Annotated in this window: 108 protein-coding genes and 1 pseudogene (1 of these 109 running past the window's edge); 61 read left to right on the top strand and 48 right to left on the bottom strand. The window is 67.7% G+C overall.

The features are described from left to right. Positions 1-43, top strand: the final stretch of a protein-coding gene (locus MAY35_RS15855; protein ID WP_238422261.1) for a hypothetical protein. The gene continues 947 nt to the left of window position 1, outside the view; the window shows 43 of its 990 coding nt (coding positions 948-990); the start codon falls outside the window, past its left edge; the stop codon is at positions 41-43. A 91-nt stretch (positions 44-134) separates the two neighbouring features. Here MAY35_RS15855 and MAY35_RS15850 read toward each other — a convergent pair whose 3' ends face one another. Then, on the bottom strand, positions 135-947 hold the full coding sequence (locus MAY35_RS15850; protein ID WP_238422260.1) for an alpha/beta fold hydrolase: 813 nt from the start codon (positions 945-947) through the stop codon (positions 135-137). Between the two features lie 107 nt (positions 948-1054). Here MAY35_RS15850 and MAY35_RS15845 point away from each other — a divergent pair, with 107 nt between their 5' ends. From MAY35_RS15845 to MAY35_RS15835, 3 genes are all read left to right on the top strand, one after another. After that, entirely contained in the window at positions 1055-1363 is a 309-nt protein-coding gene (locus MAY35_RS15845; RefSeq protein WP_238422259.1) for an antibiotic biosynthesis monooxygenase, read from the top strand. An 84-nt stretch (positions 1364-1447) separates the two neighbouring features. Next, the gene (locus tag MAY35_RS15840) at positions 1448-2083 is read left to right on the top strand and encodes an LON peptidase substrate-binding domain-containing protein (RefSeq protein ID WP_238422258.1); all 636 of its coding nucleotides are present in this window, start codon (positions 1448-1450) and stop codon (positions 2081-2083) included. 133 nt (positions 2084-2216) lie between these two features. Beyond that, complete coding sequence (locus tag MAY35_RS15835; RefSeq protein WP_238422257.1) at positions 2217-3716, top strand: aldehyde dehydrogenase; 1500 nt, start codon at positions 2217-2219, stop codon at positions 3714-3716. A gap of 61 nt (positions 3717-3777) precedes the next feature. Here the strand turns inward: MAY35_RS15835 and cydC are convergent, their stop codons facing one another. The 5 genes from cydC to MAY35_RS15810 all read right to left on the bottom strand — a co-directional run bounded on the left by cydC (position 3778) and on the right by MAY35_RS15810 (position 10932). Beyond that, positions 3778-5490, bottom strand: a complete 1713-nt coding sequence (gene cydC / locus MAY35_RS15830) for a thiol reductant ABC exporter subunit CydC (protein ID WP_238422256.1) — start codon at positions 5488-5490, stop codon at positions 3778-3780. Further along, complete coding sequence (gene cydD, locus MAY35_RS15825; RefSeq protein ID WP_238422255.1) at positions 5483-7168, bottom strand: thiol reductant ABC exporter subunit CydD; 1686 nt, start codon at positions 7166-7168, stop codon at positions 5483-5485. Before cydD ends, cydC begins: the two co-directional genes overlap by 8 nt. Next, the gene (gene cydB, locus MAY35_RS15820) at positions 7165-8247 is read right to left on the bottom strand and encodes a cytochrome d ubiquinol oxidase subunit II (protein ID WP_238422254.1); all 1083 of its coding nucleotides are present in this window, start codon (positions 8245-8247) and stop codon (positions 7165-7167) included. Before cydB ends, cydD begins: the two co-directional genes overlap by 4 nt. A gap of 12 nt (positions 8248-8259) precedes the next feature. Further along, entirely contained in the window at positions 8260-9843 is a 1584-nt protein-coding gene (locus MAY35_RS15815) for a cytochrome ubiquinol oxidase subunit I (protein ID WP_238422253.1), read from the bottom strand. A gap of 222 nt (positions 9844-10065) precedes the next feature. Continuing rightward, positions 10066-10932: an aminodeoxychorismate lyase gene (locus MAY35_RS15810; protein ID WP_238422252.1), complete on the bottom strand. Its 867-nt coding sequence runs from the start codon at positions 10930-10932 to the stop codon at positions 10066-10068. Positions 10933-11005: 73 nt separating this feature from the next. On the opposite strand from MAY35_RS15810, the gene MAY35_RS15805 reads away from it, so the two are divergent. From MAY35_RS15805 to MAY35_RS15795, 3 genes are all read left to right on the top strand, one after another. After that, positions 11006-12184 (top strand): folate-binding protein YgfZ, encoded by a 1179-nt coding sequence (locus MAY35_RS15805; RefSeq protein ID WP_238422251.1) that lies wholly within the window; start codon positions 11006-11008, stop codon positions 12182-12184. A gap of 3 nt (positions 12185-12187) precedes the next feature. After that, the gene (locus MAY35_RS15800) at positions 12188-12865 is read left to right on the top strand and encodes an MOSC domain-containing protein (RefSeq protein ID WP_238422250.1); all 678 of its coding nucleotides are present in this window, start codon (positions 12188-12190) and stop codon (positions 12863-12865) included. A gap of 94 nt (positions 12866-12959) precedes the next feature. Beyond that, the gene (locus tag MAY35_RS15795) at positions 12960-13139 is read left to right on the top strand and encodes a DUF3073 domain-containing protein (protein ID WP_004020923.1); all 180 of its coding nucleotides are present in this window, start codon (positions 12960-12962) and stop codon (positions 13137-13139) included. A gap of 374 nt (positions 13140-13513) precedes the next feature. Here MAY35_RS15795 and purM read toward each other — a convergent pair whose 3' ends face one another. The 3 genes from purM to MAY35_RS15780 form a co-directional block, all read right to left on the bottom strand. Beyond that, complete coding sequence (gene purM / locus MAY35_RS15790; protein WP_238422249.1) at positions 13514-14647, bottom strand: phosphoribosylformylglycinamidine cyclo-ligase; 1134 nt, start codon at positions 14645-14647, stop codon at positions 13514-13516. Between the two features lie 96 nt (positions 14648-14743). Continuing rightward, a complete protein-coding gene (gene purF / locus MAY35_RS15785) occupies positions 14744-16354 on the bottom strand; it encodes an amidophosphoribosyltransferase (protein ID WP_238422248.1) in 1611 nt (536 codons plus the stop codon). A 161-nt stretch (positions 16355-16515) separates the two neighbouring features. Beyond that, complete coding sequence (locus tag MAY35_RS15780; RefSeq protein WP_238422247.1) at positions 16516-16929, bottom strand: sterol carrier family protein; 414 nt, start codon at positions 16927-16929, stop codon at positions 16516-16518. A gap of 46 nt (positions 16930-16975) precedes the next feature. Between MAY35_RS15780 and MAY35_RS15775 the strand changes: the two genes are divergently transcribed. Both MAY35_RS15775 and ykgO read left to right on the top strand, forming a co-directional pair. After that, positions 16976-18484, top strand: coding sequence for a glutamate--cysteine ligase (locus MAY35_RS15775; RefSeq protein ID WP_238422246.1), 1509 nt, complete (start codon positions 16976-16978; stop codon positions 18482-18484). Positions 18485-18561: 77 nt separating this feature from the next. After that, positions 18562-18684, top strand: a complete 123-nt coding sequence (gene ykgO, locus MAY35_RS15770) for a type B 50S ribosomal protein L36 (protein WP_238422245.1) — start codon at positions 18562-18564, stop codon at positions 18682-18684. Positions 18685-18690: 6 nt separating this feature from the next. Here ykgO and MAY35_RS15765 read toward each other — a convergent pair whose 3' ends face one another. After that, positions 18691-19767 (bottom strand): diacylglycerol kinase, encoded by a 1077-nt coding sequence (locus MAY35_RS15765; protein ID WP_238422244.1) that lies wholly within the window; start codon positions 19765-19767, stop codon positions 18691-18693. A 94-nt stretch (positions 19768-19861) separates the two neighbouring features. Between MAY35_RS15765 and MAY35_RS15760 the strand changes: the two genes are divergently transcribed. Further along, entirely contained in the window at positions 19862-20797 is a 936-nt protein-coding gene (locus MAY35_RS15760) for a glycerophosphodiester phosphodiesterase family protein (protein ID WP_238422243.1), read from the top strand. Here MAY35_RS15760 and MAY35_RS15755 read toward each other — a convergent pair. The 3 genes from MAY35_RS15755 to purL all read right to left on the bottom strand — a co-directional run bounded on the left by MAY35_RS15755 (position 20786) and on the right by purL (position 24019). Further along, positions 20786-21142: a DUF2752 domain-containing protein gene (locus MAY35_RS15755; protein ID WP_245404152.1), complete on the bottom strand. Its 357-nt coding sequence runs from the start codon at positions 21140-21142 to the stop codon at positions 20786-20788. The two genes, MAY35_RS15760 and MAY35_RS15755, sit on opposite strands and share 12 nt — an antisense overlap. Before the next feature lie 88 nt (positions 21143-21230). After that, positions 21231-21590, bottom strand: coding sequence for a CD225/dispanin family protein (locus tag MAY35_RS15750; protein ID WP_238422242.1), 360 nt, complete (start codon positions 21588-21590; stop codon positions 21231-21233). 134 nt (positions 21591-21724) lie between these two features. After that, a complete protein-coding gene (gene purL, locus MAY35_RS15745; protein WP_238422241.1) occupies positions 21725-24019 on the bottom strand; it encodes a phosphoribosylformylglycinamidine synthase subunit PurL in 2295 nt (764 codons plus the stop codon). A 215-nt stretch (positions 24020-24234) separates the two neighbouring features. Between purL and eccA the strand changes: the two genes are divergently transcribed. The 4 genes from eccA (at position 24235) to MAY35_RS15725 (ending at position 27616) form a co-directional block, all read left to right on the top strand. Next, on the top strand, positions 24235-26016 hold the full coding sequence (gene eccA / locus MAY35_RS15740) for a type VII secretion AAA-ATPase EccA (RefSeq protein WP_238422290.1): 1782 nt from the start codon (positions 24235-24237) through the stop codon (positions 26014-26016). A gap of 67 nt (positions 26017-26083) precedes the next feature. After that, a complete protein-coding gene (locus MAY35_RS15735) occupies positions 26084-26470 on the top strand; it encodes a hypothetical protein (protein ID WP_238422240.1) in 387 nt (128 codons plus the stop codon). Between the two features lie 14 nt (positions 26471-26484). Then, entirely contained in the window at positions 26485-27024 is a 540-nt protein-coding gene (locus MAY35_RS15730; RefSeq protein ID WP_238422239.1) for a hypothetical protein, read from the top strand. Between the two features lie 193 nt (positions 27025-27217). Continuing rightward, positions 27218-27616 (top strand): hypothetical protein, encoded by a 399-nt coding sequence (locus MAY35_RS15725; protein ID WP_238422238.1) that lies wholly within the window; start codon positions 27218-27220, stop codon positions 27614-27616. Positions 27617-27642: 26 nt separating this feature from the next. Here MAY35_RS15725 and MAY35_RS15720 read toward each other — a convergent pair whose 3' ends face one another. From MAY35_RS15720 to cysD, 3 genes are read right to left on the bottom strand one after another with little or no spacing between them, the layout of a single operon-like run. Next, positions 27643-28422: a 3'(2'),5'-bisphosphate nucleotidase CysQ gene (locus tag MAY35_RS15720; RefSeq protein WP_238422237.1), complete on the bottom strand. Its 780-nt coding sequence runs from the start codon at positions 28420-28422 to the stop codon at positions 27643-27645. 47 nt (positions 28423-28469) lie between these two features. Further along, positions 28470-30332 (bottom strand): adenylyl-sulfate kinase, encoded by a 1863-nt coding sequence (cysC, locus tag MAY35_RS15715; protein ID WP_238422236.1) that lies wholly within the window; start codon positions 30330-30332, stop codon positions 28470-28472. Then, a complete protein-coding gene (gene cysD / locus MAY35_RS15710; protein ID WP_238422235.1) occupies positions 30332-31279 on the bottom strand; it encodes a sulfate adenylyltransferase subunit CysD in 948 nt (315 codons plus the stop codon). Before cysD ends, cysC begins: the two co-directional genes overlap by 1 nt. 52 nt (positions 31280-31331) lie before the next feature. Here cysD and MAY35_RS15705 point away from each other — a divergent pair, with 52 nt between their 5' ends. The 7 genes from MAY35_RS15705 to MAY35_RS15675 all read left to right on the top strand — a co-directional run bounded on the left by MAY35_RS15705 (position 31332) and on the right by MAY35_RS15675 (position 37757). Beyond that, positions 31332-32261: an IclR family transcriptional regulator gene (locus tag MAY35_RS15705; protein WP_238422234.1), complete on the top strand. Its 930-nt coding sequence runs from the start codon at positions 31332-31334 to the stop codon at positions 32259-32261. Positions 32262-32389: 128 nt separating this feature from the next. Further along, a complete protein-coding gene (locus MAY35_RS15700; protein WP_238422233.1) occupies positions 32390-32863 on the top strand; it encodes a hypothetical protein in 474 nt (157 codons plus the stop codon). A 94-nt stretch (positions 32864-32957) separates the two neighbouring features. Further along, positions 32958-33539, top strand: a complete 582-nt coding sequence (locus MAY35_RS15695) for a dihydrofolate reductase family protein (protein ID WP_238422232.1) — start codon at positions 32958-32960, stop codon at positions 33537-33539. Between the two features lie 58 nt (positions 33540-33597). Further along, positions 33598-34524 carry an enoyl-CoA hydratase gene (locus tag MAY35_RS15690; RefSeq protein ID WP_238422231.1) on the top strand — a complete coding sequence of 309 codons (927 nt, stop codon included), beginning with the start codon at positions 33598-33600 and terminating at the stop codon, positions 34522-34524. Position 34525: 1 nt separating this feature from the next. Then, positions 34526-35692, top strand: coding sequence for an acyl-CoA dehydrogenase family protein (locus MAY35_RS15685; RefSeq protein WP_238422230.1), 1167 nt, complete (start codon positions 34526-34528; stop codon positions 35690-35692). A 5-nt stretch (positions 35693-35697) separates the two neighbouring features. Next, a complete protein-coding gene (locus MAY35_RS15680) occupies positions 35698-36666 on the top strand; it encodes an acyl-CoA dehydrogenase family protein (RefSeq protein WP_238422229.1) in 969 nt (322 codons plus the stop codon). Beyond that, on the top strand, positions 36663-37757 hold the full coding sequence (locus MAY35_RS15675; protein ID WP_238422228.1) for an acyl-CoA dehydrogenase family protein: 1095 nt from the start codon (positions 36663-36665) through the stop codon (positions 37755-37757). The genes MAY35_RS15680 and MAY35_RS15675 overlap by 4 nt, the downstream gene beginning before the upstream one ends. A 3-nt stretch (positions 37758-37760) precedes the next feature. Here the strand turns inward: MAY35_RS15675 and MAY35_RS15670 are convergent, their stop codons facing one another. From MAY35_RS15670 to hsaA, 7 genes are all read right to left on the bottom strand, one after another. Then, the gene (locus MAY35_RS15670) at positions 37761-38090 is read right to left on the bottom strand and encodes a hypothetical protein (protein ID WP_238422227.1); all 330 of its coding nucleotides are present in this window, start codon (positions 38088-38090) and stop codon (positions 37761-37763) included. Positions 38091-38218: 128 nt separating this feature from the next. Next, the gene (locus tag MAY35_RS15665; protein WP_238422226.1) at positions 38219-39361 is read right to left on the bottom strand and encodes a sulfotransferase; all 1143 of its coding nucleotides are present in this window, start codon (positions 39359-39361) and stop codon (positions 38219-38221) included. After that, positions 39354-40154, bottom strand: coding sequence for an SDR family oxidoreductase (locus tag MAY35_RS15660; RefSeq protein WP_238422225.1), 801 nt, complete (start codon positions 40152-40154; stop codon positions 39354-39356). The genes MAY35_RS15665 and MAY35_RS15660 overlap by 8 nt, the downstream gene beginning before the upstream one ends. After that, complete coding sequence (locus MAY35_RS15655; RefSeq protein WP_238422224.1) at positions 40151-41341, bottom strand: hypothetical protein; 1191 nt, start codon at positions 41339-41341, stop codon at positions 40151-40153. The genes MAY35_RS15660 and MAY35_RS15655 overlap by 4 nt, the downstream gene beginning before the upstream one ends. Next, positions 41338-41910 carry a 3-hydroxy-9,10-secoandrosta-1,3,5(10)-triene-9,17-dione monooxygenase reductase subunit gene (hsaB, locus tag MAY35_RS15650; protein WP_238422223.1) on the bottom strand — a complete coding sequence of 191 codons (573 nt, stop codon included), beginning with the start codon at positions 41908-41910 and terminating at the stop codon, positions 41338-41340. Before hsaB ends, MAY35_RS15655 begins: the two co-directional genes overlap by 4 nt. A gap of 1 nt (position 41911) precedes the next feature. Further along, on the bottom strand, positions 41912-42823 hold the full coding sequence (gene hsaC, locus MAY35_RS15645; protein ID WP_238422222.1) for an iron-dependent extradiol dioxygenase HsaC: 912 nt from the start codon (positions 42821-42823) through the stop codon (positions 41912-41914). A 31-nt stretch (positions 42824-42854) separates the two neighbouring features. Further along, a complete protein-coding gene (gene hsaA / locus MAY35_RS15640; protein ID WP_238422221.1) occupies positions 42855-44039 on the bottom strand; it encodes a 3-hydroxy-9,10-secoandrosta-1,3,5(10)-triene-9,17-dione monooxygenase oxygenase subunit in 1185 nt (394 codons plus the stop codon). A gap of 223 nt (positions 44040-44262) precedes the next feature. On the opposite strand from hsaA, the gene MAY35_RS15635 reads away from it, so the two are divergent. From MAY35_RS15635 to MAY35_RS15625, 3 genes are all read left to right on the top strand, one after another. Beyond that, positions 44263-45501 (top strand): Rieske 2Fe-2S domain-containing protein, encoded by a 1239-nt coding sequence (locus MAY35_RS15635; protein WP_238422220.1) that lies wholly within the window; start codon positions 44263-44265, stop codon positions 45499-45501. A gap of 2 nt (positions 45502-45503) precedes the next feature. Next, entirely contained in the window at positions 45504-45911 is a 408-nt protein-coding gene (locus tag MAY35_RS15630) for a hypothetical protein (RefSeq protein ID WP_374237965.1), read from the top strand. Positions 45912-46045: 134 nt separating this feature from the next. After that, positions 46046-46573 carry a C40 family peptidase gene (locus MAY35_RS15625; protein WP_238422219.1) on the top strand — a complete coding sequence of 176 codons (528 nt, stop codon included), beginning with the start codon at positions 46046-46048 and terminating at the stop codon, positions 46571-46573. Here the strand turns inward: MAY35_RS15625 and MAY35_RS15620 are convergent. Continuing rightward, positions 46548-47045, bottom strand: a complete 498-nt coding sequence (locus MAY35_RS15620; RefSeq protein WP_238422288.1) for a hypothetical protein — start codon at positions 47043-47045, stop codon at positions 46548-46550. The genes MAY35_RS15625 and MAY35_RS15620 overlap by 26 nt on opposite strands. A 250-nt stretch (positions 47046-47295) precedes the next feature. On the opposite strand from MAY35_RS15620, the gene MAY35_RS15615 reads away from it, so the two are divergent. From MAY35_RS15615 to MAY35_RS15605, 3 genes are all read left to right on the top strand, one after another. Then, complete coding sequence (locus tag MAY35_RS15615) at positions 47296-48090, top strand: VOC family protein (protein WP_238422218.1); 795 nt, start codon at positions 47296-47298, stop codon at positions 48088-48090. Positions 48091-48222: 132 nt separating this feature from the next. After that, positions 48223-49182: an ABC transporter ATP-binding protein gene (locus MAY35_RS15610; RefSeq protein WP_238422217.1), complete on the top strand. Its 960-nt coding sequence runs from the start codon at positions 48223-48225 to the stop codon at positions 49180-49182. Beyond that, positions 49179-50774 (top strand): ABC transporter permease, encoded by a 1596-nt coding sequence (locus tag MAY35_RS15605; RefSeq protein ID WP_238422216.1) that lies wholly within the window; start codon positions 49179-49181, stop codon positions 50772-50774. The genes MAY35_RS15610 and MAY35_RS15605 overlap by 4 nt, the downstream gene beginning before the upstream one ends. 179 nt (positions 50775-50953) lie before the next feature. Here the strand turns inward: MAY35_RS15605 and MAY35_RS15600 are convergent, their stop codons facing one another. The 3 genes from MAY35_RS15600 to MAY35_RS15590 form a co-directional block, all read right to left on the bottom strand. After that, the gene (locus MAY35_RS15600; RefSeq protein WP_238422215.1) at positions 50954-52198 is read right to left on the bottom strand and encodes an HNH endonuclease signature motif containing protein; all 1245 of its coding nucleotides are present in this window, start codon (positions 52196-52198) and stop codon (positions 50954-50956) included. Between the two features lie 222 nt (positions 52199-52420). Then, positions 52421-52984, bottom strand: coding sequence for a hypothetical protein (locus MAY35_RS15595; RefSeq protein ID WP_238422214.1), 564 nt, complete (start codon positions 52982-52984; stop codon positions 52421-52423). Between the two features lie 48 nt (positions 52985-53032). Continuing rightward, positions 53033-54151 carry a TDT family transporter gene (locus MAY35_RS15590; RefSeq protein ID WP_238422213.1) on the bottom strand — a complete coding sequence of 373 codons (1119 nt, stop codon included), beginning with the start codon at positions 54149-54151 and terminating at the stop codon, positions 53033-53035. A 108-nt stretch (positions 54152-54259) separates the two neighbouring features. On the opposite strand from MAY35_RS15590, the gene MAY35_RS15585 reads away from it, so the two are divergent. Next, complete coding sequence (locus tag MAY35_RS15585; protein ID WP_238422212.1) at positions 54260-55192, top strand: LysR family transcriptional regulator; 933 nt, start codon at positions 54260-54262, stop codon at positions 55190-55192. A gap of 60 nt (positions 55193-55252) precedes the next feature. Further along, positions 55253-56728, top strand: coding sequence for a carotenoid oxygenase family protein (locus tag MAY35_RS15580; protein ID WP_238422211.1), 1476 nt, complete (start codon positions 55253-55255; stop codon positions 56726-56728). 72 nt (positions 56729-56800) lie between these two features. Here MAY35_RS15580 and dmpG read toward each other — a convergent pair whose 3' ends face one another. The 3 genes from dmpG to MAY35_RS15565 are packed head-to-tail and all read right to left on the bottom strand — an operon-like array spanning position 56801 to position 59697. Further along, the gene (gene dmpG, locus MAY35_RS15575) at positions 56801-57895 is read right to left on the bottom strand and encodes a 4-hydroxy-2-oxovalerate aldolase (protein ID WP_238422210.1); all 1095 of its coding nucleotides are present in this window, start codon (positions 57893-57895) and stop codon (positions 56801-56803) included. 52 nt (positions 57896-57947) lie between these two features. After that, entirely contained in the window at positions 57948-58853 is a 906-nt protein-coding gene (locus MAY35_RS15570; protein ID WP_238422209.1) for an acetaldehyde dehydrogenase (acetylating), read from the bottom strand. Between the two features lie 55 nt (positions 58854-58908). After that, entirely contained in the window at positions 58909-59697 is a 789-nt protein-coding gene (locus MAY35_RS15565) for a 2-keto-4-pentenoate hydratase (RefSeq protein ID WP_238422208.1), read from the bottom strand. A 218-nt stretch (positions 59698-59915) separates the two neighbouring features. On the opposite strand from MAY35_RS15565, the gene MAY35_RS15560 reads away from it, so the two are divergent. Genes MAY35_RS15560 through MAY35_RS15550 form a run of 3 tightly spaced genes read left to right on the top strand, consistent with a single transcriptional unit; the run spans position 59916 to position 62922 of the window. Then, positions 59916-60731 (top strand): enoyl-CoA hydratase-related protein, encoded by an 816-nt coding sequence (locus MAY35_RS15560; protein ID WP_238422207.1) that lies wholly within the window; start codon positions 59916-59918, stop codon positions 60729-60731. Beyond that, a complete protein-coding gene (locus tag MAY35_RS15555; protein ID WP_238422287.1) occupies positions 60701-61864 on the top strand; it encodes an acyl-CoA dehydrogenase family protein in 1164 nt (387 codons plus the stop codon). Before MAY35_RS15560 ends, MAY35_RS15555 begins: the two co-directional genes overlap by 31 nt. Next, on the top strand, positions 61861-62922 hold the full coding sequence (locus MAY35_RS15550; protein WP_238422206.1) for an acyl-CoA dehydrogenase family protein: 1062 nt from the start codon (positions 61861-61863) through the stop codon (positions 62920-62922). Before MAY35_RS15555 ends, MAY35_RS15550 begins: the two co-directional genes overlap by 4 nt. Before the next feature lie 27 nt (positions 62923-62949). Here the strand turns inward: MAY35_RS15550 and MAY35_RS15545 are convergent, their stop codons facing one another. Continuing rightward, a complete protein-coding gene (locus tag MAY35_RS15545; RefSeq protein WP_238422205.1) occupies positions 62950-63573 on the bottom strand; it encodes a TetR/AcrR family transcriptional regulator in 624 nt (207 codons plus the stop codon). A 194-nt stretch (positions 63574-63767) separates the two neighbouring features. Between MAY35_RS15545 and MAY35_RS15540 the strand changes: the two genes are divergently transcribed. The 6 genes from MAY35_RS15540 to MAY35_RS15515 all read left to right on the top strand — a co-directional run bounded on the left by MAY35_RS15540 (position 63768) and on the right by MAY35_RS15515 (position 69757). Continuing rightward, on the top strand, positions 63768-65117 hold the full coding sequence (locus tag MAY35_RS15540; RefSeq protein ID WP_238422204.1) for a nucleotide disphospho-sugar-binding domain-containing protein: 1350 nt from the start codon (positions 63768-63770) through the stop codon (positions 65115-65117). After that, positions 65114-65524, top strand: coding sequence for an ester cyclase (locus MAY35_RS15535; RefSeq protein ID WP_238422203.1), 411 nt, complete (start codon positions 65114-65116; stop codon positions 65522-65524). The genes MAY35_RS15540 and MAY35_RS15535 overlap by 4 nt, the downstream gene beginning before the upstream one ends. After that, positions 65521-66492, top strand: a complete 972-nt coding sequence (locus MAY35_RS15530; protein WP_238422202.1) for an alpha/beta hydrolase family protein — start codon at positions 65521-65523, stop codon at positions 66490-66492. The genes MAY35_RS15535 and MAY35_RS15530 overlap by 4 nt, the downstream gene beginning before the upstream one ends. Positions 66493-66596: 104 nt before the next feature. Beyond that, on the top strand, positions 66597-68330 hold the full coding sequence (gene kstD, locus MAY35_RS15525; RefSeq protein WP_238422201.1) for a 3-oxosteroid 1-dehydrogenase: 1734 nt from the start codon (positions 66597-66599) through the stop codon (positions 68328-68330). A 3-nt stretch (positions 68331-68333) separates the two neighbouring features. Next, complete coding sequence (locus MAY35_RS15520; RefSeq protein ID WP_238422200.1) at positions 68334-69194, top strand: MaoC/PaaZ C-terminal domain-containing protein; 861 nt, start codon at positions 68334-68336, stop codon at positions 69192-69194. A gap of 131 nt (positions 69195-69325) precedes the next feature. After that, on the top strand, positions 69326-69757 hold the full coding sequence (locus MAY35_RS15515; protein ID WP_238422199.1) for a hypothetical protein: 432 nt from the start codon (positions 69326-69328) through the stop codon (positions 69755-69757). Between the two features lie 79 nt (positions 69758-69836). On the opposite strand, the gene MAY35_RS15510 is transcribed toward MAY35_RS15515, so the two are convergent. Further along, entirely contained in the window at positions 69837-70037 is a 201-nt protein-coding gene (locus MAY35_RS15510) for a hypothetical protein (protein ID WP_238422198.1), read from the bottom strand. A gap of 223 nt (positions 70038-70260) precedes the next feature. Here MAY35_RS15510 and MAY35_RS15505 point away from each other — a divergent pair, with 223 nt between their 5' ends. Next, complete coding sequence (locus MAY35_RS15505; protein ID WP_238422197.1) at positions 70261-71919, top strand: MFS transporter; 1659 nt, start codon at positions 70261-70263, stop codon at positions 71917-71919. A gap of 18 nt (positions 71920-71937) precedes the next feature. Further along, positions 71938-73230: an SLC13 family permease gene (locus MAY35_RS15500; protein WP_238422196.1), complete on the top strand. Its 1293-nt coding sequence runs from the start codon at positions 71938-71940 to the stop codon at positions 73228-73230. A 19-nt stretch (positions 73231-73249) separates the two neighbouring features. Here the strand turns inward: MAY35_RS15500 and MAY35_RS15495 are convergent, their stop codons facing one another. Further along, a complete protein-coding gene (locus MAY35_RS15495) occupies positions 73250-74077 on the bottom strand; it encodes a MerR family transcriptional regulator (RefSeq protein ID WP_238422286.1) in 828 nt (275 codons plus the stop codon). A 121-nt stretch (positions 74078-74198) separates the two neighbouring features. On the opposite strand from MAY35_RS15495, the gene MAY35_RS15490 reads away from it, so the two are divergent. From MAY35_RS15490 to MAY35_RS15480, 3 genes are all read left to right on the top strand, one after another. Next, positions 74199-74543, top strand: a complete 345-nt coding sequence (locus MAY35_RS15490) for a nuclear transport factor 2 family protein (RefSeq protein ID WP_238422195.1) — start codon at positions 74199-74201, stop codon at positions 74541-74543. Continuing rightward, the gene (locus MAY35_RS15485) at positions 74540-75385 is read left to right on the top strand and encodes an SDR family NAD(P)-dependent oxidoreductase (protein WP_238422194.1); all 846 of its coding nucleotides are present in this window, start codon (positions 74540-74542) and stop codon (positions 75383-75385) included. Before MAY35_RS15490 ends, MAY35_RS15485 begins: the two co-directional genes overlap by 4 nt. Positions 75386-75489: 104 nt before the next feature. Further along, positions 75490-76131 (top strand): LysE family translocator, encoded by a 642-nt coding sequence (locus MAY35_RS15480; protein WP_238422193.1) that lies wholly within the window; start codon positions 75490-75492, stop codon positions 76129-76131. Here the strand turns inward: MAY35_RS15480 and MAY35_RS15475 are convergent, their stop codons facing one another. The 7 genes from MAY35_RS15475 to MAY35_RS15445 form a co-directional block, all read right to left on the bottom strand. Further along, positions 76132-77766 (bottom strand): acyl-CoA synthetase, encoded by a 1635-nt coding sequence (locus MAY35_RS15475; protein WP_238422192.1) that lies wholly within the window; start codon positions 77764-77766, stop codon positions 76132-76134. 121 nt (positions 77767-77887) lie between these two features. After that, complete coding sequence (locus MAY35_RS15470; RefSeq protein WP_238422191.1) at positions 77888-79060, bottom strand: lipid-transfer protein; 1173 nt, start codon at positions 79058-79060, stop codon at positions 77888-77890. After that, positions 79060-79500, bottom strand: a complete 441-nt coding sequence (locus tag MAY35_RS15465; protein WP_238422190.1) for a MaoC family dehydratase — start codon at positions 79498-79500, stop codon at positions 79060-79062. The genes MAY35_RS15470 and MAY35_RS15465 overlap by 1 nt, the downstream gene beginning before the upstream one ends. Further along, a complete protein-coding gene (locus MAY35_RS15460) occupies positions 79497-80579 on the bottom strand; it encodes a bifunctional MaoC family dehydratase N-terminal/OB-fold nucleic acid binding domain-containing protein (protein ID WP_308192463.1) in 1083 nt (360 codons plus the stop codon). The genes MAY35_RS15465 and MAY35_RS15460 overlap by 4 nt, the downstream gene beginning before the upstream one ends. Further along, a complete protein-coding gene (locus MAY35_RS15455) occupies positions 80576-81739 on the bottom strand; it encodes an acyl-CoA dehydrogenase family protein (protein ID WP_238422189.1) in 1164 nt (387 codons plus the stop codon). Before MAY35_RS15455 ends, MAY35_RS15460 begins: the two co-directional genes overlap by 4 nt. Then, on the bottom strand, positions 81729-82856 hold the full coding sequence (locus MAY35_RS15450) for an acyl-CoA dehydrogenase family protein (protein ID WP_238422188.1): 1128 nt from the start codon (positions 82854-82856) through the stop codon (positions 81729-81731). Before MAY35_RS15450 ends, MAY35_RS15455 begins: the two co-directional genes overlap by 11 nt. Before the next feature lie 119 nt (positions 82857-82975). Beyond that, entirely contained in the window at positions 82976-85168 is a 2193-nt protein-coding gene (locus MAY35_RS15445) for an acyl-CoA dehydrogenase family protein (RefSeq protein ID WP_238422187.1), read from the bottom strand. Between the two features lie 132 nt (positions 85169-85300). Here MAY35_RS15445 and kstR point away from each other — a divergent pair, with 132 nt between their 5' ends. The 3 genes from kstR to MAY35_RS15430 all read left to right on the top strand — a co-directional run bounded on the left by kstR (position 85301) and on the right by MAY35_RS15430 (position 87559). Further along, the gene (gene kstR, locus MAY35_RS15440) at positions 85301-85951 is read left to right on the top strand and encodes a cholesterol catabolism transcriptional regulator KstR (RefSeq protein WP_238422186.1); all 651 of its coding nucleotides are present in this window, start codon (positions 85301-85303) and stop codon (positions 85949-85951) included. Between the two features lie 133 nt (positions 85952-86084). Continuing rightward, positions 86085-87095: an alpha/beta hydrolase family protein gene (locus tag MAY35_RS15435; protein ID WP_238422185.1), complete on the top strand. Its 1011-nt coding sequence runs from the start codon at positions 86085-86087 to the stop codon at positions 87093-87095. Then, positions 87092-87559, top strand: a complete 468-nt coding sequence (locus tag MAY35_RS15430) for a MaoC/PaaZ C-terminal domain-containing protein (protein WP_238422184.1) — start codon at positions 87092-87094, stop codon at positions 87557-87559. The genes MAY35_RS15435 and MAY35_RS15430 overlap by 4 nt, the downstream gene beginning before the upstream one ends. Positions 87560-87708: 149 nt before the next feature. Here MAY35_RS15430 and MAY35_RS15425 read toward each other — a convergent pair whose 3' ends face one another. After that, on the bottom strand, positions 87709-88416 hold the full coding sequence (locus MAY35_RS15425; protein WP_238422183.1) for an SDR family NAD(P)-dependent oxidoreductase: 708 nt from the start codon (positions 88414-88416) through the stop codon (positions 87709-87711). A 237-nt stretch (positions 88417-88653) separates the two neighbouring features. On the opposite strand from MAY35_RS15425, the gene MAY35_RS15420 reads away from it, so the two are divergent. Next, complete coding sequence (locus MAY35_RS15420) at positions 88654-89850, top strand: MFS transporter (RefSeq protein ID WP_238422182.1); 1197 nt, start codon at positions 88654-88656, stop codon at positions 89848-89850. Here MAY35_RS15420 and MAY35_RS15415 read toward each other — a convergent pair. Then, entirely contained in the window at positions 89847-90701 is an 855-nt protein-coding gene (locus MAY35_RS15415; RefSeq protein WP_238422181.1) for an oxygenase MpaB family protein, read from the bottom strand. The two genes, MAY35_RS15420 and MAY35_RS15415, sit on opposite strands and share 4 nt — an antisense overlap. A gap of 158 nt (positions 90702-90859) precedes the next feature. Continuing rightward, positions 90860-91705, bottom strand: coding sequence for a 3-hydroxybutyryl-CoA dehydrogenase (locus MAY35_RS15410; RefSeq protein WP_238422180.1), 846 nt, complete (start codon positions 91703-91705; stop codon positions 90860-90862). Positions 91706-91903: 198 nt separating this feature from the next. Between MAY35_RS15410 and MAY35_RS15405 the strand changes: the two genes are divergently transcribed. After that, positions 91904-93490, top strand: coding sequence for an LVIVD repeat-containing protein (locus tag MAY35_RS15405; protein WP_374237964.1), 1587 nt, complete (start codon positions 91904-91906; stop codon positions 93488-93490). After that, positions 93487-94158: a DUF305 domain-containing protein gene (locus MAY35_RS15400; RefSeq protein ID WP_238422179.1), complete on the top strand. Its 672-nt coding sequence runs from the start codon at positions 93487-93489 to the stop codon at positions 94156-94158. The genes MAY35_RS15405 and MAY35_RS15400 overlap by 4 nt, the downstream gene beginning before the upstream one ends. 15 nt (positions 94159-94173) lie before the next feature. Here the strand turns inward: MAY35_RS15400 and MAY35_RS15395 are convergent, their stop codons facing one another. From MAY35_RS15395 to MAY35_RS15385, 3 genes are all read right to left on the bottom strand, one after another. Continuing rightward, positions 94174-94671, bottom strand: coding sequence for an HNH endonuclease (locus MAY35_RS15395; RefSeq protein WP_238422178.1), 498 nt, complete (start codon positions 94669-94671; stop codon positions 94174-94176). 312 nt (positions 94672-94983) lie between these two features. Next, positions 94984-95862, bottom strand: a complete 879-nt coding sequence (locus MAY35_RS15390) for an enoyl-CoA hydratase-related protein (RefSeq protein WP_238422177.1) — start codon at positions 95860-95862, stop codon at positions 94984-94986. A 138-nt stretch (positions 95863-96000) separates the two neighbouring features. Continuing rightward, the gene (locus MAY35_RS15385) at positions 96001-98541 is read right to left on the bottom strand and encodes an ATP-dependent Clp protease ATP-binding subunit (RefSeq protein ID WP_238422176.1); all 2541 of its coding nucleotides are present in this window, start codon (positions 98539-98541) and stop codon (positions 96001-96003) included. Between the two features lie 339 nt (positions 98542-98880). On the opposite strand from MAY35_RS15385, the gene MAY35_RS15380 reads away from it, so the two are divergent. From MAY35_RS15380 to MAY35_RS15370, 3 genes are all read left to right on the top strand, one after another. Next, positions 98881-99792, top strand: coding sequence for a helix-turn-helix domain-containing protein (locus MAY35_RS15380; RefSeq protein ID WP_238422175.1), 912 nt, complete (start codon positions 98881-98883; stop codon positions 99790-99792). 77 nt (positions 99793-99869) lie between these two features. Beyond that, complete coding sequence (locus MAY35_RS15375) at positions 99870-100496, top strand: TetR/AcrR family transcriptional regulator (protein WP_238422174.1); 627 nt, start codon at positions 99870-99872, stop codon at positions 100494-100496. 227 nt (positions 100497-100723) lie between these two features. Then, positions 100724-102097, top strand: coding sequence for an MFS transporter (locus MAY35_RS15370; RefSeq protein WP_238422173.1), 1374 nt, complete (start codon positions 100724-100726; stop codon positions 102095-102097). 77 nt (positions 102098-102174) lie between these two features. Here MAY35_RS15370 and MAY35_RS15365 read toward each other — a convergent pair whose 3' ends face one another. Beyond that, positions 102175-103029: an NAD(P)-dependent oxidoreductase gene (locus tag MAY35_RS15365; RefSeq protein WP_238422172.1), complete on the bottom strand. Its 855-nt coding sequence runs from the start codon at positions 103027-103029 to the stop codon at positions 102175-102177. Positions 103030-103472: 443 nt separating this feature from the next. On the opposite strand from MAY35_RS15365, the gene MAY35_RS15360 reads away from it, so the two are divergent. The 7 genes from MAY35_RS15360 (at position 103473) to MAY35_RS15330 (ending at position 113002) form a co-directional block, all read left to right on the top strand. Next, positions 103473-104927 carry a 4-hydroxyphenylacetate 3-hydroxylase N-terminal domain-containing protein gene (locus MAY35_RS15360; RefSeq protein ID WP_238422171.1) on the top strand — a complete coding sequence of 485 codons (1455 nt, stop codon included), beginning with the start codon at positions 103473-103475 and terminating at the stop codon, positions 104925-104927. Then, the gene (locus MAY35_RS15355; RefSeq protein WP_238422170.1) at positions 104924-105676 is read left to right on the top strand and encodes an enoyl-CoA hydratase/isomerase family protein; all 753 of its coding nucleotides are present in this window, start codon (positions 104924-104926) and stop codon (positions 105674-105676) included. The genes MAY35_RS15360 and MAY35_RS15355 overlap by 4 nt, the downstream gene beginning before the upstream one ends. 97 nt (positions 105677-105773) lie before the next feature. Next, positions 105774-107969 carry a choline BCCT transporter BetT gene (gene betT, locus MAY35_RS15350; RefSeq protein WP_238422169.1) on the top strand — a complete coding sequence of 732 codons (2196 nt, stop codon included), beginning with the start codon at positions 105774-105776 and terminating at the stop codon, positions 107967-107969. Then, positions 107966-109480 carry an aldehyde dehydrogenase family protein gene (locus tag MAY35_RS15345; protein WP_238422168.1) on the top strand — a complete coding sequence of 505 codons (1515 nt, stop codon included), beginning with the start codon at positions 107966-107968 and terminating at the stop codon, positions 109478-109480. The genes betT and MAY35_RS15345 overlap by 4 nt, the downstream gene beginning before the upstream one ends. After that, the gene (locus tag MAY35_RS15340) at positions 109477-111048 is read left to right on the top strand and encodes a GMC family oxidoreductase (protein ID WP_238422167.1); all 1572 of its coding nucleotides are present in this window, start codon (positions 109477-109479) and stop codon (positions 111046-111048) included. Before MAY35_RS15345 ends, MAY35_RS15340 begins: the two co-directional genes overlap by 4 nt. A gap of 107 nt (positions 111049-111155) precedes the next feature. Next, positions 111156-111671, top strand: coding sequence for an RNA polymerase sigma factor (locus MAY35_RS15335; protein WP_238422283.1), 516 nt, complete (start codon positions 111156-111158; stop codon positions 111669-111671). Further along, on the top strand, positions 111668-113002 hold the full coding sequence (locus tag MAY35_RS15330; RefSeq protein ID WP_238422166.1) for a VOC family protein: 1335 nt from the start codon (positions 111668-111670) through the stop codon (positions 113000-113002). The genes MAY35_RS15335 and MAY35_RS15330 overlap by 4 nt, the downstream gene beginning before the upstream one ends. 7 nt (positions 113003-113009) lie before the next feature. Here MAY35_RS15330 and MAY35_RS15325 read toward each other — a convergent pair whose 3' ends face one another. After that, positions 113010-113483 carry a DUF1772 domain-containing protein gene (locus tag MAY35_RS15325; RefSeq protein ID WP_238422165.1) on the bottom strand — a complete coding sequence of 158 codons (474 nt, stop codon included), beginning with the start codon at positions 113481-113483 and terminating at the stop codon, positions 113010-113012. 117 nt (positions 113484-113600) lie between these two features. Between MAY35_RS15325 and MAY35_RS15320 the strand changes: the two genes are divergently transcribed. Then, the gene (locus MAY35_RS15320; RefSeq protein WP_238422164.1) at positions 113601-114911 is read left to right on the top strand and encodes a hypothetical protein; all 1311 of its coding nucleotides are present in this window, start codon (positions 113601-113603) and stop codon (positions 114909-114911) included. 230 nt (positions 114912-115141) lie between these two features. Continuing rightward, a pseudogene (locus tag MAY35_RS15315) lies at positions 115142-115343 on the top strand (murein transglycosylase); the annotation flags it as partial.

Raw genomic sequence — 115343 nt, 5'->3', positions numbered from 1 at the left:
CCGGCTCAACGGTGCACCGATCGCACCCGCCGATCCGTCCTGACACAACCGTCTCCCCCTCGGGGCGCACACGATTCATCGTGTGCGCCCCGAATTCCGTTTCGGGGGAGCATCGTTCGATCAGCAGGAGCCGGTCAATACTCGAGACCGGACAGAAAAGCCTCCACCGCACCGCGATAGGTGCGGGGCGCGTCGTCGTGGACGAGATGTCCGGCCCCCGCCACCCGTAGGTGGATGGCATGGTCGTTGACCTCGCACATGGTGCGCATCTGGCCCGGCGGCGTGACACCGTGTTCGGCCTCGATCACCAGCGATGGCACCCGAACCGACCGCCACTGCGCCCAGAAGTCGCGTCTGCCCCACTCGGCGGCGATGGCACTCCACAACGGAATCCGGCCGTGCAACCGGCCGTCGTCGAATGCCTCGTGGAAGTAGCGTCCGGCCACCGGCCCGAACATCTCGATCGCCTCGTCCACTGATGCGAACCGTTCCGGCCACGACTCGAACCACGGGGTCCAGCTCGTGGTCGTCCGTCCGCGGAAATCCGGTGCCATGTCCTCGACGACCAGCGCGGCGACGAGTTCGGGATAGGCAGCCGCGGCACACCAGGCGTGCAACGCGCCCATCGAGTGGCCGATGAGGATCGCCGGGCCCCGATCGATCCACGTCAGCAGCTCGGCGAGATCTGCGACGAACCGCTCGGTCGCGAGTTCGCTTGCGTCGGTGGGCTCATCGACGTCGGCGCCGGTGTGGAACGCGGCGTCGAAGGTGAACACGCGCCCGTAGGAGCGCAGCCACGGGATCTGTCGTCGCCATGTGCGACCGCGTCCCATCAGGCCGTGGAGCAAGACGATCGGGGGTGTTGCCGTTGCAGGCGCTTCGCCGACGGCGACCGGACCCCCGTGATCACGGAGTCCGGTCTCCTCCGGGGGCCTGCCATCGAACATGCCAGCACTGTAGCCGGACCCGCAGTGAGAGAAGGAGTGTGATCGACCCGCCGGACCTGTCCGCGTTCCGGGGGCCACCTCGTCCGGGCAGCGCCTATGGTGGACCCATGTCTGTAGTGAAGATCAATGCCATCTCCGTCCCCGAGGGTGCAGGCCCCGAACTGGAGAAGCGATTCGCCAACCGCGCCCACTCGGTCGACGGCTCCCAGGGTTTCCTCGGGTTCCAGCTCCTCCGTCCCGTCAAGGGCGACGACCGCTACTTCGTCGTGACGGAGTGGGAGTCCGAGGAGGACTTCCAGGCGTGGTCGGCCGGACCCGCCCGCGAGGCGCACTCCGGCGAGCGTGCCAAGCCGGTCGCCTCGGGCGCCGACCTGCTCGAGTTCGAGGTCGTGCTCGACGCGAGGCCCCGGTCCTGACGGACGCATCCCCGAGACGAGCGAGCCTGAGATGAGCGGGTCCTGAACTCGGAGCCGGATGCCGACGCGACGTTCGTCGCGCCGATGTTCCCGCTCGGCACCGCTCTGGTGCCGGGCGCGGAACTGCCGCTGCGCGTCTTCGAGCCGCGCTACCGGCAGATGCTGACCGACCACCTCGACGACTCGGACGAGCCACCGCGCGTGCGCTTCGGCGTGGTGCTCATATCCCGTGGTTTCGAGGTCGGCGGCGGCGAGGTCCGTTGCGACGTGGGCACCATCGCCGACGCGGAGATCACCGGTCGCCTGCCGGACGGCCGTGCCGCGCTGCGGTGCACGGGCCGGCAGCGTTTCCGGGTTGTCGAATGGTTGGCCGACGACCCGTACCCCCGGGCGCGGGTCGAGGCGCTCCCCGAGCGGGCACCCTCCCCCGAGCACCTGGCCCGACTGGATGCCCTCGACGGCCGGCTGCACTCGCTGATGCGCCGGCGGCTCGAGGCCGCCGGCGAGGATCCGGGCCCGGTCATCGCGGCGCTGTCGGTCATCGACGCCGATCCGGCAACCGCGGACATCTCGCCGATCCACCGCTGGGCGGCCCGCGTGGTGTCCCAGCCACATGATCAGCAGCGCATCCTCGAGAGCGACGATCCCGCGGCCCAACTCGACGTCCTCGACGACGTGATGGCGGGCATGGAGGCCCGGGCGGCCTTCGGCAGCATCTGATCCGGGCGGGCCCTGGCATTGAAGTTAGAACGTGTTCTAGTATTGCGTGTGCCGTAGTTCACACTTGCCTGCAGGCGGCTCGTCGCCGCATCCCCGCACGCAAGGACCCGTCCTCCTGAGGAGCACACGCGTAATGACCGAGACCGTGGAGTCCCACCCCGCCACCATCACCGGCGGAGGCGATCAACCCCAGTTGCTCATCGGCGGCCAGTGGGTCGACCCTCATTCCACCGAGACCCTCGAGGTCCACTCCCCCGCCACCGGTGAGCGCGTCGGGTCCGTGCCGCTCGCCGACGCCACCGACGTGGACGCGGCGGTGCGCGCCGCCCGCTCGGCGTTCGATTCGGGTGTCTGGAGTTCGACACCCCCCGCACAGCGCGCCGACATCATCGCCAAGGTCGCCGACCTGATCGACGAGCGCGGCGACGAGATCACGGCGCTGGTCTCGGCCGAGATGGGCGCCCCGCCCAGCGCCATCAGCACCTTGCAGCAGCTTCCCGGCACCGGGGTCCTGCGCGCATATGCCAACGCCGCGCGCGGCTACCAGTGGGAGGAATACCGGACCGGCCTGTTCGGGACCACCCGCATCACCCGTGAGCCGGTCGGCGTCGTCGGAGCCATCTGCGCCTGGAACGTCCCGCTGTTCATCACCTGCAACAAGATGGGCGCCGCACTCGCCGCCGGATGCTCGGTGGTGCTCAAGCCCGCGCCCGAGACCCCGATGACCGGCAACTACGTCGCGCAGCTGTTCATCGAGGCAGGCGTTCCGGCCGAGGCGATCTCGGTCGTCACCGGCGGAACCGAGACCGGGCAGGCGCTCGTCGCCCACCCCGACGTCGACAAGATCACCTTCACCGGTTCGACCGCGGCCGGAAAGGCCATCGGTGCGGCGTGCGCGGAGACGCTCAAGCGGTGTTCGCTGGAATTGGGCGGCAAGTCCGCCGCCATCGTCCTCGACGACGTCGACATCGCCGCGAACGCCTTCATGCTGACCTTCCTCGGGTTGTTCAACACCGGCCAGGCCTGCGTCGCCCAGACCCGAATCCTGGTGCCGCGCAGTCGGCAGGACGAGATCGTCGCCGCCATGGTCGACGCCGCGAAGGCGATGAAGGTCGGCCTCCCGTCCGATCCGGAGGCGCAGCTCGGACCGCTGATCACCGAGAACCAGCGCAACAAGGTCGAGCAGTACGTCGAACTCGGCAAGAAGGCCGGGGCCACCGCGGTTCTCGAGAGCGAACGTCCCGAGGGACTCGACTCCGGCTACTTCCTGACCCCGACGATCTTCACCGGCGTCACCAACGACATGGCGATCGCCCAGGAGGAGATCTTCGGGCCGGTGCTGTCGGTGATCGCCTACGACGACGTCGACGAGGCCATCGCCATCGCCAACGACTCGAGTTACGGACTCGCCGGCACCGTGTGGACCAACGACGTCGAGCGCGGCATCGAGATCTCCACCAAGATCCGTACGGGAACCTTCGGGATCAACTGGTACGCCATCGATCCCGAGTCACCCTTCGGCGGTTACAAGAACTCCGGCATCGGCCGCGAGAACGGTCGCGAGGGGCTCGAATCCTTCCTCGAGCACAAGTCGACGATGCTGCCGATGGGCTACGAGGTGGCCGCCGGTTAGACCTCCCGCCTCTCACAGGGGGGAACGGGGCCGGACGTCTCACGTCCGGCCCCGTTTCTGTTCACGGGAGCTCGTGTTCACGGGCTTGCGTGAGATGCAGTACGGCCGCCGGGCCCGTGTCGGCCGGCAGTTGATGCGTGACGACCACGACGATCCGATCGGGTCCGAAGAGGTCGTCATCGACGCCGAGGAGTCTGCGCAGCAGGTGGTCGGAGTCGGCTGCGTCGAGATGTTCGGTCGGTTCGTCGAGGAGCACGACGGGCGCGGGGTGCAGAAGTGCCCGGGCCAGCAGCAACCGGCGCCGCTGGCCGCCACTGAGAACGTCGGCGCCGCCGGTGATGGTGGTGTCGAGGCCCTCGGGAAGCACGCCCGCCCATCCGTCCAGTCCCACGGCGCGCAACGCCACGGTGATCTCGTCGTCGGTGGCGTCGCCGCGCGCCACGCGGAGGTTCTCGCGGAGGGTCGTCGAGAAGATGTGCCCTTCCTCCGCGAAATAGCAGGCCGCCGAACGCAATTCGACATCATCACCGGTCGCCGCGTCGACGCAGCTGAGTTCGCCCGAGGCCACGGGCAGCAGCCCGGCCAGCGTGAGCAGGAGTGTCGACTTGCCGACACCGCTCGGTCCCACCACCGCGAGCCGCGATCCCGGTCGCACATCGAGGTCCACGCCCATCTCGGGCCCGAGGACCGCGCGCCCGGGATGCCCCCAGCGCAGGCCGGTGCCCGCCAGCGCGACCGGTGAACGATGCACGGCGACATCGCCCTCGGTGACGCCGCCGGGGTGGGCACCGTCGACGAGAGCCATCACCCGCGCGGCACTCTGGCGGCTGCGTTCGAGCTGCACACCCGCCTCGGTCAGCGGCGCGGTGGACTCGAACGCCGACAACGGCAACAGCACGAGGACGCCGAGGATCATCGGCGTCAGCCCGTCACCCGAACTCACTCCGGCCAGCGATCCCGTTGTCTGCGCGGCCAACTGGATTGCGATCACACATGCCGCGACGATCGAGGCACCCATCGCGAGTGGCGTCGCCGCCGCGGCGGACGCCTGCCACCGGACACCTCGGTCGGTGGCCTGCAGGTGCCTGCGGTCGGCGTCGGCCGCAGCGTCGAGGACATCGCGCCTCCTGCGGGCGACGACGAGTTCCGACGCGTGCCACAGTGCGGTCGTCGTCGCCTCGGCGACCTCGGACGCGGCTCGCGCGCCGTCGTGGATCGAGTGCGCGCCACCGCGGGCCGCCAGCCACGGGGCGACGACACCACTGACGAGGAGCGCCACGGCCAGGACGACCGCCGCGGGCACCGACACCAGGGCCATCACGACGACGGCGGCCACCGATGTGGTCGCACCGATCCCGATGGGGATGAGGCCCCGGATGAGAGCGTTGCCGATCTCTTCGATGTCGTCGCCGGTCCGGTTGAGCAGTTCGCCGCGCCGCAGCGTCACCGAGTAGGCGGGCGACCCGGTGGCGAGTGCTGCGTACAGCCGTTCCCGGGCGGTCGCCATCGCGTTCAAGGCGAGATCGTGCGTCGCCAGACGCTCCAGGTAGCGGAACAGGCCGCGCGAGATCCCCAGTGCCCGCACCGCGGTGATCGCGACCGACAGGTACAGCACCGGCGGCATCTGCCACGCCCGCGTGATCAGCCACGCCGACAACGCCGCGAGTCCGAGCGCCGACAACGACCCGCCCACTCCCAGGAGCAGTGCCCTGGCGACGGGCCGCCCTCGCAGGCCGAGGAATCCGAGTGCACGGAGCAGCGGATCGTCACGCATCGAGCACCTCCGAGCTACCGGCCGGGAATTCGACCACCCGATCGGCGAAGTCGCGGGCCACTCCCCGATGCGCGACCACGACGACGGTGTCGCCGGCCCGAGCTCGCTCTCGCAGGGCGCCGAACACCTCGCGTTCGGAAGCCGCGTCGAGATGGGCCGTGGGTTCGTCGAGGAGCAGCAGTGGCGCTGGGGAGGCGAGCACCCGGGTGAGCGCGAGTCGCTGGCGCTGTCCGGCCGAGAGTCCCACTCCGCCTGCTCCCAGATCCGTGTCGAGACGCCGCGGCAGCCCGGCCACGACGTCGTCGAAACCGCTGGCGACGGCGGCGTGTTCGAGGGCTGAGCGGTCGAGCGTGCCGAACAGTTCGACGTTCTCCCCGACCGTCCCGGGCACGATCACCGGCTGCTGCGGCAGCCAGGCGATCTGCTCGTGCAGCGCCGCGGGGTCGGCCTGTGCGACCGGGGTCGATCCGATGAGAACCGCACCCTCGTCCGGTGAGATCAGGCCCATCACGGCGGCGAGCGCGGTCGACTTGCCCGACCCGTTGGGCCCGCTGAACACGGTCAGCGCGCCGGGCTCGATCGTGGCCCGCAGCCCTTCGGGGGCCCAGCCGTCGCGACCGTGCACGCCGAGGTCGAGGAGTGAGATCGGTGCGCCGGCGACAGTGATCCCGCGGGTCCCGGGCACCGGTTGCGGCGCGGCGTCGGCGTCGATGAGTTCGAAAACCTGTCCGGCAGCGGCCAGGCCGTCCGTCGAATTGTGGAACTGGGTGCCGACGCGCCGCAGCGGCAGGTACGCCTCAGGGGCGAGGATCAGCGCGAAAACGCCGGCATAAAGCGACATCTCGCCGTACACGAGCCGCAGACCGATTCCCACGGCGACGAGCGCGACACACAGCGTGGCCAACAACTCGAGCACGGCGCCGGACAGGAACGCCACCCGCAGCGAGCTCATCGTGCTGCGGCGGTGGGCCTGTCCGAGTTCGGCGACGCGGGCCGCCGGCGCCTCGGCGCGGTTGAGTGCCCGCAGGGTCGGCAGACCGGCGATCAGATCGAGGAGCTGCGCGCTGAGCCGGCTCATCGTCTCGAGCTTGCGTGTGGTCCGGTCCCGTGTCATCAGCCCCACCAGGACCATGAAGGCCGGGATGAGCGGGAGTGTGATCAGGATGATCAGTGCCGACGGCCAGTCGGCGAAGGCGATGACCACCGTCACCGCCGGGGTGAGCACCGCGGCGGACACGAGCGCGGGCAGGTAGCCGGAGAGGTAGGGCCCCAGCGCGTCGAGCCCCCGGAGCAGAACGGTACTCGCGTGCTCTCGCAGACCCGCCAGGGATCGCGACGAGGTCTGACGCGGGTCGGTGAGGACGTCGAGCGCTTCGGCGCGCAGCTCGGCGATGGCCCGCTCGGCGGCCCGATGCGCATACCGGTCGTGTCCGAAAGCCATTGCCGTCCTTGCCGACATCGCCGCGGCCAGCACGACCAGGTGCGCCCACTGCGCATCGAACGAACGCGACGCCGGTGACACGATCAGTTCGGACAGGATCGAGGCGGCCATGCCCGCCGCGACGATGATCGCCACCACCTCGGCCACGGCGAACACCGCCGTGACCGCGACATAACGCCGGGTCGTCGGCGAATAGCGCAGCAGCCGTGGGTCGACGGGCGGCCGGGCGGTTCTCACTTGCTCGGGATTCGCAGCGACGGGAGTCCGGCCGGGTCCGGGATGTGCGCGACCGACAGCCGCTTGCGGAACACCCAGTAGGTCCAGGCCTGGTAGCCCATCACCACCGGGGTGATGAGCACAGCCGCCCACGTCATGATCGTGAGTGTGTAGTCGCTCGACGCCGTGTTCTCGATGGTGAGGTTCCACTCCGGATTCAGGGTGGACGGGATCGCATTCGGGAACAGCACGGCGAACAGCGCGGCGACCGTGCCCGCGATCGCGATGCACGTGAACACGAAAGCGTAACCCTCCCGGCGGATCTGGGTGGCGATCACCATGCCCACCGCGGCGACGGCGGCGATGAGCACCGGAATCCACGTCCACGAGTTGCCATACGCGAACTGGGTCCACAGCAGGAACACGGCGGCCACGATCAGTGTCGGCCAAGCCAGCCGGGCGGCGTAGCGAGCGGAATCCTCCTGCAACACACCGGAGGTCTTCAGCGAGATGAACACCGCGCCGTGGGTGAGGAAGGCGAGCAGGGTGGTCGCACCGCCGAGGAGCGCGTACGGGTTGAGGAGGTTGAAGAACCCACCGGTGTACTGGGCGTCGGCGTCGATCGGCAACCCGCGCACGACGTTGGCGAACGCCACACCCCACAGGATCGCCGGGATCCACGACCCCAACCCGATTCCGATGTCGCACCACATGCGCCAGCGGGGATTGTTGATCTTGCCCCGCCACTCGATCGCACACACCCGCACGATGAGACCGATGAGGATCAGGAACAGGGGTAGGTAGAACGCACTGAACATGGTTGCGTACCAACCACCGAAGGCGGCGAACAGCGCCGCACCCGCGGTGATGAGCCAGACCTCGTTGCCGTCCCAGACCGGGCCGATGGTGTTGAGGAGCGCGCGGCGCCGTTTGTCGGGATCGGCCTCCGGATCGCCGGCGGCCACCTTGTCGTCGCCACCGGTGTGACTCGATCCGAGGATCGGCATCAGCATGCCGACTCCGAAATCGAAACCCTCCAGCACGAAATACCCGACGAACAGGAACGCGATGACCAGGAACCAGATTTCTTCGAGACTCATGATCACGCTCCTCTAGTACGCGAACGAGAGCTGTTTGGGCTCATCGGATTCGGATTCGTCGTCGTCGATGTGACCCGGTGGTCGCGAATCGTGCGCGGCCGGGCCCTCGATGACGTAGCGCCGCTGCAACATGAACCACACGACGCCGAGTGCGCCGTAGAGCAGCGTGAACCCGATCAGGGTGACCAGCACGGTGCTCGCCGAATGGTTGGAGACGCCGTTCTGCACCAGCATGCTGATCCGGAGCGGGTCGAGGTCGTCCTCCCAGTTGGGCGCCACGACCCACGGCTGGCGTCCCATCTCGGTGAAGATCCAGCCGGAACTGTTGGCCAGGAACGGCGTCGGGATCATCAGCAGGGCGATGAAGCCGAAGCGTCTGGATTCGACCACCCGCTTTCGGCGCGTGAACCACAATCCGCCCAGCGCCACCACGACCGAGCCGAGCGCCCAGGTGATCATCGCCCGGAAGCCCCAGTAGGTCACGAAGAGGTTGGGTGCGAAGTTCTGGTTCGCCGGCACGTTCGGCTGCCCGGCGAAGGCCCGGGTGTACTGCTCCTGCAGTTCCTCGACACCCTGCAGCGTCGAATCGAAGTCGTGATTCGCGAGGAACGACAGCATCTTCGGGATCTCGATGACGTGTTCGATGTTCTCGCAGTTGTTCTGGCGCCCGATGGACAGGACCGAGAAGCCCGGGCCCGTCTCGGTCTCGCAGAGCGACTCGGCGGACGCCATCTTCATCGGCTGCTGTTTGAACATGATCTGCGCCTGGAGATCCCCGGTGATGAACAGTGCGACGCCGGAGACGATGGTCACCCACAGCGCGAACCTCGTGATGGGACGCCAGAGGTCCCGGGCGTCCTTCTCGAGGTCTTCGGCTGTCGCATCGACGTGACTCGGCGAGGTGCTGGCCGGGATCTCACCGACGTCACCGGTCTCGGCGGCCTCGCGGATCTTCTTTGCCCGCCACGAGTTCCGCGCCATCCACCAGATGCCGATCGCCGCGACGAAGGTGCCCGCGGTGAGGAACGCACCGGCGATCACATGCGGGAAGGCCGCGAGGGTCGTGTTGTTGGTGAGCACCGCGACGAAGTCGTTCATCGCGGGTCGACCACGCTCGTCGTCCCACACGACTCCGACCGGGTGCTGCATCCACGAGTTCGCAGCGATGATGAAGTACGCCGAGGCGTTGACGCCGATCGCGGCCAACCAGATACACGCCAGGTGGACGCGGCGCGGTAAACGGTCCCAGCCGAAGATCCACAAGCCGATGAAGGTCGACTCCAGGAAGAACGCGACGAGACCCTCGAGAGCTAGCGGTGCGCCGAACACGTCGGCGACGAATCGGCTGTACTCGCTCCAGTTCATGCCGAACTGGAACTCCTGCACGATGCCGGTGGCGACGCCGAGCGCGAAGTTGATGAGGAAGAGCTTGCCGAAGAACTTGGTCGCACGCAGCCACTGTTCGTTGCCGGTGACATGCCACACCGTCTGCATGACCGCGATCATCGGCGCGAGACCGATGGTCAGCGGCACCAGGATGAAGTGGTAGACGGTCGTGATCCCGAATTGCCATCGGGAGACGTCCAGTGCGTCCATATCGCCTCGAATCGACGTGCCGGTCCTCGGGCTGCGAGGACAGGGAATCCTGCCGGGGTTCCTACTACGAAAAGTAGTAGGACATGAGCGCGACGTTACGCCTGGTCACCGGGCGTGGACAAGCGCCAAAGGTCCCCGAGATCCCTCGAAGGAGGTGTCCTTGCTCTCATCGGGAGCGCCGTGTGCGGCAGCCCCCCGGGGGGCGATTCGAGTGGACCCGGACTAGTCGTCGACGGCGATCGCGCGGTCCACCAGCGCGGTGAACGCACCCGCGTCGGCCGGTACCGGCATCGCGTACCGATTGAGATGCGTGACCCGGGCGGCGAGCGTGACGCTGCTGAGCAGCCACACCGAATCGGCGGCGACGAGATCCTCGGGCCGCAACACACCGGTCTCGGTCTTGTGACCCTCCTGTGTCGCGAGATCGAACACCGCACGCGCGGTGGTCGATTCGAGGATCCCGATCTCGACGGGAGGAGTGACGAGAGTGTCGCCGAAGATCGCCACGACCGTGGACCTCGGCCCTTCCAGGACGGCGCCCTCACTGCTGACGAAGATGACGTCGTCGTAACCCTCCGACGCCGCGTGCCGCAGCGCCGCCATGTTGGTCGCATAGCTGAGGGTCTTGGCCCCGAGCAACTGCCAGGGCGCCGTCGCCGCCAGGTCGATCGAGAAACCCCGCTCCAGCGTCACGACCCGGACGCCGTCCGCGCGCGCGGACGCGACCCGATCGGGTACGGCGTCGACCGTGGCATAGGCGGTCGGCGCGGAGCCGTGCTCACGTCCCCGGGTGTAGACCAGCCTCAGCAACGCCTCGCGGGTCGTCCCGTGCGCCTCGGTCCAGGCCTTCACCGCGGTGTCGACCATGGCACGCCACTCGTCGAGATCGGGCGCGGGGAGTTCCATCGCGGATGCGCTTCGAACCAAGCGCTCCAGGTGCAGCCGGACGCATCGCGCCCGGCCCGACCGTACGAGCAGGGTCTCGAAGACGCCGTCGCCGCGGACGGCAGCCAGGTCGTCGGCATGCAAGAACGGTGCGTCGGCGTCGTGCTGGGTGCCGTCGAGGGAGACAAGGATCGAATCCGCCATGGAGAGAAGGCTGCCATGCGCTCGCCAACCCGCGCGCCGACCCCCGGCGCGAGTAGACCCGTAGAATCGACACGTGAGCCGTTCACCCATCCTGACCAGGCATTCCGACGGCGGGGCGGTACCCGGCCCCGGAGACCAGCACTCCCCCGACACCGCATGGCACTACGGTGACCCTCTCGGTGAACAACGGGCCGCCTCCGGCGGGACGATCATCATCGACCGTTCGGATCGCGCGGTCATCGAGATCCCGGGCGCCGAACGTCTGAGCTGGCTGCACACCATCTCCAGCCAGCACGTCACCGATCTCCCCGATCGCTCGAGCGCGGAGAACCTCTCTCTCGACGTCAACGGTCGCGTCGAGGAGCATTTCGTGCTCACCGACATCGACGGGATCACCTGGATCGACACCGAGGGCTCCCGCGGTGAGCCGTTGCTGACCTTCCTCACCAGGATGGTCTTCTGGGCCAAGGCCGAGCCGGCCGGGCGCCCGGACATGAAGGTCCTGACACTCGTCGGACCGGGTGCGCTCGACGGCCCGATCGCCGACCTCCTCGAGATCGGTTCCGACACCCGCATCTACCAGGCCGGCGGACTCCCCGAATCCCATCACGAGGACGAGCCCCTCGGCTTCTGGCGCCGGATGCCCCCACTCGGCGAGGACCGCGACCTACCCGTCGTCGACCTCGTGGTGCCGGAGTACGTCCTCACCCGGTGGTGGGACACGTTGACCGAGGCCGGTGCACGGATGGCCGGCAGTTGGGCCTACGACGCCCTGCGGGTGGCGGCGCGGCGCCCCCGACTCGGCGTCGACACCGACGACCGGACGATCCCCCACGAGGTGGACTGGATCGGCGGACCCGACGAACTCGGCGCGGTCCACCTCGACAAGGGGTGTTACCGCGGCCAGGAGACCGTCGCGCGAGTTCACAACCTGGGCAAGTCGCCACGACGGCTGGTCCTGCTGCACCTGGACGGCAGCGTCGACGAGCGGCCGGCAACCGGGGACCCGGTGGCGGCGGGCGGTCGGACCGTCGGCCGCGTCGGCACCGTCGTCGACCACTACGAGTGGGGGCCCATCGCGCTGGCCCTCGTCAAGCGCAATGTGGGCGCCGATGTCGAGTTGACCGTGGGCACCGACGCCGCGATGAGCGCCCGCATCGACCCGGATTCGATCCGGGAGGACGACCGGGTGCAGGCCGGACGTGCTGCTGTCGAACGTCTGCGCAGCGGTTCGACGACCCGGAGGGCCTGACGGGTGGACTCCGGTGAGGTGCTGGCCGTCTGCGCGGCCGGCGACGACGTGATCCTCGAGGGCATCGGCCGGTCGGCCATCGACAAACGACCCCGGCCTGGGCGACTCCGTGTCGACGACATGGGGCTCGTCGACGACCATGTCGGCAACAAGAGACACCATGGCGGCGTCGATCAGGCCGTCTACGCCTACGCCGATCCCGAGGCGCGCCGGTGGGCGGACGAGCTCGGACGTGAGCTTCCTTACGGATGGTTCGGCGAGAACCTACGTATCGACGGGATCGCGGTCAGCGACGCATTCGTGGGCGAGCGATGGGAGGTCGGCTCCGACGGCCTGGTCCTCGAAGTCACCATCCCCCGGGTCCCCTGCAAGACCTTCGCGGTGTGGGCAGGTGAGCCGCGATGGATGAAGCGGTTCATGGACCAGGCCGATTTCGGTACCTACCTGCGCGTTGTCCGGCACGGCAGCGTCGGAGCGGGCGATCGTGTCACGGTCATCGACCGTCCCGACCACGGCGTGCGGTCTCGCGATCTGCTCGTGGGCGGCGACGTCGACGCCATCCGGTCGCTGCTCGACCGCGACGATCTGCCCACCAAGGTCCGGCGGGAGGCGCGCAAGGTCGTGACCAAGGCGGAAAGACGCCTCGGCGCGGCAACCCAGGGTGGACAACACAAATCCTAGAGGCGCGCTAGACTGGTCCCCACGACAGAATTACTTCAAGAGAACGGGGCCGCCAAGTGTTTGGCCGCCCCGTCATTGTGCGAGGGGGTCCCATATGGGCCGCGGCCGGGCAAAGGCAAAGCAGACGAAGGTTGCACGTCAGCTGAAGTACTCCACTCCGAACACCGATTTGGAAAGCTTGCAGCGCGAGCTCTCCGGGCAGGGCGATCCGGTCGTTGACCGACCGGATCCGGTGGACGACTGGGTGGACGAAGAGGAGTGGCGACGCGCTTGACGCGCACACTCCACGGGCGTTGATCTCGACGCCCGGGATCACTCTCGAATTCTCCGTATGAGCGGACCCGCGGTGACGCGGGCCAATCTTTTCGTACGCAGTTTTTTTCGTGCACATTTCCTGTGCGCAGCGTCGCTGCGCGCAGTTCTCCTTGTGCACAACGCTGCCGTACGCGGGGTGATCACATCATCACAGACACCGACGCTCGCCGATGGACTCATCGGCGAGCGTCGGTGTCTGTCTGGAGAGTCGGATTGTGAGAAAGACCGGGGTACACCCGACTCAGGACCGACCCGGAGACCCTCCGGATCGACTCCTGTTGGGGCAGAAAAAGATTCGCTCCGTCCGCGATGCGTCGAGCGCTGCGCGATGCCCTAGAAGCGGGGGTGCTCGCCCACCAGGGTCACTCGCGAAAGGGTGTCCGCCTTCGGATCATTGGCCCGCTTGACGGTCCCGAGCACCCAGTTGTCGACATGGCGGGCGGTCAGGACGGCCTGGGCCCGATCGGTGTCCTCGGGGGCGACGACGGCGACCATGCCGACACCCATGTTGAAGGTTCGCTCCATCTCGACCTGCTCGACCCGGCCGCGCTGGGCGATCAGCGCGAAGATCGGCGCCGGTGTCCAGGTGTTGCGTTCGAGCTCGGCGACGAGTCCCTGCGGGATCACCCGCGCCAGGTTCTCCGCCAGGCCGCCGCCGGTGATGTGCGCAAACGTGCGGACATCGGCTTCGGCGATCAACGCCAGGCAATCCCGTGCGTAGATGCGGGTCGGTTCGAGCAGTTCCTCGCCGAGGCTGCGCCCGAATTCCTCCACGTGGCCGAAGAGGTCCATGTGGCCCCACTCGAGCAGCACCTTGCGCGCCAGGGAGTACCCGTTGGAGTGCAGGCCCGACGATCCCATGCCGATCACGACGTCACCGGCACGGACCCGATCCGGGGTCAGCACGTTGTCGGCCTCGACGACCCCGACCGCTGTCGCGGACAGGTCGTAGTGGTTGTCCTGCATCAAGCCGGGATGCTCGGCCGTCTCGCCGCCGAGCAGGGCGCATCCGGCCTCGACACAGCCGTCGGCGATGCCGGCGACGATCTGCGCCACGGTTTCCGGGACGACCTTGCCGACCGCGATGTAGTCCTGCAGGAACAGCGGCTCGGCGCCGCAGACCACCAGGTCGTCGACGCACATGGCGACCAGGTCCCGGCCGACGGTGTCGTGCTTGTCGATCGCCTGCGCGACGGCCAGTTTGGTGCCGACACCGTCGCTGGCAGCGGCGAGAACCGGCTCGCGGTAGTTGCCCTTCAGCGCGAACAGACCCGAGAACCCGCCGATCCCGCCGAGCACCTCCGGACGTGATGCGCGCTTGGCGTGGGGCGCGATGAGCTCCACCGCGCGCTCACCGGCGTCGATGTCGACACCAGCCGCCGCGTAGGAGGCCGGCGGCCCGCCCACCGGCGCCGACGTCGATGCGGCGCCCGCCGTCTCGTCGGCAGCAGCATCCCGCTCCGTCATCACCGCAGCACTCCCTGTTCGAAGAATCTCGTCGAAATATCTCGGCGGCGTGTTCGCCGACGGATCACACGCTACCGGAGGGCCGACGGCGCGATGTCAGGGCCGCATCACGGCGCTGACGTTGTCGTTCTGCGCCGTCAGCGGGTCCACCGTGCGGTCGCCTGCGGCGCTCGCGAGCATCTGCTCGAGGACCGCCTTGCCCATCGAGGTCTCCTTGGGCAGCTCGATCGGGTACTTGCCGTCGAAACACGCCGCACACAGCGACGACGCCTGCTGACCGGTCGAGTTGATCATCTCGTCGATGCTGATGTAGCCGAGCGAGTCCGCACCGATCGCCTGCCGCACCCCCTCGACCATCCCGGCCTCGGACTCCATGCCGTTGGCGATCAGTTCCGCCGGGGATGCGAAGTCGATGCCGTAGAAGCAAGGCCACCGGACGGGGCTCGAAGCGATCCGCACGTGTACCTCGGCCGCACCGGCTTCCCGCAGCATGCGGATGAGGGCGCGCTGGGTGTTCCCACGCACGATCGAGTCGTCGACGACCACGAGCTTCTTGCCGCGGATGACCTCGCGCAAGGGGTTGAGCTTGAGGCGGATGCCGAGCTGACGGATGGTCTGCGACGGCTGGATGAAGGTGCGTCCGACGTAGGCGTTCTTCATCAGGCCCTGCCCGTACGGAATCCCGGATTCCTGGGCGAACCCGACCGCGGCCGGCACACCGGACTCGGGTACCGGGATGACCAGGTCGCCCTCGGCGGGATGTTCCTTGGCCAGGCGGCGACCGATCTCGACGCGCGTGGAATGGACCGAACGCCCGTGGATCACCGAGTCGGGCCGGGCGAGATAGACGTATTCGAAGACGCAGCCGCTGGGGGTCGGCTCGGCGAAGCGCGAGCTCCGCACGCCGTCGGCGTCGATGGCCAGCAGCTCACCCGGCTCGATGTCGCGGACGAACGACGCACCGACGATGTCGAGCGCGGCGGTCTCCGACGCGACGACCCAGCCGCGGTCGAGTCGACCCAGCGACAGCGGGCGCACGCCGTGCGGGTCGCGCGCCGCGTACAGGGTGTGCTCGTCCATGAAGGTGAGGCAGAACGCGCCGCGCAGGGTGGGCAGCAGCTCCATCGCGGCCTGCTCGATCGAACTGTCGGCCGCGCCGTGGGCCAGCAGTGCGCCGACGACGTCGGAGTCCGACGTCGCGGCCGAGCTCTTGATGCCCTCGGCACGGGCGCGGGCGGAGAGTTCGGCGGTGTTGACCAGGTTGCCGTTGTGGCCCAGCGCGACGCCGGTCCCGGCGTCAGTGGTGCGGAAGATCGGCTGCGAGTTCTCCCACGTCGTGGAACCGGTGGTGGAGTACCGGCAGTGGCCGATGGCCACGTGTCCGCTCATCGCGCCCAGGGTCTGCTCGTCGAAGACCTGGCTGACCAGGCCGAGATCCTTGAAGACGACCACCTGGCTGCCGTCTCCGACGGCGATGCCCGCGGCTTCCTGGCCACGATGCTGCAGCGCGTAGAGGCCGTAGTAGCTCAGCTTGGCGACGTCCTCACCGGGCGCCCAGACGCCGAAGACGCCGCATTCCTCGCGGGGCTCGTTCTCGGGTTCGTCCAGCGGAGCCGTGTTGAGCGCGCCCGCACCGCGTGCGGAACATCCGCCCGCCGGCGCCGTGGGAGCGAGCAGGTTCACGTTGGCGATCGAATGATCAGGCATCGACTGGCTCCCTGGGGCTGCGAATCGGTCCGTCGAGTGGGCTGGCAGACATCTGGGAGTTTACGTGCCGGTCGGCTCCCATTGCGAATCATGCAGCGGTGTCGTGGGGTCGTTGATTCCGCGACCCCGGTCCAGAGTGATGGATCACACTCCCGGCGCGGTCACCGCCCCACCCCCGGCCCGAGCGGGATGAGGGGAAGCAGGTCGGCGATCAGACCCGCCCGATGACCCGAGGCGTCGATCGCACCCGCGGCGAGCGCGTCGTCGAACGAGTCGAGTCCGGTGACCAGACGCAGCCAGGTGCGCGGCGACATCTCGACGACATTCGGCGGTGTCCCGCGGGTGTGCCGGGGGCCCTCGATGCACTGCACCGCGACGAACGGCGGGACCCGGACCTCCACGGAGTTGCCCGGCGCGAGGTGTTCGAGGGTGCGCGCCGACAGTCGGACCGCGGCGGCGAGCTCGGCACGCGAGGGTGCGGGTGCGTCGGCATCGCCGAGCCAGCCGGCCACCGCCAGGACGGCGGCACGGACCTCGGCGGGGTCCACTCTCTTACGCGGCGGCACGAAAGCCATCTTGCATCAGGGTTTCCGATCGCCCATATCGGGCAGTATTGACCGCATGGGTGCCGAGGTGTCGAAACAGCAATTCACCGGCGAGGACCGGGTGCGGTTCCGCAAGCAGGTGGGCCGGGGCACGGAAGCGATCGCGCGAATGCTCACCGACGGACTGTTCACCGATCAGGGCAGGCCTCCGCGCCCCCTGCTCGGGATGGAGGTGGAGCTCAACCTCGTCGACGAACAGATGCGTCCGGCGATGGCCAACGCGACCGTCCTCGAAGCGATCGCCGATCCGGATTATCAGACCGAGCTCGGCCAGTTCAACATCGAGATCAACGTCTCGCCGCGGCCGTTCACCACCGACGACACGATCTCACTGGAACAGGCGCTGCGCACCTCGCTCAACCGCGCCGAGGAGCGCGCGGCGCAGACGTCGAGTCACCTGGTGATGATCGGCATGTTGCCCACGCTGAAGTCCGAACACTTCGCCCATCACTGGATATCGGCCAATCCCCGATACGACCTGCTGAACGAGCAGATCTTCGCGGCCCGCGGCGAGGACCTGGAGATCGACATCACCGGGGTGCCGCTCACCGACGGCCACCACACCGAACACCTGCGCACCTCGACCGACTCCATACTCCCGGAGGCGGCGTGCACATCGTTACAGCTACATCTGCGGGTGGCTCCCGAAGACTTTGCGGCACACTGGAATGCCGCGCAGGCCATCGCCGGCGTGCAGGTCGCCCTGGCGGGTAATTCGCCCTTCCTCGCCGAGACCGCGCTGTGGCACGAGAGCCGCATCCCCGTCTTCGAGCAGGCCACCGACACCCGGCCACTCGAACTGAAGAACCAGGGGGTGCGGCCGCGGGTGTGGTTCGGGGAACGATGGATCAACACGATCTTCGATCTCTTCGAGGAGAACACCCGTTATTTCCCCGCCCTGCTGCCGGTCTCGACCGACACCGACCCGCTGGCCGAACTCGATGCCGGGCGCGTCCCGACACTCGACGAACTGCGCCTGCACAACGGGACGGTGTACCGGTGGAATCGGCCGGTGTACGACATCCACGAGGGACAGGCCCACCTCCGCGTCGAGAACCGCGTACTACCTGCCGGCCCGACGGTCGTCGACACCATGGCGAACGCCGCCTTCTATTACGGCGTCGTGCGCGGACTCGTCGAATCCGACCGTCCGCTGTGGTCGCGGATGTCGTTCAACGCCGCCGCCGAGAACCTCCAATCTGGCGCCCGGACCGGAATGGAATCGCAGCTGTACTGGCCCGACGTCGGATGGGTGCGCCCCGACGAACTCGTGCTGCGTCGCCTGCTCACCCTCGCCGAGGACGGCCTGCGCAGCTTTGGCGTCTCCGACAAGGCCCGCAAGCGGTACCTGTCGGTCATCGAGGGGCGGTGCATCTCCCGCCAGACAGGTTCGGTGTGGCAGCGACACGCCGTCGCGGCGCGGGAGCGCGCGGGCGAGAGCCGGGCGCAGGCGTTGCAGGGCATGCTGCGCGATTACGTGACGCAGATGCACGAGGGCGAGCCCGTGCATGTGTGGGAGGTGTGACGGCCTCCACCCCTGCGCGGTGACGGACCGACGACGAGCCTGCTTTAATGGAAACAATTCCCATTAAGGAGGCTCACTTGAAGGTCCGTGCATCCATCCGCTCGCTGAAGAACCAGGCGGGGTCGCAGGTCGTGAAGCGCAAAGGTCGCATCTACGTGATCAACAAGAACAACCCCAGATTCAAGGCGCGACAGGGCTGATCCCCACTACCGCGCGACCAACCCCCGGCCGGACACGAGCGGTAGATCCAGCGCCGTCACGAGCCCCGGCTTCGCATCGACGACGGCGGCGACGGAATTCACCAACCGCATGGCCGTCACGATCATGCCGGACACGTTGTGGTCGCCGTGTTCACCGTGATGGGCGAACTCGACGGCCATCTCCGGTTCACCCGAGATCGCGATGCGGTAGCAACCGTCGCCTTCGTGCGGCGACGGCCACTGCGGACACTGGTCGGGGTGCGTACGGGTGTAGTGCTCCAGCACAACACGATCCACGCCGTCGACCTGTCCGGCGACCTCGAAGCGGACCGCGGCCATCGTGCCTTTGGGGATCTCCACCGAGACCGTGGAGTAGTCCCGATCCGCCTCGACCCGCTCGACACGTTCCACGAGCGGTTCGTCGAGCACGAGGTCGAGTCCCGCGGCGATCTGACGGACCACGCTCCCCCACGCCATGGACAGGATGCCCGGCGAGAGCAGCATCGGGGTGGTGTCCATGGGCTGGCCGAAACCGAACAGGTCGCGCATGACGACCGGCTGGTAGTACGTCGAATAGTCGGCGATCTCCTGGCAGCGCACCTCGTCGATCCGCTGCGACAGGCTCGTCATCGCCAGCGGCAGAGCGTCATTGGCGAACCCCGGATCGATGCCGTTGACGTGCAGGCTCGCGTTGCCCGCCTGCCCGGCCGAGGCGATCCGCTCGAGGAGCGAGTCGGGCAGGATGCCCTGCGGGAACTGCAGCACGACCGGCCCGCTCGACACCACGTTGATGCCGTTCTCCACGAAGAAGATCAGATCCTCGATGGCCTCCATGACGCGGTCGTCGGTCATCGCCGTGTGCACGATGCAGTCGGGTTTCAGGGCGACCAGCGCATCGCGGTCGTCGGTTGCCGCCACGCCGAGTTCACGACCGAGGTCCGCGAGGTCGCCCGCGTCTCTGCCGACCTTCGCGGGATCGGACACCCAGACGCCCACCAGCTCCAGATCGGGCCGGGCGTCGATCCCGGCGATGGCATGTCGTCCGACGGTTCCGGTCGACCACTCGACCACGCGCAAAGTCATATCGATCAAACTAGAACACGTTGCAGTTCCGCGGGCCGGATCGGTGAGAACGGATCACGCCGACGGCGCGTTCCGCCGCTAGGCTCGACGGACGATGACTCCACCGCCGCCAACCGCCGATGCAGCTCCGGCACCGCTGTACATCGACCACCATGGGCACCGCACCATGCTCAAGTGGCACCGCGGCCGGCGCCGTGCCGCCGACCCCGCCTTCACCGCGACCCGCATCCTCGAAGGGATGCGACTCGGGGCGAGTGTCGAGGTCGACCTGGTCATCCACGCCGACCGGGGCTTCGTGGTTCTCCACGACCGCATCGTCGACCACGCCACGACCGGCACCGGCCCGGTGTCCACGCTCCCCGCGTCGTACCTGCGCGGATTGTCGTTGCGCGACAACGACGGTTCGGAGATCGACGAACGGGTCCTGCTGCTCGAGGACCTCGCCGAACTCTTCGACGGCATCGAGATCGCGCCCGACGCGCTCCTCCAGTTGGACTTCAAGGAGGACGACGCCGCTCTCGACGCCGAGGCGGTCGAGGTGTTCGCGCGCAGCGTCGCGCCATTCGCCGAGCACTGCATCCTGTCGTGTGGCGACGCCGCCGCCGTCGAGACGCTGACCCGGGCTGTCCCCGGCATCCGAATCGGTTACGACCCTTGCCATCACGGTGCCGCCGACGCGGCGATCCGGTCCGGCGACTACGACGGCTTCGTCGAGCGCACGGTGTCGGCGTCTCCGGACGCCGAGATGATCTACCTCGAGAACCGGTTGATCCTGGCGGCCGACGACCGGGGGTACGACGTCGTGGGCGCCTTCCATGCACGCGGACGTCGCGTCGACGGGTACACGATCACCCGGGTGGGGCCGCGAACGGCGCCGGAGCTGAAGCGACTGTTGGACTTGCGCGTCGACCAGATCACGACCGACGACCCCGAAGCCCTTGCGGCCCTCGACCCGAACGGCTCCGCCGACGAGCACAGGCCCCGGTGGATCCGCCGGCTCCGCAGGGCCACCGGTTGTTCAGACGCGTAGCGACCGGAAGGGCTCGACGGGGATGTTGCGCACGACGAACCAGGCGAGGACGACGACGAGTACCACGACCCCCGAGTAACGGAGATGCTGCCAGCTGCGAACCCGGCGACCGGTCCAGAGCCGCGCACAGTAGGCGCCGAAAGCGAAGAGCAGCAACCCCATCGCGGCCACCCCGACCGCGTTGTAGTGCAACGCGGCCGGGAGGTCACCGTGCAGAAGCGAATAGATCGCGCGCAACGACCCACAGCCGGGACACGTCACGCCGAAGATCAATTTGGTCGGGCAGGTCGGCAACACCCCGCCGGGCGTGGTCGGGTCTGCGAACCACACTGCCGCACACACCATCCCGGTACCGGCGACGACGGTCGCCGGCCCGAGGTACCGGTGTCGCGAGAGGGCCGACACCCGTCCGAGCACGGCCCTCTCCACACGCTCAGTACGTGGACGTGGTCGCGGAGGCGCCGAGGAGGATGACAAAGAAGACGACATAGACGATGACGATCAGGACCCAGATGATGACCGACGAGATCGCACTCCACATCGCCCATTTCTTGGCCTCATCCGCGGCCTTCTGCGCACCGGCGTAGTCACCCGCGGCCCACAGCTTGCTGACCGATGTCGACTTCACGATCGACACGATGCCCAGCGGCAGGCAACACAGCACCGTCGCGAGGATCGCCCACACGAGGTTGTTGTCCGGTTCCGGGCCGGCCGGGTTCATCCCGTACGGTTGCTGTCCGTATCCACCCGCGCCGTAGTTCGGCGGCTGGTTCGGATCATAGGGGTAGCTCATCTGCGCCCTTTCGACTCTGTTCGAGAACTCCAGGAGCGTAACCGAGCGGCGCGGCGCGCAGCAGGTCTGCGAGCGAGATTGATTCCATTGACATACAACGGAATCGTCGCAGGTGAGGCCGTTGCGCGGTGCAACTACACCGTGTCGCCGAACAACCTGGGCAGCGTGCCCTCGTACGTCTCCCGCAGCTCGATCAGCGGCACCGAGAAGTAGTCCTGGACCTCCACCGAGTCGCTGCCCTGGTCGACCACGCCGATCCGCGTCCACGGCATCTCGCGGGCATCGAGCATGGCGGTGAACCGTGACTCCTCGGTGCGGGGCACCGCGACGAGTACGCGGCCGGATGACTCGGAGAACAACCAGACGAACGGATCGGCATCCTCGGGCAGCAGCAACCGGCACCCGGTCTCGCCGGCGAGCGCGGCCTCGACGACGGTCTGGATGAGCCCGCCCTCGCTGAGATCGTGTGCGGCCGAGATCAATCCGTCGCGCGACGACGCGGCCAGGATGTCGGCGAGGAGACGCTCGCGATCGAGGTCGACCTGCGGCGGCACCCCGCCGAGGTGGTCGTGGCTGACCTGCGCCCAGATCGAACCGTCGAACTCGTCGCGGGTCTCACCGAGCAGGATCAGCGTCTCCCCCGGTTCCGTGCCGAGGCCGGTGGGGATGCGGCGGTGCACGTCGTCGATGACACCGAGGACACCGATGACCGGCGTCGGCAGGATCGCCGTGGCCCCGGTCTGGTTGTAGAAGCTGACGTTGCCGCCGGTCACCGGGATGCCGAGCTGCGCACAACCATCGGCGAGTCCGCGCACCGCCTGCTGGAACTGCCACATGACCGCCGGGTCCTCCGGCGAACCGAAGTTGAGGCAGTTGGTGACCGCCTTCGGCGTCGCACCGGACACCGCGACGTTCCGGTAGGCCTCCGCGAGGGCGAGCTGGGCACCGCGGTAGGGATCGAGGAAGGTGTAGCGCCCCGACGCATCCGTGGCGAGAGCGATCCCCCGTCCGGTCTCCTCGTCGATCCGGATCATGCCCGAGTCGGCGTGTTCGGCGAGGACGGTGTTGCCGCGGACGTACCGGTCGTACTGGTCGGTGATGAACTTGCGGCTGCACAGCGCGGGCGAGGCGAGCATCGCCAGGAGCGTCTCGCGCAGCTGATCGGGCGTGCCCGGCCGCTGCAGCGGTTCGGTCGTCGACGCGACGACCGTGTCCTGCCAGTCCGGGCGTGCGACCGGACGCTCGTAGACCGGGCCGTCGTGGGCGACGGTGCGCGGCGGGACGTCGACGACGGTCTCCCCGTGCCAGTTGATGACGAGATGTTCACCGTCGGTGACCTCGCCGATCTCGGTCGCGAGCACGTCCCACTTGCGGCAGACCTCGAGGAACTTCTCGACGTTCTCCGGCGTGACGACGGCACACATGCGTTCCTGCGACTCGCTGGAGAGCACCTCGGCCGGGGTCATGCCCTCGGCGCGCATCGGCACCTTCTCCAGGTCGATGTGCATGCCGCCGTCACCGGCGGCCGCGAGTTCGCTGGTGGCACAGGCCAATCCGGCACCGCCGAGATCCTGGATACCCACCACGAGTCCGGCGTGGTAGAGCTCGAGGCAGCACTCGATGAGCACCTTCTCGGTGAACGGATCGCCCACCTGGACGCTGGGCAGCTTCTTGCGGTTCGGACCCGAGCCTTCGGAATCGTCGAAGGTCTCCGACGCGAGCACCGACACGCCGCCGATACCGTCGAGACCGGTGCGCGCGCCGAACAGGATGATCTTGTTGCCGGTACCCGACGCGAAGGCCAGGTGCAGATCCTCGGTACGGAGCACACCCGCGCACAGCGCGTTGACCAGCGGGTTGCCCGCGTAGCTGGCATCGAAGACGGTCTCGCCGCCCACGTTCGGCAGACCCAGCGAGTTGCCGTATCCACCGACGCCGCGCACCACGCCGTCGACGACGCGACGCGTGTCCGGAGCGTCCGCCGCACCGAAGCGCAGCTGGTCCATCACCGCGATCGGACGTGCGCCCATCGCCATGATGTCGCGGACGATGCCGCCGACGCCGGTGGCGGCACCTTGATAGGGCTCGACATAACTGGGGTGGTTGTGCGACTCGACCTTGAACGTCACCGCCCAGCCGTCGCCGATGTCGACGACTCCGGCGTTCTCGCCGATGCCGGCGAGCATGCTCGCCCGCATCTCGTCGGTCGTGGTCTCACCGAAGTACCGCAGGTGCACCTTCGACGACTTGTAGCTGCAGTGCTCGGACCACATCACCGAGTACATCGCCAGTTCGGCATCGGTGGGCCGACGGCCCAGGATCTCGCGGATCCGGGCGTACTCGTCGTCCTTGAGACCGAGTTCGCGGAACGGTTGCGGATTATCCGGGGTCTGGGCAGCGGCTGAGACGGTATCCACCTGGGCACTCACTCTGATCAGTCTAGGCGGGTGCGGGCGCCCGCGGCCGACGGGGCATCGAGGCAGCGTCCCTGGGTGCCGCAGCACACACGAGGTCCGGCCTGGGAAGTCTGCAACAGTCGCCGGGCCGGTGTAGCGATAGTCTGTCTGGCGAACTGTATGGGGTGAACCGCGCGGGCTCGAGCAGGGCGAGTCCGCGCAGGTCTGGGGTGACACAGGGGGATGCGATGGCCGATGTCCGCAAGGCGAGGGCTCTCTTTGAACTCGGCGTCCTGTCCCTGAACATCCCCGTCGAAGGCCAGGAAGCCGTCGACAACCCGGCGCAGGCCGCCAAGGCCTTCACCCGCTCCACTGAATGGGACCCGTCGCTCGGAGACGCCTGGATCGGCCGGCTGGCGTGCGGCGACACCAGCAACGAGGTTCTTCTCGGCCTGTATCGCGCCCGTGCCTCCATCGGTGCCGAACAGCGCAGGCTCGGTCTGCCGTCGGGCACCATCGTGGGCCGCTGGTACACGGGCATGATGATCGACTATCCGGTGTCGGGCGCCGTCGAGGCGACCGCGGCCTACGCGGCCAGCCTCGTCCGCGGCTCGGACTTCGGCGGTGCCGAGGAGGTCCTCGACGCCGTGCCACCCGCCCACCGGACCCCGATCGTCGACTTCGTCCGTGCATACCTGCACTACGCCACCCAGCGTTGGCCGGACGTCCTGACCTCCCTCACCCGCTCCGACCGGTGGAACGACCCCTACATGCAGTCGGTCGCCGACTTCATGGCGGGGACGTCGTGCGTCCGCCTCGGCATGCTCGGCGAGGGGATGCGGCGTCTCCAGAACGCGATCGACGGTCCGATCCAGGCGTGCTCGACGCAGGCGATGTTCGCCTACGGCTTCGCGCTCCGCGAGCAGGGCCATGAGGAGAAGGCCAAGTCGATGTTCGAGCAGGCCTACGCACGCGATCCGTCGCTGTCGACGGCAGCCGAGGCGATCCGGTCGCCGTCGATACGCCTGACCCCGACGACCCCCGAGAAGATCGCCGAACGCACCGATCGCTGGGACCCGGCATCGGTCCCCGATCGCGCCGAGACCCTCCTCTCGGACCCTGCCGACCCCGCGGGCGCCGACGGCCTCGTCACCGAGGCGCAGCGCGAACTCGCCGAGCAGATCGGCCTCGAGTCGGTGAAGCAGCAGGTGGCCAAGCTGCAGTCGACGGCGACCCTCGCGAAGGTCAGGGCCGACCGCGGTCTGTCGACGTCGGCACGCAGCCTGCACCTGGCGTTCACCGGGCCTCCGGGCACCGGCAAGACGACGGTGGCCCGCATCGTCGCGAAGATCTACTGCGGGCTCGGGTTCATCAAGTCCGACAAGGTGGTGGAGGCGACCCGGCGTGACATGGTCGGCGAACATCTGGGCAGCACCGCCATCAAGACGTCCGCGCTCATCGACTCGGCGATGGACGGCGTCCTGTTCATCGACGAGGCGTACACCCTCATCCAGCAGGGATTGTCCGGTGGCGACGCGTTCGGTCGCGAGGCCGTGGACACCCTTCTCGCGCGCATGGAGGACGATCGCGACCGCCTCGTCGTGATCATCGCGGGTTACGACTCGGAGATCGATCGCTTCCTGGCAGCCAACGACGGTCTCGCCTCGCGCTTCGCGCGGCGCGTGCGTTTCGACTCCTACACACCGGGTGAACTCGCCCGCATCGCGGAGTTCATCGCGCGCAAACGCGACTCGTCGCTGACCCCGGAGGCGATGAACGAGATCGAGCAGGCCTGCGGCCCCCTCTACCACGACGTCCGCGAGCACCGGGGCAGCCCGCGTCGGGCCACCGACCTCGCGGGCAACGGCCGCTTCATCCGCAACATCATCGAGGCCGCCGAGGAGGAACGCGAGTTCCGGCTCAGCGCCGCAGGCGATCTGGACGCGCTCAGCCAGGACGACCTGATGCGAATCGACACCGCGGACGTCCGCGCAGCCATCTCGGGTGTGCTGTCCGGACTCATGCGCTGACCCCCGCCGTCTCGACCGTCCCCCGTCCGTCCTCGACCATCCCCCGGAAATCATGAGAGGTGGCGTCATGCCCACATCCGCCCGCCGTCCCCGTCCGTCCCGAATCGGCGCCACCGCCGCGCTCGCCGCGGTCGTGGCGATGGGGCTCGGGGCCTGCTCCGCCGACGACGCCGAATCCGCCCCTCCGTCCACATCGGCGGTCTCGGCGCCCACCGACACCTCGACGCCGCGCCCCGCGAGCTCGGAGCCCGCGTCCGACGACGTCGACTCGAAGGCATCGTCGATGACGTGCAAGCAATTCCGGGCACTCGACGACGCAGCGCGCACGAAGGCCGTGACGGAGCTGGGTGCCACGTCGAATGCGGGACAGGTCGCCACCGTCGCCGCGACGGTCTGCCTCAGCCGACCCGAGGACAAGCTGTCCGACGTCGTCGACGAACTCCTCGGACGCTGATACTTTCCTCAACCATGAGCAACCGTCCGTGGACCCTGCTGCACGGGCCGTTGTTCACCCGACGCCGGCCACTCGACCGCACCCACGCCGCACCCCGGATCAGCGCCTACATCTACGGCAACATCCTGATCCTGGCCGTACTCATCCCCCTGCATGTCCACGACGACTTCGTCGGTATCGCGATCCTCGCGGGCACCGCGGCATCGACCTTCATCGCCCACGTGTTCGCCGAGGGCGTCGCTCGACGTGTCCAGGACGGCCCGATCCGGCCGACCACCGCGATGGCCCTCGGGCACCTCCGGGACTCGGTACCGATCCTGACGTCGGCGCTGGTCCCGTGCGCCATCCTGCTGATCGGACTCATCGGCTGGATCGAACCACGCACCGCGCAACTCGTCGCCGAGGTCGTGATCCTCCTGCGGATCGGCGGCACGGTCTTCGTCATCGATCGGCTCAACGACGAGCCGCCCAGTCGCGCAACGCTCTTCAGCGCCGCCGCGGTCACCCTGGTGGCGACCCTCATCGTCGTGATCAAGGTCGTGGTGACGCACTGATCGTGGGCGTCTCGCGACCTGTGGACTCGTGACCTCGCAGTGCGGACGCTCTCGGATAGCATGCTGTGCGACTCGGAGCTCGGGCGATACGCGCACCGGGGATTTCGATGACGACTCGGGGGATTCTGTGATCACACGACGGCCGGCCAGACGTGATGTCAATGGCCCTTACGTACGGGGTGTCGCCGCGGCGATGCTCATCGTCACGGCCACCGCACTGGCCGCCTGTAGCACCGACGGGCGCCCCGTCGCCGCGCTGGACGACCTCGGTTCCACGCCGACCATCACGTCGAGCGCTGCTCCCGGTGATGGCCACGTCCCACTCGACCGGCCGACGAGAACCTATTCTCTGCCATCACGAACGACGACTCCCACCGTCGAGGTCCCGCCACCACCCGACTCCGCGACCATCACCTGCCGGGAGTACGCGGCCCGCGACAAACCGACGCAGACCGCCATCGTCAAGGCCAACGGCGTGACGAAGAACCCCATTCTGGTGGCGACGCTCGTGCTCGTCCTATGCGGCGCGGAACCCCAGAGCACCGTCAACTCGGTTCTCGGCCGCATGAAGGACGAGATCATCCACAATTGACCGAATGGTCCCGGGAGCGCCGACGATCAGCCGCCGGCACCCTCGGTGGTGACCGTCAGGATCGCCTCGGTGAACTCGGGCCGGCAGATGATGAGGTCGGGCAGGTAGGTGTCCTCGTTGTTGTAGATCAGCGGCGTCCCGTCGATCCGGCCGCACCACAGGCCCTTCGCCTTCGCGACGGCCACGGGAGCGGCCGAATCCCACTCGTACTGACCGCCCGCGTGCACGTAGGCATCCGCTTCCCCGCGCACGACCGCCATCGCCTTTGCGCCCGCCGACCCCATCGGGAGGAGCTCCCCGGCCACCGCCGCGGCCACCTCGTCGGCGAAAGCCGGTGGGCGCGAGCTGCTCACGACGACCCGCGGGACGCCGGTCCGCGGACGCGACGCCAGACCCTCCACGGGCTCGATCGCCGCGTCGTCGTCGAGGTAGGTCACGCCCAGCGCGGGCAGGGCGACCGCACCGGCGATGAGCCCGTCGGTGGACGACCACAGGGCGACGTGAACCGCCCAGTCGCTGCGGCCGCCCCCGGGCTCGTAGGTGCCGTACTCCCGGGTTCCATCGACCGGATCGATGATCCACACACGCGTTGCGGACAGGCGTGACTTGTCGTCGGCCGACTCCTCCGACAGCACCGCGTCGTCGGGCCGCACCTCGGCGAGACGGCCGAGGATGAACTCGTTAGAGCGCCGGTCGCCCTCGTTGCCGAGCTCCTTGCCGGTCAGCCCGCTGGTGCGACGGATGTCCAGCAGGAGTTCGCCTGCTGCGGTGGCCAGTTCGCCGGCAAGTGCTCGATCGTCGGTCACGGGGTTCCTCTCGGTCGGTTACGAGGCTCGCGCGGCGATCGCGCTCGTCACAGTCCCAGGTTACGCAGCACGAGGTCGGCCACCTCCGACGGCGGACCGTCGTCGGGGGTGATGACCAGCTCGGGATCAGCGGGACGTTCGTACGGCGAGTCGATGCCGGTGAACTGACTGATCTCGCCCCGGCGGGCCTTGCTGTACAGCCCCTTGGGATCGCGCCGTTCACACTCCTCGAGCGGGGTGTCGACGAAGATCTCGTAGAACGGCAGCCCACGCTCGGCGTGGATCTCACGCGCCCGTTGACGTTCTTCGGCGAACGGGCTGATCAGCGAGATGATCGCGACCGAACCGGAATCGGCGAACAGCGCCGCGACCTCGCTGGTGCGGCGGATGTTCTCGCGCCGGTCGTCGTCGGAGAACCCGAGGTCGGAATTCAGGCCGTGCCGCAGGTTGTCGCCGTCCATCAGGTACGCCGGTCGTCCTTCCGCGACGAACCGGCGCTCGAGTTCGACGGCCAGCGACGACTTGCCCGACCCCGACAGTCCGGTCAGCCAGATGGTCGCGCCGCGGTGCGCACGGTGCTCGCGAGAAACCTTGGTCGCCTGCCACACGACGTGGCTGTCGTGGCTCACCGGTGCGGTGATCATCCCGGCGCCGACGGTGCGGTTGGTCGCCTCGTCGATCAGGATGAAACTGCCGGTGTCCCGGTTGCGTCGGTAGGAGTCGAAGGTCACCGGCTCCTGCGTGTGCAGGACGATTCGGCCGATCTCGTTGAGCGACAACCCCTCCGCATCTTCGTCGCGGTGCAGGGAGTTGACGTCGAGCCGGTAGTTGAGCCCGCTGACCGTCGCTCGCGTCAACCGGGTGCCGCAGAGCAGTTGGTATCGGTTGCCCGGGCGGAGCTGGGTGTCGTCGGCGAACCAGCACACCATCGCGTCGAGATCGCGGCCCACATACGGCCGGTTGTTGGGACGCGCGAGCATGTCCCCGCGGACGATGTCGATCTCGTCGGCGAGTTCGACCGACACGGCCATCTCGGCGAAGGCCTCGTCCACCGCCCGCCCGCCCGGCGCCCAGATCTCGGTGATGGTCGTGCTGAACCCGCTCGGGAGGACGACGACCTCGTCACCCTTGGCGAAGACGCCGCCGGCGACGGTCCCCGAGTAGGCCCGGTGGTCGGCACCGTCGCTGCGCTGGGGGCGGATCACGTACTGGACGGGCAGTCGTGCGTCGATCAGGTTCCGGTCCGAGGCGATGTAGACGTGCTCGAGGTGATTGAGCAGCGGACGGCCCTCGTACCACGGCATGGCCGCCGACTGCTCGACGACGTTGTCGCCACGCAGCGCCGACATCGGGATGAAGGTGAGATCCACGACGTTGAGCTTGGCCGCGAAATCGACGAAGTCCGCGCAGATCTCGTCGAACCGCTCCTGCGACCAGTCGACGAGATCCATCTTGTTGACGCAGATGGTCAGGTGCGGGATGCCGAGCAGCGACGACAGGAACGCGTGACGGCGGGTCTGCTCGAGCACACCCTTCCGGGCGTCGATGAGGATCATCGCGAGGTCGGCCGTCGACGCGCCCGTCACCATGTTGCGCGTGTACTGCACGTGCCCGGGAGTGTCGGCGATGATGAATTTCCTTCGCGGCGTGGCGAAGTAGCGGTACGCGACATCGATCGTGATGCCCTGCTCACGTTCTGCGCGCAGACCGTCGGTCAGCAGGGCGAGGTTGGCGTACTCGTCGCCCCGCTCGGCGCTCGTGCGCTCGATCGATTCGAGTTGGTCGGTGAAGATGGCCTTGGAGTCGTAGAGCAGGCGGCCGATGAGCGTCGACTTGCCGTCGTCGACCGACCCCGCGGTGGCCAGGCGCAACATCTCGGTGGCACCACCGGCGACGCTGGAGCTCCCCATCAGAAGTAGCCTTCTTTCTTGCGGTCTTCCATCCCCGATTCGGAGATCCGGTCGTCGGCGCGGGTGGCCCCGCGCTCGGTCAGCCTCGTCACCTCGATCTCCTCGATCACCTTGGCCACGTCGTCGGCGGCCGACAGGACGCACCCGGTGCACGTGGCGTCGCCGACCGTTCGGAAACGCACCGTCTCCGTCCGCACCTCCTCGCCCGGAAGTTCCTGCAGGAAGCGGGTTTTCGCGAGCAGCATCCCGTCGCGCGGGATGACCTCGCGCTGGTGGGCGTAATAGATCGGCGGGAGGTCGATGTCCTCGGCGGCGATGTACTGCCAGATGTCGAGCTCGGTCCAGTTCGACAACGGGAACACCCGGATGTGTTCTCCCTTGTGATGGCGCCCGTTGTAGAGACGCCACAGTTCCGGCCGTTGCTCCCGCGGATTCCACGCCCCGAACTCGTCGCGGAAGCTGAACACACGCTCCTTGGCGCGGGCCTTCTCCTCGTCGCGACGCGCGCCACCGAACACCGCGTCGAAACGGTTCTCGGTGATGCCGCGCAGCAGCGCGGTGGTCTGCAGTCGGTTGCGGGTCGCACCCGGCCCGGTCTGTTCCACGACGCGTCCGGCGTCGATGTCGTCCTGGACCGAGCTGACGATGAGTCGGACCCCGGTCTCGGCGACGACGCGGTCCCGGTACTCGATCACCTCGTCGAAGTTGTGTCCGGTGTCGACGTGCATGAGCGGGAACGGGACAGGTGCGGGCCAGAACGCCTTGCGCGCGAGGTGGAACATGACCACCGAGTCCTTGCCGCCGGAGAACAGCAGCACCGGACGTTCGAACGTGGCCGCGACCTCACGGAAGATGTGGACCGACTCCGCCTCGAGGGCCGCGAGGTGCGACAGCTCGTAGCCGTGATGCGGATGTCGACCGGTCTTCGCGTCGAGTGGAATGGTCACCGGGTGCAACCCCCCTTGACATGTCGAATATTCGACACTAAGTGTTGACAATGTGACACAAACCGTAGGCGATTTTTCCGACGCCCGTCAACCGGCTCGTGGTGCTTCGCCTCCGACGTCCCGTGTCGTGGCGATCGTCGAACTGCTCGCCCGCGCCGAACAGCCCTCGCTCACCCTCGCCGAGATCGTTCGCCAGACCTCGCTGTCGCGCGCCACGGCGCACGCCATCGTCTCCGAACTGGTGTCGTCCGGGTGGCTCGTCCGGGATCCCGTCGCGGGCACCTTCACCGTCGGTCCCGGCTTCGTCGCGCTCGCCCGGAACACCGACGGCGCCGACCATCTCATCCGGTGGGCGGCCTCGGCGGCCCGGGAACTGTGCCGACGCTTCGAGATCCCGTGCTTCGTGGCGCGCCGCACCTCGGCGGACACCGTGACGCTGGCATCGCACGCCTTTCCGCCACATCTGGCCCCCGATTCCGAACCGCACCCGTGGCTCCGCAACGGCAGCCGCATCCGGTTGCGGCCGCCGATCTGCCGTGAGTTCATCGCCTGGGACCCTCCGGAGGCGCGGTCGGAGTGGGTCGCGCAGGCCGCCGAATCCACCCGCACACGCCTACGCCTCGTCCTCGACGTCGTGGCCGAGCGCGGCTACTCGATCGAGCGGATGACCGACGATCACGTCGCGATGATCGAGGCGCTCAGCTCACTCGACACGATGTCGGAGACGTTGCGGGCCAGGGTCGGCGATCTGCTGACCGAGCTGTCCGTGATCGACTACCTCCCCGAAGAACTCGACGCCTGCGCCGCGGACGGCACGGGCATCCCGGTGGTCACCATCGGCGCACCCGTCTTCGACGCCGCCGGCCGTGTCGCGGCGGCGATCGTCGCATGCCCCAACACCACGCTCGGCATCGACGAACTGCGGGAACTCGGCGAGGCGACGCGTGCCGCCGCGGACGGGTTGTCCGGCCAGTCGAGCTGAGGAGACGCCCGAACGCCATCGGGCGGATGAATGACATGTCGCCGAAATCGGCACAGAACCCGCCACATCGACGAGACTGGCCGGGACCCTCGTCACGCCATCACCGTTCCACGCAAGGGAGTCCGGACATGCCGAGCACCAGGATGACCACCCGGTTGGCCGCCGCCGCCGTCGCACTCGCAGCCGCCGCCGGACTGGGCGTCGCCGCCACCGGCGAGGCCGGCGCGGTGACGCGCGAGTTCCCACTGTCCAACTGCGTCGGCGTGAGCCCGAACATCGTCGACGTCCCCTTCCTCGCCCGCCGCGCGATCGTGAGCACCTATGCGGGGAACGCCTACATCGCCTCGGACTTCACCAGCTACTTCCCCGGTGGGTACCAGTCGACGGCTCGCCTGGACTGGCGCAACCTGAGTACCGGCAAGCGCGGGACCAAGCTGAGCAACGTGCGCGTGAACCCGCCTTACCAGGGCGTTCACTACTTCGTGATCCCCGTCGGCGAGATCGGCCGGGGCCGGGTCGCGGTGAACTTCAGCGCGGTCAACCGCAACGCTCTCTGGAGCATCCCGTCGACGAGTTGCGGTGGGACCGTCGTCGTCCCCTGACCCGTACGGCCGGCGATGAGTTCGGGCCCCGGCCCCGGTCTGTCCCTGCGACCGATCCGGCCGCGACCGGATGACCACTCAGGGAGAGATCGCCATGACTGCCACCTACACCTTCGACGTCTTCTGCACCCTCGACGGCTACGGTTCGTACACCGAGCCCGGTGACTGGGGCGGTTACTGGGGCAAGCAGGGACCCGAGTTCCTCGACCGCAGGGCCGAGCAGTTCTCGGGTGACCATCGGATGGTGTTCGGCGCCAACACGTTCCGCGAGTTCATCGAGATGATCCCGTCGACCACGGATTCCGCCGATCTCGACCCGTGGCTCGCACTGATGCGTGCGAAGCCCGCGACGGTCATCTCCTCGACGGTGGCCGACACCAGCGGGTGGCCGGACGCGACGCCGGCGTCGGGAGACGCGGCCGAGATAGTCCGCCGCCTCAAGGACGAGTCCGACGTCCCACTTCATTCGCACGGCAGCCTCTCACTGAACGCCGCACTGATGGCCGCCGGGCTCGTCGACGCCGTCCGGGTGACGATCTTTCCGGTCATCACCGGCCGATGCGGCACCCGACCCGTGTTCGGTGACGCCGGCGGCTTCGACCTCGAACTGCTCGACAGCCACGTGCTCGACGGACGAATCCAGGAACTGACCTACCGTCCTACGGCACACTTCTGACCCCACCCACCACAAGCCCCACTACCAACCAAGCACTTGCTAGGTTAGTCTCGTGGGCATGAGTGACGCCGTCATCCCGCCCCCGCTCGGCCCCGATGATCTCGGCCCGGACACCTCGCCTGTCGCCTACGAGACCGGCGGCCCCGAGGGGGCGGTCGCCTATGTGACGCTGAACCGCCCGGAGTACCGCAACGCGCAGAACTCGGTGATGACGTATTCGCTCGACGCCGCGTTCCGCAAAGCCGTCGAGGACTCATCGGTCAAGGTGATCGTGCTGCGGGCCAACGGCAAGCACTTCTCCGCGGGCCACGATATCGGTACGCCCGAGCGTGATTTCGACACCTTCTACGAGAACGCCGCCGTCCTGCACTGGGACCACACCGACAAGACCGGCGCCGACCAGCGTCTCGCCCGCGAGATGGAGGTCTACATGGGGATGTGTCGCCGCTGGCGCGACATCCCCAAGCCCCTGATCGCCCAGGTCCACGGCGCCTGCATAGCGGGTGGTCTCATGCTCGCCTGGATCTGTGACTTCATCGTGGCGTCGGATGACGCCTTCTTCTCCGACCCGGTCGCACGCATGGGGATTCCCGGTGTCGAGTACTTCGCCCACGCCTTCGTCCTCGGCCCCCGTCGCGCCAAGGAGATCCTCTTCACCGGTGAACGATTCACCGCCACGCAGGCCGCGGACTGGGGCATGGTCAATCACGTCGTCCCCCGCGACGCCCTGGACACCAAGGTGAACGAGATCGCCGAGAAGGCCGTGGGCATGCCGATGCAGGGACTGTTCCTCAGCAAGAAGGCCGTCAACATCTGCGAAGACCAGATGGGCCTGCGCAATTCGATGGACTCGGTCTTCGGCTGGCACCACTTCGCCCACGCCGCCAACTCCGAGGCCGGCGGCGACTCGCTCGGTGGCATGGACGCGAAGTCGATGAAGGCCTCGTCCGCCGCTGCCTCGGGGACCTCGGGATCGGGGAACTGACATGGACCTGCTGTTCGACGATGCCGCCGACGCCTTTCGCGCCGAGATCCGCGCATGGCTGGCCGACCACGTTCCGCGCGAACCACTTCCGTCGATGGACACCGCCGAGGGCTTCGAGGCCCACCGCGAGTGGGAGCGGACGATGGCCGCCGACCGCATGTCGGTGGTCAGCTGGCCGGTGGAGTTCGGCGGTCGTGACGCCCCGCTCCTGCACTGGGTCATCTTCGAAGAGGAGTACTACCGGTCCGGTGCTCCCGGCCGGGTGAGCCAGAACGGGATCTTCCTGCTCGCCCCGACCCTGTTCGAGCACGCGAGTCCCGCTCAGCTGGAACGCATCCTGCCGCGGATGGCGAACGCCGACGAGATCTGGGGGCAGGCGTGGAGCGAGCCCGAGGCAGGCAGCGATCTCGCCTCGCTGCGCTCGACGGCCGTGCGCACCAACGGTGGCTGGCTGCTCAACGGGCAGAAGACGTGGAGTTCGCGCTCGAGTTTCGCCGACCGGGCGTTCGGCCTCTTCCGCACCGACAAAGAGGCACAGCGCCACAAGGGCCTGACCTACTTCATGTTCGACCTGCGCAGCGAGGGCGTGACCGTGCGGCCGATCGCGCAACTCGACGGCGAGGCGGGTTTCGCGGAGTTGTTCCTGGAGAACGTCTTCGTGCCCGACGACCCGACCGACCCCGGCGAATCGGGGGTGATCGGGCAGGTGGACAACGGCTGGCGGGTGGCGATGAGCACCGCGGCCAACGAGCGCGGCCTGTCGCTGCGGGCTCCCGGCCGGTTCCTGGCCACCACCGACCGCCTCGTCGAACTGTGGCATTCCTCCCGGGGCACCGTGCCCGCCACCGCGAACACCGATGCGCGCGTGGCCGATGCCTGGATCGGCTCGCGCGCATATGAACTGTCCACCTATCAGACGGTGAGCCGGCTCGCCGCCGGCGGCGCGCTGGGCATGGAATCGTCGATCAACAAGGTCTTCTGGTCGCAGTGGGACATTGCCGCCCACGAGACCGCCCTCGATCTCCGCGGTCCCGTCGCCGAACTCGACGACCCGTGGATGGACGGTTACCTGTTCTCGCTGTCGGGGCCGATCTATGCGGGCACCAACGAGATCCAACGCAACGTCATCGCCGAGCGCCTGCTCGGCCTTCCCCGCGGAGATCGCTGATACCCATGGACTTCCGACTCACCGACATCCACACGGACCTCGCCTCGACGGTGGACGCGATGCTGGGCAAAGCCGACATGCCGGCCGCCACACGCGCATGGGCGACCGGCGACCGGGCAGCGGTCACCAAGGTCTACTCGCAACTCGCCGACGCGGGCATCTGCGGTCTGCTGATCGACGAGTCGCACGGCGGCAGCAGCGCCGGCGCCGTCGAGATGGTCGTGGCCATCGAACAACTCGGCCGCCACTGCGCGCCGGGTCCGATCGTCGAGAGCGTCGCGGTCCTGCCGATCCTGCTGCACGACGCCGACGTGTCGGCCCCGCTCAGCGATCTCGCCGAGGGCCGTCTCGCGACGTGCGCCATCGGGCCGCTACAGCCCCTGGCCGCCGACGCCGACGCCGCGGACGTCTATCTCGTCGACGACGGTGTGCTGTCCCTCGCGAAGGTGCGCGACACCAGCGCCTCGGTCGACTCGACGCGCACCTTGTCGCAGGTCGACGCGGGCGAGGTGCTCGCCTCCGGCGTGGACGCCTCCGATGCCGCCGACGCGGGTGCGCTCGCCACGGCCGCGCAGTTGCTCGGGCTGGGTCAGGCGATGCTCACCATCGCATCCGAATACGCCCAGTCGCGCAAGCAGTTCGGCAAGCCCATCGGGTCGTTCCAGGCCGTCAAGCACCACCTCGCCGATGTCGCGATCGCCCTCGAGATGGCCCGACCCCTCGTGCACGCGGCGGCCCTCGGGATCGACGGTCAGGTCCCGGAGGGCACGAACGTCTCCCGGGACGTGTCGGCGGCGAAGGTCGCCGCCGCGGAGGCCGCCGACCTCTCGGCGCGGCGATCCCTCCAGGTGATGGGGGCGATCGGATACACCGCCGAACACGACATCTCGCTGTACATCACCAAGACCCGTGCGCTGCTCAGTGCCTGGGGATCGCCCGCTGTCCACCGTCAACGCATCCTGGAGACCCTGTGACCGCTCTGTCCGCGATCAGTTCGGAGGAACGCGAGGCGCTCGCCGAGGCCGTACGCGACCTGCTCCAGCGCCGCGGTGACCCGACGACCGTCCGCGCCGCGATCGCCACCACGGGCCGGGTCGACGCCTCGCTGTGGCAGACGCTGTGCACCGAGATCGGCGTGGCTGCGCTGCCGATCCCGGAGGAGCACGGCGGCGCCGGCGCCTCCTGGGCCGAGACCGCGGCGGTACTGGAAGAACTCGGTGCCGCGCTGAGTCCGGTGCCCGCCTTCGGTTCCGCTGTGCTGGCCGTCGGCGCGGTGCTCCTCGCCGGTGACGACGAGGCATCCAGCCGTCTGCTGCCCGGGCTCGCCTCCGGTGAACGCGTCGGCGCGGTGTGTTGGGCCGGCGTCCGCGGATGGAACACGCCGGGCGTGCACGCCGACGCCGGACTGCTCTCGGGCACCGCGCATTACGTCGTCGACGCCGAAACCGCGGACACCCTGCTGGTGCTGGCGTCCGGACCGGGCGAGCACGTCACCCTGCACGAGGTGGCCGCGGACGCCGAGGGCGTGTCGGTGTCGCCGATGCCCGTCATGGACCCCACCCGGAGCCTGTCCTCGGTGCGTTTCGACGAGGTGGCGTCGTCGGTCATCCCGGCGCCGGGCGATCTCGCGACACGGCTCCGCTCACTCGGTTGGGCGCTACTGTCGGCAGAACAGGTCGGCGGCGCACAGCGGGCACTCGACCTCACCGTCGACTACACCAAGTCGCGCAAGCAGTTCGGGCGGACGATCGGCTCGTTCCAGGCCCTCAAGCACCGGATGGCCGACATGTACGTGCTCGTCGAGACCGCACGGTCGATCTCGCGTGCCGCGGTCCACGCACTGGCCACCGACGACCCCGAGGCGGATGCGCTGGCTCTCGCGGCCCACGTCTACTGCTCGGACGCGTACCGATCCGTCACCGGCGAGGCCATCCAGCTACACGGCGGGATCGGCATCACGTGGGAGCACGACATCCAGCTGTACTTCAAGCGGGCGCAGGCGACCTCGCAGCTGTTGGGTGCCCCGCACACGGCGGTCGCCGAAGTCGCCGCCCGGCTCCGCTAGCGGTCATCGGTCCCGACCGGCGGCCGCCCGTCCGACGAACTGCTCGATCGGTCCGCTGAGGACGAGCAGGATCAGCGGCAGGTTCCCGCTCTCCGGGAACACGATCGTGACGACCAGGGCGGCCGCGAGCACCAGAAGCGTGCCGAGCCCGCTGGCGGACCGGACCCACCGGTCGGTGGCCTCGTCGTCGACGAGGAGCGCCCGGTGTCGGTGTCCCCACCGCGCGATCGCGATCAGGCTGGCAACCGAGACGGCCAGGACCCCGATGTAGAGGATGTTGGCCTGTGAGATGTGTGCGCCGTCGACCAATGCGGTGGCGAACGGCAGGGCCACGATGGTGAGCAGCCAGACGAAGTGCAGGTTGACCAGCGTCCGGTCGTAAGTGCGGACGTAGAGCCCGATCGGGATTCGGTAGCAACAATGCGTGCCATATCCGCATTGTTGCTACGAAATCCCCGGGCTCAGCTGGAGAAGGCGGCCTCGACGGTCGCCTCGTCGAGGCCGTAGTCCGACAATTGATAGCGATGCTGCGGCTTGCGCGCACCCGACTGGCTCTCCTCGTCCAGCGCCGTCACCGCGGCACGGGCCTCATCCGACATCGGGCTGCCGAGTGCGGCGTACACCCGCTCGACGGTGCCCATCGGGTCGCTCCGCAGGTCGGTGAAGTCGATGTCCAGGAACTGACTCGGGTCATAACGCTTGCGCGCCGCGGAGAACTCGCGCAGGCCGCGTGACCACAGCTCGAGCTGGTCCTGTCCGATCCGGGCACCGGTGAACGTCGTGGAATATCCCGCCGTCGCGTGCTCGGCCAGGCTGCACATCGACGCGATCAGGGTGGTCGGTGGACGGTGGGTCTGGATCACGAGCGCATCGGGGTACGCGGCCATCAAGGCGTCCAACGCGAACAGGTGACTGGGGTTCTTGAGAACCCACCGCTTACCCGGATCGTTGAGCCCGATCAACTGCAGGTTCCGGCGGTGGCGCAGATAGGCCGGCGTCCAGTCCTGCGTCGACAGCCACTGCGAATACGTCGGGACGTGCGCCAGCGATTCATACGAGATCGACATGACGCTCTGGCGGAGGAGCTGCCAGCACTCCTCGACCTCGCCGGCGTCCATGTAGTGCAGACCCATGAACTCCGGGTTCTCGACGTGATGCTGTTCGAAGCCCGACTGGATCTGACGATAGACCGGGTTGTCCTCCCAGGTGTCCCGCGGCGGCCGCGGCTGCGGGAACTCCGCCAGCCACATCTCGACGCCCTGATGCGCGGGATCGGCGGCCAGGAGTCGATGCAGCGCAGTGGTTCCCGTGCGCGGCAGGCCGGTCACGAAGATCGGACGCGTCACCTCGACGTCGGCGTACCCGGGGTTGGCCTGCCACGACGCCTCGCTCAGGAGGCGCGCGACGAGCGCACCCTTCAGGAAGAACCGGAACATCTTGCTGCCGAGCTCGGTGAGGCCGGCTTCGGACCGGTACGACTCGAGCAGGATGCCCAGCGGTTCCAGGTAGTCGGAGTCACCGAAGTCGTCGAGCCCGGTGGCGCGGGTCGCCGACGAGTGCAGGTCCTCGATGGTCCCGACGTCGGTGCGTGCAGCACTAGTCATGGTATTCACCGCAATTCACGTCCAGGGTGTGGCCGGTGATGGCACGGGCCATCGGCGACGCGAGGAACACGACGGCGTCGGCGATCTCGTCGGGCTCCGGCAGCCGCTTCAGGTCGGACTTCGACGCGGTCTGCGCGTAGACATCCTCCGGGGTGATCCCGTACTTCTTGGCGACCTCGCCGAAATACCACCTCAACTGGTCGTCCCAGATGTAGCCCGGCGCGACCGAGTTGATGCGGATGCCCTTGTCGCCCAGCTCCGTCGCCAGTGACTGCGACATGGCCAGGAGTGCCGACTTGGCGATCTTGTAGCTGCCGTACCGGGGCTCGGAATGCCGGATGACCATCGAGTTGATGTTGACGATCGAGCCGTCGGACCCCGCCAGGGTGTCGGTGAACGCGCGGATGACGCGCAGGGTCCCCAGGACGGTGACCTCGATACTGGTGGCGATCTGGTCGAAGTCGGTGCGCGACAACGGTTTCATCGATGGCAGCGCGAACGCGTTGTTGACCAGTACATCCGCGCGACCGAACTCGGCGCGCGTGGTGGCCACCAACTCGTCGACCGCGGAGTCGTCGGTGATGTCGGCCGGCACAACCAGGCTCGTCCCGCCCGCCGCGTCGATCTCCGCGGCGACCTCCTTCAGCCGCGACTCTGTCCGGGCCGCGAGCACCACCCGGGCGCCTTCGGCGGCAGCGCGTAGACAGATGGACCGGCCTAGGCCCGGGCCGACGCCCGACACCACGACCACCTTGCCGGCCAGCAATCCGGCCGACGACCCACTCTCGGTCATCCCAGCATCCTCTCCGCGAACCCGCGTTGCCGTGCCGCGATCCGCTCCGCCCAGCCGTCGGCACCGATCTTGTTGTGCTCGAGATGCGGCAGGTGGGCCGCCACCTCGTCGAAGGCGACCACCTGCGCGCTCGGACCGAGGTCGGGTCCGATCGCGGAGTCGCTGCGCTGCCAGCGGAACTGGAGGATGCCCTTGGCCCGGCCGGTCGTCTCGATCCAGTTGGCCACGCCGGGATCTCGATGCGACACCACCATCCGGATCATCCCGTCCGGATCGACCTGCGCCTGAGCGGAGTTCAGGCTGGTCTGGTGGTTCACGTAATCCAGGGAGATGTACCACATGCTCCCGAGCTGGAAGCCCTGGTACGGCGCGTCGGACTTCGGGATGGTGATGACCATCGCCTCGTCGGGACCCAGGTGGTAGTGACCGACGGACGAGAACTGCGTACTGAGTCCGCCGGGAGTCTGGCGCGGCTCCGTGAAGGTGTTGACCGGCTCGTCGAGGTAGAACCACTTGGGAAAGTTGAACCAGGTGTTGATGCGCGTCATCAGCATCTTGCCCGCGGTCGCATATCTGCGGGACACCCGCGCCAGGTCCGGCTCCTCGGGCGCCGTACCGACGGTGTCGACCCGCTCGATGGTGATCGATCCCTTGCGCTCGGTCCACTCCGAATACACCTCGCGCACAGCGAGCATCGATGCGCCGTCGCCGAGCGGGAAGTAGTTGTCCGGCGGGTCCGGGAGCGGTGGCCCGAAGGTCAACTCGAAGGAACCGTCCTCGGCGATGGTCAGACGACGGTCGTCGAACGCGTCCTCGCCGCCGGGCACCTCCGACGCCGTGTAGTCACCTCGCAGCACCTGGAAGCTGAGATCCGTTGTCGTGCCGCGCCGTCCGCGTACCACGTAGGTGCCGGTCGGTTCGACGTCGGCGTGGTAGTAGAGCGTATCCGGGTTGTCCAGCCCCATCTTCGTCGCCGGGCCGGTCGAGGTGACGAAGTTCGGGTGCGACAGCGACCGCCCCCGGACCAGTTGCACGATCGCCGCGATGCTGCCTGCGAGGTAATCGAGCCCCTCGGCGAGATCCTGCTCGGTCTCGGCGAAGTCGGCCGAGGTGACCAGCTTCTCGGCCTCGGCGATGGCGTCGGTGAGCGGTTGGGTGACCAGTGTCGTCGTGACGTCCGTGCTCATAACCAGGTGTCCCCGCCCGTCCATGTCAGGAAATTCTCCAACTCGGCCTGTGCGGGTGTGACCCGCGGATGCTCGGTCGACAGATAGCCGCCGCGATAGAACAGGAGGGGCTTGTCCTGCAACACCTCTCCGAGGGTGAGGGCCCGTCCGATCACGATGTGGTGGTCCCCGCCGTCGTTGACACTCTCCACGTCGCATTCGACCCAGGTCAACGCATGGCGGATGACCGGCAACCCAGCCGGCGACGGGTCCCAGGTGACGTTGGCGAACTTGTCGTCACCGGGGGCGCCGAACGCGGCACTGACATCCTGCTGTCGGTTCGACAGAACGTTCACACAGAACTTGCCCGCCTTCTCGATGACCTTCCAGCTGCGCGAGGTCTTCATCGGGCAGAACAGGACGAGCGGGGGGTCGAGGGACAGCGCGGCGAACGACTGGCACGCGAAACCCACCGGTTTGCCCGCGTCGTCGAGTGTGGTGATGACGGTGACGCCGGTGCAGAACTGCCCCATGGCGGTACGGAACTGCCGGGAGTCGAAATCGGCCGAACCGTAGGGGGTTCGCGTCATATCAGGCCTTGAACCCGACACTGAAGTCGTGGCCCCACAGACTCACCGCGGTGGACTCCCGGGCGATCCATTCCTCGTCCTTGACCGTTCTTCCCTCGCAACCGAATTCGATGTCGAACCCGCCCGGCGTCTTCATGTAGAAGGACAGCATGAGGTCGTTGACGTGCCGGCCCAGCGTCGCCGACATCGGCACCTTCTTGCGTTGCGCACGATCCAGGCACAGTCCGACGTCGTCGGAGTTCTCGACCTCGACCATCAGGTGGACGATGCCGGTGCTGTTGGGGATCGGCAGGAACGCCAGTGAATGGTGACGCGGGTTGCATCCGAGGAACCGCAGCCACGGGACCTCGTCGCCTTCTTCGCGGCCGACCACCTGCGGGGGCAGTCGCATCGAATCGCGGAGACGGAATCCCAGGACGTCGCGGTAGAACTCGAGTGCAGCCTTGTCGTCGGAACAGGTCAGCACGACGTGGCCGAGCCCCTGCTCCTCGGTGACGAACCGGTGGCCGTAGGGACTGACGATGCGACGGTGTTCGAGTGCCGCACCGTGGAACACCTCGAGGGTGTTGTCGGCCGGATCGTCGAACACGATCATCTCGGCGACGCGACGGTCGGCGACCTCCTCGTCCTTGCCCTCACGGAACACCACCCCGGCACGCGAGAGGCGGTCCCGGACGTCCTGCAGCGCGGCGGCGTCGGCGACCTCCCAACCCGCACAGGCCAGTCGGTCGTGCTCGGAGGGCACGATCACAAGGCGCGCGGGGAAGTCGTCCATCCGGAGGTAGAGCGCACCGTCGGTGAGCCCGGAACCCTCGATCATGCCGAGGACCTTGAGCCCGTAGGTGCGCCAGGCCTCGATGTCGGTGGCCTCGATCCTCATGTATCCCAGTGAGCGGATCGGACTGTCGGTCATGTGATGACTCCTGAAGTTGTTGTCGTCCTGCTCAGACCATCGTGTCGCCGATGGGAATCCCGAACTCGCCGTTGCCGAATGCCACGTACGCACGCTCGGGATCGTTGGCGGCGTGGACGCGGCCCGCGTGGGCGTCGCGCCAGAACCGCTGGATCGGGGTGCCGTTCTCCAGCGCGTGCGCTCCGGAGTTCTCGAAGAGGCGGTCGATCGCGGAGATGGCCCGTCCGCTCGCACGCACCTGGTCGCGACGCGCGGCCAGCCGCAGTTCCATCGGGATCTCCTCGCCGGCCAGGATGAGGTCGTACTCGGCCTGCAGGTTGCCCGACAGTTGGCGCCACGCGGCGTCGATGTCGCTGGCCGCCTCGGCGATGCGGACCTTGGCGAACGGATCCTCCTTGGCCTTCTCGCCGGCGTACGCCGCCCGGACACGCTTGCCCTGGTGCTCGACGTGCGCCCGGTAGGCGCCGTAGGCCATTCCGACGATCGGGGTGGCGATGGTGCTGGGATGGATTGTGCCCCAGGGCATCTTGTACACCGGGGCGGTGTTGCGCTCGAGTCCCGGGCTCTCGCCCATCGACATCGTCCGCATGCTCAGCATCCGATGCCGGGGCACGAAGACGTCCTTCACCTCGATGGTGTTGGAGCCGGTGCCGCGCAGGCCGACGACGTTCCACACGTCCTTGATGGTGTAGTCCTCGCGCGGGATCAGGAAGCTCACGAAGTCGACGGGCTTGCCGTTCTTGATGACCGGGCCACCGACGAACACCCAGTCGGCGGTCTCGCAACCCGACGACCAGGCCCACGAGCCGTTCACCTTGTACCCGCCGTCGACGACCTCACCCATCCCCATCGGCGCATACGACGACGAGATGCGGACGTTGGTGTCCGAACCCCACACGTCCTCCTGCGCCTGCTGGTCGAAGAGGGCGAGGTGCCAGTTGTGGACGCCGATGATGCCCGACACCCAGCCGGTGGAACCGCAGGCCGAAGCGATGCGGCGGACCGCCTCGTAGAAGGTCACCGGGTCGACCTGGTAGCCGCCCCACTGCTCGGGCTGCAGCAGCTTGAAGAATCCGGCGGTCTCGAGACTCGACACCGTCTCCTCGGGGATGCGGCGCAGATCCTCGGTCGACTGCGCACGCTGCTCGATCTCCGGGAGCAGGGCACTGATCTTCTCCAGGACCTGCTCGGCGGCTTCGCTCCGTTGTGCTGGCATCTCGCCTGCTCCTACTCGTCTCTCCTCGGCCGGGAACACCGGCCGCTGTACCATCGAGTTCGAGATTAGAACACGTTCTCATTTCTGTCGAGCACTGCGGATTCATGCCCATGTACAGGCCAGATCGCGCCCCGGAAGGCCGATCGGCCTGACAAATCTGAAACGTGTTCTAGTATTGGGGGCAGACCCTGACGCGATACCAGCCACAGACAGGAGAGGGCATATGTCTTCAGGACCCGAGACGATGACCCCGGGCACCCCCCGCTCGTCGGACGGAGCCACCGCCACAGATGGGGCGGATGTCGGCATCCGGGAGATCGACACCGGCGCGCCGCCCACCCGATTCGCCCGCGGCTGGCACTGCCTGGGTCTGCTCGGCGAGTTCTCCGACGGCCAACCCCACTCGGTGCAGATCTTCGGGACCAAGCTGGTGGTCTGGGTCGACACCAAGGGCGAGGTCAATGTCCTCGACGCGTTCTGCCGGCACATGGGCGGCGACCTCTCCCAGGGCAAGCTCTCGGGTGACAACGTCGCGTGCCCGTTCCACGGCTGGCTCTGGAAGGGCAACGGGCGCTGCGGCGGCGTTCCGTATGCGAAGCGGAACCCGAAGCTCGCGAAGACCCGGTCCTGGCCGTCGATGGTCCGCAACGGCCAGGTGTTCGTCTACAACGATCCCGAGGGCAATCCCCCGCCGGACGAGTGCATCATTCCCGAGCTCGACGAGTTCGGCACCGACGAGTGGACGGCCTGGACCTGGAACCGCATCGTCATCGAAGGTTCCAACTGCCGCGAGATCATCGACAACGTGGTCGACATGGCGCACTTCTACTACGTCCACTTCGCGCTGCCGGACTATTTCAAGAACGTCTTCGAGGGCGAGATCGCGGCGCAGTACATGAACTCCCACGGCCGGCCCGACGTCACGCTCGGCACCAACTACGGCGACAGCCGCCTGGAGTCGATCGCGGCGTACTACGGACCGTCCTACATGCTCAACCCGATGATCCAGTACTACGGCGGCTACGCGGTCGAGACCATCCTCACCAACTGCCACTACCCGATCGACGAGAACTCCTTCGTCCTCATGTACGGCGTGATGGCCAAGGTGCCCGATGGCCTCACCGCCGAGCAGGCATCGAAGATGGCCGACAAGATCAGCTCGGGTGTAGAGGTCGGCTTCCTGCAGGACGTCGAGATCTGGAAGAACAAGACGCGCATCGACAATCCACTCCTCGTGGAGGAGGACGGCCCCGTCTACCAGCTCCGTCGGTGGTACGAGCAGTTCTACGTCGACAAGGCCGACGTCACCGACGAGATGACCGGACGCTTCGAGTACGAGATCGACACGTCCAAGGCCCTCGAGAGCTGGAACGAGGAGATCCAGGAGAACCTGCGTCGCCAGGAGGCCGAGAAGGCTCAGGCCTCGGAGTCCACGGCGTCGTCGGAGAAGGCCGAGGTCTGACAGTGACCCGGGCAGCCGAGCGTCGCGTGGGTACCGACCGGTGGGCCAAGGCGCCGGACTTCCACGACGATCCCGACCGCCGGGCCCGGGTTCACGAGGCGACGCAGCGCGACCGCGAGCACTACCTCCAGGGCGGCATGCGGGAGATCGAGTGCCGCGCTTGCCACGCCTGCGTCCTGGTCAAGAAGACCAGTTCGTTCCACACGAGTGTGCAGTGGAATGCCGACGCCCGCGATCGATGCCTCGGCCTCGAGCAGATGCGAGCGGGCGGTGACGACGGGAACGGACCACTTCTGCCGGGTGCGATGATGCCGACGTGCGCGAGGCTGTCGGCGAGCATCGACCACGGTGTCGCCGAGGGCATCATCCCGGCGGAGTCACCACGATCCGACCCGGATGGGTACTGGTGACGACCGGCCCGGCAATTAGCCACCGGCGCAACCACATTAGTTACCCCTAGCCTCAGGCATCACACCGGTCACACCTTCGTCACACGTAGGGCACGACCGACGACGCACGGTCCGCCGTGGGTGAAGCTGTCGTCATGTCTGCTTCCCGAACGCGTCGCACACGCGTGACCTGCACTCTTGCCCTGACCGCCGCGCTCACCGTCGGCGTTCCCCTCACCGGTTCGCCGCTTGTCGAGACCGGACGCGCGACCGCCGCCGGATCGTCGGACTCGTCCGGCTCGGTACCCATCTATCTCCCCGTCCCGACGCAAGCCGGACTCAACGCACTCGGCGCGGCGATCACCCAGATCGGCAAACCCTACAAGTGGGCCGGCGTCGGCCCACATTCATGGGACTGCTCCGGACTGGTGCGGTGGGCCTTCTACACGACCGGCGTCCACCTCCCGAGGACCAGTCAGCAACAGGCGAGGGTCGGCCACGCGATCCCATTCCGCGCGCTCGCCCCGGGCGACATCATCATCTTCGGCCACGATGCCGGTCACGTCGGGATCTACGCGGGTGCCGGGCGTGTGTTCAACGCGTACGGGCCGAACGGTGTCCCAATCGGTTTCACCAAGCTCAAGAACATGGGCTACATCAAGACGATTCGTCGCTTCGGCTGACCGTTGGACGCGGCCACAACGCCGCGAGCACCCATCCTGCGACGACGACCAGGAGCAGGACGGCGACCACGACGGTTCCGATCAGTCCGTACCCTGCCTCCATGGCGGGCAGGTCCGAACCCAACGCATCCGACACCGAGTCGGAGAACAGTTGCGCAGCAGGGTCACTCAGCGTCCGGATGCCGACGACGAGCGCGATCATCGATGCCAGGCCGATCAGTCCGATCGCTGACGGCCGGAGTCGCGCACGCCACCAGCCCAGTGCCGCGACGACCGCGATCACCGCGCCGACCACCACCACGCTCAGACCGGGGCGGTCGGTCTTGTCCTCGAAGAAGAACTCGACATCGTCGGCGGTCGCTCCCAGGATCTTGACGTGTCCCAACCCGGTGATCGACGGCTCCACACCCTCCTCGGTCCAGCCCCACTGCACCTGGGCCAGCAGAACCAGCAGCAGACCCCCGACCAGCATCGCGGGCCAGGCGAACCCGCGGAGGCGTTCGGCGGTGTCTCGTCCGTCCGTGGCTCGTCCGTCCGTGGCTCGTCCGTCCGTGGCTCGTCCGTCCGTGTCTCGCCCGTCGGTGTCTCGTCGCGTCGTCATGCGACCAGGGTGCCATTCCGGTCCGCGGCGATCCGGTCTCGGCACCGATGAGTTTGCGCGACCATGACAGTCAGAAGTGTGTCGATCGAATCCATCACCGTTCAGTACGAGAGGACATGACATGGCCGACTACGCAGCTCCTTCGGGGGCACCCATCTGGTTCGACCTGATGAGCAGTGACACCGCGAAGGCCGAGGAGTTCTACGGCGCGATCTTCGGCTGGGAGGCCGAGGAGGCGAACGAGGACTTCGCGGGCTACCGCAACTTCACGAAGAACGGCAAGCGCGTCGCGGGTCTCAGCCCGACGATGGAAGGTGCCGGGCCGCCGAACATCTGGTCGGTGTACCTGCACACCGAGGACGCCGATGCGACGGTGCGGGCCGTCGAACAGGCCGGCGGCTCCATCATGGTCCCGCCGATGGCCATCGGCGAGGAGGGCACGATGATGGTCGCGGTCGACACCGCCGGAGCCGTCATCGGCTTCTGGCAGCCGAACACCCATGTCGGCTACACCGAATACGGCGTCCACGGCACCCCCTACTGGTTCGAGTGCCAGAGCAAGGATTACGCCAAGTCCCTCGATTTCTACCGGTCCGTGCTCGGCGCGCGCATCGAAGAGGTCGGTACCGGCGGTGACCCCGATGCCGTCGGACCGGACAACTACGGACAACTGTTCTTCGGCGAGATGTCGTATGCCGGGATCATGGACTCGGTCAAGCTCTACCCCGCCGAGGTGCCGTCCTTCTGGCAGGTCTACATCACCGTCGACGATGTCGCCGCCACCGTGAAGCAGGCCGAGGGCCTCGGCGCCGAGATCCTGATGGCCGGCGAGGACACGCCGTACGGGACGCTCGCCGCCATCAAGGACCCGATGGGCGCACTGATCTGCCTGGGCCACCCGCCGGCCGGTATGTGACGCGGCCGCGGCGATGGCCCCGCCGAAGGTCGAGTGGTGCCGGTGAACTGGCGGACATGAGAACAACACTCGTGGAACACTTCTGCCAACCACCGAACAACACCCACACCACCTGAACGGCTGGAGGACGCCATGGCCGGCGGAGAACTCGTCATCGACGTCGAAGGGCTGCGCATGTCCTTCGGGAAGTTCGAGGCTCTACGCGGCCTGGATCTGCAGGTCGAGCGCGGCAAGGTGCACGGTTTCCTCGGCCCCAACGGCGCGGGCAAGTCCACGACCATTCGCGTGCTGTTGGGCTTGCTCCGCGCCGACTCCGGCCGGGTCCGTTTGCTGGGCGGCGACCCGTGGCGTGACGTCGTCGAGCTGCATCGCCGCCTCGCCTACGTTCCCGGGGACGTGTCGCTCTGGCCGTCGATGACCGGAGGGGAGGCCATCGATCTGCTCGGAGCGATGCGCGGCGGCCTGGACGAGACACGGCGATCCGAACTCGTCGACCGGTTCGAGCTCGACACGAGCAAACGCGGTCGGCAGTACTCGAAGGGCAACCGGCAGAAGGTCGCGATCGTCGCCGCGCTGGCTTCCGACGTCGAACTGCTGATCCTCGACGAACCGACTTCCGGGTTGGACCCGTTGATGGAGAAGGTGTTTCAAGAGGTCGTGGGTGAGGCGACGGCGCGCGGGGCGTCGGTGTTGCTGTCGAGTCACATCATGGCCGAGGTCGAGACCCTGGCCGACCGGTTGAGCATCGTCCGGGCCGGCGAGATCGTGGAGACCGGCACCCTCGCCGAACTCCGCGGGCACACGCGCACCAGCATCCGTGCCGAACTGGAGACCGTGCCCCCGCGCGAGCAGTTGTCCGTTCTGCACGACATCGACCTGGACGGCAGCCGCCTGGTCGCGACCGTCGACTCCGACCGGATCGACGAGGCCATGCGTGCGCTCCTCCCATACGGCCTCGCATCGCTGACCGTGGAACCACCGTCACTCGAGAGTCTGTTCCTGCGCCTGTATGACACCGACGGCGGCAGCACCGACGGCCGAGGCACCGACGACCCTGCGACCGACGGCCGTGCGACGGGTTCCCGCCGATGACTGCGAGTGCGGCCGTCGCGGGTACCGCTCCACTGCTCCGTGCCTCTCTGCGCCACGAGGCTCGGACGTTCGCGCCCTGGGTGGTGATCACCACCGCGCTCTCGGTGTCGTCGGTGATCGTCTATCCCCTCCTGTTCCCGGATCTGGCCGATCGGAAGACCTTCGCGGCCACGATCGGCTCCAACCCCGCCCTCGGTCTCATCTTCGGACCCGCCTTCGATCTGTCCACGACGGACGGGTTCAACGCATGGCGCAGCCTCGCTCTCGGCGGCTTCATCACCGCACTCGGCGCCATCCTGATCGTGTCGAAAGCGAGCCGCGGACAAGAGGATTCGGGGCAGGCCGAACTCCTCGCGGCAGGCGTCCTGGGCCGCGAGGCGCGACTGCTCACCGCCCTGGCGTTGTCGCTGGTCGCCTCGTTGGCGGTCGGCGTGGTCTCCGGGGTTGCCACCGTGCTGTGCGGTGGCGGTTGGCAGGCGTCGTTCCTGCTGTCGGCCGGGTTCACCGTCACCGGTTGGATGTTCGCCGCGGTGGCGGTGGTCACGGCCCAGGTCGGCTCCGACGCACGCACCGCGACGACGCTCGCCGTCTCGGTCCTGGGGGTTCTGTTCATCCTGCGCGGGTTCCTGTACTCGGTGAGTGCGCCGGGTTGGACCACCTGGGTCAATCCGTTGGGCTGGATCACCGAGACCCGTCCGGGGACCGGTGATCATTGGTGGCCACTGCTCCTCGGAATCACCTTCGCCCTCGTCGTCTCCGCGATCGGCTTCCGGTTGCAGGTATCCCGTGACTTCGGTCAGGGCCTGATACCGCCGCGTCCCGGACCCGACCGCGGAACCGCTCGCACGCCACTAGGTCTCGCCATTCATCTGAACCGGGCGTCGATCTCGGCGTGGTGTGTCGCCTTCGCCGGCCTGGGCGTGATCTTCGGCTACTTCACGGGTTCGGTCAACGACCTGTTCGGTGCGAACCCGGCCATGGCCGAGATCTTCGCCTCCGGCGCAGCGTCTCCCGATGATCTGGTCGCCGCATTCCTGACCACCATTCTCAGCCTTGTCGGCATCATCGCCTCGGTGGGCGGCGTGCAGATCGTGAACCGGATTCGCGCCGAAGAACTCGATGACCGCACCGAGCCGGTCCTGGCTGCGGCGATCAGCCGGACCCGCTACCTCTCGTCGAACGTCTCCGTCGCCTTCCTGGCGCCCGCACTCTTCATGCTGATCGCCGGAGTCGTCATCGGCATCTTCGCGTCCACCGCCGACATCGGCGTCACCTTCGGGAACGCTTTCTTGCAAGCAGTCGCAACCATTCCGGCGGTATGGACCGTGATCGCACTCGCGGTCGCAGTCATCGGCGCCCGGCCCCGGGTTCAACCGGCATCGTGGATCGGGGTCCTGGCATCGTTTGTCCTCACCCTGCTCGGCCCCAGCTTCAAGCTGCCCACCTGGGCCCTCGGGATCAGCCCCTTCTTCCATGTCCCCGACGTGTCCGCCGCCTCGCACAGTTGGTGGGGGCTGTTGTGGATCAGCCTGTTCACCCTCGCCTTCTTGGCAATTGGGTTCCTCGGGTTCCGACGCCGCGACACCCCCTGACACGCAACACAAACGACCCACGCCACCCTCCTCGCCGGGATTTCGTAGCGGGAACAGGTGCTATACACCGACTTTCGCTACGAAACTCCCGGGTGGGCGGGTTCTGGTACACACTGTGGAGTTGTCAAAGGTCGTGTGGCGTCGGTGTCGACGCCGGAGGGTCAGCGGGGCGAGGGTGGCTACAGCAGGGCGTCGTCGAGTCGCATGGTGCGCCGGTTATAGGCCGGTCGGGGTAGGCGCCGGGGGTCGATGTCAGCGGGTGGGATCAGCCATGGATGCCGGTCGGGACCCATCACCACCTCCCAGCCGTGGTGATGCACCTGGGTATGACACCGCTGACACAACAGACACCCGTTGTCCAGATCAGTCGGCCCACCATCAACCCAATGCACGATGTGGTGCACCTGGGTATGCGCCGCGGGGGCACCACACTTCACACAACACACATCCCGCACGATGATCGCTTGCCGCAGATGATGGGGGAACAGTCGTTTCGTGGTGCCCATCCGTAGCGGCACCCCTTCGGCGTCGAGGACCATCTCAGCCACCCCGCCATCACACGACAAGCGCCGCGCCGTCGACCCCGACACCGCCCCCAGCCACGGCAACCGCGCCGGATCGACACCATCAGCGGCAACCGTGACCAACACCTGAGTGCGCGGCGCTCCCGCGGTGGTCATCGCCGCACCGAGCGCCGCCTGATCCAACAACACCTCCAACCCGTCCGCCCGGCGTTGCCCCACACTGCGGCGATCCTCGGCACCATCAGGTTCCGGGCGCGGACCGGACCGTTCGTCGATCATCGACACGAACTTCTCCCCGATCACCGCCGTCACCTCCGCGCTGATCGCCACCCGCCCGTCCTCGGTCACCCGCAGGTGCAGGGTGTTCAACGACGCATCATCGGCCGCCGCGACCGCGTGCGGGTCGGCGTCGGCCACACCGACCGCGATCGAGCGGGCATGGGCGTCGATCTCGGCCGGGGTGGCACCGGAGAACGCCTGCGTCAACAACTCGGTCTCGAACACACTCCGTTCGTCGTCGGAAAGCGTTGCTGCAGTGCGTTTGTCGATCAGTCCGACCCCGCGTACCACCGCGTCGACACACTCCGCGGCCAGATAGCCTTCCGCCGCACAGTCGGCGAGCTTCGGCAACGACACCACCCCACCGGCGATCCGCATGTAACGGTGCGCCGCCGCCGGGGCAAACCCCATCTCGATCAACGCGTTCCGCGTCGTCGAACCCGCACGTGCCGGCGCACCCGACTCATCCAAACGAGCTACGTGCACCGCGATCTGGTGATCGAGAACGTTGCGCAGCACGCGTAATTCGTCGAGACGATCGAACACCAGTCGACCAGTCCGATCGTCGGGCGGTGTTTGCAGAGAAATGAGGGTGTCGCGGAGCTCGGTGAGCGAGGGCATGACACCAAGGTACTCGCAAATATGTTCGACGACGAGGTTTCTCCACAACCAATTCGGCCGCGAATATCATTGCGCTTCAGTACAAGTCACTCACGCACCAGCAGTGAACCGCAGTGAACCGTGGTGAACAGAAACCCCATCTGTCGCACCCTTCAATTGGACCGCCGGCACGGCAGCGACACACGAAGACACTCTGACAACACTATTTCGATCTCGCCGTCGTCACGTCTGAGAGGCGCTGATGTAGAGCGTGCGTGGATCCCGCGCGGGATCCCAAGTGACACTGAGGTAGCCGCGGGAGTCCCACCGATGCGAGCTCACGAGTGTCGGGCTGGGACTCGGCCCATGATCGCTCAGGGCTCGCTGGCCCAGGTCGGTACCGTTCGGCGTGGACGCGGGGAGCTCGGAGCGGGCGAGTAACCGGCGTGACCTGTCTGCCGAAGGTGTTGCGACGACGAGGTAGGCGCCCGAATCCGGGAACGAACTAGTCACCTCGCCGAATTTCACAGTGTCGCCGTCGACGAGGACCAGGCCCATGTGTTCGGCCATACTCCTGGCACCGTCGGCCGACTCATAGGTATGGATGGTCATACCTCTGTCGATCCACTCGAAGATGGCCCACTTCAACCCGACCAGAAGAAGCCCAGAGATGACAATAACGAGCAAGGAGGCCAGCAAAACATTCCGCCAGGGGTGTGGCCTCACCGGGTCTTGGTCATCGTCGAAGTGCCTCGAGACGTCTGACGTCGACTGACTCTGAACAGGCTTCCGGCGTATGAACCGCATCAGTGCATTGTCGGGCATACGCCGACCCGCGACACCGACTCTCCAGACCTACCGCACCGAAACCCCGGGTACGCGGCAGAGTTCACCCGAGACGACCCCGCAGAGCGTGCGGACCGCCACCACACCCCAGGCCAGGACGAGCACCGCGAACCCGGCGACCGCCGCGGCCTCGAAGACCGCGCCGCCCGGCGTGAGCGCCAGCGCGCTCGAACCCGTGACGTAGGTGCCGACCGGGAAGGTGAACGACCACCAGGTCAGGGCGAAGGGCATCCCGGAACGCACCGTGCGCAGGGTGAGCCGGCCTGCGATCACGACCCAGACGGTGGCGGCCGCCCAGACGACGAGTCCGTAACCGATCGCGAACGAGTGGAGCGCGCCGGCGGCCGGCTCGGACACGACGTGAGGTGCGGCGTGTGCGAGCAGGCAGGCGGCGGTCACCGACTGGCCGAGGGGGCCGAGCACGATCCACCACGTCGGGACCATGTGCGCGGCAACCTGATCACCGGCTCGCAGCCGCAGCCCGAGTACCGCCATGATCGGCACCGAGGCCACGACCGTCAGTACGAACATCGCGCAACCGATGCCCAGCACCAGATGCGCCGCCCATCCGCCGTTCAACCGGGTCACCAGCAAGGCGGCGGCCGAGGCCGACACCATCGGCGCGACGACCGGCATCAACCAACCGCCGAACGCCTCGTCGACGCGAGCCCGCCCGGCGATCAGGTGCCGGTACGGGATGACCACCGCGACGACCAACCCGCCGAGGGTGCCGAGAACCCAGCAGGCGAGGTCGATACCCAAGGCGACGTCGCGTCCGATGATCGGGGTGCCCACCAGCAAGGTGCTGGTCCCGACCGTCATCACCGCCATCGGCACCGCGCCGTAGAAGTGAGCCACGACCCGATGCGCGTGGTGGCCGCGTGCGACGTCCGGGTCGCGCACCCAGTGGCGGACCGTCGCGACCACCACCCCGGCGAACACACCGCACGCCAACAGCCAGAACCCGATGGCCAACAGGCTGATCCCCGGGGGCTGCCAAGGCAGCCCGTGGGCGGCGATCGCGATGATCCCGGTGCCCATGACGGCTGCGAACCAGTTGGGCGGCAGGTAACTCACCGCCCGCGGGCGGGCGCCGACCGCGGTCCGGGAGAGTGCGATGGTGGTCATGTCCACCACGCTCCCGCGAAACGGGCTCGCCCGGTAGATCCCGAGATGTTGGGAGGGTACAACCGCGAGTTGTACCCTGGTTACCATCTGCGGTTGTAACCTCGGACGATGGTGCTGAGCCCGCGGATGCCCGACCTCGCGTCGTTGGAGACGTTGCAGGCCGTGGTCGGCACCGGCAGCCTCAACGCGGCCGCCGCGGAACTGGGCCTCACCCAGCAAGCGGTGTCGGCCCGCATCCGGTCGATGGAAGCCCAACTCGGAGTCGCGCTGTTGACCCGCACCCCACAAGGTTCGGTGCCCACCCAGTCCGGTCGACTGGTCGCCGAATGGGCCGACAGACTCTTGACCCTCGCGGGCGAGTTCGACGCCGGGCTCGCGGCCCTGCGTCTCGAACGTCGCGATCGACTCCGCCTCGCGGCCAGCCTCACCGTCGCCGAACACCTACTCCCCCGCTGGCTCGTGTCGTTCGCCGCGAATCACGAGCACGCCCCCAAGGTGTCCTTCACCGCCGCCAACTCCGACCACGTGTTCGACCTCGTCCGCGCGGGCGACGTCGAGCTCGGCTTCGTCGAGGGCTCCCGCGTTCCGACCGGACTCCGAAGCCGCACGATCGCGCGCGACGAACTCGTCCTCGTCGTTGCACCCGATCACCCGTGGGCTCGACTCCGACGCCCCGTCGACGCCACCGAGCTCGCGCGCACACCACTCGTGACGCGCGAGGAAGGTTCCGGGACACGTGAGTTCTTCGAGCGCGCACTGACGCGAACGCTCGGACCGACACGCACGGTCGTGCCACCGGCCCTGGAGTTGTCCACCACCGCGTCGGTTCGGGCCGCGGTGATCGCCGGTGCCGGACCTGCGGTTCTCAGCAACCTGTCGGTGGCCGATGACATCGGACGACGCCTCGTCCATGTTCCGATTCTCGACCTGGACCTGGCCCGACCTCTCCGCGCAGTGTGGACCGCGGGCGCACAACCCGGCGCCGGAGCCGCTCGCGAGTTCCTCGCGCACATCGGACAGAACCGACTCCCGCGCGACTGACTCCTGCGCCGGTGTGAGACATGATTGCATTTTGTGTCTCACTCATGAGACGCTAAGCGCATGACTGTTGCAGACGCGACCGCCCGGACCAGCCCTTCCGCCAGCACCGGCGAGTCTCCCTGGGACTCGCAACATCAGGAGTTCGACTACGTCGTCCGCGACGTCGACGGGCACATCCCGGAAGGTCTACGCGGGTCGCTGTACCGAATCGGTCCCGGCCGCCTGGAGATCGACGGACATCCGATGAGTCACATCTTCGACGGTGACGGCATGGTGTCCCGGCTCAACATCGGTCCCGAGGGGGTGCATTACCGCAATCGATACGTGCGCACCAAGAGCTATGCCAAGACCAGCGCGACACGGCAGCCACCCAAGGGTTTCAGCACGCAGCGCATCGGTGGCGCCCTCGCCAACGCCCTCCGCTTCCCCGAGAACGTGGCGAACACCAGCGTGTTACTCCACGAGGACGTGCTCTATTCGCTGTGGGAGGGCGGTCGTCCACATCGGATGGACCCCGAAACACTGCGGACCGACGGCCCGGAGTCGTTCGGCGGCGCCCTGAAACGACTCGGCGCGTTCTCCGCCCACCCCAAGACCGATCCCGCCACCGGCGAGGTGTTCAACTTCGGATTGGACTTCTTTCCGCGCCCGATGATCCGCTGCTATCGCCTCGACAGTGGCGGCCGGCTGCACGGAATCGCCACGGTCCCTATCCCGAAACTCGGTTTCGTCCACGACTTCGCCCTCACCGAGCGCCACATGGTCTTCGTGCTCGGTCCGCTCGTGGTGCGCAATCCCGTTCCGGTGGCCCTGGGTCTGCGTCCGTTCGACGACGCCCTCTCCTACCAGCCCGACCTCGGCACGACCATCGTGCTGGTCCCGCGTGACGGTGGGCCCCAGCAGACATTCGAGCACGACCCGCTGTTCCACTTCCACGTCACCAACGCCTTCGAGGCCGGTGCCGAGACCGTCGTCGAACTCGTGGCGCACGACGCTTCCCGCGGCTGGACGGGGTGGAACAGTCACCTTCGAGACTTCCGCAACAGCCCTGGCCCAGCGTTCGGCGGAACGCTCACCCGCATCGCGGTGAACCGCACCACGCGCACGGTGCAGACGAGCGTTCTGAACGATCGGGGTTGCGAGTTTCCCCAGCTCGATCAGCGCCTTGCCACCACGGAACACCGCTTCAGCTATCTGGCGGAGGCGTCGACACCCGGCGGAGACCCCGACTCGGTCACGACGATCGATCACCGCACCGGCAGCACCAGCCGCTACATCACCGGCGGCGGCAACTCGGTGTGCGAGCCACTGTTCGCACCGGACCCCGATGCCGACGCCGAGGGACGGGGGTGGCTGCTGAGCTTGGAACACCAAGCCGCCCGGCGGACAAGCACTCTGATCATCCTGCGCGCAGAGCGACCCGGTGACGGTCCCGTCGCCACCGCACAGCTCGAACACCATGTGCCGATGACATTCCACGGCACTTTCGCATCCGCCCCCGCCGGCTCTTCGGTCCGTACCCAAGCGACATCATGAGAGGCACCCCGCAGCGCATCCGACTGATCCGCGAGGTCGAGTTGAACTCCCGGCAGCAGGGTCAGGAGCTCGTCACACCCCCGCGTTCGCGTCCTGCTTCTTCTTGAGCTCGAGCGCGATGTCGATGAGCTGGTCCTCCTGGCCACCGACCAGTTTGCGGCTACCCGCCTCGAGAAGGATCTCCGCGGCCGAGACGCCGTAGCGTTCGGCGTGGCCCTCGGCGTGCTTGAGGAACGAGCTGTAGCAACCGGCGTAACCCATCATCATCGCCGAGCGGTCGACCAGGCACTCCGACGGCATGGCCGGACGGACGACATCCTGTGCGGCGTCGGCGATCTTCATGAAGTCGACGCCGGTGGTGATGCCGAGCTTGTCACACACACCCACGAAGGCCTCGGTGGGTGTGTTGCCCGCACCCGCCCCGAAACGTCGGATCGAGCCGTCGATCTGCTGCGCGCCCGCGCGGATCGCGTTGACCGAGTTGGCAACCGCGATGTCGAGGTTCTCGTGCCCGTGGAACCCGACCTGCGCGTCATTGCCGAGCTCGGCCACCAGGGCCTCCACCCGAACGGTCACGTCCTCGAGGACCAGCGCACCGGCGGAGTCGACGACGTACACACACTGGCACCCCGCATCGGCCATGATGCGGGCCTGCTTGGCTATGACCTCCGGCGGCTGGCTATGGCTCATCATCAGGAACCCGACGGTCTCCAGGCCGAGATCGCGAGCGAGTCCGAAATGTTGGATCGAGACATCGGCCTCGGTGCAATGCGTCGCGATGCGGCAGATCTGACCGCCGTTGTCCTGCGCCGCGCGGATGTCGTCCTTGGTGCCCAGCCCCGGCAGCATCAGGAAGGCGATCTTCGCGCGCTTCGCCGTTTCGGCGGCCGCCTTGATCAGCTGCTGCTCAGGGGTTTTGGAGAAGCCGTAGTTGAACGACGACCCGCCCAGGCCGTCACCGTGGGTGACCTCGATGACCGGCACACCGGCCTCGTCGAGTGCGCCGACGATCGCGCGGACCTCGTCCTCGGTGAATTGGTGGCGCTTGTGGTGGCTGCCGTCACGCAACGACGAGTCGGTGATGCGGATGTCGAGAATGTCGGAGTACTTGCGCGCGCTCGCCATCAGCTTCGGGTCGCGCGGTGTCAGAACCACATTCGTGCTCATGCGGGGACTCCCAACTTGGTTTTCGCTGTTTCGTGGGCACTCACGCAGGCGGTCACGCCGGGACCCCCAACTTGGTTTTCGCGATCTCTTCGCCGACCTTCGTGGCGGCAGCGGTCATGATGTCCAGATTTCCGGCGTACGGCGGGAGGAAGTCCCCCGCACCCTCGACCTCGACGAAGATCGACACCCGCGCGTGGCCGCCGTTCAGGACGCTCGGAGGATCGAACTGCGGGTCCTGGAGCAGGCGGTAACCCGGCACGTAGGCCTGGATCTCCTTCTCCCGTCGGTGGATCGATTCCGCGATCGCGTCGGTGTCGGCATCCTCGGGGATGGCGCAGAAGATGGTGTCGCGCATGATCATCGGCGGGTCGGCCGGATTCAGGATGATGATCGCCTTGCCGCGCTGCGCACCGCCGATCGTCTCCACGCCCTTCGAGGTGGTGGCCGTGAACTCGTCGATGTTGGCGCGGGTGCCCGGCCCCGCCGACACCGAGGCGACCGACGCCACGATCTCGGCGTACGGCACCGGCACCACCGAACTCACCGCATGCACCATCGGGATGGTCGCCTGACCACCGCAGGTGATCATGTTGGTGTTCGGGGCGTCGAGGTGCTCGCGCAGATTGGCCGGCGGCACCACGGCGGGGCCGACGGCGGCCGGCGTCAGGTCGACCGCGATGATGCCCGCCTCTTCGTATTTCGGCGCGTACGCGCGATGCACATACGCCGACGTCGCCTCGAAGATCATGTCCGGACGGTCGGACGAGGCCAGCAGCTCGTCGGCGCCACCGCTCATCGTGATCAGGCCATGATCGGCCGCGCGCTTCATGCCCTCGGAGGCGGCATCGATGCCGACCATCCAGCGCGGCTCGATCACCTCGGAGCGCTCCAGCTTGTACATCAGGTCGGTGCCGATGTTGCCCGACCCGATGATCGCTGCGGTCAGCTTGGCTGCCACGGGTTCCTCCTCATATTCGGTGAAAAGTCTGTAGTCAATGGGAAAAGTCGACGTGTCACGTGAAATCGAGTGTGACGCTGCCCAAACCGGCGAAGTCCGCCACGAAGTGATCGCCCGAGGAGATGTCGATGGCCCGCGTCGCGGTGCCCGGCAGGATCACGTCCCCCTTGCGTAGGCGTACGCCGAAGCCCTCGACCTTGCGAGCCAACCAGCTGACCGCGTTCAGTGGATGCCCGAGCACGGCAGACGAATTGCCCTTCGCGACGATCTCACCGTTGCGCGTCAGCGTCGCCTCGATGTCACCAGTGTCGATCTCGGAGATCGGGACGCGTTGCTGGCCGAGGATCCAGCCACACGATGATGCATTGTCCGCGATCGTGTCGCACAGGGTGATCTTCCAGTCCTTGATGCGCGAGTCGATCAACTCGATCGAGGGCACCACCCAGGCCACCGCGTCGATCACATCCTCGTTGGTGCAGCCCTCGCCCGGCAGGTCCTCGCCCAGGATGAAACCGACCTCGACCTCGACACGCGGAAAGCAGAGCTTCTTGGCATCGATCGGGGTGTGCTCGAAGTACTGCATGTCGTCGAGCAGATGGCCGTAATCCGGTTCGTCGACGCCCATCATCTTCTGCATGGCCTCGGATGCCAGGCCGACCTTGTGCCCGGCGACCTTCGCCCCGGCATCGAGCCGCTTGCGGATGTTGATCAGCTGGATCTCGTACGCGTCGACCACATCGAGGTCGGGATGGGCATCCGTGGGCCGGTCGATCGCGGTCGCAGACGCCTCGGCCCGTGCCAGATCTGCAGCGATCTGCTCACGTATCGCCTGGTCAACCGCCATGATTCCTCCGCCTCTCGAAAGTGAACGTGTTCTAGTTTAGAACACGTTGCAGCTGTGGGACACGGGTCGGCCCGATCTTCCTCATCCCATCCGATCACCGAAAGCGTCGACGCGGGCGTCCACTCCCGCTCAGTGGACGGACGTAGGTGTCCCAGGACTCGTCGATGACCGTGCACGATCGGCGATGACGCGGTCGAGGCAGCGGCTACGGTCATCCCATGAGCCCCGACCCCACGCCCCCCGCCTCCCCGGACCCGGACGGCCACGGCGCCGTCCTCACCTCCTTCGACGACGGCGTGGGACGACTGACGCTGAACAATCCACGCCGAAAGAACGCCATCACGCTCGAGATGGCCGCGTCGATCGAGCAGTTCTGCGACCGGGTCGACGCCGACGAGAGCATCGGCGCCGTGGTCGTCGACGCAGCCGGTTCCTATTTCTGCAGTGGTGCGGACACCCGAATACTCGCCGGCGCCTCGGCCGACCCGGCGTCACCGTCGTCGGTCGCGCAGTTGTCGGCGGTCTACCGCGCGTTCGTCCGTGTGGGATCGTTGCCGGTGCCCACCGTCGGTGTGGTCGTCGGCGGCGCCGTGGGAGCGGGCCTCAATCTGGCGCTCGCGGTCGACCTGCTCATCACCACGCCAGATGCCGTCCTGGACAGCGGGTTCCTCGCCCGCGGCATCCATCCCGGAGGCGGACACATCACCCTGCTGAACCGGGCGATGGGGCGCGCGAACACCATCGCGCTGGCGGCGTGTGGCCAGTCCCTGTCCGGTGCGGAGGCCGTGACACGGGGACTCGCATACGCGGCAGCGCCACTCGACGAGATCCCTCCGATCGTCGCGGGCCTCACCGCGCCGGCCGCCCGGGACCCGGAACTGACCCGTCGCGTCATGGCGAGCGTCCGACTCGAACTGGGCCCCCCTGCGGTGACATGGGATTCGGCAATCGAGATCGAGCGCGGCACACAGATGTGGTCGATGGCCCGCAAGGGAGAACAGAACTGGTCGTCCCGCGGACCGGGCCGGTCGTGACCGACGTCGACGACGCACAGCTACTGACACTGCGGACTGAGGTCCGCGCGTTCCTGCGCGCCGAACTCGCATCCGGCACCTTCCGACCCGACGTCGACAGCTGGATGACCGGTTTCGATCCCGACTTCAGTCGCCGCCTCGGCGAGCGCGGCTGGCTCGGCATGACCATGCCGGTCGAGTACGGAGGCCAGGGTCGCACGCCGGTCGAACGATTCGTCGTCACCGAGGAACTCCTCGCCCACGGCGCCCCGGTCGCCGCGCATTGGATCGCGGACCGACAGATGGCACCGGGCATCCTCGCCAACGGCACGGAAGACCAACGGCGCCGCTACATTCCGGGAATCTCGGCAGGCACGACGCACTTCGCGATCGGCATGAGCGAACCCGATGCCGGCTCGGATCTGGCGAGCGTCCGCACCCGGGCCACCGACAACGGCGACACGTGGACGATCAGCGGCACCAAGGTCTGGACGACCGGCGCCCACATCGCCCATGCAATGGTGCTCCTGGCACGCTCCGACGGCACCCCCGACGATCGGCAACAGGGTCTGTCGCAGTTCCTCGTCGACCTTCCGCACCCCGACATCGAGATCCGGCCGCTGCAGAGCATCGACGGTCAATCCCACTTCAACGAGGTGATCTTCCACGACGCGGTCGTCGATTCGTCGGCGCTGCTGGGGGTTCGCGGGCAGGGTTGGCGACAGGTGATGGGCGAGTTGGCCTTCGAGCGTTCGGGCCCCGAACGGTACCTGAGCACGCTTCCGCTCCTGCGCGCATGGACCGACCTGTTGCGGAAGCACGGCGCGACCTCACAGCAGCGAGAGACCATCGGAGCGCTGACCGCTCAGGCCTGGGCGTTGCGCCGGATGTCGCTGCAAGTGGCGCGCGAGCTCCAGACGGGAGCGAAACCCGACGTGCTGGCCGCCATGGTCAAGGACCTGGGTTCGACCTTCGAGGGTGATCTGGTGACCGCTGTCCGGTCGGCCTCGCACACGGTGCCACGTCGCACCGGCGGTTCCGACTTCGATCGTCTGCTCGCCCAAGCCGTGCTGCACACACCGGCTTTCACGCTGCGCGGTGGGACCAACGAGATCTTGCGCGGGATCGTCGCGCGCGGACTGGGGATGCGATGAGCGACCTGGCCACCGAACTCGCCGCCGCGACCACGGCCATGCTGGCCCGCTTCCCGGTCGACCTGCGCACGCCGGGCGCCGAATCCGGCACACAGCTCTGGGCGGCACTCGTGGACGCCGGTTTCACGTCCGTCGACGTCCCGGAAGAGGCCGGGGGCCAGGGCGCGGACCTGACCGACGCCCTCGCGGTCCTCGACGCCCTCGCCGGAGCCGGTGCCCTCACCCCCTATGCCGAACACGCTCTGCTGGCCGCCTGGCTCGCGGGCAGTGTCGGCCATTCCCTCGACGGAGCCACCGCGACCGTCGCCGTCGTCGACGATGCGACACTCGATCGGGACGGTGAGCGAGCTCGTCTCAGCGGTAACGCAGTCGGTGTCGCCCACCTCGCCACGGCCGAGGTCGTCGTTGCGCTCGCGGACACCCCGGAGGGACCGGTGATCGCAGTCTGCAGGTGCGACTCTCCGGACGTCCGCCTCGAGAACGGTACCGACCTGTCGGGAATGTCGTTCGGCGACATCGACTTCGAAGGCGTCGAGGCAGACTTCTCGGCCGCGTCACCGATCACCCTTGACGACCTGCGCACGCGCGGGGCTCTCGTCTACGCCGTCGCGCTTGCCGCTGTGGCACGAACGGTGCGCGAACGCACCATCCAGTACGCGGCCGAGCGGGTGCAGTTCGGTCGCCCACTGGCGAAATTCCAGGCGATCCAACAGACACTGGCACACATGGCCGCCCAGACGACTCTCATGGAGACCGCCGCACGAGCTGCCGTCGAGTCGACAACGGCCGATCCGCTCACCGCGCGGACTGCGGCCGCGGCGGCGAAGGTCGTGGCGTCCCGGCACGCGTCGGAGGTCGCGGCCGCCGCTCATCAGATCCACGGTGCCATCGGATTCACCTCCGAGCACGCACTCGGACGATTCACCACCGCGCTGTGGGGCTGGTCCGATCGTTACGGCGACGACCATGAGTGGGCGGACGTCCTGGCCGAACGAATCCTCGACGGCGGCGTCGATCCGTGGGACGTGATCGTGGGTGTACGGGACGGAAACGCATGAGTCCTGGACGTAATCACGAACGCGGCGTCACCGCATCGCGGCCTCGATACTGACGATCATCCATTTCTTGAGTCGTGCGGGGGTCCATCCCCGTTCGACGGTGAAGTAGCGATACGTGGCCGGGCTGGTGAGATGGCTGAGGATGTCCGCGAACTCGTCGACCTCGGTGTCCGCGATGAGGTTGCGATGGACGAACCAGTGACAACCGGTGTGCACGTCGTCGAGCCGGCGGAGTTCGGACCGCTCGAGTTGCTCCCCGATGGCCGGATCAGAATCCGCGGCGAGCGTTGCGGCGTGCCACAGATCTGCGATCCGGCTGTTCGCGGCGAGTATGTGGTCGAGGTAGCGGTCGATGGCCCGGGCCGTGTCGGCCTCCTCCATGATCGCGATGAACTCGGGCCGCTCGAGTAGCGAGACGAACTTCTCGTCGCCGGTGAACCCCCGCTCGAGCACCGCCATCATCAGCGACGCCTTCGAACCCGCCTGATGGACGGTGCCCACGGCAACGCCCGCACGGTCGGCGATCTGCTGCAGCGTGGTCCGCGAATACCCCTGGGCGACGAACAGCTCTTGGGCGGCATCCAGGATTCTCGAGCGCGTGTGCGCTGCGCTGATCGCACGTTTACGCGGAGTGTACGGGCGTCTGCTCATGCCGGCCTCCACTACGGTTGGTGTCGAATTCCATCGATTCTAGCGCGGCGTCGACAAACGTCCCCGCGGGAGCGATGGGCGGCACTCGTTGGGTATAGCGCCTGATCAGTGACGATACCCCGCAAACACTCGTTCCCCAGCAACCCCGACACATATTCGATAGAGTCTGGCTCTATCGAATATACGGAGGCTGGATGTCGACCTACCTGATGTGCAGTACGCCCCTGGCAGGTCATGTCGGACCGGTCATCGCCGTCGGACGCACGCTGGTCGACCGGGGGCACACGGTGATCGTGGTGACCGGTTCGCGTTTCACCGACCAGGTCGCCGCCGCGGGCATGATCCCTCACCCACTCGACGGTACGGCCGACCTGGACGAGCGCGATCCCGACAGCTTCACTCCCGATCGTGATCGCTACCGCGGGCTGGCCCTGTCCCGATACCAGGTGCAGTGCACGTTCATCGACCCGCTCGCAGACCAGGCCCGCGCGGTGGACTCTGCCCTCCGCGATCACGACGTCGATGCGGTGCTGTGCGACGGCACGTTCGCGGGAATCATCCCGTTGTTGTCCCGCCCCGGGAGTCGGCGGCCACCCGTGCTCGGTCTCGGTACCATGCCGCTCGCGCAGACGAGCCCCCATGTGGCACCGTTCAACAGCGGCCTCAGACCCATGGGCGGCCCGGCCGGGAGGATGCGAAATCGACTCGCGCACCTCATGGTCCGACGCATCCTGTTCGCATCGACACAGCGACGCGCACGACAGTTGGCCCGCGGTGCCGGCGGTTCGCTCGATCACTTCGTCCTGGACCTCTCCCGCGCATTCGACAGATTCGTCCAGCTGGGTCCCGCCGAGTTCGAGTATCCGCGACCCGATCTGCCCGCCGACACCGTGTTCGCCGGGCCAGTGCTCGACCGACGTGCACATCCCCCGGACGACACCCGGACGATGCCGCCATGGTGGTCGGAGTTGCTCGACGACGACCGCCCGATCGTGCATGTCACGCAGGGCACGCTCGACAACCACGACTTCTCCCAACTCGTCGAACCGACGCTGACGGGGTTGGCCGACATGGATGTCCGGGTCGTCGTCAGCACCGGCGGCGCAGACCCCCGGTCGGTGATCCCGACCGGCAACGCGACCATCTCGCAATACCTCGACTACGACGCGCTCCTACCGCGGACCTCGGTCATGATCACCAACGGCGGTTACGGCGGCGTACTGCACGCGCTGAGCCACTCGGTGTCTGTCGTCGTCGCGCCGGGCGGAGAGGACAAGCCCGAAGTCGCCGCTCGTGTACGGCATTTCGGAGTCGGAGTGGATCTCGGTACCCGACGCCCGTCACCCCGGCAGATCTCCGACGCGGTCGCGAGCGTCCTCGCCGACGACGAGTTGGCAGGCAGATGCGCCCGCATGGCGCGCGCGATCGCCGACTACGACCCGGCACGCGTCGTGTCCACCCAACTCGCCGACCTGACCACCGCGAACAGCCACCCACCATCCGAACCACCCGACCGACGACACCCAGGAGGAGCACTGAGATGACCGATGCACGAACGGTGATCGACGCGCACATCGACGCGTTCAACACCCGCACCCCCGACGACGAGCCGTGGTCGTCCGACGCCGAATTGATCGCGCCGGGTGGATCATTCGCCGGGAGGGACCAGGTACTCGGGTTCCTGTCGGTCTTCCAGGGCGCGTTCCCCGACGGCCGGCTCTCCGTTCACTCCTACGTCGTCGACGCCGAACACGCCTCGGTCGAGGGAGTCTTCGCCGGGGTCCACGACGGCGTGTTGCAGAGCCCGCAGGGCGCGGTCGACCCCACCGGGAGGTCCGTGACGTTCCGGTGGAGCGCAACCTACCGCGTGCGAGGTTCGGAACTCGTGTCCGAGCACCTCTACTTCGACCAGCTCGACTTCCTCGGCCAGTTGGGTCTGCTGCCGGGATGAGACCCGGTGGACGCCGACTCCTGTCAGCCTCCCTCATCGCGGCCGCACTGGCACTGTCGACACCGGGTGTCGCATCCGGGGCCCCGGCCGCGACACTGGTGAGAAGTGTTGCGGTCGACGAGCATCGACACGACCTGCTGATCCGTTCCCCCGCCATGGGTCGAGACGTACCGGTCACCGTGCTGCACCCGGCCCACGGAGGCCCTCGTGGCACGCTCTATCTCCTCGACGGCGGCGGCCACAAGGGAACGGTCAGCGACTGGATCAACGAAGCCCACGTCGATCGCTACTTCCGTGACAAAACGGTCAATGTGGTCATGCCGAGCGGTCAGGGCGCCTTCTATACGAACTGGAACCGCGCGGACCCGAGGTTCGGCCGCCCGCAGTGGGAGACCTTCCTGACGCGCGAACTCCCACCACTCGTCGACCGCCTGTTTCACGGCACCGGCAGAAACGCGATCGCCGGGCTGTCCGCCGGCGGCCAAGCGGCCTTCACACTCGCGACCCGTCGCCCCGCGCTCTACACCGGCGTCGGTTCGATCAGCGGTTGCCCTCCCACCACCGGTCCGGTCAACGAGTCGCAGATCCGCGCCGCCGTCATCAGAGACGGTGGCGACCCCACGAACATGTGGGGCCCCTGGAACGGGCCGGGGTGGGCCGACCACGACCCGGCGCGTCGACTGGCCGCCCTGCAGGGCAAACACATCTTCATCGCCGCCGGGACCGGCGCACCAAGCCCCCTCGACCGGCTGACCAGGCTGGATCCGGGACGTTCCCGCTTCGAGAAGATCACCACCGGCGCGGTGCTCGAGAGCCTGGTGAACACGTGCTCGCGGGACTTCGTCGCCCGGATGCGCGCCACCGGACTGCGTCCCGCCACGCACTTCCGCCCCGTCGGCACCCACGCCTGGCCATACTGGGCCCGCGACATCCCCGTTCTGTATTCCGCACTCTCGCCGGGCCTCTGACCGCCACCCGCGCAGGCACGATCACCCACCCCTGGCGCCCCATTTCTGAAACGTGTTCTAATTCAGGTAGAACACGTTCCAGCTGCGCGCACGAAGGGGACCCAATGGCCGGCTCGACCGAACCAGAACAGACCAGTACCCAACCCGAGACCCCTGGACCCGAGACCTTCGACGTGGTCGTCGTCGGGGCCGGTGGTGCGGGCCTGAGCGCGGCGATCACCGCAGCTCAGAAGGGCTTGTCGACCGTCCTGATCGAGAAGTCGCCGTACTGGGGCGGGTCGACGTCGCGGTCGGGTGGCGGGGTCTGGATCCCGAACAACTCGGTGCTGCGCCGTGACGGCGTGACCGACACCCCCGACAAGGCGCGCGAGTACGTGCACGCGATCATCGGCGAACACGCGCCGGCCGACCGCATCGATGCCTACATCGACCGCGGCCCCGAGGCTCTGGACTTCCTGATGGCGCACTCCCCGCTCGATCTCGAGTGGGTGAAGAACTACTCCGACTACTACCCGGAGGCACCCGGCGGCCGGCTCGCCGGACGGTCGATCGAGCCGCGCCCGTTCGACGCGCGCCGGCTCGGGGACGACCTGAAGACCCTGCACCCGCAGTACACCAAGGCGCCGCTGAACATGGTGGTCCTGCAGTCGGACTACCGCTGGCTCAACACCGGCCTGCGTCATTGGCGCGGTCCGCTGCGGATGGCGAAGGTCGGCAGCCGCTTCTTCTGGGCGCGCAGCCGCGGCAAGAAGCTGATCGCCATGGGCGCAGCCCTCGCTGCCGAGCTCCTCCTCGGCGTCCGCGAGGCGGGCGTCCCGGTGCGGTTGAACACCGGCCTGGCCGACCTCATCACCGAAGACGGCCGCGTGGTCGGCGTGATCGCCGAGTCCGACGGCAAGCGGGTCGAGATCCGGGCCCGTCACGGCGTGATCCTCGCCTGCGGCGGATTCGAGCACAACGACGAGATGCGCAAGAAGTATCAGCGCGACCCCATCGGCTCCGAATGGACCACCGGCGCCCCCAGCAACACCGGTGACGGCATCAACGCCGGACTCAAGATCGGCGCCGCGGTGTCGCTCATGGACGACGCCTGGTGGGGTCCGACGATCCCGCTGCCGCGCGGTCCGTGGTTCGCGCTGTCGGAGCGAGCGGTACCGGGCACCTTCATGGTGAACACGCGCGGACAGCGCTACATGAACGAGTCCCTGCCGTATGTCGAAGCGGTGCACCAGATGTACGGCGGGGAGTTCGGCCAGGGCGAGGGGCCCGGCGAGAACGTGCCGTCGTGGCTCATCTTCGATCAGCGTTGCCGCAACCGCTACCTCTTCGCGGGCATCAACGCGCGACAGCCGTTGCCCAAGAAGTGGTTCGAGTCGGGCGTCGTCGTGAAGGCCGACAGCATCGCGGAACTCGCCGAGAAGATCGGCGTCCCGGCCGACACGCTCACCGCGACCACCGAGCGGTTCAACGGTTTCGCCCGCAAGGGTGTCGACGAGGACTTCGGCCGTGGCACAAGCGGTTACGATCACTACTACGGCGACATCACCAACAAGCCCAACCCGAGCCTCGGCGAGGTCAGCAAGGGCCCGTTCTACGCGGTCAAGATGGTCCCCGGCGACCTCGGCACCAAGGGCGGTATCAACGCCGACGCATCCGGTCGCGCCCTGCGGGCGGACGGTTCGGTCATCGAAGGTCTGTACGCTGCGGGCAACACCAGCGCGCCGGTCATGGGGCACACCTACGCCGGCCCGGGAGCGACCATCGGACCCGCGATGGTGTTCGGTTATCTCGCCGCCTCCGACATCGCCGCCAAGGCGACCGCGACCACAGGAGTCTGACCCATGCCGATCGATCCCTCCGTCGCCCTCGGTGCCGAACTGCCCGAGGTGAGTTTCGAATGGTCGGCGTCGGACGCCGCCCTCTACAACCTCGCGGTGGGTGCCGCATCGGATCCGATGGACACCACCGGGCTCGAGTACGTCCATGACGCGACGCCGAAAGTGTTGCCCACCTTCGCCACCGTGGCCGCCGGCTTCCACACGACCGAGCCGCCGAAGGTCTCGTTCCCGGGCGTCGACATCGACCTCGCGAAGGTCGTCCACGGCAGCCAGCAGGTGACCGCGTACCGGCCGATCCCGGCCAGTGGAAAGGCGACCACCCGCACCCGCATCGCCGAGATCCAGGACAAGGGTTCGGCTGCCGTCATCGTGCAGGAGTCGGTGACCGCCGACGACGAGGGTCAGACGCTGTGGACCTCTCGCTCGTCCATCTTCGCCAAGGGCGAGGGTGGTTTCGGGGGCGAGCGCGGGTCGTCGGCCAAGGTCGACTATCCCGACCGCGACCCCGATCATCGTCTGACGGTGACGACCCTCCCGCAGCAGGCGCTGCTCTACCGACTGTGCGGTGACCGCAACCCGCTGCACTCCGATCCCGAGTTCGCCTCGCGCGCCGGCTTTCCCCGGCCGATCCTGCACGGTCTGTGCACTTACGGCACGGTCTGTCGAGCGATCGTCGACGACGTCCTCGGCGGCGACGTGACCGCGGTCGCCGACTACTCGGCATCGTTCGCGGGCGTGGTGTTCCCGGGCGAGACCCTCGCGGTCGAGGTCTGGGAGGACGGCTCCCGACTGCTGGCCACCGCGACCGTCGTCGACCGAGACGGCGCCAAGGCCCTCGGCAATGTGGTCCTCGCCCGCCGCTGACCGTCCGGCCGGCGAAGCCCCCGAACAACAGGGCGCAGCCCGGAGACGTCTCGACGCGGGGACAGTACGCTACACACGCGGACCGGGAGGCGGTCCGCGTGTTCTACGTCGCACACATCGAGGAGACGCCCATGAGCGATTCGCTTACGCCCCTACTTGCCGACAACCGCAGCGCCCTGGTGACCGACCTCGTCGGTGTCATCGACGCGGAGGTGGCCGACCAGTCGGGTCTGAGCGGCGCCGCTGTGAAGACCGCCTACTCCGCGGTGCAGAAGGTCAAGCCGGGTGTCGTGCAGAGTGCCACGGACAAGATGGCCGAGGATTTCCTGCGGGCGCTCGCGCCGTTCTGGGATTCGAAGCCCGCCGGTGTCGCCTTCGGCGACCATCTCTCAGCGAATGGCGATGCCGCGGCCGAGGCCCTGCTCTCGGTCACCGACGAGCAGGCGGAGACGGCCAAGCCCGGATTGGCGAAGGCCTACAACTCGTTACGCGGCAAGGGGAAGAAGTACGTGATCGCGGCACTGCCGCGTCTGGGTGCCGCCATCGAGCGGCACGCGTCCTAGCAGTCGGCGCGCGCGTCGTCGGCGGTCACACCGCCCCTCCGACGGAGTCGGCTCTGACTGCCCCTCCGACGGAGTCGGCTCAGACTGCTGACGACGCGATGGCCACCAGGGCCACGACGACGCCGATGAGGGCGGCGAGCATCGACAGCACCCGCCACACGTGTACGCGGGCGGGCGAGATGTCCGCTACGGCGGGAGCCGCGGCTGAGGTCGATCCGGCCGGGGTCGGCGGGGTCAGGGGCTGCGCGGCTGGAGTAGAGGCGATTCGGGGTGAGGCCATGACCTGTCACCACTTTCGGTCGTCCGGGGCGAATATGGACCGGCGCGGTCTCGCGTTCGCCCGGTTTAGATACTGCAGTGATAAATGTGTCACAAGTTACCCACGTTGCGTTGCCGCCCACCTAGCGTGTCGCGATAACGAAACAGCAACGCAGACGATCCAGACCTGGTCGTCGTCCTGACCGAGCGAGTCCCTCCGCAGACCCGGAAAGTGCAGGACGCCTGTGAAACTGCCGAACGCCATCCGCCTCGACGCCAGGTCCGCCTGGCTCGTCCTCATCGCCTGCCTGTCGGTCAGCATGGTGGTGGCCGCAATGGCCGCACTCAACACCGCGCTGCCCGACATCGCCATCGACACGGGCGCCGACGCCGGCCAGATGACCTGGATCGTCGACGGTTACACACTCGCTCTGGCAGCCCTGTTGCTGCCGGCCGGTGCCATCGGGGACCGGCTCGGCCGTCGTGAAGTCCTCATCGTGGGACTGTTGCTCTTCGGCCTGGCGTCTCTCGCCGCGATCTGGGTCGACGGCCCGACTCAACTGATCCTTGCACGATGCTTCGCCGGTGCCGCGGCCGCGCTCATCATGCCGACGACACTGTCGCTCATCACTTCCGGTATGCCGGAGGGTAAACGAGCCGTCGGTATCAGCATCTGGTCGGCCATCGCCGGAGGCGGGGCGATCGCGGGATTCCTCGTGACCGGTGTGCTCCTCGAGTTCTTCTCCTGGCACTCGATCTTCATCACCTTCGCCGCGTCCTCCGGAGTCGCGGCGGCGCTGTGCCTGACCATCGGAACGTCCAAGGACACCGACCCGGGTCGCTTCGACATCTTGGGCACCGTGTGTTCGGTCCTCGCCATCACGGGCATCGTCCTCGGGCTGCTCGAAGCGCCCCACCGGGGGTGGGCCGACATCGTCGTACTCGGCTGCATCATCGGCGGAGTGCTCCTGGCTGCCGCCTTCGTCGTCGTGGAACTCCGCTCGGCCTCACCGCTCTTCGACGTCCGGTTGCTGGCAAACCGGGCGTTCGGTTCCGGGGCACTGTCGGTCGCCGTCCAGTTCCTCGCCTCGTTCGGCATGTTCTTCCTGCTGCTGCAGCTGCTGCAACTCGTGTTCGGGTACACGCCGCTGCAGTCTGCACTGGCGCTGATGCCATTTGTCGTGGGCGTCGGGATCACGACCCTGATCGCCAATTGGTTGGCGGTACGACTCCACTCGCTGAAGTTCGTGATCGCGGGCGGCGCACTTCTCTCGGGAATCGGTCTGCTGCTCCTGGGCTTGTTCAGATACGAGTCGTACTGGGCACTCGCGGGCGTGGTCGCGGTCATCGCCGTCGGCATCGGCCTGGCCTCCGCGCCGGCGACCACAGCGATCATGTCCAACACCCCGCTCGACAACCAGGGTGTCGGCTCGGCGGTCAACGACACCGCCCGCGAGATCGGGGCGGCGATCGGTATCGCGATCGCCGGGAGCATCGTCGCCGCGGGGTACCAGTCGCGGATCGGCGAGACCGCACAGTTGGCGCGTGACCAACTGACCGCGGCCGGTCAGCAGCGTGTTGCCGCGGGCGACATCACGGGCGGTGAGGCCATGATCGCCGAGGCCGACCAGGCCGGGACCCTCATCGAACGCTCGCTGGCAGAGGCGAGTGTGGTGGTCGACAGGTTGTCGGGGCAGGCCGCGTCCCTCGCCGAGAAGATCGCCGACGGCAGTCAAGAGGCGTTCTACGTACCGTTCGAGTACGCGTGCCTGGTCCTCGGCGGGATCATGCTCGCCAGCTCGGTGGCCCTGCTGTGGTTGACACCGCGACGCGTGGTCGAGGTGAGCACCGCCGACGGCGAGGTGCGTGACCCCGACCGCGACGAGACGTACGCCCGCGACTGACTCACGTAGCCTGTCCCGGTGGTACTCACCGCGGACAGCGTCGCCGGCATCCTCGTCGCTATCGTCGCCCTGCTCGTGGTGATCATCACCACGGTTGTCGCGCAGCGGCTTCCGGCGGTCGTGGTGGCCGGGCCGATCGCGGTGTTGCTGATCGTGCTCGGTCTCGTCTCCGTCGACGACGCCGCCGGCGAGGTCGCGACGATGGCGCCCACCATCGGGTTCCTGGCCGCCATGCTGGTGATCGCGGATGCGTGTGCGCGCGCCGGTGTCTTCACCTGGGTCGGGTCGCTTCTGGCCCGATGGAGCCGGGCCTCGCCACATCGATTGCTGCGCATCGTCTTTCTCGCAGCCGCGGCGACCACCGCGGTCCTCAGCCTCGACACCACGATCGTCCTGCTGACACCGGTCGCCGTCGCCACCGCACGGCGGATCGGCGCGCCGGTGACCCCGGTCGCGTTCGCGAACGCCCACCTGGCCAACACCGCGTCGACGCTCATGCCGGTGTCGAACCTGACGAACCTGCTGGCGTTCTCCGCGACCGGGCTGAGCTTCCTCGGGTTCACCGGCGCGATGCTGGCTCCGTGGGTGGCCGCGATCGTCGTCGAATACCTGGTCTTCCGGCTCTACTTCGCCGGATCGCTTTCGCATACGACGCCGTCGGCGGGGGCGGCGGCGACGCCGCCGGCAACCACCGACGATCCCGACCGTCCCACGGTCATGCTGGTGATGCTGGGGTTGCTGCTCGTCGCCTTCGTCGTGACCGAGCCGCTGGGCATCCCGTTGTCCGCGGTCGCGGCGGTCGCGGCCGTCGCGTTCGTCCTGCCACGCATGGTCGAGGCGCCACTGGCCACGCTGCGCGAGACGGTCACGGCGACGAACCTTCCGTTCCTCGGCTTCGTCGCCACGCTCGGCGTCGTCATCCTGCCGGTTCGGCAGGGTCCGGTCGGCGACCTCATCGGGACCCTGGTGCCAGACGGGGCGACTCTGCTCGGCCTGCTGCTGGTGGCCGGACTGGCTGCTGTCCTGGCGAATCTGGTGAACAATCTGCCGGCGACGCTGCTGCTGATCCCGCTCGTCGCGCATGAACCCGGTCTGGTGCTCGCCATGCTGCTCGGCGTCAACATCGGCCCCAACCTCGCCTACTTCGGATCGCTCGCCAACCTGCTGTGGCGGGACATCATGCACCGCGAGACCGGAGTCGGCCGCGGCGCCCCGACCTCCCGCGAGTATCTACGCCTCGGCGCACTCACCGTGCCGGCGGCACTCGTCGTCGCGGTGGTCGCACTCTGGGGCGTGCTGCGGCTGACGTAGCGGGACCCGTTGGTCGGGGTCAGTCCGGCGGTTGGCTCGTGCTGAGAATCGGCCAGCAGATCTCGGTCGCGGTGAACGCCGTCGGATCTGCGAGCGTTCCGCCGAGGTAGTGTTCGCGGATCGGCCCCTGACGGCTGATCAGATGCTCGTTTGCATAGGTGCCGAGGGCACCGTAACTACGGTCTATCCCGTCGTGACCGCCGGCGTGGGTGAGCACCGCGAACTCGGCCGGGGGCAAGACCTCGGCACGGACGCCGTCCGGAGGGGCCGCGGACGGCGGCGCGGGGACGAACATCACTGCCTCACCCCGTGATTCGAGAAACAATTCGCGATCGTAGAGGCCGCCGGGCACGACCGCCACACGAGCGCCGGCCGCCGCGCCAACCGCGTCCTGCAGCGTGCTCAGCGTCACCGCGAACCAGTCATCGATCTCCGAGGTTTCGATCGTGGCGCCGATGGACCACACCGCAAGAGCAGGTTCATGGCGCACCGCTATGAGCGCGGGGGTGCGCGCCGGCGCGAGCAACTCGCGTAGCGCGCTGACGCTGTCACGCGTCTGCTGTAACTGCGCCTCCATCTGCTCGAGATGGGTCGTGATGATCTCGGTGCGAGTCGCGGCATCGTCTGCGCTCAGCAGGGCCTTGATGTCGGGAATGGACATGCCGAGAGATCGGAACCTGCGAATGATGTGTGCGTGATCGACCTGGCCGGTGTCGTAGAAGCGGTAGCCCGTGTGGGAATCGACCTGGACCGGTTCGAGAATGCCGATGTCGTGGTAGTGCCGAAGCGCTTTCCGGCTCAGGCCGGTCATCACCGCGAAGTCACCGATCGAGACCCGTGCCCCCATTGCGTCCTCCTCGGTGATCGGCGTGCCAGGTGCGGACATCTTGCAGTCTGCCCCTGGGGCAAGGTCAACCGCGCGGCAGCGGGGTTGACTCTCCCCTTGGGGGAAGCCCCACCGTGGGGCCATGAACACAGAATGGGACGCACTCCCCGACACGATCAAGACATTCATGACCGCACTCGACGCCAGGAAGGACGATCGAGCCCTCGCCACGTTCACCGCCGATGCGGTGGTGACCGACGAGGGCCGCAACCACACGGGACGCGACGAGATCAGGGCCTGGCTGTCTGCCTCGGTCAGCGGCAGCGAGTACACCTATACGACCGAGTTCACCGGCGCGACCACCACGGCGACCGGCGTCGACGTCGGACAGCACCTGGAAGGCGACTTCCCCGGCGGGGTCGTCGACCTGCACTACCGCTTCGTGCTGGACGGCGAGCTGATCACCCGGTTGGTGATCGAGCCATGACGAGGCGATGGTTCATCACCGGGGGAACACCGGGCGGATTCGGGGTGGCATTCGCCGAGGCGGCGTTGGAGACCGGGGACCGCGTGGTCCTCACGTCCCGGCGGCCGCAGGAGATGGCGGCATGGGCTGGCCAGTACGGAGACCGCGTCCTCGTCGTTCCGCTCGATGTCACCGACCCCGCGCAGGTGCAGCATGCGGTGCGCGTGGCCGAGAAGCGCTTCGGCGGAATCGATGTGCTCGTCAACAATGCCGGCCGCGGCTGGTTCGGATCGATCGAAGGCATGGACGAGTCCGCGGTGCGGGCGATGTTCGAGCTGAACTTCTTCGCGGTGCTGTCGCTGACGCGCGCGGTGCTGCCGGGAATGCGTGCCCGAGGCAACGGATGGATCGTCAACGTGTCCTCCGTGGCCGGTCTCGTGGCGGCGCCCGGATTCGGTTACTACAGCGCGACCAAGTTCGCCGTCGAGGCCGTCACCGAGACGCTACGGAACGAAGTCGCCGCGCAGGGCATCTCCGTGCTGGCAATCGAGCCGGGAGCCACCCGCACGAACGCCTACGCCGGCTTCGCCGACGAGCCGGTGTCAGAGCCGGTTCCGGACTATCACGAGATGCTCGAAGAGGTCCGCGCGACGTTCGTGGGAATGGACGGCGTGCAGCCCGGGGATCCGCGCCGCGGCGCCCGCGCGGTGATCACGGCGATGGCCCAGGACCCACCACCCCGGCGGCTGGTCCTCGGCAACGGTGGTTTCGATGCCGTGGTCGATACCCTGGAGAATGCGCTGGCGGACATCCGGTCGAACGAAACCCTCTCTCGGCAAACGGACTTCCCCGTCCAGGAGTAATCGTATGGACGCCACGGCGCCGTCGGAGGCGCGCCACCGGCACAATCTTCCAGCGGTGGCGGCCCCGGCGTGGCGACCCGTGCGCCGGTTCCTACGATGACCTCATGCTCGCCGCGCTGTTGTCCTTCGTCGTCACCGCGACCCTGATCGTGCTGCTGCCGGGTCCGGACACCCTGGTGGTCCTGCGCGGGGTGGTCCGCGGTGGACGTGGGGAAGCGCTGCGCACCGCGGCCGGGATCGTGTGCGGCCTCATGGTCTGGGTCACGGCGGCTGTTCTGGGACTGTCGGCCTTGTTGCAGGCCAGCGAGACCGGTTACGAGATCCTCAAGATCGTCGGTGCCTGCTACCTCGTGTGGATGGGGATAAGCTCGGTCCGCGCGTTGCTCCGTGCCGCGCCCGATCTGGCCGCGGCACAAGACGATGTGTCGGCCACGGGTAGCAGGGCCGGGCTGCTGTTTTCCGGCTTCACCGCCGGCCTGCTCACCAACATCCTCAACCCGAAGATCGGCATCCTGTTCATCAGTCTTCTGCCCGGCTTCGTGCCGGACGGGTACTCGACCGGATGGACGACCCTCGGGCTGGGGGCGATCTACATCGCGCTGACCGCGGCGTACTTCACGGTCCTCGTGGGCGCCGCCGGCCGCATCGCGGGATGGCTTCAGAACACGCGACTCCGCCGTCGCGTCGAAGCGATCGGCGGAGTCGCGTTGATCGGGCTCGGAGTGCGGCTCGCACTCGAGGGTTGATCAGACCGGAGCGGTCTCGTGTGCCGCGGCCGCGGCCTTGGCCCAGCGGTAGTCGGCCTTGCCCGCCGGGGTCCGCTTGACCTCGTCGACGAACACGACGGTGCGCGGGACCTTGTAGCGCGCCAGGGTTTCCCGGCAGTGATCCTGGATCTCCTCCAGCGACGGTTCGGCCGCGCCCTCGGCGACCTTGACCACGGCGGCCACGCGCTGGCCGTACCTCTCGTCGGGAACCGGCACGACGAGGGCGTCGGCGATCGCCGGATGCCCGTGCAGCGTGGCCTCGACCTCCTCGGCATACACCTTCTCGCCGCCGGTGTTGATGCACTGCGAGCCGCGTCCGAGGAAGACGATCGAACCGTCGGCCTCGACCGTGCCCATGTCGCCCAGGATCGAGATACGGGTGCCGTCGGCCAGGGTCGGGAACGTCTTCTTGGTCTTCTCCTCGTCCTTGTAGTAACCGAGGGGGACGTTGCCGATACGGGCGATGTAGCCGACCTCGCCCGAGCCCGGTTCGATCTTGTTGTGCCGCTCGTCGACCACCATCATCCGGTCGGTCGGCGGAACCTTCAGGTTGCCGTTGTCGTCCATCATGATCTCGCCGTCGTTGCCCGACTCGGAGGCACCGAAGTTGTCGCGCAACACCAGGTCCGGCTTCACCGCGAGCATGCGGTCACGCACGTGCTGCGACCAGATCGCCCCACCGGAGGTGATGGAGAACATCGACGACAGGTCGACGGAGTCCTTGCGCTTCTCGAGTTCCTCGACGAGCGGCATGCCCATCGCGTCACCGACGATGAGGATGATGTTCACCTTCTCCTTCTCGACCTCGGTGACGATGGCCTCCGGATCGAAGTCCCGCTGGATGACCAGGCGCCCGCCGAGGGTGAAGAAGGTGAACAGCGAGTACGACGCCGCGCCGTGCATGAGCGGAGCCGCGAGCAGGAAGGCGATGGGCGGGAAATCCTTGACCGCCGTACCGATCTCGTCGAGATCCTTCCGCGCCTCACCGTAGGGGTTGCCGCCGGAGAGCGGTTTGCGGAAGAAGTCGTCGTGCTGCCACATGACGCCCTTGGGGTAACCCGTGGTGCCGCCGGTGTAGAGCAGGTACAGCTCCTCGCCGTTGCGCGGTTCGAAGTCCCGGCCGTCGGGCTTGGACTCGGCGTCGGCGAAGGCCACGATCTCCACGGTGCGTCCGTCGGGCAGAGCAGCGGCCGCGGTAGCGAGTTCCTCGACGATCTCGCCGATCACGAACACGGTGCGCACGGTGGGGATCTCGGCGAGCAACTCGGCGACACTGCGCTGATGCTCGGGCAGTTCGACGATGATCGCCCGCGAATCGGAGTTGTCGAAGATGTACTGCAACTCGGCGTTGGTGTACCGGTAGTTGACGTTGACCGGCACCGCACGGACCTTCAGCAGGCCGAGCAGGCTCGTCACGTGCTCGACGCTGTTCTTCAGGAACAGCGCGACGTTGTCGAAGGCGCCGATGCCCGACCCGGCGAACAGGTGAGCCACCTGATTGGACAGGGTGTCGAGTTCGGCGTAGCTGATCTGCCTGCCCTGGTAACTGAGCGCGATCCGCTCGGGCACCGAGTCGGCGACGGTCTCGAAGACATCGGCGAGGTTGAACTTCATCGTGCGCGCTCCTTGTTGATGCGGAGTGGGTTGGTGGGGGTTCGCCATCTGGTCCCTGAGGTGCGAGGAGCGATGGCGACGAGCCTCGAAGGGTCGTCGGGACACATCGGATGGGCCGCCGTCATGCCGTCAGAACCAATCCGCTTGTGGGGACACCGGTTCCGGCAGTGACGACGATCTTCTCGGCGCCGTCCACCTGATTGACCGAGGTCCCGCGGATCTGCCGGACGCCTTCGGCGATGCCGTTCATCCCATGGATGTAGGCCTCGCCCAGCTGGCCGCCGTGGGTGTTGAGCGGCAACCGTCCGCCGACTTCGAGTGCCCCCGGCTCGCGGACGAAGTCCTTGGCCTCACCCCGGCCACAGAACCCCAGCTCCTCGAGCTGCAGCAGGGTGTAGGGGGTGAAATGGTCGTACAGGATGGCCATGTCCATGTCGTCCGGATCCAGGCCCGACTGCGACCAGAGTTGTCGACCGACGAGCCCCATCTCGGGCAGGCCTGCCAGCTCGTCTCGGTAGTAGCTGGTCATGATGTACTGATCGGCCGCGCTGCCGGCCGCCGCGGCCGCGATCACCGCGGGCTTGTGCGGCAGATCCCTGGCCCGTTCGGGAGACGTGATCACCAGTGCGACACCGCCGTCGGACTCCTGGCAACAGTCCAGCAGATGCAGGGGTTCGGCGATGTACCGCGAGTTCTGGTGGTCCTCGAGGGTGATCGGCTTGTCGTAGAAGAACGCGGCCGGATTGACGGCGGCGTGTTTGCGGTCGACGACGGCGATGCGGCCGAAATCCTCGCTGGTCGCCCCGAAGTCGTGCATGTATCGCTGAGCGATCATCGCGACGAAGGCAGCCGGGGTGGACAACCCGTGCGGGTAGGTGAACGCATTCTCCGTGCCCGATGAGTTCTCCTGGTTGGCGACCGCCGAGTTCACCTGCCCGAAGCGGAGTCCCGACCGTTCGTTGAATGCGCGGTAGGCCACCACGACGTCGGCGACCCCGGTGGCGACCGCCATCGCGGCCTGCTGCACCGTCGCACAGGCGGCGCCGCCGCCGTAATGGATGCGGGAGAAGTAGGTCAGGTCACCGATGCCGACGGCACGGGCCACCGAGATCTCGCTGTTGGTGTCCATCGTGAACGTCACGAGACCGTCGACGTCGGCGGGCGTCAGGCCGGCATCCGCGATCGCCGCGCTCACCGCCTCGGCCGCGAGTCGGAGCTCACTACGGCCCGAGTCCTTGGAGAACTCGGTGGCACCGATGCCGGCGATCACGGCCTGACCGGACAGTGAACCCATCAGACGCCCTCCCCTCGACTCGCGGGGGCGCCCGCGTCGTCGACGGTCAGCGTGACCGTCGAGATGACGTGCTTGCCCAGCGAATTGGTCCCGGTCACGGCAACGGAGACCACTCCGTCGTTCACCTCGGTGACCTCACCGGCGAAGGTGACGGTGTCGTAGGCGTACCAGGGCACCCCGAGCTTGAGTGAGATCGACCGGATGCGCGCGTTCGGGCCGGCCCAGTCCGTCACGAACCGCTCCACCAGGCCGGTGTCGGTCAGAATGTTGACGAAGATGTCCTTGGAGCCCTTGGCCTGTGCGAGATCACGGTCGTGGTGCACGTCCTGGAAATCCCGGGTCGCCAGTGCGGTCGCGACCACAAATGTCGGCGTGGCCTCGATGACCAACGGGGGCAACGCTGTTCCGACCGCGACCGGATCGGTGGCGACGCTCGTCATGCGGGTTGTCCTTCCGTGCCGGGGACCGGTTCCCAGGCGTAGAGCGTCCAGGCCCCGGTGCCCGCGGCATCGTCGGCCGGGAAGTCGATGAAAGTGGCTCGCACCGGCATGCCGATCGACACCGCGTCCGGTTCGACACCGCGCAATTCGCCCAGCATCCGGACACCTTCGTCGAGTTCGACCAGGGCCACGACGAACGGCAACTGACGGCCGGGCACCTTGGGAGCACGGTGCACCACGTAGCTGTAGACCGTGCCCGTTCCGGATGCGGTCACGTAATCGGTTGTGGGAATGGTGCCGTCGGGTTCGCGCGGCTTCCAGGTTGCCGGCACCGGCGGATGGCGGAGCGTGCCGTCGCCGTCCCGCTGGATGCGCAACTCGTGCGCGGTCACGCCTTCCCAGAAGAAGGCCGTGTCGCGAGACACGCTCGGCGTGAGCATCTTCGACGGATCGAGGTCGGCCGGTACGCTGCCCGACGGCTCCTGTTGTGGCTGATCGCCCTTGGCCGGCGGTCGGAACTTGAGGATGCGGAAACGCATCTCGGCGACGACCTCGCCGGGCTGGTCGTCGCCCGCCTTGCCCACTGCGCTGACCGTGCTCTCTGGGTCGACCGTCCACACGTTGCGCGTGGTGAAGAACCAGCCCTCGCCGAGCGCGGTGTTCTTCGGCCCGACGACCTCGACTAGCTCGGCCGAGAGGGCGACCTTCTCCCCCGGACGGGTGTACCGGTGATAGACGGTGTCGCAGTTGGTGGCGACGACCGAGGTGAACCCGGCCTCGTCGAACAGCTCGCTCGCCCGGCCCAGCGGATCGTCGGCGGTCCGGATGCCGTGCAGACCCCGCATCGTCCACACCTGCGCCATGGCCGGCGGCGCGACGATGCCCGGGTGTCCGGCCTCCCGTGCGGCCGCGTCGTCGGTGTAGATGGGATTCGCGTCGCCCATCGCCTCGACCCAGTTGTTGATCATCGGCTGGTTGATCGGGTCGCGACCCGCCACCGGGGCGCTGGGTCCGGCGTCCATGATCGCCTGTGCGGCAGCACGGATCGCGGCGTCGCCGTCGAGCTCGGGGGCGCTCACCGCTTGGCCCGCGGGAGTCCGAGGCCTGCGGTCGCGATCATGTCGCGCATGACCTCGTTGACGCCGCCGCCGAAGGTGATGACCACGTGCCGCTTCTGCTGGACGTCGAGCCATTCCACCAGGGCGGCCGTCTCGGGATCGGTGAAATCGCCGTAGCGCCCGACGATCTCGTTGACCATGCGGCACACGGACTGGATGCGTTCGGTGGAGAACACCTTGGTCGCCGCGGCATCGGCCATCGAGATCGCCTCGCCGGTGGATGCCACCTGCCAGTTCAGCAACTCGTTGATGCGACCGTAGGCGTCGATGACCGCCAGTGCGCGGCGTACGTCCGCGTGTTTGGCGATCACCGTGCCGTCGGGTCCGGGCCGTTGCGCCCACTGACGTACCCGGGCGGCCAGGCCGTCGATACGACCGGCGGGCCCGAGCATGACGCGCTCGTGATTGAGCTGGGTGGTGATCAGCTTCCAGCCATCGCCCTCCTCGCCCACACGCATCGACACCGGGACCTTGACGTCGTTGTAGTACGTCGCGTTGACGTGGTGGGCACCGTCCGCCGTGATGATCGGCGTCCAGCTGAAGCCCGGATCGGAGGTGTCGACGATGAGGATCGAGATGCCTTTGTGTTTCGGCGCGTCTTTGTCGGTCCGCACGGCCAGCCAGATGTAGTCGGCGTCGTGGCCACCGGTGGTGAAGATCTTCTGCCCGTTGACGATGTAGTGATCGCCGTCGCGGACGGCGGTCGTGGCCAGCGAGGCGAGGTCCGTTCCCGCCTCGGGCTCGGTGTACCCGATCGCGAAATGCACCTCGCCGGCGAGGATCGCGGGCAGGAACTTCTGCTTCTGCTCCTCGGTACCGTGCACCTGCAGCGTCGGGCCGACGGTCTGCAGCGTGACCGACGGGAGCGGGACGTCCGCGCGCACGGCCTCGTTGGTGAAGATCTGCTGTTCGATCTCGCCGAAACCCTTGCCACCGAATTCCTTCGGCCATCCGACGCCGAGCCGGCCGTCGTCGCCCATCCGCTTGATCACCTTGCGGTAGGTGGGTCCGTGTCGCTCGGTGAGCATGGCCGCCGCCTCGTCGGGGGTGACGAGATCGGCGAAATACTCGCGTAGTTCGGCGCGCAACGCGCGCTGTTCGGGAGTGAGATCAATGAACATCGGGCACCTCTGCGATACGGGCGTCGTCTGCGGGGACGTCGGTGATGTCGGCCAGTTCGTCGAGCCGCACGCCGGCACCTCCGACGAGCCGCGCGAGATCCTTGGCGAGCGAGAAGTAGCGGTGCAACGGGTAGGTGATGTCGACGCCTATCCCCCCGTGCAGGTGCGTCATGGTGCGCATCGTCGGCGGGATCTCCTCCGCCAGCCAGTAGGCGGCGATCGCGAGATCTGTTGCCGCGTCCAGTCCTTCGGACAGACGCCAGGCGGCTGCGGTGGTCGACAGTTCCATCGACCGGCCCACCACGTAGATGTCGGCGAGTTGCTGGCCGACGGCCTGGAACAGCGCGATCGGTTTGCCGAACTGTTCGCGGGTGGAGACGTGATCGGCCGTCAGCCGGGTGGCGCCGGCGACCAGGCCGTCACCGTAGGCACAGAGTGCGAGCCGGTACCGGTCGCGCAGCACCGAGAGGTCACGCACGACGATGTCGGCGTCGTCGACGGGTACATCGTCGAAGACGACGGTGTACTCACCCCATCCACTCGACGCGGGGGTGCGCGTGACGGTGATCCCCGGTGCGTCCGGCGCCACGGCGACCACTCCGGCATCCGCGGCGACCAGGAAGAGAGCCGCACCGTCGGCGTGCAGGACGCCGACCTTGGTACCGGTGAGCCGCCCGCCGCGAACGGTCGTCGAAGGGGTGGCGGTCAGGGCGTCGCCGTGCTCGCCGATGGCGATCGACACCCAGTTGCCTCCGGTGAGCGCTGCGCCATGACGCGTCCAGACCGACTCCGCGTCGGCCTTCGCGAACACGAGGGCGGCGGTGAGCGACCCGAGTGCCGGTGTCACCGCCGCGGCGCGGCCCATCCGACGCAGCAGCGGGAGGAGGCCCGACTCGTCGACCTCGTCACCGTCGAGCGCAGCCGGGAGCGGCAAGGCCAGCAACCCCGCGTCGACGAGGGCCTGCCAGCCGTCTGCGTCGAAACCGCCCCTGGTCGTCTGTTCGGAGCCGGAACCGCGACCACCGAACGTCGACTCCCAGTCCGGCTGTCGTCGTGCGAACACGTCTTCGGCGACGTCGCGGACCGCGATCGCCGTGCCGTCCAGGGCAAAGTCCACCCTGTGCCTCCCTCACCAGAAACCGTCGAGAACTAGAACCTGTTCTAGTTGTATCAGAGTCCTCGCGCAAGAGGGTCGGAATCGTCGCTTATCTGCGCTTTCTCCTCCCCCGCCTCGCGTCAGCCCCGCGGCAAACCGAGAATGCGTTCCGCAGCGGCCGTCCGCAGGATCTGGGTCGTCCCGCCCGCGATCGACAGACAACGGTTCTGCAGCACGGATTCGGACGCCTCGGTCGCCGCCACACCGTCGATCCCGACCAGCTGCAGCGCCAGATCCGGCACGGACTGTCGGTGCTCGACGCCGATCAGCTTGCGCACGCTCGACAGCGCACCGGGATCGAGTCCGGCGAGTTGCCGTGTCGCGGCGCGGGCATCGAGCACGCGGCCGACATGCGCGTCGGCGAGCTGGGCGCCGAGCGCCGCGAGCTCGTCGTCGGTCAGCGTCCGCGACATCCCCTGCACCTGTCCGAGCAGTGCCTCCATCTCCTTGCCGAGGCCCGTACCGCCCATCGCGACCCGCTCGTTGGCGAGGGTCGTGCGGGCCAGCCGCCAGCCGTTGTTCACCTCGCCGACGACACAGTCGTCGGGAACCACGACGCCGTCGAGGAAGACCTCGTTGAAGTTGGCGCGGCCGGTCAGTTCGCGGAGGGGCCGGATGTCGATGCCGGGCGAGCCCATGTCGACGAGGAAGTAGGTGATGCCCTTGTTCTTCGGCGCCTGGGGATCCGTGCGGGCCAGGCAGATGGCCCACTGGGCGTTGTGCGCCTGCGACGTCCATATCTTCTGACCGTCGAGTTTCCAGCCACCGTCGACCCGTTCGGCGCGGGTGCGCAAGGCCGCGAGGTCCGATCCCGCCTCCGGTTCGCTGAACAGCTGGCACCACACGATGTCGCCGGCCAGCGTCGGGGCGACGAAACGTTCGCGCTGGGCATCGGTGCCGTGCTGGAGGATGGTCGGGATGGCCCAGGCCCCGATCACCAGGTCCGGACGCTCGACCTCCGCACGGTCGAGTTCGGTGTCGATGAGCAACTGCAGCGCCGCGTCGGCTCCCAGGCCGTGGGGGGTCGGCCAGTGCGGGGTCAGGTAGCCGGTCTCGGCCAGCAACCGGCGGCGGTCCGCGGTGTCGGCCTCGGCGATCCGCGCGACAGTGGCCTGGACCTCGTCGCGACGGTCCTCGACCTGCGAGAGATCCAACCGGAACCGGCGTCGCATCCCGGCGACACCGAGCCGCGCGAGTTGCACCGCATGGTCATGGGCGTGCCGCAGTGTCGAGACGGCTGCCAGCGCGGAACGCAGATACAGATGGGCGTCGTGCTCGAAGGTGAAACCGATGCCGCCGAGAACCTGGATGCAGTCCTTGGCGTTGGCCACGGCGTCCTTGGCGACGATCACCTCGGCGGCCAGCCGGCTGATCTCCAGCTGATCGTGCGCGGTGGCCCGCTCCTCCTCGGTCGAGGCGGCGAGCAGGTCGTCGACGGCGCGCGCCGCGTCCCATGCCACCGCGGTGATCCGCTCGCTGCGGCACAGCATCTCGGCACAGATGTGCTTGATCGCCTGGAACGACCCGATCGCGACCCCGAACTGGGTACGCACCTTCGCGTAATCGACCGCGGTGTCGAGTGCCCACCGGGCGACGCCGCTCTGATAGGCGGCCAGGGTGGCCGACAGCAGACCCTCGACGAGGTGCGCGTCGGGCACCTCGACGAGCGTGTCCGCCGACACGCCGCTCAGGCGGACCCGGCTGACCGACGCGGTCCCGTCCAGCGCGCCCTGTGGTTCGGCTTCGACCGTGGCGGTACCCGGGGGCACGACCCACCACCCGGCGCCCCGGCCGGGTACATCGCCGCAAACCAGCACCGCGGCCCCGTCGACGTAGCCGCTCACCAGCCCGAGGTCGAGGGAGTCATGCCACGGTGGCGCGTCGACCGGCGGCGACCAGCTCGTCGCCGGCGTCACCACCGGGACCTGCCCGTAAAGGATGTCGCCGAGCAGTTCGCGGGCAGCGGCGTCGTCGCTCGCGCCGATAGCGATCGCGGCCGCCACGGTGGGTCCGATGGGACCGGGGACGAGCTCGACACCGCACTTCTCGACCATCGCCGCGACGTCGACGAAGCTCGCGCCGAGCCCGTCGGCATCTTCGGGGACCGCGGCCGCGAACACCCCGAACTCGGCCAGCTGCTCGAACAGGCCGGTCCACTGATCGCGGGGTTTGTCGATGTCGGAGCGCACGAGCTCGGTCACCTGTGCGCTACGCGCCCACGACTCGATACTCTGGCAGACGGCTACTTGCTCGGACGAGGTGGCGATTGTCACGACGGATCCTCTGTATGTCGAGTTGTGACGAATAATTAGAACCTGTTCTAATATGCCATGGGTGGATCGCGATCGGGTAGCCACCTGGATCCACCCGCCCGACCCTGATCACGTGAGGACATTCGAGAGCACATGGCCCGTTCTGCACCCGGCAATGCCGCGGTCGAGGCCCCCAACGGGGCCGCGGCGTCCGCCGCCTCGCCCGAAGCCGGCTCCACCGCGCAGCGCGAACGCCGCCGCCGCATCCTCGACGCGACACTCGCGCTGGCCTCCAAGGGTGGGTACGACGCCGTGCAGATGCGCACCGTCGCCGACAAGGCCGATGTCGCCGTCGGCACGCTCTACCGCTACTTCCCGTCGAAGGTCCATCTGCTGGTGACCGCACTCGCTCGCGAGTTCGAGCGGGTCGAGTCCAAGGTCGACCGCTCCCAGCTGCGTGGCGACACCCCGATCGACCGGTTGCGTCACGTCCTGGACATGATCACCTTCGCGATGCAGCGCGATCCCCTGCTCACCGAGGCGATGACCCGCGCCTTCATGTTCGCCGACGCCTCGGCCACCGCCGAGGTCGACCAGGTGGCGGGAATCATCGACCGCCTGCTCGCAGGCGCCATCGTCGACAACGGCGAACCGACCGAGGAAGATCTCGCGATCGCCCGCGTGCTGTCCGATGTCTGGATGTCGAATCTCGTGCAGTGGCTCACGCGTCGCGCGTCGGCCACCGATGTCACCAACCGCCTCGAGCTGACCGTTCGCCTGCTGCTCAAGGATCGCCTCCACTAGATCCGTCGCGGCCCCGCAGGTTCGTCAGCCGACGTCACAACTACCTAACGACGGATCGTCTCGGTTGGGGGCTCCGGAACATCTCGGTTACCTTTGTTAAGTCTGAGACTTTTGTTAAGTAAAGGGGCTAGAGGTGCGATCCTCCTGGATGAAGCGACTGAGCGTCGTCGGGTGTGCGGTAGCTGTCGCGGTCACCGGTTGGGCGCCCGCCGCCCTGGCCGAACCGACCCCGGATCCCGAGCGCGCACGCGTCGATACCGTCATCCACGACTCGGCCCAGCAGTCCACCCTCATCGTGTACTCCGCAGCCATGCGAAAGCTGATCCCGGTCAACGTCCTTCGACCCAAGGACACCACGAAGCCCCGTCCCACTCTCTATCTGCTCAACGGCGCCGGCGGCGGCGAGGACTCGGCGACGTGGGCCGCCAAGACCCAGTACGCGAAGTTCTTCTCCGACAAGCCCGTCAACGTCGTCACCCCCATCGGGGGCGCATTCTCGTACTACACCGACTGGCAGCACGACGACCCGGTCCTGGGCCGCAACAAGTGGACGACCTTCCTCACCAAGGAACTACCGCCGTTGGTGGACAAGGAATTCGACACCACCGGTGTCAACGCGATCGCCGGCATCTCGATGGCGGGCACCTCTGTCCTCAACCTCGCGATCGCGGCCCCGAAGCTCTACCGGGCCGCGGCTGCCTACAGCGGGTGCGCGCGGACCAGTGATCCGCTGGGACAGGCCTACATCCGGATGGTCGTGGCGGATCGCGGGCAGGGCAACCTGAACAACATGTGGGGGCCGGTCACGTCGTCGGGGTGGCGCGACAACGACCCGTACATCAACGCGGCCAAGCTGCGTGGCACCAAGGTCTACATGACCAGCGGCACCGGCATGCCCGGCCAGTTCGACCGGCTCGAGGCACCGCTGGTCGCCGGCGACCCGCTGACCTTGGCCAATCAGGTGGTCATCGGCGGCATCATCGAGGCCGCGGTCAACGAGTGCACCAAGCAGATGGCCTCCCGGATGCGGGCGCTCAAGGTGCCGCACAAGGTCACCTTCCGCCCCGGCGGCACCCACTCCTGGGGTTACTGGGAGCGCGACCTCGAGACCACCTGGCCGATGATCGCGGCAGACCTGAAGTGACCGATGGATCGACGAGACTCTGGGCCGACGATCTGACGGTCGGCCAGACCTTCGAGTTCGGCACGCACCACGTCACCGAGAAAGAACTGCTCGACTTCGCCCGGGCGTGGGACCCGCAGGACTTCCACGTCGACCCGGACGTCGCGGCGCGCGGACCCTACGGCGGACTCATCGCCAGCGGGCTGCACACCATGTCGATCTACCAGAAGCTCAATGTCACCGGCGTGCTGGACAATTGGCGGGTGATCGCGGGCAAGCGACTGGGCGACGTCGAGTTCCTGCGTCCGGTCCGCCCCGGTGACACACTCACCGGGTCGACCGTCATCGACGCGATCGAGTTCGACGACCGCGACCGCGCTCTGGTCACCTCATCGGCCGAACTGCGCAACACCGACGGCAAGCCCGTGTTGCGGACCGTCGTCGAAGCCTATGTGCACGCACGACCGGGTCGCTCGCACACCTGACACGTGGCTGCGGAGCGGTTTTCGACCCCGTCGACCGTGCACTCGATCCCGTCGACCGTGCACCTGATCCCGTCGACCGTGCACTCGATCCCGTCGACCGTGCACCTGATCCCGTTGACCGTGCGTCTGACCCTCTGCTCGCGCCTGGCTCAGCCGACGCCGGGCACCGGGACCTGGGCTCCGGTGATCGCGCTCGAGGCGTCCGACACCAGGAACGCGATGGTGTCCGCGATCGCCTCGGGCGAGACCCACCCGGACCTCGACGAGTCCGGCTGACTCTCCCGGTTGCCCGGGGTGTCGATCACCGACGGCAGGATCGCGTTCGCCCGGATACCGTCCGACTTGTACTCGGCGGCAAGCGCACTGACGAACGCCCACACCGCCGCCTTCGAGGTGATGTACCCGGCCGCACCGGAGAACGGCGCGAAGGCTGCCTTCGCCGAGACCCCGACGATCGAACCGCCACCCGCCTCCGCGAGCCTCGGGATCGCCGCGGCCGAGAGCAGATACAACGGACGCAGATTCAGACGCAGGAGGCGTTCGAACTCGTCGACCGGGGTCGCGTCGACCCGCTCCCCCATCGCGAACCCGCCGACCAGGTTGACGACCGCGGTGACCGGAGCCGCCCGGTCGCTTGCCGCCGTCGACACGACCTCGTCCACCGAGCCCTCGTCGAACAGATCGGCCTGCAGGGTGACGAGTCGATCGGCGCCCGGGTGATCGGCGCCGGGGAGTCGGGACAGTTCGGCCTCGGCCACCCATGGCACCACCACCCGCCACCCGTCATCGAGCAGCCGGCGCGTGACCGCCGAACCCAGTCCGCCGGTTCCGCCCGACACGATCACCGTCTTCGCCATCCGACACATCCCATCTCACCGATCCGACACCGCGCGACACCCGTCGACGTGCCGCCGACCCTACTGCACCCCGCGCGACCGCCGGCTCCTGTCGGGGCGAGCCTACGATGGACCTCGATGACCGACGACCGTGTTCCCGTGAGCGACGAGAGTCCACGGCACCACGACACACGGCAGCCCGACACACGGCACCACGCCACACCCGGTACATCCCCCGAAAGCCCGACCGATGCGGGAATGTTCGCGTCACTGCGCATCCCGAACTACCGCCTCTTCTTCGGCGGCATGGCCGTCTCGATGACGGGTTCATGGATGCAGGCGACCGCGCAGGCGTGGCTGGTCTTGTCGCTGAGCGGATCGGCCTCGGTTCTCGGACTGGTCGTCGCTCTGCAGGCACTACCCGTCCTGCTCATCGGCCCGTATGCGGGTGTGATCGCCGATCGTGTCGACCGTCGGCGCCTGCTGATCGTCCTGCAGTCGATGATGGGGTTGTTGGCTGCGGTCCTCGCCGTCGTGACCCTCACCGGCGTCGTACAGGTCTGGCACGTCGGCGTTCTCGCGGTGATGCTGGGGTTCGGACATGCCTTCGAACAGCCGGCACGCCAGGCGTTCATCCACCAGATCGTCGGCAAGGATCTGATCCGCAACGCCGTCACGCTGAACTCGGTGATGGTCAACGCCGCCCGGGCAGTGGGTCCCGCGGTCGCCGGGGTCGTGCTCGGCCTCGTCGGATCCGGCCTGTGCTTCGCGATCAACGCGGTGAGTTTCGTGGCCGTGGTCGCCGCGCTCGTCGCCCTGAATCCCGCCGGGATCACCACCGAGACACCGATTCCACGCGCCCGAGGCCAGTTGCGCGAGGGGCTCCGGTACGTCCGCGCTCATCCTGCGCTGTGGATCCCGCTGGTCACGATGGCGCTGGTCGGCACGCTCACCTACAACTTCCCGGTCACCCTGCCCGCCGCGGCCGACTTCGTGTTCGACGGTGGCCCGCAGGCTCTCGGCTTCATGACCTCCGCGATGGGCGTCGGTGCGGTCGTCGGCGGACTGGTGGTCGCAGCCCGCGGCACCACCGGCCTGCGACCACTCACGGTGGCGGCGTTCGGTTTCGGTGTCACCGTCGCAGCCGCGGCGCTCGCTCCGAACCTGGCGACGGTGATCGGCGCCCTGTTCCTCGTCGGCTGGCTCAGCGTCGCGTTCATGTCCACCGGCAACGCCACGCTGCAGCTCAACTCCGAGCCGCGGATGCGGGGCCGGGTCATGGCGCTCTGGTCGGTGGCGTTCATGGGGTCGACCCCCATCGGCGGGCCCATCGTCGGCGCGATCATCGAGACCTTCGACGCTCGCGTGGGTCTCGCGGTCGGCTCGGTGGCGTGCTTCGTCGCGGCCCTGCTCGCCTTCGTGGCGAGCCGACGCACCCGCGAGCGCGCCGCCTAGACCAGCGGACGGCCCGTCCGCACCCTCGCCCGGACGTCCCAGAGCAACATCCGGAAGCCGATCTGGGACAGCCACAGCGGCTTTCGGCGTTCCTGTTCGACCAGGCGCCCGACGTAGTCGTCGAACCAACGTTGGTCGTCGTCGGTCCACTCGACGCGCAGGGCCTCACGGAACGGCTGGGGCAGATACCCGATGGTGCGACGTAGCTTGACCGGCCCGTACTTCTCCTGGATCGCAGTGGGCGCGTAGCCGAAGTTCGCGATGTCGAGCAGGAAATCCCTGATCTCCTCGCTGATCTCGATGTGGGAGACCTGATCGTCCCAGTACGCCGTGAACTCGTCGCGCGTCGCGGGCCACGCCTCCGCGGGCATCTGCAACGTGGTGCCGCAGACCTTGCCCTGCTGATAGAACTTCTCCCGGTCCGCGCCGCGAAGCGGTCCGTGGACGCGCTCGTAGATGTCCTCCCAGCCGTAGTAGAGGCATGCCGCCACCCAGAGTTGCAGGTCAGGGTTCATCGCGTTGTATTGCACGGGGCTGGTCTCGTCGGAGCGCACCTGCGCATGCTGGCCGTTGACCGCCTGGCGGTAGCGGCGTCGGTCGTCGGCGTTGCCGAGCATGGCGACCGCCAGATACGACGCGGTGGTCCGGGCCCGCTTCACCGGATGCTTGTCCAGTCGGCCGTTCTCCACCTTGCTGTGCGCCACGCCGTACCCGACCGCCGGATTGGCGAGCTGCATGATGACGTTCGTCGTACTCATCGTCTGGCCCATCGACAGCAGCGACTTCGCGAAGAAGCTGCTGTCGAGGTTGTCCATCTCGGTCCGAGACATCCGATTCTCGCGTTGCGTCATGACCGCCCCATTCTGATAACGAATGTTGTCTGATGTCGGCAAGCTTAGCGCCTATGCCGACGAATCGGTCGACAACACCGCCGGCGCCCCCTCCCCGGACGCGACGAACCCCGGCCCACTCGAGGTGAGCCGGGGTTCGGCAGCGGTCGTTCCGCGGATCAGTAGGTGTAGAAACCGCGACCGGTCTTGCGGCCGAGTCGGCCGGCATCGACCATGCGACGCAGCAGGGCCGGCGGAGCGTAGTGCGGCTCGGCGAACTCCTCGTAGAGAGATTCCGCCGCCGACAGCGTGACGTCGAGGCCGATCGTGTCCAGCAGCGTCAGCGGTCCCATCGGGTAACCGCAGCCACCCTTCATCGCGGTGTCGATGTCCTCGGCGGAGGCGTACCCCGAGTCGAACATGCGGATGGCCTGGCACAGGTAAGGGATGAGCAGTGCGTTGACGATGAAGCCCGACCGGTCCCCCGCATTCACCGGGTTCTTGCCCAGGGTGTCGCGGACATACGCCGTCACGGCATCGGCTGTCTCGGGGGCGGTGGTGAGGGTGGAGATGATCTCGACCAGCGGCATCACCGGCACCGGATTGAAGAAGTGGACACCCACGACGCGCTCGGGGGTCTTGGTGGCGGTCGCGACCTTGATGATCGGGATCGACGACGTGTTGGTCGCCAGGATGGTGGTCGGCCCCGTCGCGGCTTCGAGGTCGGCGAAGATCTGGCGCTTGAGTTCCTCGATCTCCGGCGCGGCCTCGATCACGAGTTCGCGGTCGGCGAGGTCGGCATAGTCGGTGGTGACCCGCAGGCGGCCGAGAGCGGCGTCGGCCTCGTCCTGACCGAGCTTGTTCTTGCTGACGGCCTTCGCGAGCGACTTCTCCACGCGGGATCGCGCGGCGTCGGCGAACTCCTGCTTCACCTCGACGATCACCACATCACTGCCGGCCTTGGCGCACACCTCCGCGATGCCCGCTCCCATGGTGCCTCCGCCGATGACGCCGATCTGTTGCACAGTGAAACCTCCGATTCGAGTGGTACGACAAACGGTAGTCGGTCGGGGCCGAGCCGCAGCACGGGCCCGGCACCGCCGTCTGGCCCCGATGGGATGCATGGTCGTAACGGGTTGCCGCGGCGGAAGTGGATTCGACGATTTCGACGTGTCGCATGATGCCGCCCGCTAGCGTGACTCAGATCACGATCGGGGGATGCGATGATGCCACCTGGGTTCGATGTGTCACGAGCGGCCGGTTCCGGACCGCGATGGCGCCGACGATTCCGTGTCGGCCTGTGCCTGGCGGCCGGTGCGACACTCGTCTCGACGATGCTGGTGGCGGCACCCGCCGGCGCCGCCAACCATCTGTTCCCCGACATCTCCGAGGTGTCCGTACCCCAGGCGGAGTGCGGGCCCGGGTCGCTGCCCGAACCAGGACTTCAGGGCGATGTCAGCGCCGAAGATCGCCTCTCCGGACGGAGCATGCGCGGCTATCGCTGCAACATCACGCGACTCGGCGGTGTCCGCGGCGCGGGCGGCGGGATCGTCTCGGCGACCTTCGAGCACTGCAGCTACACCGGCAGTCTGTTCCCCGGCAACAACTGGGTGAACCCGCCCGGCGTCCAGGTCATCGACGCCTCGAACCCTCGCGCGCCGCGAGTGGTCGGGTCGCTGACCGATCCCGCGATGCGCGGCGGCACCTGGGAGACATTGAAGGTCAACAAGGAGCGCAAGCTCCTCGCCGCCACGTCGGTCCCGTTGCTGTGGGGTGGCGGATTCTTCGCCGTCTACGACATCTCCGACTGTGCCCGGCCCAAGCTCCTCAACAAGGGCCCGGGCACCTCGAGCCCGCTGCCCTTCACCTCACATGAGGGCGGTTTCTCGCCCGACGGACGCACCTACTGGGCATCCGGGGTGTTCCCCGGACATCTCAGTGCCATCGACATCTCCGACCCCCGGTCACCCCGCGTTATCTGGCAGGGACTCCACTCCTTCCTCGGACACGGATTCGGCGTATCGCCGGATGGCAATCGGATGTACCTGTCGAACATGGCGGGCGTCACGGTGCTCGACATCAGCGACGTCCAAGAACGTCGGCCGCACCCCCAGGTCCCGCATGTCGCCGCCTACCTGTGGCCCGACGGTCAGCTCAACCAGCACTCGATCCCGATCACCTATCGCGGACGGCCCCATATCGTCACCTCCGACGAAGCCGGCTCGGGCGGGGTCAAGATCTTCGATGTGACGAGGGTCAACCAACCCCGGTACACCGCGCAGATCAAGCTGGAGATCAACCTGCCCGAACATCTCGACACCAACTTGCGGTCGTCGACCGGCGGGTCGTTGTTCAGCAGCAATCCGCACTACTGCGCGGTCGACCGACCGAACGATCCCACCGCGCTCGCCTGCGGTTGGGAGTCGTCGGGCATCCGGGTGTTCGACATCCGCGACCTCGACCGGATTCGCGAGATCGCCTACTACAACCCACCGGCGCGCACGGGCACCACGCTGCTGGAGACACCCAACTCACCGCACGTCGTCGGTTCGTTGCTGGGTGTGCCCGCCGTCGAATTCCTCAGTCTGGGAATGTCGATCGCGAACGGCAAGGTCAGGCTGAACGAGATGGTCGGGCCCCGCAGCGGGATGGTCGTCGGGGGTGACATGTCGACCGACTGGTGCATGTCCCCACCCGAGTTCCGGGGCAGCGAGCTGCGGGTCACGTGTTCCGACGGCGGGTTCCAGGTCCTGCGATTGAGTCCCGCGGTGTACACCCCGCCCCCAGACCAGGATTCGACGATCGGGTGAGCACATTCCGTCCCGGCGCTCCGCTGGTGCGGCTCGCAGTTCTCACCGTGACCGCGGCGTTGCTCGTCGTCATGGGCTTCGTCGCGGGCGCGGTGTGGCAGGGTCGCGGTCCCGACTCGCCGTCGATGAGTGTGTCCGACATCGGATTCGCACAAGACATGTCGACGCACCACGACCAGGCGATCCTCATGTCGCGGACCATCGGCGCACTACCCGGCGTCTCCCCGCCTGTCCGTGGACTCGCCGACCGGATCGTTTACACACAGACCGCCGAGACCGCCACGATGCGCGGTTGGTTGCAATTCTTCGACCAACCGATGACGCCGGCGGATCCGATGTCGTGGATGCCCGACGGCGACACCCACGGCGACAGCCATCGCGGCGGCGGACCCGACGAGGCCGACCCGCCGATGCCCGGGATGGCGAGCGTCGACGAGATCGGCCGCCTGAGCTCCCTGCCGCCCGCCGAGGCGGAGATCCTGTTCCTGCAGCTGATGATCCGGCATCACCGCGGCGGGATGGAGATGGCGCAGGCGGCCTACAACGACGCGCGGACCCGCTCCACGACAAAGGATCTCGCGTTGATGATGATCGGCGACCAGGGAGACGAGATCGGTCAGATGACGATGCTGCTCAACGAGCGCGGTGCCGAGCCACTGCCGACGTGACCGGTCATCCGGTGCCTAGTCGGTCTTCGGGTGCAGCATGAACATCTCCCAGACCTCTTTCTGGTCCGCTGCCCACGGGTCGTAGACGAACGGGGCGTGCCGCATGGCCATCCCGGCCTTCCGCGGAGTGCGATCGGCCTTGAACCCGTTGCAGGACTTGCACGCCGCGACCTGGTTGCCGAACGTGCTCGGCCCGCCCTGGGATACCGGCACGATGTGGTCGACGGTGTCGGCCGGACCGTCGCAGTAAGCGCAGATCCACTGGTCACGACGCAGGATCGTCGCGTTCGAGGCGTAGGAGTCCATCGTCTTGCCCGCGAACGGACGGTAGGCGTCGCGCTTGATGGCAACCACCTTGTGGATCGGCAGCGACACCGTCGGCGAATGGACGACACGGACCAGCGGTGTCCCCTCGACGTTCCGCGCGACCTCGGTGGTCAGCAGCACTGCGGCACGACGCCAGGTGACGCGCGCCAGAATCTGCAGTCCGGCATTGGTGACGAAGATGGTCATGGCAGCTCCTCGATGCGTGGCGAGTGATTGCGCCGACCATCGAGGTTCATGACCTCAGGAACTGGTGACGCCGGATGTGATCGGTCCCGACCGACCCAGGGCTCGTGGCCCGTGTCGGCGGTCGGATTCGGTCATCCGCCACTCGCAAGCGAATGCCCTGACACCCATCGACATCTGCGTCACCTCCTCTCGTTCTTTCTGGCCTGCTCTTTCGCCACGATAACCGCGAGCCGCACGCCCTGCCACCGTTTATCGGCGGCGTGTTCGGATGTTCACCCAGTTCACACAGGGCGTTTCCGACCCCGCCCGGTATCAGGATCGTTCGTCGAAGATCTCCGGCAGATCCTGCGACACGGTGTTGGGGTAGGTCGCAGGCCGCTTCTCGAGGAACGACATGACGCCTTCGTACACGTCGCCGGACTGACCGCGGTAGAAGATCGCCTTCGAGTCGGCGTGATGGGCCTCGAGTGGGCTGGGAGCCCCGGCCATGCGCCACAACAGTTGCCGGGTGAGGGCGGCCGACACCGGCGCGCTGTTCGCGGTCATCTCGCGCGCGACGGCGATGGCGGCGTCGAGGACCTGGTCCTTGGGGACGATCTGTTGGATCAGTCCGCGCTCCAGGGCCTCCTCTGCCTGCACCATCTTGGCGCCGATCGTCCACTGCAGGGCCGTCGGAAGTCCGACGAGACGCGGGAGGAACCAGCTCGACGCGGCTTCGGGGACGAGTCCGCGCGCCGCGAAGACGAAGCCGAACTTCGCATCCTCCGAGGCGATCCGGACGTCGGCGGGCAGCGTCATCGTCACCCCGACACCGGCCGACGGCCCGTTCACGGCCACCACGATCGGCTTCAGCGAGGCGTACATCCGCAGCGTGAGCTTGCCGCCCTCGTCCGCGGGAATCTCATCGGATTCCGCAGCAGACGACGCGTCGAACGACGACCCGCCCGCCTCGAGATCCGCGCCCGCGCAGAACGCGCGTCCGTTGCCCGTGATCACCACCGCTCGCACGGAGTCGTCGGCGTCGGTGTCGTCGAACGCGTCTCGCAGCTCCTCGCCCATCTGCAGGGTGAAGGCGTTGAGGCGGTCGGGTCGGTTGAGCCGGAAGATCGCGATCTCCCCGTCCCGCTCGACGGTGATGGTGGGCTGGTCCTGTCGGGACTTGCGTCCGACCTCAGATGTATCGCTCGTCACAGGGTCGATGTTATCGGGCGCTGGGACACTCCGCTTCGACTGTGTCAATACGCACCCACATCAACGACGACGGCGGCGTCACCCTTGTCGGGTGACGCCGCCGTCGGTGGTGTCAGATCAGCTCAGACAGGCTCGTTCTCAGCTCGCGTCGGCCTCGCCGGCCTTGGTGAGCTCGATCGGGGCATCGGGAACCATGCGAGGCTTCTCCGAACCCGCGAAGGTGAACTTGGCGTCTTCGCCCTCACCCTCGCCGTCCCAGTTCTCCACGTCGACGAGCACGATCTGTCCGGGAGCGATGTCGCCGAACAGGATCTTCTCCGACAACTGGTCCTCGATCTCGCGCTGGATCGTACGACGCAGCGGACGTGCACCGAGCACCGGATCGAATCCGCGCTTGGCGAGCAGCGACTTCGCCCGGTCGGTCACCTCGAGAGCCATGTCCTTGTTCTTCAGTGCACCCTCCACGCGAGTGAGCATGAGGTCGACCATCTGGATGATCTCCTCTCGCGTCAGCTGGTGGAAGACGACGATGTCGTCGATGCGGTTGAGGAACTCGGGGCGGAAGTGCTTCTTGAGCTCGTCGTTGACCTTCTGCTTCATCCGGTCGTAGTTCGACTTGGTGCCGTCGCTCGACGAGAAGCCCATGCCCACGGCCTTCGAGATGTCGCTCGTGCCGAGGTTCGAGGTGAAGATCAGCACGGTGTTCTTGAAGTCGACCGTACGACCCTGACCGTCGGTGAGCCGGCCGTCTTCGAGGACCTGCAACAGGGTGTTGTAGATCTCCGAGTGGGCCTTCTCGATCTCGTCGAACAGCACCACGGAGAACGGCTTGCGGCGCACCTTCTCGGTGAGCTGGCCGCCCTCTTCGTACCCGACGTACCCGGGAGGCGCACCGAACAGACGCGAGGCGGTGAACCGGTCGTGGAACTCGCCCATGTCGATTTGGATCAGGGCGTCGTCCTCGCCGAACAAGAAGTTCGCCAGCGCCTTGGAGAGCTCGGTCTTACCGACACCGGACGGGCCGGCGAAGATGAACGAGCCCGACGGACGCTTCGGATCCTTCAGGCCGGCACGCGTACGACGGATAGCCTTGGACACCGCCTTGACGGCGTCTTCCTGGCCGATGATCCGCTTGTGCAGCTCGTCCTCCATGCGGAGCAGACGGGTGGTCTCCTCCTCGGTGAGCTTGAAGACCGGGATGCCGGTCCAGTTGCCCAGGACCTCGGCGATCTGCTCGTCGTCGACCTCGGCCACGACGTCCATGTCGCCGCTGCGCCACTGCTTCTCACGCTCGGCCCGCTCGGCGACCAGCTGCTTCTCCTTGTCGCGGAGGCTGGCGGCCTTCTCGAAGTCCTGCGCGTCGATCGCGCTTTCCTTCTCCTTACGGGCATCGGCGATCCGCTCGTCGAACTCGCGCAGGTCTGGCGGCGCGGTCATACGGCGGATGCGCATGCGCGCACCTGCCTCGTCGATGAGGTCGATCGCCTTGTCCGGCAGGAACCGGTCGTTGATGTAGCGGTCGGCCAGCGTTGCGGCCGCGACCAGCGCGCCGTCGGTGATCGACACGCGGTGGTGCGACTCGTAGCGGTCGCGCAGACCCTTGAGGATCTCGATGGTGTGCTCGACGGACGGCTCGCCCACCTGCACGGGCTGGAAGCGACGCTCGAGGGCGGCGTCCTTCTCGATGTACTTGCGGTACTCGTCGAGGGTCGTCGCACCGATGGTCTGCAGCTCGCCACGAGCCAGCTTCGGCTTGAGGATGCTGGCGGCGTCGATCGCGCCCTCGGCGGCACCTGCGCCGACGAGCGTGTGGAGCTCGTCGATGAACAGGATGATGTCGCCGCGGGTGTTGATCTCCTTCAGCACCTTCTTCAGGCGTTCCTCGAAGTCACCGCGGTAGCGGCTGCCCGCGACCAGCGAACCGAGGTCGAGGGTGTAGAGCTGCTTGTCCTTGAGCGTCTCGGGCACCTGACCGTTGACGATGGCCTGCGCGAGGCCCTCGACCACGGCGGTCTTGCCGACGCCGGGCTCGCCGATCAGCACCGGGTTGTTCTTGGTGCGACGGCTCAGGACCTGCATGACCCGTTCGATTTCCTTCTCGCGCCCGATGACCGGGTCGAGCTTGCCCTCGGATGCGGCGGCGGTCAGGTTGCGGCCGAACTGGTCGAGGACGAGCGAGGTCGACGGCGTACCGGACTCGCTGCTCCGACCGCCGGTGCCGGCTTCCTGCGGCTCCTTGCCCTGGTATCCGCTGAGCAGCTGGATGACCTGCTGGCGGACCCGGTTGAGGTCGGCGCCGAGCTTGACCAGCACCTGGGCGGCCACGCCCTCGCCCTCGCGGATGAGGCCGAGCAGGATGTGCTCGGTGCCGATGTAGTTGTGGCCGAGCTGCAGGGCCTCGCGCAGCGAGAGCTCCAGCACCTTCTTGGCGCGCGGGGTGAACGGGATGTGCCCCGACGGTGCCTGCTGTCCCTGGCCGATGATCTCTTCGACCTGACTGCGGACACCTTCCAGGGAGATCCCGAGCGACTCGAGTGCCTTGGCGGCCACGCCCTCGCCCTCGTGGATGAGGCCGAGGAGGATGTGCTCGGTACCGATGTAGTTGTGGTTGAGCATGCGCGCTTCTTCTTGGGCCAGAACCACAACCCGACGCGCGCGGTCGGTGAACCGTTCGAACATTGTTCTCCCTCACATTGCTAGCGCCCCGGCCGCCGCGGAGACCACCTCGGTGGTCCCGGAGGACAACCGGTGCGGATAGACGACGACCAGCCTGCTTCCACTCTAGAGGTCGTCTCGGGTGCACCTGCAGTTAACGCCTGCGCAGAGTGCATGGATCCACCGATGCGGCGGGGATGTGCCCTGTACAACTGCGCTGGCCGGGGCTGTGTTCCCGGACTGCTACGCCGAGAGCGAACAGCCCCCGGGCCGGTACCGAGAGCGGCCTCCGGGCGGTTCACCACACCGCTGGTGCCGAGCAGACGCGGCGGTCAGTCGAATCGGCGGGGCTAGACTCCGCGCGTGGAGACGGCAGATCAGGCGGCGGACGGCGGGGCCGACGACCGTGGGGCTCACCGCTCCGCCGGGTCGCGCGTCCGCCGGGCACGCGAGGCGCGAGGCGTGAGCCTGCGATCGCTGTCCGCTGCGATCGGGGTGAGCCCGGCGACCCTGAGCCAGATCGAGAACGGGAGAACGGGCCTGCGCATCGATCGGCTCGAAGCGATCGCGCGGGCACTCGGTGTCGGCGTCGCACAGATCATCGCCGAGACCGTCACCCGCCCGGAGTCCGGCTCCGCGTCGATCGAGACCACGTCGATCGAGACCACGTCGATCCCGGCGACCACACGGTCGGAGTGGCGGTCGTACGGTCCGCTGGACTTCTCCCCGATACTCCTGGCGGCGGTCGACGAATTCCTCGCGGTCGGATACCACGGGACCACGATGCGACGGATCTCCGCACGATGCGGGATGTCGGTGCCCGGCATCTACAACTACTACTCGAGCAAGCAGCACATCCTGGTCGACATCCTCGACCGCACCATGCTCGACCTCGAATGGCGCGCGGACGCCGCCCTGGCCGGCAGCGAGACCGCGGTCGGGAGGTTCTGCGCCCTTGTGGAGAATCTGGCGTTGTTCCACACACATCGCCGGCAACTCGGCTTTCTCGGCTCCAGTGAGGTCCGTGCCTTGGAACCGGAGAACGAGGCCATCATCAGCAGACGCCGGAACCGGCAGCAGGCACTCGTCGACGAGCAGGTCCACGACGCGATCCGAGCCGGTCAGTTCAGTCCCGCGCAGCCCGACGACGCCGCGCGGGCCGTCGTCACCATGTGCACGGCGCTGCCCACATGGTGGCAACCCGACGGCCGGCTCACCCCGGAGCAGGTCGCGGCCGAATACGTCGGCTATGCGCTCGGCATCATGCGCCACTGATCGCCGACGCGTTCCCCGCGCATCAGGGGCGCACCGAAGCCCCCGAACAAGTCAGGCTTGACTTGTATAGTGGCGACGTGAGTTCACCCGAGCACGCGACGCCCACGAAGCGTGAGCAGCGGACCATCACCAGTCAGCGGCAGATCCTCGAGGCCGCTGTCGACTGCCTGATCGAGCAGGGCTTCTCCGGTGCCACCACCTCGGCGATCCAGGCGCGGGCAGGCGTCTCGCGAGGGCGGCTCCTGCACCATTTCCCCTCACGGGAGGCGCTACTCGTCGCCGCCGTCAAACACCTGGCCTCCGAACGGGTCGCCGCCACCACCGCCCGAGTCGTGGCCGCCATAGACGACACCGTGACCGGCGCCGAACGTGTGTCGAATGTCGTTGACTCAATGTGGATGTCGTTTCACGAGCCGCACTTCTGGGCGGCCATCGAACTGTGGACCGCATCGCGCACGAACGAGTGGATGGCGGGCGCACTCCTGCCCGTCGAGCGCCACATCGGCGGCGTGATCCGGACCAGTATCGATCAGATGTGGGGCCCCGAGCTGGTCGGCCACCCGCGCTATCCGCAGCTACGCGAGATGCTGTTCAGCAGCATGCGTGGCGTCGCCCTCGCATACACCTTCGATCGACGCGACCCCCGCCGGGACCCGCACCTCCCGCAGTGGGTGGACACCGCCCTGGTACTTCTCGAGATCTGAGCTCACCCCGATACGTAAGAGTACGGGTTGACTGTTTCATCGGGCGGCGGCTAATCTCCTGCTACCCGGACCGCGACGTGGACGACACCCGACCGCAGATGTGTCCGGGACCACCCCGTCCGATCGCCGATGGATTCGCGCCCCGAGTGGTCGCCCGTCCACCGTCGTGCCGTCGTGCCGTCGTGACGGTTCCCCGATTCCCGGCGTCCCAAGCAGGAGCATCCCCAGTGCCCACACATCAGACCGGCCAGCCGCCGGCACCTCGCTCGGCGCGAGCGTCGATCGCCGCCGCGATCTCGACGTCGCTCGAGTGGTACGACTTCTTCATCTACTCCACGGCCGCGGCCCTGGTGTTCAACGTGACGTTCTTCGCCACCGACAGCACGGTGGTGAGCGCACTCAACTCCTTCGCGACGGTCGCGGTCGGGTTCATCGCACGTCCGATCGGCGGCATCCTCGCCGGTCAGCTCGGTGACCGATACGGCCGCAAACCGGTTCTGGTCGGCGCCGTCTGCCTGATGGCGGTCGCCACGTTCCTCATCGGGTGCGTCCCCAACACGCAGACGGTCTGGCTGGCACCGACGCTCCTCGTGATCCTGCGGATCTGCCAGGGCCTGGCCGTGGGCGGCCAGTGGGGCGGGGCGGTCCTGATCGCCACCGAGAACGCACCCGCGCACCTTCGCGGGTTCTACGGCAGCTTCGCCCAGCTCGGGGTACCCATCGGCCTGGTGCTCGGCAACGTGGCGTTCTTGCTCGCCACCGGCCTGTCGAGCTCGGACGCGTTCTTGTCCTGGGTCTGGCGAATCCCGTTCTGGATCAGCCTGATCATGCTCCCGGTGGCCTTCGCCATCCACCGATTCCTCGAGGAGACACCGGAATTCAAGGCCGTCGCCGCCAAGATCGCCGAAGGCCCGCAGGTGCAGCGCTCTCCGATGCTCGACGTCATCCGACGTAACCCCGGCACCATCCTGATGGCCGCGGGCGCCAACACCATCGGAATCGTCTTCTTCTACATCATGATCACCGGGTCGGTGCAGTTCGTGACCACCTACCTCGACGTCGCCCGATCGACAGTCCTCACCTGGATCCTGATCTCCTGCGTGGTCATGGTCCCCCTCGTACCGGCATTCGGCTGGCTGTCCGACCGCGTCGGCCGCAAGCTGGTCTTCGCCATCGGCTCGGCCGCGATGATGGTCTGGGCCATCCCCATGTGGCTCCTCATCGGCGCGTCCTCACCGACCTCGATCTGGCCGTTCGCGGTCGCCGTACTCGTCGGGGTCGTCGCCATGGCACTGCAGACAGGAACGCAGGGAACACTGTTCGCCGAACTGTTCCCGCCCGAGATCCGCTTCTCAGGCGCATCCCTGGGCTACCAGATCTCGGCTATCGTCGGCGGCTTCGCCCCGTTCGTCATGGTGGCGATCATCAACGGCAACCCCGACAACGCCTGGCGCGTCGGGCTTTTCCTCACCGTCCTGGCGGCCGCGTCGCTGCTGTGCCTGTACGTCATCGCCAAGAAGCGGTACCACGGCAACTTCGACACCCAGACCTCCGACGGCCACGCCGAGCAGGCTTCGCCGCAGGTCCAGACGGTTCGATAACAGGAGCTGCAACGCCCCCGCGACGACAAGGGCCCCGTCCGGCCAGGACGGGGCCCTTGTGCGGTCGACGATTGCGGTCAGTTCCATTCCATCCAGAAGTCGAGTTCGAGTTCCTGATCGCCGGGTGCGACACGGTAGTCGTCGAAGTCGCGGACGCCGTCCCGGGCGAGCACCTCGTCGTCGATGAAGCACTGCCCCGTGGCCAACCACGACGGCTTGGTGATGATGCTGATCGCGGCGTCGGCCATGATCCGTGGCGTCCGGCTCCGCGCGACCAGTTCCTCGCTGAGGATGTTGCGCACCGCCGCGGTGTTGATGGTGGTCCGGGGCCACAGCGAATTCACCGCGATGCCATCGGCTTTCAGCTCTGCCGCGAGACCGATGGTCACCATGGACATGGAGAACTTCGAGATGGTGTAGGCGGTGCCGATCTGGGCGAACCACTTGGGGTCGAGATTGATGGGCGGCGACAGTGTGAGGACGTGCGCGTTCTGCGAGGCCCGCAGATGTGGGATCGCCGCCTTGGTGAGGGCGAAGGCCCCGCGCGCGTTGATGTCCTGCATCAGGTCGTACTTCTTCATGTCGATGCGCTCGGTGGGCGTGAGGTCCAGCGCGCTGGCGTTGTTGACCACGATGTCGATGCCACCGAAATGCTCCGCCGTGCGGGCCACGGCCTCCGCCACCGAGGCGTCGTCCCTGACGTCGCCGACGATGGGGAGCGCCCGCCCGCCGGCCTTCTCGATCGCCGCCGCCGCCGTGTGAATGGTGCCGGGCAGTTTCGGATGCGGTTCAGCGGTTTTCGCGACCAGCGCGACGTTGGCACCCAACGTCGCGGCCGACACCGCGATGGCTTCGCCGATACCTCGACTGCCACCTGAGATGAGCAGCGTGCGGCCTTTCAAGGACCCTGCTCCGTTCTGCGTGGATGTCACAACACGTCCTTTCAGTCAGGTGACCACCATGGCCACTGTTTAGCTTTCACAAACGCATGCCGATCGGTGGACGGATCGAACTTCCCGGACTTCGAACGACTGCGACCACCGCGGATGCACTCCGCCTCGGATCTACTCCGCGACAACGTTCTCGTCGTCCTGCGCGGGGGCCTCGGGCGGGGCGACCGGCGGATGATCAGCCGTGCACCCAGGTCAGCGTAGCGTTTAGCTTTCGTTGAGCGCAATGACGGACATATCCATCGAACACTCTCGGACCGCGACCGACAGCCCTGTCGAACATCCCTCTCACGGCACTCTTTCGGTGCGACCGCACCGCCCGCTTGACCAGGGCCGCCCGACGGGCCATGCTGTCCGAGCGACCGTTCGCTCGTAGAAACGCTCATGCACGGCGAGAACGCGTCGCGACTCACGAGAGGAATGTTGTGGCCATCCGAGATCCCCAGTCCTACCGCGCAGGTCTTCGCGACGATCGTCGTGTCGTCTATCGCGGGGAGCGCGTGCACGACGTGACAACCTTCGCCGAGTTCGACGATGCGATCTCGCATTCGTCTCTGGCGTACGCGATCTCGGCCACCCACCCCGATCTCGCCGTGGCCGATGACGGCGAGGGCCCCTACACCGCCTTCTATCGGGTCCCGCACACGGCTGCGGACATCACCGACCGGGGCAAGCTGATCGAGACCCTGTCACGCACGGGTGCCGGGACCATCGTCCTGAAAGAGGTCGGCAGTGACGCGCTGTTCGCGCTCCTCCGAGTGCTCAGCGGCGAGAGCCTCGCCAAGGCACAGGCCTTCTACCGACACTGCTGCGAGAACGACGTCGCACTCGCCGTCGCGCAGACCGACGTCAAGGGCGACCGGTCACTGCCGCCGCACCGTCAGCCGGACCCGGATCACTACCTGCGGGTCGTGGACGAGGACGCGGACTCGATCACCGTCTCCGGCGCCAAGGTGCACACGTCCTTCAGCGCCAACGCCGACGAGCTCATCGTTCTGCCCACTCGTGCGATGAGCGCCGAAGATCGCGACTGGGCAGTGAGTTTCGCGATCCCGGTGGACACCGAGGGACTCACCCTCTACGTCTCCCCGTACCTCCACGGAGACAGCAACGGCTTCGAGCATCCGATCTCGTCGCGACACAAGTTGCTCGAGAGCCTGACCGTCTTCGACCGCGTCCGGGTGCCGAAGGAACGGGTCTTCCTCAACCGCGAACCCGAGTTGGCCGGCCCCCTCGCCCTGGCCTTCGTCGACTATCACCGGTTCACCGCGGTCAACTACAAGCTCCCGATCCTGGACCTCATGGTGGGAGCCGGGATCGGTGTCGCCGAGGCCAACGGCATCGCCACAGCGGGGCATGTGAAGACCAAGCTCACCGAATTGATCACCTACGCCGAGACCGTGCGCGGTTTCGCCGACCTCGCCGCCCTGCGATCCCGCAGTGGCGGCAACGGAATCCAGCTGCCCGACCCGCTCGCGGTCAACATGGCCAAATACCATTTCGCGCACGGCTTCCATCAGGCTGCGGCGACCCTTCTCGATCTGGCCGGAGGCCTCGTCGTGACCGGCCCCGGCGGTGCGGACTGGGACCGGCCCGAGGTGCGCGCGGTTCTCGAGAAGTACTTCGCGGCAGCTCGTCCGGCCGAGGAGCGCCTCCGCCTGATCCACCTCATCGGCGACCTGACGACCGGCCGCTGGGGCGGTTATCAATCGGTTCTCGCCACCCACGCGGAGGGATCGCTCGAAGCGGAGAAGATGCAGATCGCGCGTTCTCACGACAGCACACGTGCTCGCGCCGCGGTTGCCGAGGTGCTTCGTGCGGCCATCGGAACGTCGGACGCCGCGACCGAACTCGACAGCGACATGGCGGTTGCGCGATGACCGGCCTCGAGTTCGTCGTCGACGACCGCGGCGTGGCCACCATCCGGCTGAATCGACCGGAGGAGGGCAACGCCCTCGACCTCGGCGTGGCGGAGGGACTGGCAGCGGCGATCGAGGCGATCCGGCAGGATGCATCGGTCCGCGTTGTCCGACTGTCCTCGGCGGGCCGGATCTTCTGCGGCGGCGGTGACGTCGGCGCCATGGCCGCCTCACCCGACCGGGGCGCCTATCTCGCCGACCTCGCGGGTACGGTGCACCGGTCTCTGATCGCCCTCGACGGACTGGCCGTTCCCGTCGTCGCGGCGGTCCAGGGTCCGGCCGCAGGCGCAGGGCTGGGGTTGATGCTGGCCGCGGACATCGTTGTGGCGTCGCCGAAGAGCTCGTTCGTGGCGGCGTACTCGGGCGTCGGCCTGTCGCCCGACTGTGGCGTCTCGATCAACCTCCCGCGCGCCATCGGCCTTCGTCGCGCCCTGCGGATGCTCGTCCGCAACGAGCGCGTCGACGCCCGGACCGCGCTCGAGTGGGGCCTGATCGACGATCTGGCCGAACCCGACGAACTCGACCGTGCCGCCGACGACGTGGTCGCGCTCCTACTGGAGCGCCCGACCGAGGCCGTCGGACAAGCGCGCCGGCTCGCCCGTGCCTCGTATGCGCGGACGTTCGCCGATCACCTGGACGACGAGGCGTCGACCATCTCCGAGATCGGAAGGGGCGGCGCTGCGGCCGAACTCATCGCACGCTTCGCGTGACGGTGGGGGCGCCGCATCGGATCGTCCGGGCGGCTGCCCTCATCAAGGTCCGCCCAAACCGCCCGGAACCGCGCTCGGCGGACTAGCGTCGTGGCCCATGAGTGATGACGCCGCTCGCCCGTCCCCGGCTGCCGCCCACCCGGATACGCCCCCGACGGGCCTGGGGTCGGTGAACCTGACCGTCTTCATCTCCTCCGGGGTCATCGTGCTCGCGTTCGCGATCTGGGCGCTGGCCGCACCGGACACCGCGGAGACGGTGATCAGCGACGTACGTGACTTCATCACCCGATGGTTCGGCTGGTGGTATTTCATCCTCGCGACCGCGATCGTCGGCCTCGTGGTGTTCCTCGGCCTGAGCAAGTACGGCCGCTACCGGCTGGGACCGGAGGAGTCCCGTCCCGAGTACAGCCTGTTCACCTGGACGTCGATGCTCTTCGCGGCGGGCATCGGCATCGACCTCATGTTCTTCTCGGTCGCCGAGCCGGTCACGCACTTCCTCAACCCACCGACCGGGGCGGCCGAGACCAACGAGGCCGCGCGAGAAGCGGTGACATGGACCGTCTTCCACTACGGCGTCACGGGCTGGGCCATGTACGCGCTCATGGGCGGCGCGCTGGCCTATTTCGCCTTCCGGCACAACCTCCCGCTCACCATCCGTGCGGCGCTCTATCCGATCTTCGGCAAGCGGGTGGAAGGACGCTGGGGTGACGCCATCGACGTCGCCGCAGTACTCGGCACGATCTTCGGCATCGCGACGTCGCTGGGCATCGGAGTGGTGCAACTCAACTTCGGGCTGAACGAGATCTTCGGTATCGAGCAGGGCAAGGCCGCCCAGATCGGCCTGATCGTGCTGTCGGTCGTCATCGCCACCGCGTCGGCGACCTCTGGCGTGGACAAAGGGATTCGACGGCTCTCCGAGATCAACGTCATCCTCGCGATCTGCATGCTCATCTACATCACGGTCGCCAAGGATGCGGACTTCCTTCTCAACGGCCTGGTGCAGAACGCAGGCGACTACGTCTCGACCTTCGCCGACCGCACTCTCGACACCTTTGCCTGGGACCAGGTGAATCCGCAACCGGGCAACGACGCCCGCGCCTTCGTCGACGGCTGGACGCTGTTCTTCTGGGCCTGGTGGGTGGCCTGGGCTCCGTTCGTCGGGTTGTTCCTGGCCCGCATCTCGCGCGGACGTACGTTGCGGCAGTTCATCTTCGGCGTGCTGGTGGTGCCCTTCAGCTTCATCCTGGTGTGGATCTCCATCTTCGGCAACAGCGCGCTCGCGGTGGCCCGGGGCGACCAGGATTTCGCCGAGACCACCGCCGGCACACCGGAAGCCGGGTTCTACTCGCTTCTCGAGCAGTATCCCGGATCCACTCTGCTCATCGGCATCGCGACGATCACCGGTCTGCTGTTCTACGTGACCAGTGCCGACTCGGGATCGCTCGTCATGGGCAACTTCACGAGCCGGCTCGAGGACCCGATGGCCGACTCCATCCGCTCGTTGCGCGTCTTCTGGTCGGTGGCCATCGGTCTGCTGACTCTGTCAATGCTGTTCGCGGGCGGCGGTGACGGTTCGATCCTCACGCTGCAGGCGGCGACCGTCATCATGGGTCTCCCCTTCTCGTTCGTCCTCGGCCTCATCGGCATCTCCCTGTTGCGCGCGGTGCGCACCGAGTCGGTCAAGCTCGACAGTTTCCGGACGACACTGCCCAAGGTGATCGCCGTCGGGCGCGGACCCACCGAGCACGGCAGCTGGCGCCAGCGGCTCATCGGGACACTGCGATTCCCCGGGCGCGTCGCGACACGGAAGTTCATCACCGGCACGGTGATTCCCGCGATGTCGGAGGTGGCCGACCAGTTCGCCAGCGAAGGCATACCCGCCACGGTCGACGAGTCGGCGACCAATGAGGGTCTGCCGTCGCCGCGTCTGCGAGTCGAGCTCGCAGAGGTCGCGTGTTTCGACTACTGCGTCTGGCCGGTGTCCGCGCCGACGCCGACCTACGCGGTTCGAACACAACGGTCCGACGACCGATACTTCCGATGCGAGGTCTATCTCACCGAGGGCTCCCAGGGGTACTCGCTGGTCGGCTACACGCGCGAACAGGTCATCGGCGACATCCTCGACCAGTACGAACGACACCTCGGTTACCTCCACCTCCGCGATGCCGCCACGGACCACCACGACCTGAACTCCGGTACCGACGCCGGTAACGTCGCGGATACCGCAGACGACCGCGACCCGGCCGGCAGCGACCAACCCGACAGCGACCCCGAAGGAGCTCCCGCTCGATGAGCGACACCCTCTACATCGACGGCCGGTGGTGTTCGGCAATCGAGGGCGGCACACGCGACATCCATTGTCCGGCGGACAATTCGGTGGTGGGCACGGTGGCCGAGGCGGGCGCCGCCGACACCGAGGCCGCCATCGCCGCCGCGCGCCGGGCCTTCGACTCAGGCCGGTGGAGTGAGACACCGGCCGCCCAGCGCGGCGACCTACTGCTGCGTGTCGCCGATCGGATCGAGGCGCGCCGAGACGAGTTCGTCCGCGCCGAGACCCTCGACACCGGCAAGCGGCCGTACGAGTCCGACATCGACATGACCGACATCGCGAACTGCTTTCGCTACTTCGGCAAACTCGCCGCCGCCGACGCCGGGCGCGTCGTCGACACCGGGTCGCCGGACGCCGACTCGCGGATCGTCTACGAACCCGTCGGCGTGTGTGGACTGATCACGCCGTGGAATTACCCACTGCTGCAGGCGGCGTGGAAGGTCGCGCCGGCTCTCGCCGCGGGCAACACCTTCGTCCTCAAACCCGCCGAGCTGACCCCGCACACGTCGATCCTGTTGATGGAGGTTCTGCACGACCTCGAACTGCCCGCGGGCGTCGCCAACCTCGTCCTCGGCGCGGGCACCGACGCCGGGGCCCCGCTGTCGTCGCATCCTGACGTCGACCTGGTCTCGTTCACGGGCGGCCTGGTGACCGGACGGATCATCGCCCGGGAGGCTGCCGCGACGGTCAAGAAGGTCGCCCTCGAACTCGGTGGCAAGAACCCGAACGTGGTGTTCGCGGATGCATGCGCCACCGATGACCTGCTCGCGGCGGCCGTCGACAACGCCCTGAACGCGGCCTTCCTGCATTCCGGGCAGGTCTGTTCGGCCGGCGCGCGGCTCATCATCGAGGAGTCGGCGCACGACCGGTTCGTCAGCGAACTGGTCCGTCGCGCCGGGCAGATCCGCCTCGGCCTCCCCTACGCCGAGGGAACCGAGACCGGGCCTCTCATCTCGGCCACGCACCGCGACAAGGTGCACGCGTATGTGGAGCAGGCACGCTCCGACGGGGCGGTCATCGCGACCGGCGGCGCGTTCGCGACCGGCGACCACGGGTCGGGCAGCCTCGACGACGGCTGGTTCTATCTGCCCACCGTCATCGACCGCGCCGACCGGTCGATGGCCTGTGTGCACGACGAGGCGTTCGGGCCCACGGTCACCGTCGAGACCTTCACCACCGACGACGAGGCGGTGACCCTCGCCAACGACACCGTCTACGGCCTGGCGGGTGCGGTGTGGTCGGCCGACGCCGCTCGCGCCCGCCGCATCGCCGGGCGCATCCGGGCAGGCACCGTGTGGGTCAACGACTTCGGCCCGTACCTGCCCGAGGCCGAGTGGGGCGGGTACGGCCAGTCGGGCTTCGGCCGCGAGCTGGGCCCATCCGGCCTGGCCGAGTACCGCGAGGCCAAGCACGTGTACGAGAACCTCCGGCCGGGCGTGACCGGCTGGTTCGGCAACCGGGAGGATCAGCGATGAGTGCCACCGAAACCTACGACTACGTGGTGGTCGGCGGGGGTTCGGCCGGAGCGGCGGTGGCATCACGCCTCTCCGAGGACGCCTCGGTGACGGTGTGCCTGCTGGAGGCGGGGCCGTCGGATGTCGGCGACGACGCGATCCTGCGACTCGACCGCTGGATGGAACTGCTCGAATCCGGTTACGACTGGGACTATCCCATCGAGCCGCAGGAGAACGGCAACGACTTCATGCGGCATGCACGCGCCAAGGTCCTGGGCGGGTGCAGTTCGCACAACAGTTGTATCGCGTTCTGGGCTCCCCGCGAAGACCTCGACGCCTGGGAGCGCAATTTCGGTTGTGCCGGTTGGGGTTCCGAGGAACTGTATCGCCTCTACCCCCGGATCGAGACGAATGACGCCCCGGGCGAACACCATGGTCGCAGCGGACCCGTCCACATCATGACGGTGCCCCCGGACGACCCCTGCGGCGTCGCGCTCCTCGACGCCTGCGAAGCGGTCGGCATCCCGCGGGCCGAGTTCAACAACGGGACGACGGTTGTCAACGGCGCGAACTTCTTTCAGATCAACCGGCGGCCCGACGGCATCCGGGCGTCGTCGTCGGTCAGCTACCTGCACCCCCACCTCGATCGGCCCAATCTGACGGTCCGCACGGGTTCGTGGGCCAAGCGAGTGGCCGTGGAGAAGGTCGACGGGGAACTCCGCGCGGTCGGCGTGGACATCACCGACAACGCGTTCGGACGGACCACGAGGATCGGTGCCACGCGGGAGGTGATCGTCTCGGCCGGGGCCATCGATTCCCCGAAGTTGCTCATGCTCTCGGGGATCGGGCCGGCCGACGACCTGCGCGAGCACGAGATCGACGTGCTGGTGGATGCACCCGGGGTCGGCGAACATCTGCAGGATCACCCCGAGGGGGTCATCGGTTTCGAGACCACCCGGCCCATGACACGGCAATCCACCCAGTGGTGGGAGGCAGGGATCTTCACCACCATCGACGGGGGCCTGGACCGTCCGGATCTCATGATGCATTACGGCAGCGTGCCATTCGACATGCACACGCTCCGGCAGGGTTACCCGACCAGCGACAACACCTTCTGTCTCACGCCGAACGTGACGCACGCGCGCTCCCGCGGCACGGTCCGATTGCGCTCCCGCGACTTCCGCGACAAGCCACGGGTGGATCCGCGGTACTTCACCGATGCCGAGGGATACGACATGCGGATCATGATCGCGGGCCTGCGCCGGGCACGCGAAATCGCCGCCGCCGCACCGCTCGCGGAATGGATCGCCCGGGAACTGTATCCGGGCCCGGACGCCACTTCCGACGCCGAGCTGGCCGACTACATCACGCGCACGCACAACACCGTCTACCACCCGGTGGGCACCGTGCGGATGGGCCCTCCCGACGACGAGATGTCACCGCTCGATCCCGAGTTGCGCGTCAAAGGCGTTGCGAAACTCCGGGTCGCTGATGCGTCGGTCTTCCCCGAACACACGACCGTCAACCCGAACATCACCGTGATGCTCGTCGGCGAGCGGTGCGCCGAACTCATCGCCGCCGAACGCTAGCACTCGGAACGAGTCGAGAACTTCGGCGAGAATTCTTCGCCGTTGGGCGTCGGATTACGCGGACCGCACACGACGATAGAGATGTGAGCAGCGACCAACCGGTTTCGATGGCCCGGGGACCAGAGGGATTGCTGGCGGTCTACGACGAGGCACTGCCCCAGGTGTACGGGTTCGTGGTCCGCCGCTGTACGGATCGCCGGACCGCCGAGGACGTCACGTCGGAGACGTTTCTGGCGGCGATGGACTCTGTCCGTCGCCGGCGTGACACCGAGCCGACGACGCCATGGCTCATCGGGATCGCCCGGCACAAACTCGCCGACCACTGGCGTCGTGCCCAGCGCGTCCCGGAACCGGTCGATGACGTGCCCGACCACGGCACCGACCCGTGGGACACCGAACTCGACCGGATGGTCGCCCATCACACCCTCGGCCAGCTCTCGCCGATCCACCGCGCGGTACTGACACTGCGCTACGTCGACGATCTTCCCGTCGGCGACTGTGCGCAGATCCTCGGTCGCACGGTCGGCGCCACCGAGGCACTGCTCACGCGGGCCAAGCGCGCATTCCGCGCGGCCTATCCCGAACCACAACCCCAGACCAGCGGGAGAGGAGGTCACGCATGAACACCCGGAACAGCACCGACGTCGGCGCATCACGGGATCCGTTGCACGCGCTGCGCGCCACCGAGACACCCGGCTTCGACGCCCCTGTCGCGCCCGACCGCGGTTTCGCCGCCGCGTTGCGTGACCGTCTCGAACGCGGCGTGTCACTACCCGAAGGAGTCATCATGTCCACCGCGACCCAGCTCGACGAGCCGACCCCCACCGCGACCTCCGCGGTGTCCGGAACCGCACCCGCCACCGTCGAACGCCCCGGCGCACTCCCCTACCTCGTCGTCGCGCAGCCACAAGCGGCGATCGACTGGTACACCGACGCCTTCGGCGCCCGCTTGCGCGGGGAGCCCGTCGTCATGGAAGACGGGACGATCGGCCACGCCGAACTCGAAGTGGGCGGCGGGGCAATCTATCTCGCCGCCGAGTTCGTCGACCTCGGACTCCGCGCGCCCGCTCCCGGACACGTCTCGGTGAGCCTCATGCTCGGCGTCGACGACACCGATGCCGCGGTCGCGACCGCGGCCCGGGCCGGCGCGGCGGTGACCCGCGAACCGTACGAGGCACACGGCTCACGGACCGCCGTCATCGTCGATCCCTTCGGGCACCGCTGGATGCTGAGCGGTCCGACGACGGCACCGCTGCCTGAGCGTGTGCACCAGGGGGACATCGGCTTCATGTCGCTCAACGTCCCCGACGCCGCGCGGGCCCGACGTTTCTACGGCGACGTCCTCGGCTGGGAGTTCGACGCCGACGGTCGCCGGGTGACGAATGTCGGACACCGGCTCGGCATCTTCGAGACCGAGGGCGCACCGACGATGTTCTGCGCGTACGCGGTCGACGATCTGCAGGCCGCACACGAGCGCATCGTCGCCGCCGGTGGTAGTGGTGAGTTCGGGTCGAGTCCCGACGGACACCGCGTCGTCGACGCCGTCGACGACCAGGGGGTCCGATTCGCGGTGTACGAGGCGGGCCCGTCCGACACCCGGCCGGACCAACATGCGCGTGACGCCGGCGCCATGACGTACCTGACGGTGCTGACCCCCGACAGCGGCCGGTTCCGCGAGTTCTACGGCGCCGTGCTCGGGTGGTCGTTTCACGGTGGACGCATCGACGACGGCTGGGAGGTCGACGACAGCCGCCCCCAGGTCGGCGTCGCCGGCGGAGCCGATGCCTCGGTGTCGGTGCCGATGTGGGTCACCGCCGACGTGGTCGCCACCGTCGATCGGGTACGCGCAGCGGGCGGCACCGTGCTCGAGGAGCCGACGACCGCTCCGTACGGCATCTCCGCACGCTGCACCGACGACCAGGGCTCGGAGTTCTACCTCGGTCAGCTGTTCTGAGGAGCAGTCAAGCCGACAGCAGCCCGACGACGAGCACCACCACCGCGGCAGTCGTCAGGACCGACCGCACGGTGTTCCACGGCACCCAGACCTTGGTGAACTGCGACCACACCCGCGCGGCGTCGTCGGCGCCGACCTCGCCCGCAGCGTCGAGACGGTTGTTGGCCGGAACGTTGACCGCCATGGTGATCACCACGCCGACGGTCGTCAGCACGGTCGCCGCCACGACCCACCACCGCAGTCCCGAACCCCACGCCGCCCAGGCACCGGCACAACCGAAGACCACCCCGCCCGCGAAGATCACCGCGAACAGCGGATTGAGTATCGCGCTGTTCATCCGCTGCATCGCGGTGACCGCCACACCGGCCCCGGCCCGGTTCAGACCCGGGATGACCGCGTAGCCGAAGCCCGCCAGCACACCGGCGCTGAGCCCGGTGCAGACGAGCGTGAGAGACACCAGCACATCCCGCAGCAGTTCCATGTCGACAGTCCACCGTCTCCAGCGCCCGAACACCATGCCCGCACGCGTGAATTTCCTGCTCGGTCGTCCCGCTCCCGGTCCGGTACCGCAGGCGCTGGTCATGATTGACTCTTGTCCATGTCGTCTCGCTCCCGCGTCCGGGCTCTTCTCGCGCGCTCGCCGTTCGGCATCGGCACGGTCGTCTTCGTCCTGTGTGCCGCGATGGTCGTCACCGGCGGAGTGGTGCTCGCCTCCGGCAGCACGCAGGCCGACGACGCCGAGTACGCCTACGGGGAACTGCGTGACTACCAGCGCACCCCGGCGGAGGGGTGGACCGTCGTCGGACAGGAAGACCTGCCCGGTTACCGCGGCGAGGCCACCATCGAGGTCGCCGACTCGTCCGAGGAAGGCTGGCTCGTCGCGTATCCGTCCGGGCTCGGACGCTCCTATGTGATGGTCGACCGGCGCTCCGGAAAGCTGCTCTGGGACAACCCGATCAACGCGGGCCTGGGCGACTGCGCCGTCAACGAGGCCGGGCAGGTCGGCTGCGCGGTACAGCTCGGCGATCCGCTCGACGACGGCTTCTATCTCGTCGACGACCAGGGCGTGCCGACGATGACCTCGCAGTACATGGACACCAAGACGGTCGAGGGGCTCGGCACCAACTTCCTCCGGATCAACCGCGTCGGTCACCAGGTCTCGCTCAACACCCCCGCCGGCAACACGCTGTGGGCGCGTACCTTCGCCGCACCGGTCGTCTCGGTCGAGGTGACCGGCGACATCGTCGTCATCAAGACCGCCGATGCCAGTCAGCATCTGGTCAACCCCGTCGACGGCGAGGACCGCATCGGATGCGACCAGTGCACCATCAGGCTCTACCCCTCCGGCGTCACCGTCGATCATCAGAAGTATGGCGAGGAAAAGGTCGTCACCTACGCGACGATCAACGGCCGGGTCGATGCGGAACCGGTCGCGACGGCCGAGGGACTGAGCGTGTTGCCGGGCCCGTCGACCCTGCCGGTCCTCAACGCGGCCAACCGGGTCTTCGTCGCCGAAGGGCAGTACGAGGTCCGCGACCCCGCGAGACCGGACGCGCTGTGGCAGATCCGCGACCGCGAGCTGTCCAAGGCCAACGCGATCACCTGCGGGTCGCTCGTCAACTTCGGCCGCCTCGACGGTTCTCGCTCGACCTACGCGCTCGCCGACGGACATCACATCGGTACCGGCGCGGCCCCGGGCCCGCAGCAGACGATCCTCGCCAACCCGCGATGTATCGGGTCGTCGGGCACCACGATGATCGTCTCCAACCAGGGGCAGCTGACCGCCCTCACCCCGGAGAACACCGTTGCCTGGGAGCGAGGGCTGTCGTCGCCCGGTCTGGTCCGGGTGATCGACGGCTACATCGTCGTGAGCGAGGGCAGCACCCTGTCGATGCTGCGCCCCAACTGAGGCATTCCGACGACCGGGCCCCTACCGTTCGACACCAGGGTTCACACCTCTTGTGCGCCGTCTCACAATCGCGCGGTGATGCTCACCCTCACCTGCGTGAACACAGAAACGATCAGCGGTCCAGACTACCGACGGTCACAGGAAGGTAACGCTTTGCTCACGGCAACGTGTACGGTCGGCTCGGTTCCAGAAGCACGAACCACCAGATGTACACGCGAGGTCGATCAGTTTTGGGTAAGCACTCCAAGCCACGGAAGAGGTCCCGCACACCGCTGTGGGCCACAGCCCTCCTGCCGGTAGGCGTCCTGGCGGGCGCAGCCACCGCGGGAGCCGAGCTCTCGAGCCACACGATGGCACCCACGCCCATCTCCGCGCCGCAACCGGCCGCCGAGACGGCCACGACGACGCCGGCCCTCACCCCCGCCGTCCAGG

The organism is Gordonia sp. 'Campus' (genome assembly GCF_022206305.1).
In the GTDB taxonomy this organism is placed as follows: domain Bacteria; phylum Actinomycetota; class Actinomycetes; order Mycobacteriales; family Mycobacteriaceae; genus Gordonia.
Note: the sequence above shows the minus strand (reverse complement) of the source record. Positions and strands in the feature narration are given on the sequence as shown.

Excerpts from the sequence above, each read along its gene's own strand:
- MAY35_RS15660 (WP_238422225.1), bottom strand. The coding sequence starts at position 40,154 with ATGACCGAGAGTGGGTCGTCGGCCGGATTGCTGGCCGGCAAGGTGGTC.
- MAY35_RS15700 (WP_238422233.1), top strand. The coding sequence starts at position 32,390 with ATGCCGAGCACCAGGATGACCACCCGGTTGGCCGCCGCCGCCGTCGCA.
- MAY35_RS15600 (WP_238422215.1), bottom strand. The coding sequence starts at position 52,198 with ATGCCCTCGCTCACCGAGCTCCGCGACACCCTCATTTCTCTGCAAACA.
- MAY35_RS15465 (WP_238422190.1), bottom strand. The coding sequence starts at position 79,500 with ATGACGAGCGTCGCCACCGATCCGGTCGCGGTCGGAACAGCGTTGCCC.
- MAY35_RS15560 (WP_238422207.1), top strand. The coding sequence starts at position 59,916 with ATGAGCCCCGACCCCACGCCCCCCGCCTCCCCGGACCCGGACGGCCAC.
- MAY35_RS15780 (WP_238422247.1), bottom strand. The coding sequence starts at position 16,929 with ATGGCTTTCGTGCCGCCGCGTAAGAGAGTGGACCCCGCCGAGGTCCGT.
- MAY35_RS15760 (WP_238422243.1), top strand. The coding sequence starts at position 19,862 with ATGACTCCACCGCCGCCAACCGCCGATGCAGCTCCGGCACCGCTGTAC.
- MAY35_RS15725 (WP_238422238.1), top strand. The coding sequence starts at position 27,218 with ATGCTCATCGTCACGGCCACCGCACTGGCCGCCTGTAGCACCGACGGG.
- MAY35_RS15765 (WP_238422244.1), bottom strand. The coding sequence starts at position 19,767 with ATGACTTTGCGCGTGGTCGAGTGGTCGACCGGAACCGTCGGACGACAT.
- MAY35_RS15345 (WP_238422168.1), top strand. The coding sequence starts at position 107,966 with ATGAGCGACACCCTCTACATCGACGGCCGGTGGTGTTCGGCAATCGAG.
- MAY35_RS15565 (WP_238422208.1), bottom strand. The coding sequence starts at position 59,697 with ATGGCGGTTGACCAGGCGATACGTGAGCAGATCGCTGCAGATCTGGCA.
- hsaA (WP_238422221.1), bottom strand. The coding sequence starts at position 44,039 with ATGCCAGCACAACGGAGCGAAGCCGCCGAGCAGGTCCTGGAGAAGATC.
- MAY35_RS15480 (WP_238422193.1), top strand. The coding sequence starts at position 75,490 with ATGCTCGCCGCGCTGTTGTCCTTCGTCGTCACCGCGACCCTGATCGTG.
- MAY35_RS15385 (WP_238422176.1), bottom strand. The coding sequence starts at position 98,541 with ATGTTCGAACGGTTCACCGACCGCGCGCGTCGGGTTGTGGTTCTGGCC.
- MAY35_RS15590 (WP_238422213.1), bottom strand. The coding sequence starts at position 54,151 with ATGACCACCATCGCACTCTCCCGGACCGCGGTCGGCGCCCGCCCGCGG.
- MAY35_RS15340 (WP_238422167.1), top strand. The coding sequence starts at position 109,477 with ATGAGTGCCACCGAAACCTACGACTACGTGGTGGTCGGCGGGGGTTCG.
- cydB (WP_238422254.1), bottom strand. The coding sequence starts at position 8,247 with ATGAGTCTCGAAGAAATCTGGTTCCTGGTCATCGCGTTCCTGTTCGTC.
- MAY35_RS15615 (WP_238422218.1), top strand. The coding sequence starts at position 47,296 with ATGGCCGACTACGCAGCTCCTTCGGGGGCACCCATCTGGTTCGACCTG.
- MAY35_RS15490 (WP_238422195.1), top strand. The coding sequence starts at position 74,199 with ATGAACACAGAATGGGACGCACTCCCCGACACGATCAAGACATTCATG.
- MAY35_RS15735 (WP_238422240.1), top strand. The coding sequence starts at position 26,084 with ATGCCCACATCCGCCCGCCGTCCCCGTCCGTCCCGAATCGGCGCCACC.
- MAY35_RS15335 (WP_238422283.1), top strand. The coding sequence starts at position 111,156 with ATGGCCCGGGGACCAGAGGGATTGCTGGCGGTCTACGACGAGGCACTG.
- MAY35_RS15635 (WP_238422220.1), top strand. The coding sequence starts at position 44,263 with ATGTCTTCAGGACCCGAGACGATGACCCCGGGCACCCCCCGCTCGTCG.
- MAY35_RS15755 (WP_245404152.1), bottom strand. The coding sequence starts at position 21,142 with ATGGTGTGTGCGGCAGTGTGGTTCGCAGACCCGACCACGCCCGGCGGG.
- betT (WP_238422169.1), top strand. The coding sequence starts at position 105,774 with ATGAGTGATGACGCCGCTCGCCCGTCCCCGGCTGCCGCCCACCCGGAT.
- MAY35_RS15475 (WP_238422192.1), bottom strand. The coding sequence starts at position 77,766 with ATGAAGTTCAACCTCGCCGATGTCTTCGAGACCGTCGCCGACTCGGTG.
- MAY35_RS15485 (WP_238422194.1), top strand. The coding sequence starts at position 74,540 with ATGACGAGGCGATGGTTCATCACCGGGGGAACACCGGGCGGATTCGGG.
- MAY35_RS15320 (WP_238422164.1), top strand. The coding sequence starts at position 113,601 with ATGTCGTCTCGCTCCCGCGTCCGGGCTCTTCTCGCGCGCTCGCCGTTC.
- MAY35_RS15325 (WP_238422165.1), bottom strand. The coding sequence starts at position 113,483 with ATGGAACTGCTGCGGGATGTGCTGGTGTCTCTCACGCTCGTCTGCACC.
- kstD (WP_238422201.1), top strand. The coding sequence starts at position 66,597 with ATGGCCGGCTCGACCGAACCAGAACAGACCAGTACCCAACCCGAGACC.
- MAY35_RS15585 (WP_238422212.1), top strand. The coding sequence starts at position 54,260 with ATGGTGCTGAGCCCGCGGATGCCCGACCTCGCGTCGTTGGAGACGTTG.
- eccA (WP_238422290.1), top strand. The coding sequence starts at position 24,235 with ATGGCCGATGTCCGCAAGGCGAGGGCTCTCTTTGAACTCGGCGTCCTG.
- MAY35_RS15840 (WP_238422258.1), top strand. The coding sequence starts at position 1,448 with ATGTTCCCGCTCGGCACCGCTCTGGTGCCGGGCGCGGAACTGCCGCTG.
- MAY35_RS15580 (WP_238422211.1), top strand. The coding sequence starts at position 55,253 with ATGACTGTTGCAGACGCGACCGCCCGGACCAGCCCTTCCGCCAGCACC.
- MAY35_RS15515 (WP_238422199.1), top strand. The coding sequence starts at position 69,326 with ATGAGCGATTCGCTTACGCCCCTACTTGCCGACAACCGCAGCGCCCTG.
- MAY35_RS15540 (WP_238422204.1), top strand. The coding sequence starts at position 63,768 with ATGTCGACCTACCTGATGTGCAGTACGCCCCTGGCAGGTCATGTCGGA.
- cydC (WP_238422256.1), bottom strand. The coding sequence starts at position 5,490 with ATGCGTGACGATCCGCTGCTCCGTGCACTCGGATTCCTCGGCCTGCGA.
- MAY35_RS15795 (WP_004020923.1), top strand. The coding sequence starts at position 12,960 with ATGGGCCGCGGCCGGGCAAAGGCAAAGCAGACGAAGGTTGCACGTCAG.
- purF (WP_238422248.1), bottom strand. The coding sequence starts at position 16,354 with ATGCCTGATCATTCGATCGCCAACGTGAACCTGCTCGCTCCCACGGCG.
- MAY35_RS15355 (WP_238422170.1), top strand. The coding sequence starts at position 104,924 with ATGACCGGCCTCGAGTTCGTCGTCGACGACCGCGGCGTGGCCACCATC.
- MAY35_RS15810 (WP_238422252.1), bottom strand. The coding sequence starts at position 10,932 with ATGGCGGATTCGATCCTTGTCTCCCTCGACGGCACCCAGCACGACGCC.
- MAY35_RS15420 (WP_238422182.1), top strand. The coding sequence starts at position 88,654 with ATGTTCGCGTCACTGCGCATCCCGAACTACCGCCTCTTCTTCGGCGGC.
- MAY35_RS15605 (WP_238422216.1), top strand. The coding sequence starts at position 49,179 with ATGACTGCGAGTGCGGCCGTCGCGGGTACCGCTCCACTGCTCCGTGCC.
- MAY35_RS15695 (WP_238422232.1), top strand. The coding sequence starts at position 32,958 with ATGACTGCCACCTACACCTTCGACGTCTTCTGCACCCTCGACGGCTAC.
- MAY35_RS15815 (WP_238422253.1), bottom strand. The coding sequence starts at position 9,843 with ATGGACGCACTGGACGTCTCCCGATGGCAATTCGGGATCACGACCGTC.
- MAY35_RS15610 (WP_238422217.1), top strand. The coding sequence starts at position 48,223 with ATGGCCGGCGGAGAACTCGTCATCGACGTCGAAGGGCTGCGCATGTCC.
- MAY35_RS15425 (WP_238422183.1), bottom strand. The coding sequence starts at position 88,416 with ATGGCGAAGACGGTGATCGTGTCGGGCGGAACCGGCGGACTGGGTTCG.
- MAY35_RS15680 (WP_238422229.1), top strand. The coding sequence starts at position 35,698 with ATGGACTTCCGACTCACCGACATCCACACGGACCTCGCCTCGACGGTG.
- dmpG (WP_238422210.1), bottom strand. The coding sequence starts at position 57,895 with ATGAGCACGAATGTGGTTCTGACACCGCGCGACCCGAAGCTGATGGCG.
- MAY35_RS15495 (WP_238422286.1), bottom strand. The coding sequence starts at position 74,077 with ATGGGGGCACGGGTCTCGATCGGTGACTTCGCGGTGATGACCGGCCTG.
- MAY35_RS15415 (WP_238422181.1), bottom strand. The coding sequence starts at position 90,701 with ATGACGCAACGCGAGAATCGGATGTCTCGGACCGAGATGGACAACCTC.
- MAY35_RS15405 (WP_374237964.1), top strand. The coding sequence starts at position 91,904 with ATGATGCCACCTGGGTTCGATGTGTCACGAGCGGCCGGTTCCGGACCG.
- MAY35_RS15455 (WP_238422189.1), bottom strand. The coding sequence starts at position 81,739 with ATGTTCATTGATCTCACTCCCGAACAGCGCGCGTTGCGCGCCGAACTA.
- MAY35_RS15665 (WP_238422226.1), bottom strand. The coding sequence starts at position 39,361 with ATGACTAGTGCTGCACGCACCGACGTCGGGACCATCGAGGACCTGCAC.
- MAY35_RS15685 (WP_238422230.1), top strand. The coding sequence starts at position 34,526 with ATGGACCTGCTGTTCGACGATGCCGCCGACGCCTTTCGCGCCGAGATC.
- MAY35_RS15520 (WP_238422200.1), top strand. The coding sequence starts at position 68,334 with ATGCCGATCGATCCCTCCGTCGCCCTCGGTGCCGAACTGCCCGAGGTG.
- hsaB (WP_238422223.1), bottom strand. The coding sequence starts at position 41,910 with ATGACGCGAACCCCCTACGGTTCGGCCGATTTCGACTCCCGGCAGTTC.
- MAY35_RS15845 (WP_238422259.1), top strand. The coding sequence starts at position 1,055 with ATGTCTGTAGTGAAGATCAATGCCATCTCCGTCCCCGAGGGTGCAGGC.
- MAY35_RS15620 (WP_238422288.1), bottom strand. The coding sequence starts at position 47,045 with ATGCTGGTCGGGGGTCTGCTGCTGGTTCTGCTGGCCCAGGTGCAGTGG.
- MAY35_RS15730 (WP_238422239.1), top strand. The coding sequence starts at position 26,485 with ATGAGCAACCGTCCGTGGACCCTGCTGCACGGGCCGTTGTTCACCCGA.
- kstR (WP_238422186.1), top strand. The coding sequence starts at position 85,301 with ATGGCCCGTTCTGCACCCGGCAATGCCGCGGTCGAGGCCCCCAACGGG.
- purM (WP_238422249.1), bottom strand. The coding sequence starts at position 14,647 with ATGACGGAGCGGGATGCTGCTGCCGACGAGACGGCGGGCGCCGCATCG.
- MAY35_RS15690 (WP_238422231.1), top strand. The coding sequence starts at position 33,598 with ATGAGTGACGCCGTCATCCCGCCCCCGCTCGGCCCCGATGATCTCGGC.
- hsaC (WP_238422222.1), bottom strand. The coding sequence starts at position 42,823 with ATGACCGACAGTCCGATCCGCTCACTGGGATACATGAGGATCGAGGCC.
- MAY35_RS15545 (WP_238422205.1), bottom strand. The coding sequence starts at position 63,573 with ATGAGCAGACGCCCGTACACTCCGCGTAAACGTGCGATCAGCGCAGCG.
- MAY35_RS15835 (WP_238422257.1), top strand. The coding sequence starts at position 2,217 with ATGACCGAGACCGTGGAGTCCCACCCCGCCACCATCACCGGCGGAGGC.
- MAY35_RS15750 (WP_238422242.1), bottom strand. The coding sequence starts at position 21,590 with ATGAGCTACCCCTATGATCCGAACCAGCCGCCGAACTACGGCGCGGGT.
- MAY35_RS15550 (WP_238422206.1), top strand. The coding sequence starts at position 61,861 with ATGAGCGACCTGGCCACCGAACTCGCCGCCGCGACCACGGCCATGCTG.
- MAY35_RS15625 (WP_238422219.1), top strand. The coding sequence starts at position 46,046 with ATGTCTGCTTCCCGAACGCGTCGCACACGCGTGACCTGCACTCTTGCC.
- MAY35_RS15470 (WP_238422191.1), bottom strand. The coding sequence starts at position 79,060 with ATGGGTTCACTGTCCGGTCAGGCCGTGATCGCCGGCATCGGTGCCACC.
- MAY35_RS15395 (WP_238422178.1), bottom strand. The coding sequence starts at position 94,671 with ATGACCATCTTCGTCACCAATGCCGGACTGCAGATTCTGGCGCGCGTC.
- cysC (WP_238422236.1), bottom strand. The coding sequence starts at position 30,332 with ATGGGGAGCTCCAGCGTCGCCGGTGGTGCCACCGAGATGTTGCGCCTG.
- MAY35_RS15655 (WP_238422224.1), bottom strand. The coding sequence starts at position 41,341 with ATGAGCACGGACGTCACGACGACACTGGTCACCCAACCGCTCACCGAC.
- MAY35_RS15535 (WP_238422203.1), top strand. The coding sequence starts at position 65,114 with ATGACCGATGCACGAACGGTGATCGACGCGCACATCGACGCGTTCAAC.
- MAY35_RS15510 (WP_238422198.1), bottom strand. The coding sequence starts at position 70,037 with ATGGCCTCACCCCGAATCGCCTCTACTCCAGCCGCGCAGCCCCTGACC.
- MAY35_RS15775 (WP_238422246.1), top strand. The coding sequence starts at position 16,976 with ATGGGTGCCGAGGTGTCGAAACAGCAATTCACCGGCGAGGACCGGGTG.
- MAY35_RS15595 (WP_238422214.1), bottom strand. The coding sequence starts at position 52,984 with ATGCGGTTCATACGCCGGAAGCCTGTTCAGAGTCAGTCGACGTCAGAC.
- MAY35_RS15330 (WP_238422166.1), top strand. The coding sequence starts at position 111,668 with ATGAACACCCGGAACAGCACCGACGTCGGCGCATCACGGGATCCGTTG.
- MAY35_RS15850 (WP_238422260.1), bottom strand. The coding sequence starts at position 947 with ATGTTCGATGGCAGGCCCCCGGAGGAGACCGGACTCCGTGATCACGGG.
- MAY35_RS15530 (WP_238422202.1), top strand. The coding sequence starts at position 65,521 with ATGAGACCCGGTGGACGCCGACTCCTGTCAGCCTCCCTCATCGCGGCC.